The organism is Arthrobacter sp. C9C5 (assembly GCF_013359735.1).
Lineage (GTDB): Bacteria > Actinomycetota > Actinomycetes > Actinomycetales > Micrococcaceae > Arthrobacter.
Window position 1 is genome coordinate 1 of the sequence record NZ_JABFMX010000016.1, and the last position, 97,258, is coordinate 97,258.

The 97,258-nt window shown below is 68.1% G+C and carries 86 protein-coding genes and 1 pseudogene; 52 read left to right on the forward strand and 35 right to left on the reverse strand.

Annotated features, from left to right (window positions below; translation table 11 throughout):
- Nucleotides 1–102 precede the first annotated feature (102 nt).
- The 4 genes from HNO80_RS13105 (at nt 103) to HNO80_RS13120 (ending at nt 3,079) form a co-directional block, all read left to right on the forward strand.
- Nucleotides 103–786, forward strand: a complete 684-nt coding sequence (locus HNO80_RS13105) for a hypothetical protein (protein WP_175323292.1) — start codon at nt 103–105, stop codon at nt 784–786.
- Between the two features lie 189 nt (nt 787–975).
- Nucleotides 976–2,184, forward strand: a complete 1,209-nt coding sequence (locus HNO80_RS13110) for an inorganic phosphate transporter (RefSeq protein ID WP_175323293.1) — start codon at nt 976–978, stop codon at nt 2,182–2,184.
- Nucleotides 2,184–2,405: a hypothetical protein gene (locus HNO80_RS13115; RefSeq protein WP_175323294.1), complete on the forward strand. Its 222-nt coding sequence runs from the start codon at nt 2,184–2,186 to the stop codon at nt 2,403–2,405. Before HNO80_RS13110 ends, HNO80_RS13115 begins: the two co-directional genes overlap by 1 nt.
- Nucleotides 2,406–2,530: 125 nt before the next feature.
- Complete coding sequence (locus HNO80_RS13120) at nt 2,531–3,079, forward strand: dihydrofolate reductase family protein (RefSeq protein WP_175323295.1); 549 nt, start codon at nt 2,531–2,533, stop codon at nt 3,077–3,079.
- A 33-nt stretch (nt 3,080–3,112) separates the two neighbouring features.
- Here HNO80_RS13120 and HNO80_RS13125 read toward each other — a convergent pair whose 3' ends face one another.
- Complete coding sequence (locus HNO80_RS13125) at nt 3,113–3,577, reverse strand: hotdog fold thioesterase (protein ID WP_175323296.1); 465 nt, start codon at nt 3,575–3,577, stop codon at nt 3,113–3,115.
- Between HNO80_RS13125 and polA the strand changes: the two genes are divergently transcribed.
- The 3 genes from polA to rpsA all read left to right on the forward strand — a co-directional run bounded on the left by polA (nt 3,576) and on the right by rpsA (nt 9,525).
- Nucleotides 3,576–6,482, forward strand: a complete 2,907-nt coding sequence (gene polA / locus HNO80_RS13130) for a DNA polymerase I (protein ID WP_217500910.1) — start codon at nt 3,576–3,578, stop codon at nt 6,480–6,482. The two genes, HNO80_RS13125 and polA, sit on opposite strands and share 2 nt — an antisense overlap.
- A gap of 69 nt (nt 6,483–6,551) precedes the next feature.
- Nucleotides 6,552–7,838 carry a GNAT family N-acetyltransferase gene (locus HNO80_RS13135; protein WP_175323297.1) on the forward strand — a complete coding sequence of 429 codons (1,287 nt, stop codon included), beginning with the start codon at nt 6,552–6,554 and terminating at the stop codon, nt 7,836–7,838.
- 211 nt (nt 7,839–8,049) lie between these two features.
- Nucleotides 8,050–9,525 (forward strand): 30S ribosomal protein S1, encoded by a 1,476-nt coding sequence (rpsA, locus tag HNO80_RS13140; RefSeq protein WP_175323298.1) that lies wholly within the window; start codon nt 8,050–8,052, stop codon nt 9,523–9,525.
- 351 nt (nt 9,526–9,876) lie between these two features.
- On the opposite strand, the gene HNO80_RS13145 is transcribed toward rpsA, so the two are convergent.
- From HNO80_RS13145 to HNO80_RS13155, 3 genes are all read right to left on the reverse strand, one after another.
- Entirely contained in the window at nt 9,877–10,314 is a 438-nt protein-coding gene (locus tag HNO80_RS13145) for a DUF1810 domain-containing protein (RefSeq protein WP_175323299.1), read from the reverse strand.
- A gap of 304 nt (nt 10,315–10,618) precedes the next feature.
- Entirely contained in the window at nt 10,619–11,155 is a 537-nt protein-coding gene (locus HNO80_RS13150; protein WP_175323300.1) for a GNAT family N-acetyltransferase, read from the reverse strand.
- Complete coding sequence (locus HNO80_RS13155; protein WP_349627352.1) at nt 11,139–11,840, reverse strand: IMPACT family protein; 702 nt, start codon at nt 11,838–11,840, stop codon at nt 11,139–11,141. The genes HNO80_RS13150 and HNO80_RS13155 overlap by 17 nt, the downstream gene beginning before the upstream one ends.
- Nucleotides 11,841–11,862: 22 nt before the next feature.
- Here HNO80_RS13155 and coaE point away from each other — a divergent pair, with 22 nt between their 5' ends.
- From coaE to HNO80_RS13175, 4 genes are all read left to right on the forward strand, one after another.
- Nucleotides 11,863–13,104, forward strand: a complete 1,242-nt coding sequence (coaE, locus tag HNO80_RS13160; protein ID WP_175323301.1) for a dephospho-CoA kinase — start codon at nt 11,863–11,865, stop codon at nt 13,102–13,104.
- Between the two features lie 40 nt (nt 13,105–13,144).
- Entirely contained in the window at nt 13,145–15,226 is a 2,082-nt protein-coding gene (gene uvrB / locus HNO80_RS13165; RefSeq protein ID WP_175323302.1) for an excinuclease ABC subunit UvrB, read from the forward strand.
- A gap of 179 nt (nt 15,227–15,405) precedes the next feature.
- Entirely contained in the window at nt 15,406–16,434 is a 1,029-nt protein-coding gene (locus tag HNO80_RS13170) for a TerC family protein (RefSeq protein ID WP_175323303.1), read from the forward strand.
- Nucleotides 16,435–16,470: 36 nt separating this feature from the next.
- Nucleotides 16,471–17,829 carry an MFS transporter gene (locus tag HNO80_RS13175; RefSeq protein ID WP_349627353.1) on the forward strand — a complete coding sequence of 453 codons (1,359 nt, stop codon included), beginning with the start codon at nt 16,471–16,473 and terminating at the stop codon, nt 17,827–17,829.
- Nucleotides 17,830–17,857: 28 nt separating this feature from the next.
- Here the strand turns inward: HNO80_RS13175 and HNO80_RS13180 are convergent, their stop codons facing one another.
- The 3 genes from HNO80_RS13180 to HNO80_RS13190 form a co-directional block, all read right to left on the reverse strand.
- Nucleotides 17,858–19,123, reverse strand: coding sequence for an alpha/beta fold hydrolase (locus tag HNO80_RS13180; protein ID WP_175323367.1), 1,266 nt, complete (start codon nt 19,121–19,123; stop codon nt 17,858–17,860).
- A gap of 64 nt (nt 19,124–19,187) precedes the next feature.
- Entirely contained in the window at nt 19,188–19,688 is a 501-nt protein-coding gene (locus HNO80_RS13185) for a GNAT family N-acetyltransferase (RefSeq protein WP_175323304.1), read from the reverse strand.
- Between the two features lie 20 nt (nt 19,689–19,708).
- Nucleotides 19,709–22,255, reverse strand: coding sequence for a DEAD/DEAH box helicase (locus tag HNO80_RS13190; protein WP_175323305.1), 2,547 nt, complete (start codon nt 22,253–22,255; stop codon nt 19,709–19,711).
- A 187-nt stretch (nt 22,256–22,442) separates the two neighbouring features.
- Here HNO80_RS13190 and HNO80_RS13195 point away from each other — a divergent pair, with 187 nt between their 5' ends.
- The 17 genes from HNO80_RS13195 to HNO80_RS13275 all read left to right on the forward strand — a co-directional run bounded on the left by HNO80_RS13195 (nt 22,443) and on the right by HNO80_RS13275 (nt 42,296).
- Nucleotides 22,443–23,222 carry a trans-aconitate 2-methyltransferase gene (locus HNO80_RS13195; RefSeq protein ID WP_175323306.1) on the forward strand — a complete coding sequence of 260 codons (780 nt, stop codon included), beginning with the start codon at nt 22,443–22,445 and terminating at the stop codon, nt 23,220–23,222.
- A 203-nt stretch (nt 23,223–23,425) separates the two neighbouring features.
- Nucleotides 23,426–25,204 (forward strand): ABC transporter ATP-binding protein, encoded by a 1,779-nt coding sequence (locus HNO80_RS13200; protein ID WP_175323368.1) that lies wholly within the window; start codon nt 23,426–23,428, stop codon nt 25,202–25,204.
- 92 nt (nt 25,205–25,296) lie between these two features.
- Nucleotides 25,297–27,087 (forward strand): ABC transporter ATP-binding protein, encoded by a 1,791-nt coding sequence (locus HNO80_RS13205; RefSeq protein WP_175323369.1) that lies wholly within the window; start codon nt 25,297–25,299, stop codon nt 27,085–27,087.
- Entirely contained in the window at nt 27,084–27,476 is a 393-nt protein-coding gene (locus HNO80_RS13210; RefSeq protein WP_175323307.1) for a GntR family transcriptional regulator, read from the forward strand. The genes HNO80_RS13205 and HNO80_RS13210 overlap by 4 nt, the downstream gene beginning before the upstream one ends.
- Nucleotides 27,477–27,641: 165 nt before the next feature.
- A complete protein-coding gene (uvrA, locus tag HNO80_RS13215) occupies nt 27,642–30,503 on the forward strand; it encodes an excinuclease ABC subunit UvrA (protein WP_349627357.1) in 2,862 nt (953 codons plus the stop codon).
- 196 nt (nt 30,504–30,699) lie between these two features.
- Nucleotides 30,700–31,449: an HAD hydrolase-like protein gene (locus HNO80_RS13220; protein ID WP_349627354.1), complete on the forward strand. Its 750-nt coding sequence runs from the start codon at nt 30,700–30,702 to the stop codon at nt 31,447–31,449.
- Nucleotides 31,436–32,104: a lysophospholipid acyltransferase family protein gene (locus HNO80_RS13225; RefSeq protein WP_175323308.1), complete on the forward strand. Its 669-nt coding sequence runs from the start codon at nt 31,436–31,438 to the stop codon at nt 32,102–32,104. The genes HNO80_RS13220 and HNO80_RS13225 overlap by 14 nt, the downstream gene beginning before the upstream one ends.
- Before the next feature lie 91 nt (nt 32,105–32,195).
- Entirely contained in the window at nt 32,196–34,205 is a 2,010-nt protein-coding gene (gene uvrC / locus HNO80_RS13230; RefSeq protein ID WP_175323309.1) for an excinuclease ABC subunit UvrC, read from the forward strand.
- 115 nt (nt 34,206–34,320) lie between these two features.
- The gene (gene rapZ, locus HNO80_RS13235; RefSeq protein WP_175323310.1) at nt 34,321–35,244 is read left to right on the forward strand and encodes an RNase adapter RapZ; all 924 of its coding nucleotides are present in this window, start codon (nt 34,321–34,323) and stop codon (nt 35,242–35,244) included.
- Entirely contained in the window at nt 35,244–36,263 is a 1,020-nt protein-coding gene (locus tag HNO80_RS13240; RefSeq protein ID WP_175323311.1) for a gluconeogenesis factor YvcK family protein, read from the forward strand. The genes rapZ and HNO80_RS13240 overlap by 1 nt, the downstream gene beginning before the upstream one ends.
- A 10-nt stretch (nt 36,264–36,273) precedes the next feature.
- Nucleotides 36,274–37,254: a DNA-binding protein WhiA gene (whiA, locus tag HNO80_RS13245; RefSeq protein ID WP_066438143.1), complete on the forward strand. Its 981-nt coding sequence runs from the start codon at nt 36,274–36,276 to the stop codon at nt 37,252–37,254.
- A 175-nt stretch (nt 37,255–37,429) separates the two neighbouring features.
- Nucleotides 37,430–38,053, forward strand: a complete 624-nt coding sequence (locus HNO80_RS13250; RefSeq protein ID WP_175323312.1) for a superoxide dismutase — start codon at nt 37,430–37,432, stop codon at nt 38,051–38,053.
- 282 nt (nt 38,054–38,335) lie between these two features.
- A complete protein-coding gene (gene gap, locus HNO80_RS13255; RefSeq protein ID WP_175323313.1) occupies nt 38,336–39,346 on the forward strand; it encodes a type I glyceraldehyde-3-phosphate dehydrogenase in 1,011 nt (336 codons plus the stop codon).
- Between the two features lie 10 nt (nt 39,347–39,356).
- Nucleotides 39,357–40,583 (forward strand): phosphoglycerate kinase, encoded by a 1,227-nt coding sequence (locus tag HNO80_RS13260; protein WP_175323314.1) that lies wholly within the window; start codon nt 39,357–39,359, stop codon nt 40,581–40,583.
- Nucleotides 40,584–40,665: 82 nt separating this feature from the next.
- Nucleotides 40,666–41,481 carry a triose-phosphate isomerase gene (gene tpiA / locus HNO80_RS13265; RefSeq protein WP_175323315.1) on the forward strand — a complete coding sequence of 272 codons (816 nt, stop codon included), beginning with the start codon at nt 40,666–40,668 and terminating at the stop codon, nt 41,479–41,481.
- Between the two features lie 49 nt (nt 41,482–41,530).
- Nucleotides 41,531–41,788 (forward strand): preprotein translocase subunit SecG, encoded by a 258-nt coding sequence (gene secG / locus HNO80_RS13270; protein ID WP_175323316.1) that lies wholly within the window; start codon nt 41,531–41,533, stop codon nt 41,786–41,788.
- 115 nt (nt 41,789–41,903) lie between these two features.
- Nucleotides 41,904–42,296, forward strand: coding sequence for an RNA polymerase-binding protein RbpA (locus HNO80_RS13275; protein WP_175323317.1), 393 nt, complete (start codon nt 41,904–41,906; stop codon nt 42,294–42,296).
- Here HNO80_RS13275 and pgl read toward each other — a convergent pair.
- The 6 genes from pgl to tkt form a co-directional block, all read right to left on the reverse strand.
- On the reverse strand, nt 42,249–43,067 hold the full coding sequence (gene pgl / locus HNO80_RS13280) for a 6-phosphogluconolactonase (RefSeq protein ID WP_175323318.1): 819 nt from the start codon (nt 43,065–43,067) through the stop codon (nt 42,249–42,251). The genes HNO80_RS13275 and pgl overlap by 48 nt on opposite strands.
- The gene (locus HNO80_RS13285) at nt 43,057–43,998 is read right to left on the reverse strand and encodes a glucose-6-phosphate dehydrogenase assembly protein OpcA (RefSeq protein ID WP_175323319.1); all 942 of its coding nucleotides are present in this window, start codon (nt 43,996–43,998) and stop codon (nt 43,057–43,059) included. The genes pgl and HNO80_RS13285 overlap by 11 nt, the downstream gene beginning before the upstream one ends.
- On the reverse strand, nt 43,995–45,557 hold the full coding sequence (gene zwf, locus HNO80_RS13290; protein ID WP_175323320.1) for a glucose-6-phosphate dehydrogenase: 1,563 nt from the start codon (nt 45,555–45,557) through the stop codon (nt 43,995–43,997). Before zwf ends, HNO80_RS13285 begins: the two co-directional genes overlap by 4 nt.
- A gap of 15 nt (nt 45,558–45,572) precedes the next feature.
- Nucleotides 45,573–47,222 (reverse strand): phosphoglucose isomerase-related protein, encoded by a 1,650-nt coding sequence (locus HNO80_RS13295; protein ID WP_175323321.1) that lies wholly within the window; start codon nt 47,220–47,222, stop codon nt 45,573–45,575.
- A 6-nt stretch (nt 47,223–47,228) separates the two neighbouring features.
- Entirely contained in the window at nt 47,229–48,359 is a 1,131-nt protein-coding gene (gene tal, locus HNO80_RS13300; RefSeq protein WP_175323322.1) for a transaldolase, read from the reverse strand.
- Nucleotides 48,360–48,426: 67 nt separating this feature from the next.
- Nucleotides 48,427–50,544, reverse strand: coding sequence for a transketolase (gene tkt, locus HNO80_RS13305; protein ID WP_175323372.1), 2,118 nt, complete (start codon nt 50,542–50,544; stop codon nt 48,427–48,429).
- A 518-nt stretch (nt 50,545–51,062) separates the two neighbouring features.
- On the opposite strand from tkt, the gene HNO80_RS13310 reads away from it, so the two are divergent.
- Nucleotides 51,063–52,025, forward strand: coding sequence for a heme o synthase (locus tag HNO80_RS13310; RefSeq protein WP_175323323.1), 963 nt, complete (start codon nt 51,063–51,065; stop codon nt 52,023–52,025).
- Between the two features lie 137 nt (nt 52,026–52,162).
- Here the strand turns inward: HNO80_RS13310 and HNO80_RS13315 are convergent, their stop codons facing one another.
- From HNO80_RS13315 to HNO80_RS13325, 3 genes are read right to left on the reverse strand one after another with little or no spacing between them, the layout of a single operon-like run.
- Nucleotides 52,163–53,107, reverse strand: a complete 945-nt coding sequence (locus HNO80_RS13315) for a COX15/CtaA family protein (protein ID WP_175323324.1) — start codon at nt 53,105–53,107, stop codon at nt 52,163–52,165.
- Nucleotides 53,108–53,114: 7 nt separating this feature from the next.
- Complete coding sequence (locus HNO80_RS13320; protein WP_175323325.1) at nt 53,115–53,894, reverse strand: ABC transporter permease; 780 nt, start codon at nt 53,892–53,894, stop codon at nt 53,115–53,117.
- Nucleotides 53,891–54,856, reverse strand: a complete 966-nt coding sequence (locus tag HNO80_RS13325; RefSeq protein WP_175323326.1) for an ABC transporter ATP-binding protein — start codon at nt 54,854–54,856, stop codon at nt 53,891–53,893. Before HNO80_RS13325 ends, HNO80_RS13320 begins: the two co-directional genes overlap by 4 nt.
- A 195-nt stretch (nt 54,857–55,051) precedes the next feature.
- Here HNO80_RS13325 and HNO80_RS13330 point away from each other — a divergent pair, with 195 nt between their 5' ends.
- The 6 genes from HNO80_RS13330 to HNO80_RS13355 all read left to right on the forward strand — a co-directional run bounded on the left by HNO80_RS13330 (nt 55,052) and on the right by HNO80_RS13355 (nt 60,209).
- The gene (locus HNO80_RS13330; protein WP_175323327.1) at nt 55,052–55,813 is read left to right on the forward strand and encodes a helix-turn-helix domain-containing protein; all 762 of its coding nucleotides are present in this window, start codon (nt 55,052–55,054) and stop codon (nt 55,811–55,813) included.
- Nucleotides 55,813–57,276 (forward strand): Fe-S cluster assembly protein SufB, encoded by a 1,464-nt coding sequence (sufB, locus tag HNO80_RS13335; protein ID WP_138769381.1) that lies wholly within the window; start codon nt 55,813–55,815, stop codon nt 57,274–57,276. Before HNO80_RS13330 ends, sufB begins: the two co-directional genes overlap by 1 nt.
- Nucleotides 57,276–58,562: a Fe-S cluster assembly protein SufD gene (sufD, locus tag HNO80_RS13340; protein ID WP_175323328.1), complete on the forward strand. Its 1,287-nt coding sequence runs from the start codon at nt 57,276–57,278 to the stop codon at nt 58,560–58,562. The genes sufB and sufD overlap by 1 nt, the downstream gene beginning before the upstream one ends.
- Before the next feature lie 31 nt (nt 58,563–58,593).
- Entirely contained in the window at nt 58,594–58,953 is a 360-nt protein-coding gene (locus HNO80_RS13345; RefSeq protein ID WP_175323329.1) for a non-heme iron oxygenase ferredoxin subunit, read from the forward strand.
- Nucleotides 58,954–59,065: 112 nt separating this feature from the next.
- On the forward strand, nt 59,066–59,863 hold the full coding sequence (gene sufC / locus HNO80_RS13350) for a Fe-S cluster assembly ATPase SufC (protein WP_175323330.1): 798 nt from the start codon (nt 59,066–59,068) through the stop codon (nt 59,861–59,863).
- A gap of 13 nt (nt 59,864–59,876) precedes the next feature.
- Nucleotides 59,877–60,209, forward strand: a complete 333-nt coding sequence (locus HNO80_RS13355) for a metal-sulfur cluster assembly factor (RefSeq protein ID WP_138769377.1) — start codon at nt 59,877–59,879, stop codon at nt 60,207–60,209.
- 141 nt (nt 60,210–60,350) lie between these two features.
- Here the strand turns inward: HNO80_RS13355 and ypfJ are convergent, their stop codons facing one another.
- Nucleotides 60,351–61,235 (reverse strand): KPN_02809 family neutral zinc metallopeptidase, encoded by an 885-nt coding sequence (ypfJ, locus tag HNO80_RS13360; protein ID WP_175323331.1) that lies wholly within the window; start codon nt 61,233–61,235, stop codon nt 60,351–60,353.
- A 58-nt stretch (nt 61,236–61,293) separates the two neighbouring features.
- Between ypfJ and HNO80_RS13365 the strand changes: the two genes are divergently transcribed.
- Nucleotides 61,294–62,721, forward strand: a complete 1,428-nt coding sequence (locus tag HNO80_RS13365; RefSeq protein ID WP_175323332.1) for a class I adenylate-forming enzyme family protein — start codon at nt 61,294–61,296, stop codon at nt 62,719–62,721.
- Entirely contained in the window at nt 62,693–63,967 is a 1,275-nt protein-coding gene (locus HNO80_RS13370; RefSeq protein WP_175323333.1) for a thiolase family protein, read from the forward strand. Before HNO80_RS13365 ends, HNO80_RS13370 begins: the two co-directional genes overlap by 29 nt.
- Before the next feature lie 340 nt (nt 63,968–64,307).
- Here HNO80_RS13370 and HNO80_RS13375 read toward each other — a convergent pair whose 3' ends face one another.
- The 4 genes and pseudogenes from HNO80_RS13375 to HNO80_RS13385 form a co-directional block, all read right to left on the reverse strand.
- On the reverse strand, nt 64,308–64,958 hold the full coding sequence (locus HNO80_RS13375) for an energy-coupling factor transporter transmembrane component T family protein (RefSeq protein ID WP_175323334.1): 651 nt from the start codon (nt 64,956–64,958) through the stop codon (nt 64,308–64,310).
- Nucleotides 64,955–65,257, reverse strand: a complete 303-nt coding sequence (locus tag HNO80_RS18215; RefSeq protein WP_502707856.1) for a hypothetical protein — start codon at nt 65,255–65,257, stop codon at nt 64,955–64,957. Before HNO80_RS18215 ends, HNO80_RS13375 begins: the two co-directional genes overlap by 4 nt.
- A gap of 15 nt (nt 65,258–65,272) precedes the next feature.
- Nucleotides 65,273–65,611 (reverse strand): annotated as a pseudogene (locus HNO80_RS18220) (ATP-binding cassette domain-containing protein); the annotation flags it as partial.
- A gap of 98 nt (nt 65,612–65,709) precedes the next feature.
- Entirely contained in the window at nt 65,710–66,417 is a 708-nt protein-coding gene (locus HNO80_RS13385; protein WP_175323336.1) for a biotin transporter BioY, read from the reverse strand.
- Between the two features lie 297 nt (nt 66,418–66,714).
- On the opposite strand from HNO80_RS13385, the gene HNO80_RS13390 reads away from it, so the two are divergent.
- Nucleotides 66,715–68,313, forward strand: coding sequence for an ABC-F family ATP-binding cassette domain-containing protein (locus tag HNO80_RS13390; protein WP_175323337.1), 1,599 nt, complete (start codon nt 66,715–66,717; stop codon nt 68,311–68,313).
- Nucleotides 68,314–68,465: 152 nt separating this feature from the next.
- Here HNO80_RS13390 and HNO80_RS13395 read toward each other — a convergent pair whose 3' ends face one another.
- Genes HNO80_RS13395 through HNO80_RS13410 form a run of 4 tightly spaced genes read right to left on the reverse strand, consistent with a single transcriptional unit; the run spans nt 68,466 to nt 70,569 of the window.
- Entirely contained in the window at nt 68,466–68,933 is a 468-nt protein-coding gene (locus HNO80_RS13395; RefSeq protein ID WP_175323338.1) for a YbaK/EbsC family protein, read from the reverse strand.
- A gap of 11 nt (nt 68,934–68,944) precedes the next feature.
- Nucleotides 68,945–69,823: an SURF1 family cytochrome oxidase biogenesis protein gene (locus HNO80_RS13400; protein ID WP_175323339.1), complete on the reverse strand. Its 879-nt coding sequence runs from the start codon at nt 69,821–69,823 to the stop codon at nt 68,945–68,947.
- A complete protein-coding gene (locus HNO80_RS13405; RefSeq protein WP_175323340.1) occupies nt 69,824–70,120 on the reverse strand; it encodes a hypothetical protein in 297 nt (98 codons plus the stop codon).
- On the reverse strand, nt 70,117–70,569 hold the full coding sequence (locus HNO80_RS13410; protein ID WP_175323341.1) for a DUF3099 domain-containing protein: 453 nt from the start codon (nt 70,567–70,569) through the stop codon (nt 70,117–70,119). Before HNO80_RS13410 ends, HNO80_RS13405 begins: the two co-directional genes overlap by 4 nt.
- Before the next feature lie 152 nt (nt 70,570–70,721).
- On the opposite strand from HNO80_RS13410, the gene fabG reads away from it, so the two are divergent.
- Both fabG and HNO80_RS13420 read left to right on the forward strand, forming a co-directional pair.
- A complete protein-coding gene (gene fabG, locus HNO80_RS13415; RefSeq protein ID WP_175323342.1) occupies nt 70,722–71,447 on the forward strand; it encodes a 3-oxoacyl-ACP reductase FabG in 726 nt (241 codons plus the stop codon).
- Between the two features lie 181 nt (nt 71,448–71,628).
- On the forward strand, nt 71,629–72,048 hold the full coding sequence (locus HNO80_RS13420) for an Hsp20/alpha crystallin family protein (protein WP_175323343.1): 420 nt from the start codon (nt 71,629–71,631) through the stop codon (nt 72,046–72,048).
- Between the two features lie 79 nt (nt 72,049–72,127).
- On the opposite strand, the gene HNO80_RS13425 is transcribed toward HNO80_RS13420, so the two are convergent.
- Nucleotides 72,128–72,520, reverse strand: coding sequence for a DUF5655 domain-containing protein (locus HNO80_RS13425; RefSeq protein ID WP_175323344.1), 393 nt, complete (start codon nt 72,518–72,520; stop codon nt 72,128–72,130).
- A 456-nt stretch (nt 72,521–72,976) separates the two neighbouring features.
- On the opposite strand from HNO80_RS13425, the gene HNO80_RS13430 reads away from it, so the two are divergent.
- Nucleotides 72,977–73,741 carry an SDR family oxidoreductase gene (locus HNO80_RS13430; protein WP_175323345.1) on the forward strand — a complete coding sequence of 255 codons (765 nt, stop codon included), beginning with the start codon at nt 72,977–72,979 and terminating at the stop codon, nt 73,739–73,741.
- A gap of 106 nt (nt 73,742–73,847) precedes the next feature.
- Here the strand turns inward: HNO80_RS13430 and serB are convergent, their stop codons facing one another.
- Nucleotides 73,848–74,744, reverse strand: a complete 897-nt coding sequence (gene serB / locus HNO80_RS13435) for a phosphoserine phosphatase SerB (RefSeq protein ID WP_175323346.1) — start codon at nt 74,742–74,744, stop codon at nt 73,848–73,850.
- 133 nt (nt 74,745–74,877) lie between these two features.
- On the opposite strand from serB, the gene HNO80_RS13440 reads away from it, so the two are divergent.
- The 5 genes from HNO80_RS13440 to lplAB all read left to right on the forward strand — a co-directional run bounded on the left by HNO80_RS13440 (nt 74,878) and on the right by lplAB (nt 78,909).
- Nucleotides 74,878–75,663, forward strand: coding sequence for an ABC transporter ATP-binding protein (locus tag HNO80_RS13440; RefSeq protein ID WP_175323347.1), 786 nt, complete (start codon nt 74,878–74,880; stop codon nt 75,661–75,663).
- Nucleotides 75,664–75,681: 18 nt separating this feature from the next.
- Nucleotides 75,682–76,467, forward strand: coding sequence for a sulfite exporter TauE/SafE family protein (locus HNO80_RS13445; RefSeq protein WP_175323348.1), 786 nt, complete (start codon nt 75,682–75,684; stop codon nt 76,465–76,467).
- A 7-nt stretch (nt 76,468–76,474) separates the two neighbouring features.
- Nucleotides 76,475–77,284, forward strand: coding sequence for a TrmH family RNA methyltransferase (locus HNO80_RS13450; protein WP_175323349.1), 810 nt, complete (start codon nt 76,475–76,477; stop codon nt 77,282–77,284).
- Nucleotides 77,285–77,435: 151 nt separating this feature from the next.
- On the forward strand, nt 77,436–77,693 hold the full coding sequence (locus tag HNO80_RS13455) for a type B 50S ribosomal protein L31 (protein WP_056739465.1): 258 nt from the start codon (nt 77,436–77,438) through the stop codon (nt 77,691–77,693).
- Nucleotides 77,694–77,805: 112 nt separating this feature from the next.
- Nucleotides 77,806–78,909, forward strand: a complete 1,104-nt coding sequence (gene lplAB, locus HNO80_RS13460; RefSeq protein ID WP_175323350.1) for a lipoate-protein ligase LplAB — start codon at nt 77,806–77,808, stop codon at nt 78,907–78,909.
- A gap of 20 nt (nt 78,910–78,929) precedes the next feature.
- On the opposite strand, the gene pepN is transcribed toward lplAB, so the two are convergent.
- Both pepN and HNO80_RS13470 read right to left on the reverse strand, forming a co-directional pair.
- Nucleotides 78,930–81,560: an aminopeptidase N gene (gene pepN, locus HNO80_RS13465; RefSeq protein ID WP_175323351.1), complete on the reverse strand. Its 2,631-nt coding sequence runs from the start codon at nt 81,558–81,560 to the stop codon at nt 78,930–78,932.
- Nucleotides 81,561–81,614: 54 nt separating this feature from the next.
- A complete protein-coding gene (locus HNO80_RS13470) occupies nt 81,615–82,640 on the reverse strand; it encodes a YeiH family protein (RefSeq protein WP_502707857.1) in 1,026 nt (341 codons plus the stop codon).
- A 153-nt stretch (nt 82,641–82,793) separates the two neighbouring features.
- Here HNO80_RS13470 and HNO80_RS13475 point away from each other — a divergent pair, with 153 nt between their 5' ends.
- The 3 genes from HNO80_RS13475 to HNO80_RS13485 are packed head-to-tail and all read left to right on the forward strand — an operon-like array spanning nt 82,794 to nt 86,156.
- Nucleotides 82,794–84,389: a circularly permuted type 2 ATP-grasp protein gene (locus HNO80_RS13475; RefSeq protein ID WP_175323353.1), complete on the forward strand. Its 1,596-nt coding sequence runs from the start codon at nt 82,794–82,796 to the stop codon at nt 84,387–84,389.
- Nucleotides 84,382–85,308, forward strand: coding sequence for an alpha-E domain-containing protein (locus tag HNO80_RS13480; RefSeq protein ID WP_175323354.1), 927 nt, complete (start codon nt 84,382–84,384; stop codon nt 85,306–85,308). The genes HNO80_RS13475 and HNO80_RS13480 overlap by 8 nt, the downstream gene beginning before the upstream one ends.
- Nucleotides 85,305–86,156, forward strand: a complete 852-nt coding sequence (locus HNO80_RS13485) for a transglutaminase family protein (protein WP_175323355.1) — start codon at nt 85,305–85,307, stop codon at nt 86,154–86,156. The genes HNO80_RS13480 and HNO80_RS13485 overlap by 4 nt, the downstream gene beginning before the upstream one ends.
- Nucleotides 86,157–86,190: 34 nt before the next feature.
- Here the strand turns inward: HNO80_RS13485 and HNO80_RS13490 are convergent, their stop codons facing one another.
- Nucleotides 86,191–86,676, reverse strand: a complete 486-nt coding sequence (locus HNO80_RS13490; RefSeq protein ID WP_175323356.1) for a pyridoxamine 5'-phosphate oxidase family protein — start codon at nt 86,674–86,676, stop codon at nt 86,191–86,193.
- 160 nt (nt 86,677–86,836) lie between these two features.
- Here HNO80_RS13490 and HNO80_RS13495 point away from each other — a divergent pair, with 160 nt between their 5' ends.
- Entirely contained in the window at nt 86,837–88,534 is a 1,698-nt protein-coding gene (locus HNO80_RS13495) for a GAF domain-containing sensor histidine kinase (protein ID WP_175323357.1), read from the forward strand.
- A 48-nt stretch (nt 88,535–88,582) separates the two neighbouring features.
- Here the strand turns inward: HNO80_RS13495 and HNO80_RS13500 are convergent, their stop codons facing one another.
- Nucleotides 88,583–89,317, reverse strand: a complete 735-nt coding sequence (locus HNO80_RS13500; protein ID WP_175323358.1) for a response regulator — start codon at nt 89,315–89,317, stop codon at nt 88,583–88,585.
- 362 nt (nt 89,318–89,679) lie between these two features.
- Here HNO80_RS13500 and HNO80_RS13505 point away from each other — a divergent pair, with 362 nt between their 5' ends.
- Entirely contained in the window at nt 89,680–90,123 is a 444-nt protein-coding gene (locus tag HNO80_RS13505; protein WP_175323359.1) for a universal stress protein, read from the forward strand.
- A 45-nt stretch (nt 90,124–90,168) separates the two neighbouring features.
- Here HNO80_RS13505 and HNO80_RS13510 read toward each other — a convergent pair whose 3' ends face one another.
- From HNO80_RS13510 to glgC, 3 genes are all read right to left on the reverse strand, one after another.
- Entirely contained in the window at nt 90,169–90,636 is a 468-nt protein-coding gene (locus tag HNO80_RS13510; RefSeq protein ID WP_175323360.1) for a pyridoxamine 5'-phosphate oxidase family protein, read from the reverse strand.
- A gap of 107 nt (nt 90,637–90,743) precedes the next feature.
- Nucleotides 90,744–92,237, reverse strand: a complete 1,494-nt coding sequence (locus HNO80_RS13515) for an SDR family NAD(P)-dependent oxidoreductase (protein WP_175323361.1) — start codon at nt 92,235–92,237, stop codon at nt 90,744–90,746.
- A 100-nt stretch (nt 92,238–92,337) separates the two neighbouring features.
- Nucleotides 92,338–93,756 (reverse strand): glucose-1-phosphate adenylyltransferase, encoded by a 1,419-nt coding sequence (gene glgC, locus HNO80_RS13520; RefSeq protein WP_175323362.1) that lies wholly within the window; start codon nt 93,754–93,756, stop codon nt 92,338–92,340.
- 102 nt (nt 93,757–93,858) lie between these two features.
- On the opposite strand from glgC, the gene glgA reads away from it, so the two are divergent.
- Nucleotides 93,859–95,058 carry a glycogen synthase gene (gene glgA / locus HNO80_RS13525; RefSeq protein WP_349627356.1) on the forward strand — a complete coding sequence of 400 codons (1,200 nt, stop codon included), beginning with the start codon at nt 93,859–93,861 and terminating at the stop codon, nt 95,056–95,058.
- A 95-nt stretch (nt 95,059–95,153) separates the two neighbouring features.
- On the opposite strand, the gene HNO80_RS13530 is transcribed toward glgA, so the two are convergent.
- The coding region (locus tag HNO80_RS13530; RefSeq protein WP_175323363.1) for an acyl-CoA dehydrogenase family protein at nt 95,154–97,258 on the reverse strand (2,105 nt) is incomplete at its 5' end.

Genomic DNA, 97,258 nt, shown 5'->3' on the forward strand with positions numbered 1-97,258 from the left:
GGCCCTCGCAGCCTAGGCTCTTACTTAGCCAGTCCAACTTTCAGGGACCAGTTCACGCGGAGGGGGCTTTCCGCTGCCCGGGTCCGGTGGGAGGATGTTGCCGTGGATTCCCTGTTCAATTTTATCGGCCACAACTGGTGGCTGGTGTTCCCGTTGAGCGCTCTGCTCGCAAACTGGGCCCGTTCCTGGAGCAAGGCCGCCGAACGCCGGCACCGCCGGAAGGTGGAGCTGTACCGGCTGAAGAACCACCAGGCCGAGGTGGAACAGGCCGGCCGGGGCGAGGTACAGGCCCTCATCGACGCCCACGACGCCGTCAACCGGCGCTGGCTGGACTACGAACTGGACGTCGGCAAACTGATCGACTTCCCCGTGATGACCGATGTACGGGAGCCGCTCACCGTGGCGTTCCTGCGCGCCAAACGCGAAGCCGACGGCCTGCGCCCGGCAGCCCCCGGACAGATCACGACGACGGCCCGGCTGACGGAATACCGCACCGCCGTGCGCGGCTATGAACTGGCCTTCGACGTCGCCGAGCGCGAAGCCCGCCGGCTCAAGGACAGCAACTTCACCGGACCGGAACGCGAGCGGCTCGCCACGGCCCGGAAACTGCTGCGGATCGCCTCCGACGCCGCCGCCACCCCGGCCGAGCGGCAGACGGCGTACAAGCGGGCACGGCGGGAGCTGGACGGCCTGATCGTGCTGCCGGAGGCAACGCTGGCCGCCCTGGAGGAGAAGATCGCCGGCATGCTCGACGCCGGTCCGGCGATGGGGGCACCGCAGGGCTGAGCGCCGCCGGCACCACGGCCGGGCACGTTTTTTGCCCTGCACCCATTGGCACGTACGATCTATAGGGTTTCAGGACAGCTTTGGTGAACTGCACGGGTGCTCGCCGCTTGACAGCGGGTGAACAGTGAGAAGCAAGGCCGCCACGGGGAATGAAACTGCTGACCGTCGACTCTGCAGATTGGGCAACAGGTGGAAATCACCGTAATGGTGGCGCTGGTTATAGCGCTGGCGCTTTTCTTTGACTTCACGAATGGATTTCACGACACCGCGAACGCGATGGCAACGCCCATCGCGACCGGTGCCATCAAGCCGAAGACCGCCGTCGCCCTCGCGGCAGTGCTGAACCTGGTGGGCGCGTTTCTTTCCACCGAGGTGGCCAAGACGGTGTCCGGCGGCATCATCCGGGAAGGTTCCGACGGCGTCCAGATCACCCCGGACATCATTTTCGCCGGCCTGATGGGCGCCATTCTGTGGAACATGATCACCTGGCTGAAGGGCCTTCCCTCCAGTTCCTCGCACGCCCTCTTCGGTGGCCTGATCGGTGCGGCCATCGCCGGCATCGGCCTGCACTCGGTGAACTTCGCCTCGGTGCTCCAGAAGGTCCTCCTGCCCGCAGTTTTCGCCCCCGTCATCGCTGCCGCCGTGGCCTACGTGTGCACCCGGCTGGCTTATGCGCTGACGGCCCGGCACGACCCAGAGACCGGCAGCAAGCTGACGCAGAAGCGCGGCGGTTTCCGCACCGGACAGATCTTCACCTCCAGCCTGGTGGCCCTCGCGCACGGCACCAATGACGCGCAGAAGACCATGGGCATCATCACCCTGGTGCTCATCTCGGCCGGAAGCCAGGCTCCCGGCTCGGGACCGCAGCTCTGGGTCATCGCGGCCTGTGCGCTGGCCATCGCAATCGGCACGTACTCCGGCGGCTGGCGGATCATCCGGACCATGGGTTCGGGCCTCACCGACGTCAAACCCGCCCAGGGCTTCGCCGCTGAGACCAGCACCGCCGCCGCCATCCTCGCCTCCTCCCACCTCGGCTTCGCCCTCTCCACCACGCACGTGGCCTCGGGCTCGGTCATCGGCTCGGGGATGGGCCGCCGCGGCACCACCGTGCGCTGGGGGACCGCGGGGAAGATCGTCGTCGGCTGGCTCTTCACCCTCCCGGCCGCCGGGATCGTCGGCGCCCTGACCGCCATGCTGGTGCACACCGGTACGGTCGGATTCGTGATCGCCGCGGTCGCCGGCACGGCAGCCGTGGTCTACATGTTCGTTGCGTCCCGGAAGTCCCACGTCGGCCACCACAACGCCGTCGAAGTCGAAGAGGCCGGCCAGGCCATCCGGTTCGCCAAGAAGAAGGCGGCTGCGGTCAGCCGCAACAACAACTCCAAGGGTGGCCGGTAATGAAGTGGCTTGAACTCGTCCTGGTAGCGGGGGCCACCCTCGTCTCCGCCGTGACCGTCGTCGTCCTCTACGCCCTGGGCGTGCGTCTCACCGCCATCGCCGGGGACTTCCGGAGCAGCCAGCCGGGCTGGATCCGGCCGCTTTCCTACGTCTGCTTCGGCCTCTGCGGCCTGGCGGTGCTCTTCGGGCTGTACCTGATCATTCCGTACTTCAGCAAGTAGCCGACGGCGGAGGCGGCGGCCGGGCAGGCGCCCGGGAGGGGCGCTTCGGGAACGGGTACTTCGGGCCAGGGTGCTCCGGAAGGGGCGCTCTGGGAAAAGCCCCCGGCGGTGGCTACGCTGGGCACATGCCCGGTTTCCAGTACTTCGTAGCTGCCTCCCTGGACGGCTTCATCGCCACCGCGGACGACGACCTCGACTGGCTGCTCCAGTTCGACGGCTTTGCCGGCGGCAAGGAGAGCTACGAGGCCTTCATGGCTGACGTCGGCTGCATCGTGATGGGCGGGGAAACCTACGCCTGGCTCACCGAGCACGAGCCCGGCAACTGGCCGTACCCCGGCACCCCCTGCTGGATCTTCACGCACCACGAACTGGCGGCCCCGAAGGGTACGGACATCACCTTCGTCCGCGGACCCGTGGCCGAATTCGCCGAGGACCTGTTGGACGCCGCCGCGGGCAAGAACGTCTGGGTGGTGGGCGGGGGTATCCTCGCCGCGCAATTCGCCGACGCCGGACTGCTGGCGGAATTGATCGTCTCGATCATCCCGCTCGTCCTGGGCGGCGGGAAGCCGCTGCTTCCGCTGGCCCGCCCGACGGCACCGCTGGAACTGCTCTCGTCGCGGACCATGGGCCGCGGCATCGTCGAGCTCCGCTACCGCCTCCCGGGCGGCTCCTGACCCCGGGCCGAAGCCGGGCTGACTGCGGTCAGGCTACTCGGTCACATCGCGGAGCAGGTTGGTGATCCGCGCAGTGGAAAGCCGGCGGCCCTGCTCGTCGGTCATCACAATTTCGTGGGTCGTGAGGGTGCGGCCCAGGTGGATGGCTGTGCAGGTGCCTGTCACGGTGCCGGAGGAGATCGCGCGGTGGTGCGTCGCGCCGACGTCGATCCCCAGGGCTTGGCGCCCCGGCCCGGCGTGCATGCCGGCGGCGAAGGACCCCAGCGTTTCGGCCAGCACCACGTGCGCGCCGCCGTGCAGGATTCCAGCCACCTGGGTGTTGCCCTCCACGGGCATGGTGGCAACGGTGCGTTCAGGGCTCATCTCGAGGAAGTGGATTCCCATCTTCACCACCAGGGCGCCGACCCCCATCCGGCCCAGCCAGTCGTGCAGTTCCGCGGGAACGCCGGCGGCTTCCAGTTCGGCGGCGAACGGGGTGGGCGTGAAATTGTCGATCATGGCAACTAGGCTGGCACCTGTGAGCGAAACTACCAAACCGGCCCCTTCCCCTTCTGCCGCAGGCACCGCAACAGCCGCCGCAGGCAGCACAACATCCGCCGCAACAGACACGCTGGCTGACGCAGCCGCGGCGGCGGGCGGTTCCGTCCTCGTGGCCGAAGCGGCAAAGAAGCCCCGGCACGGCACGGCTCATGTCTCCGCCACCGAAGCGCCGGTCATCCCCATCACCGACCAGCCCCGCCTCCTGGTGCTGGACGGCCACTCCATGGCCTTCCGGGCATTCTTCGCCCTACCCGCGGACAAGTTCTCCACCGCTACCGGGCAGCACACCAACGCCGTGCATGGTTTCACGTCCATGCTGATCAACCTGATCAAGGCGCAAAAGCCCACCCACGTGGCCGTGGCATTCGACGTCTCGGATGAAACCACCCACCGCAAGGCCGAGTACGACGGCTACAAGGGCGGCCGCAACGAGACTCCGCGGGAAATGAGCGGCCAGATCGACCTGATCGACAAGGTCATGGGCGCGTGGGGCATCAAGACCATCAAGTTGCCTGGTTGGGAGGCCGACGACATCCTGGCCACGCTCGCCGCCATGGGCGAGAAGGCAGGCTACGAGGTGCTGCTGGTCTCGGGCGACCGCGATGCCTTCCAGCTCATTACGGATAACGTGTTCGTGCTTTACCCCAAGAAGGGTGTCAGCGACATCCCCCGGATGGACGCGGACGCCATCCAGGAAAAATATTTCGTCAGTCCGGCGCAGTACTCGGACCTCGCCGCCCTGGTGGGCGAGACCGCCGACAACCTGCCCGGCGTGCCCGGCGTTGGCCCCAAGACGGCAGCCAAATGGATCAACCTCTACGGCGGTCTGGAGGGCGTCCTGGAGAACCTTGATGCGATCGGCGGGAAGGTGGGGGACGCCCTGCGCGAAAACGTCGAGGCGGTCAAGCGGAACCGGCGGCTCAACAGGCTCCGCACCGATCTCGAACTGCCCGTCACCCTGGACGACCTCGCGGACCCGCGCCCGGACCAGGCGGCCCTCGAGGAGCTGTTCGACGCCCTCGAATTCAAGACCATCCGCACCCGGCTCTTTGCCCTCTACGGCAGTGAAGTAACGGAAGCCGAGCGGGACAGCATCGAAACCCCGGACTTCACGATCCCCTCGGACGCCGCCGAGCTGGCCGCGTTCCTCGCGGCCGGCGCGGGGAAGCGGTCCGCCATGGCGGTCGACCTCGTGCCCGGCCGGATCGGCGAGGACGCCGCCGCGCTGGCGATCGTCCGCGACGACGCCGCCGTCTACGTCGACCTGGCCCGACAGGACGCCGACGCCGAAAACGTCCTGGCCGCCTGGCTGCGAGACGCCCAGTCACCCAAGGTGATGCACGGCTTCAAGGCCGCGCTGAAGGCGCTGACTGCGCGCGGCCTGGAACTTGAGGGCGTGGTGGATGACACGTCCATCTCCGGCTACCTCATCCAGCCCGACCGCCGCAGCTACGAGCTCGCCGAGCTGGCGCAGCACCACCTCAACGTCGCGGTATCGCAGGAAGCCGCGAAAGAAGGCCAGCTTGAGCTGGCGTTCGACGGCGAGGACGCTGCCGCCGCCGGCGCGCTGGTCCACGTCGCCGCCGTCGTCCAGGCCCTGAGCCGCTACTTCGAATCAGAGCTCAAGGAGCGCAAAGCGCAGGACCTGCTGACGACCCTTGAACTGCCCGTCAGCCGGGTCCTCGCCGACATGGAACTGGCAGGAATCGCCATTGACATGGCGCGCATGGATGAGCAGCTGGCGGACCTCGCCAAGGTGATCGACAACGCGCAGGAGCAGGCGTTCGCGGCCATCGGCCACGAGGTGAACCTGGGGTCGCCCAAGCAGCTCCAGACCGTCCTGTTCGAGGAGCTGGGCCTGCCCAAGACCAAGAAGATCAAGTCCGGCTACACCACCGACGCCGCCTCGCTCAAGAACCTGCTGGAAAAGACCGGGCACGAATTCCTGGTCCAGCTGATGGCCCACCGCGAATCCTCGAAGCTGCGCCAGATGCTGGAGTCGCTGAAGAAGTCCGTCACGGAAGACGGCCGGATCCACACCACCTACGCGCAGAACGTCGCCGCCACGGGCCGGATCTCGTCCAACAACCCAAACCTGCAGAACATCCCGATCCGCAGCGAGGAAGGTCGCCGTGTGCGCGGCATCTTTGTGGTCAGCGACGGTTACGAGTGCCTGTTGTCCGCGGACTACTCGCAGATCGAAATGCGCATCATGGCCCACCTCTCGGGCGACGCCGGACTGATCCAGGCGTACAAGGACGGCGAAGACCTGCACCGCTTTGTGGGCTCGAACATCTTCCACGTGCCCACCGACCAGGTGACCAGCGCGATGCGTTCCAAGGTCAAGGCGATGTCCTATGGGCTGGCGTATGGCCTGACCTCGTTCGGCCTGTCCAAGCAGCTGGAGATTTCCGTTGACGAGGCGCGGACCCTGATGAAGGACTACTTCGACCGGTTCGGCGCCGTCCGCGACTACCTGCGCGGCGTCGTCGACCAGGCCAGGATCGACGGGTACACCGCCACCATCGAGGGCCGCCGCCGGTACCTCCCGGACCTGACCAGCACCGACCGCCAGCTGCGCGAAAACGCTGAACGCATCGCGCTCAACTCGCCGATCCAAGGCTCCGCGGCCGACATCATCAAGCGGGCCATGCTGGGCGTTTCCGACGCGCTGGCCGAGCAGGGGCTCAAATCACGGATGCTGCTGCAGGTCCATGATGAACTGGTCCTCGAAGTGGCCGAGGGCGAACGCGAGGCCGTCGAGAAGCTCGTGACGGAACAGATGGGGGCCGCGGCGCAGTTGTCGGTTCCGCTGGAAGTCCAGATCGGCATCGGCTCCAGCTGGTACGAGGCGGGGCACTAGGCCGGGCCCCGGAGCCGGGGCCGGCCGTTCGGTTCTTTCAAAGTTGCAAGAATTTCCAGGGGGAAGCACGTGGCAGAGCAGTATGAAATCAGGCGTTTCCGCGCGGTCGAGAAGGGCTCGGCGGAATACGGCAGGGGTGTCTCCTGGCTTCGTGGCGTCGGCATAGGGTTCTACGACGACCGGCACAAGGACGAGTTCATCGACAAGGTCATGGCGATGTACCGGGTGGACGACCGCGAAATGACGGGCGTTTACCAGACGGGAGAGGTGGCGCCGCACTCGCTGCCGGCCGACGTCCCGGTGGCCACCTTCGCCACCCTGCGCAAGGACCTCAACATCGGCTACGGCCGCCAGCTCATGACCCAGCTAGTCACCGCCGTCACGGTGCGCGGAACCCACCGCCGGCAAGGACTGCTGCGCCGGATGATGACCGAGGACCTTGCCGCGGCGAAGGCCGACGGCGTCGCCATGGCCGCCCTGACGGCCTCGGAGGCGTCCATCTACGGCCGCTTCGGCTACGGTGTGGCGACCTTCGAGCGCAGTATCAAGGTGGAGACCGGCCCGCGCTTCCGGCTGCGCCACGAGGCCGAGGGGTCGGTGGAGATCGCGGACCGCAAGGTGCTGCTGGAACTGGCCCCGGCGGTGTTCGAGCGCGCCCACGCCGTCACGCCGGGCTCGATCATGCGGCAGGAAGCGTACCGGCTCCGCGTTTCCGGATCGCTGTCCCGCGACGGCAGCGAGGACGAGGCGATCAAATGCGCCTTGCACTACGACGCTGCCGGCACGGTTGACGGCTACGTGTCGTACAAGTTCGCCGGCTGGGACACCGACCCCGCGACGGTCGAAATCGTGGACCTCGTGGCCGGGACCGACGCCGCCTACCTGGAGCTGTGGCAGTTCCTCGGCAGCATGGACCTGATTCGGCGGGTCAGCTGGAAGGAAGCCCCGGTCGACGACCCGCTGACCTGGGCCCTCGAGGATCCCCGCTGCATCGAGTCCTCGGACCACGGCGACATGCTGTGGCTGCGGGTGCTGGACCCGGAACGGGTCTTGGCCGCGCGGCGCTACTCCGCCGACGGATCCCTCGTGCTCCGCGTCACCGACAGCCTCGGCTTCGCGGCGGGGACGTTCGCCTTGCGGGTCGTCGGGGGAGAGGCGACAGTGACGCCGGCCCCCGACGCCGAGCCGGAGCTGGCGCTGGATGTCGCGGACCTCGGCTCCATCTACCTCGGCGCCGTCTGTCCCGTGACCCTGAAGGCGGCCGGCCGGCTTATCGAACACACCCCGGGGGCCGCGCTGACGGCGCGGCTGATGTTCGCCGTCGAACGCGCACCGCACTGCCTCACGCACTTCTAGAAGGGTGCCGGCGGGCTCCGTTGCGCTTTGACCGGCGTTGACGTATACGACTAGACTAAACGGGCGTGTACTACGTGTGCGCAATCTAATCCACAAAATCAGGATGACCCGGCGGATCGCCTTTGATCTGCCGTGTTCTCCACCCGCGTCGCCGACGCGGGTGGGACGGTTTGCCTGACCGAATAACTATCCACAACGGAGCCCCTACTACATGACCATCACCTCAACCGAGAAGTCCGGTACCCCCGTAGTCGCGATTAACGACATCGGTACCGCTGAGGACTTCCTCGCAGCAGTCGACGCCACCATCAAGTACTTCAACGACGGAGACCTCGTCGAAGGTACCGTCGTCAAGGTCGACCGCGACGAAGTCCTGCTCGACATCGGTTACAAGACCGAAGGTGTCATTCCCTCCCGCGAGCTTTCCATCAAGCACGACGTTGACCCCGGAGACGTCGTCTCCGTTGGCGATCAGGTCGAAGCCCTGGTGCTCACCAAGGAAGACAAAGAAGGCCGTCTGATCCTCTCCAAGAAGCGTGCTCAGTACGAGCGTGCCTGGGGCGACATCGAGAAGGTCAAGGAAGAAGACGGTGTCGTCACCGGTACCGTCATCGAGGTTGTCAAGGGTGGTCTTATCCTCGACATCGGCCTGCGCGGCTTCCTGCCCGCATCCCTGGTCGAGATGCGCCGTGTGCGCGACCTTGCTCCGTACATCGGTCAGCAGATCGAAGCCAAGATCATCGAGCTGGACAAGAACCGCAACAACGTTGTGCTGTCCCGCCGTGCCTGGCTCGAGCAGACCCAGTCCGAGGTCCGCTCCACGTTCCTCAACAAGCTGGAAAAGGGCCAGGTTCGTCCCGGCGTCGTTTCCTCCATCGTCAACTTCGGTGCCTTCGTGGACCTGGGCGGCGTAGACGGCCTGGTTCACGTTTCCGAGCTGTCCTGGAAGCACATCGACCACCCGTCCGAGGTTGTCGAAGTTGGCCAGGAAGTCACCGTCGAGGTTCTTGAGGTCGACCTGGACCGCGAGCGCGTCTCCCTGTCGCTCAAGGCGACGCAGGAAGATCCGTGGCAGACCTTCGCCCGCACCCACGCCCTCGGCCAGGTTGTTCCGGGTAAGGTCACCAAGCTGGTTCCGTTCGGCGCGTTCGTTCGCGTTGAAGACGGCATTGAAGGCCTGGTCCACATCTCCGAGCTCGCCGTGCGCCACGTTGAGCTGGCCGAGCAGGTTGTCTCCGTTGGCGACGAACTCTTCGTCAAGGTCATCGACATCGACCTGGAACGCCGCCGCATCTCGCTGTCCCTCAAGCAGGCCAACGAGGGTGTCGACGCCGAGTCCACCGAATTCGATCCGGCTCTCTACGGCATGGCCGCTGAGTACGACGAAGAGGGCAACTACAAGTACCCGGAGGGCTTCGATCCGGAGTCCAACGAGTGGCTTGAAGGCTACGAGACGCAGCGCGCCGCCTGGGAGCAGCAGTACGCTGACGCCCAGACCCGCTGGGAAGCCCACAAGAAGCAGGTTGCCCAGCACGCTGCCGACGACGCTGCCGCTGCAACGTCCGGCGAGAGCGACTCCGGCACCACCAGCTACTCCTCCGAGCCGGCCGCAGCCGAGACCGGTGCAGGCACGCTTGCATCGGACGAAGCCCTCGCCGCTCTGCGCGAGAAGCTGACCGGCAACTAATTGCCACCGGCCCGGGTTGCCCCGGGCCAAGCAAAGCGGGTCCCTGCCACGTGCAGGGGCCCGCTTTGGGTTAAGCGGCGGATTCCTGCTGGGGCTGCGTGGGCTTGGGGACATGCCCAGTCCTGGCCCCGGGGAGTGGACATAGTGCGTATATGTCCAGTGGCCCGGGCGGACGCCGGGCATGCTCCTTGCACCAAGGGAGGCGCGAGCTGCCGGGCCCGGGGACATGCCCAGTCCCAGGCGCGGGGAGTGGGCATAGTGCGTATATGTCCAGTGGCCCGGGCGGACGCCGGGCATGCTCCTTGCACTTGGCGAGGCGCGCTGGGAAGTTGGCGCGGGTGGCGCTTCTGTTCAGGACGAGGAGCCGAGGATCCGGTCCGTGGCCTGGTCCGGGACTCCGCCGAAATACTTGTCCAGAAGTTGCTGGAACACCGGTTCGTCGGGCCCGGCCCGGAGGAACAAGGTCGACGACGAGTGCAGTTTCCGTGCGTCGATGCCACCGAATATCTGCTCCGCGCTTCGGCCGTCGACGGCGAGGACCGCCCGGGCACAGTCCAGCAGTCGGGCGCCCAGGACCGGGTGGTGCAGATAAGCACGTGCTTCGTCCAAGGATGAGATGGCATATTTCCGTGAGGTCGGGCTCTGTCCGAGCCCGGCGATTTGCGGAAAGATGAACCACATCCAGTGGCCGTGCTTGGATCCGGCCCGGAGTTCCGACAACGCACCCTGATAGGTGCCTGCCGAGTCCTGCGCTTCCACGAAACGTGAGAGGTCGAAGGGGTCGTCCACGTAGATTCTCCTAAGTTGCTGCTGCCACAGCCCGGTCGCTTCACTACCGCCAGCCAACTTCGCCGCCGTCGGCGCACGGCCTTCCCCTCATCCAACCACTGTTCCGGCGTCCTAGGGGAGGGCATATCCGTTCTTGGGCGCGAGCGGTGGGCATATTGGCATTGTGCTCATTGCCCGGTGTGGCCGCGGGGCATGTCCCCACGGCGGATGCGCAACTCGGGCATGTCCATTCCTGGGCGCGAGCGGTGGGCATATTGGCATTGTGCTCATTGCCCGGTGTGGGCGCTGGGCATGTCCCCCGGGGCTAACCCAGCTTGAAACGCGCGCTGACCCTCCGGCCGTCGGCTGCGAGCTCGGCACCCGCGGAACGCAGCAAGGCCTGGGCCGCGACATTCCCAGGGGTCGTTTCCGCCTCCAGCAGGTCCGCCCCGGCTGCCGCGGCCTCGGCCTTGACCAGCCGCAGTGCCTCCCGGCCGATGCCGCGCCCGCGGAAGCTCCGGCCGAGCCAGAGCCCGGTCTCCAGGGCGCCGCCGTCCTGCGGGAACGTCCCGGACCGGGCCGCCGGAATCCGCAGGAGCCGGATGGAACCGGCCAGCTCGCCGTCGGCCGTGATTGCCCAGGTTTTCTGCCGCGCCGGGCCGTCAAGCCCTGCCGCGGCGGCGTGGTGGTAGTCACGGAACCAGCTGATCCGTTCGGTGTTCCAACCCTCGGCGGTCCCCAGCGGCGGGGTGACTTCGTCGGCGTCGGCGTCGTGCAGCGCGACCGCCAATAGCCGCTCCAGCACCGGGTCCGTCACATCGACCAGCGCCACCACGGGCACCGGTTCAGTTGATGGCAACATCGATCCACTCCGTTTCTTCGGGCAGCATTACGGCGCTTCCGGCTGAAAGGGCCGCGAGGCGATCAGCGGCCTGTGCCAGCCCAACGGGTTCGTCCGGCAGGGCCAGCCGAAGGACCGTCGTCTGCGCATCATAGCTGGTGCCGGCCATCACATACCCGGCCGAGCGCAACTCGTTTTCGAGCCGGCCGGCGGAGGCGTGCGGCACCGGCACGGCACAGATCCGCAGCCGCTGCCGCCGCACCAGCGGCGCGAGCTCCAGCGCGGCGGACACCGATTCGGAGTAGGCCCGGACCAGTCCGCCCGCGCCGAGCAGGATCCCGCCGAAATAGCGGACGACGACGGCGGTCACGTCGCTCAGGTCGGTCACGCCGGGCCCGGTTTCGCGCTTCAGCAGTGCCTCCAGCATCGGGATGCCGGCCGTGCCGGAGGGTTCGCCGTCGTCGTTGGAGCGCTGCACCGCGCGGTCCGGGCCGAGTATGAAGGCCGAGCAGTGGTGCCGGGCGTCGTGGAATTCCCGGCGCAGGCCAGTGACCAAGGCGCGGGCGCTTTCCTCGTCGGAGGTGCGCTGGAGCACGGTGATGAAGCGGGACCGTTTGATCTCCAGCTCGTGGCGCAAGCCGCTGCCGGCCGCCAGTGTGGTGTAAACGGTGGCTCTGCTTTCCGGAGAAACCGCGTCGACTGGCACTGCTTCAGTTTAGTCTGGTGGAGTGCTGAAGATCGGTTTGACGGGCGGCATCGCCTCAGGGAAGTCAGTGGTCGCGTCGCGGCTGCGCGAGTTGGGCGCGGTGCTGGTCGACGCCGACGCGCTGGCCCGCGAAGTGGTCGAGCCGGGGACACCCGGGCTGGCGCGGGTAGTGGAAGCCTTCAGTTCCTCCATCCTGGCCCCCGACGGTGCCCTGGACCGTGCCCGCCTCGGCGCCCTCGTCTTCGGCAACCCCGAACGCCTGGCAGTGCTCAACGGCATCATCCACCCCCTCGTCAGGGAGCGCGCCACCGCCCTCGCCGCCGGCGCCCCGAAAGGCGCCGTCGTGGTCCAGGACATTCCGCTCCTGGTCGAGACCGGCCAGGGCGCCAACTTCCATCTCGTGGTGGTGGTGGACGCCCCGGAGGACATCCGGGTGCGGCGCATGGTCGAACACCGGAAGATGACGGTCGAAGAAGCCCGCTCCCGAATGGCCGCCCAGGCCACGCGGAATGCCCGGCTGGCGGCGGCCGACGTCGTCCTGGACAACTCGGGCTCCAAGGAGGAACTGCGGGACGCAGTGGACCGGCTCTGGCAGCGCCGGCTGCTCCCGTTCGCGGAGAACCTGACCAAGCGCCGGATGGCGCCGCGCTCCGGCGGCCCGGTGCTCAGTCACGCCAATCCGGACTGGCCGGCCCAGGCCTCCCGGCTCGCTGCCCGCCTCCGCGCCGTCGCCCCGCAGGACATCTACGCCGTGGACCACATCGGTTCCACCGCTGTCCCGGGGCTCGACGCCAAGGACGTGCTGGACCTGCAGCTTACCGTCCGGGACCTGGCGACGGCGGACCGCCTGGAGCCGCTGCTGGCCGCCGCGGGCTACCCGCGCTGGCCGGGCATCGGCCCGGACAATCCCAAGCCCGCCCACCCCGACCCAGCCGACTGGGACAAGCGCGTGCACGGCAGCGCGGACCCCGGCCGGGCCGTGAACCTGCACATCCGAGCCGCGGGGTCGCCGGGGTGGCGGTACGCGCTTTGTTTCCGCGACTGGCTGCGCGACGACGCCGGGGCGCGCGCCGACTACCTTGCGGAGAAGCGCCGCGCGGCACGCCGGCACGGCGTGGACAAATCCACCGCGGCCTACGCCGCGGACAAGGAGGAGTGGTTCACCGCCTACGCCGCCCCGCGGATGGAAGAATGGGCCCGGCGCACCGGCTGGCTGCCGCCGTCGTACGACGCCCCCGGACCGGCCGGTACCGCCCAAAGCTGAATCAGGGCTTCCTGTCGGAGGGCGGCGGTAGATTAGTAACATGAGCCTTGCCCAGGAAATCAACCGTGTCGTGGCGCCCTTCGAGGTCATCAGCGAGTTCAAGCCCGCCGGCGACCAGCCCGCCGCGATCGCCGAACTGACCGAGCGCATCCAGAACGGCGAGAAGGATGTGGTGCTCCTCGGCGCCACCGGTACCGGTAAAAGCGCGACGACGGCGTGGCTGATCGAGCAGGTCCAGCGGCCAACCCTGGTGATGGTGCAGAACAAGACGCTCGCCGCCCAGCTGGCCAACGAATTCCGCGAACTGCTGCCGAACAACGCGGTGGAGTACTTCGTCTCCTACTACGACTACTACCAGCCGGAAGCCTACGTCGCCCAGACGGACACCTTCATCGAGAAGGACTCCTCCGTCAACGAGGAAGTCGAACGGCTCCGGCACTCCGCCACGAATGCGCTGCTGACCCGGCGCGATGTGATTGTGGTCGCCACCGTTTCCTGCATCTACGGCCTCGGCACCCCGGAAGAATACATCGCAGGCATGGTGACCCTCCGCAAGGGCGCACAGATGAACCGCGACGACCTGCTCCGGAAATTTGTCTCCATGCAGTACACCCGCAACGACATGGACTTCCACCGCGGCACGTTCCGGGTCCGCGGCGACACCGTGGAAATCATCCCGATGTACGAGGAACTCGCGATCCGGATCGAGTTCTTCGGCGACGAGATTGAGAACATCTACACGCTGCACCCGCTGACCGGCGAGGTGATCCGGGACGAGACCGAAATGTACGTCTTCCCCGCCTCGCACTACGTCGCCGGCCCCGAACGGATGGCCCGGGCGATCAAGCGGATCGAGGATGAGCTCGCGGACCGCCTCAAGGTCCTGGAGAGCCAGAACAAGCTGGTGGAAGCCCAGCGGCTGCGGATGCGCACCACCTATGACCTGGAAATGATGCAGCAGATGGGATTCTGCAACGGCATCGAGAATTATTCCTCGCACATCGACGGCCGCGCCCGCGGGACCGCGCCACACTGCCTCCTCGACTATTTCCCGGACGACTTCCTGCTGGTCATCGACGAATCCCACGTCACCGTGCCGCAGATCGGCGCCATGTACGAGGGCGACATGTCCCGCAAACGGAACCTCGTGGATCACGGATTCCGGTTGCCCTCCGCGATGGACAACCGCCCGCTCAAGTGGGACGAATTCCAGGACCGCGTGGGCCAGACCGTCTACCTGTCCGCAACTCCGGGCAAGTACGAGCTCGGCAAGGCGGACGGCTTCGTGCAGCAAATCATCCGACCCACCGGCCTGATCGACCCCGAGGTCATCGTCAAGCCCACCAAGGGCCAGATCGATGACCTGCTGGGCGAAATCCGCACCCGCACCGCCAAGAACGAACGCGTCCTCGTCACCACGTTGACCAAGCGGATGGCCGAGGACCTCACCGACTACCTGCTGGGCCACGGCGTGAAGGTCGAGTACCTGCACTCCGACGTCGACACGCTGCGCCGCGTGGAGCTGCTCCGTGAACTGCGGATGGGCGTCTTCGACGTCCTGGTCGGCATCAACCTGCTCCGGGAGGGCCTGGACCTGCCCGAAGTGTCGCTGGTGAGCATCCTAGACGCGGACAAGGAAGGCTTCCTGCGCTCGGCGACCTCGCTGATCCAGACCATCGGCCGTGCCGCCCGTAACGTGTCGGGCCAGGTCCACATGTACGCGGACCGGATCACCGATTCGATGGCGCAGGCCATCGACGAAACCAACCGCCGCCGCGCCATCCAGGTGGCGTACAACACGGAAAAGGGCATCGACCCGCAGCCGCTGCGCAAGAAGATCGCCGACATCACCGACCAGCTGGCCAAGGAGGACGCTGACACCCGCGAGCTGCTGGCCAGCGCGGGCAAGGCGCGCGGCAAGGGCAAGGGCGGCTCCAAGGTCCGCGCCGACGGCCTCGCGGCAGCCCCCGCCGAGGACCTGGTGGGCCTGATCGAACAGCTGACCGAGCAGATGCACGCCGCCGCCGGCGAGCTGCAGTTCGAGCTCGCCGCCAGGCTCCGCGACGAGGTCGGGGAACTCAAGAAGGAGCTGCGCCAGATGCAGTCGGCCGGCCACGCCTAGGGTAAAGTGGATCAAACGTAGGGGAGTATCCCAAGCGCTACGATCGTCAACACGCACGGCACAGATGCCCTGCCGGGCGTAGCGGGCAGCGAATCGGCAACTGATGGCGACAGCCACGGTGCGGCAGCTTAGCCGGAGAGACTTACACCGCTTAGTCGTACCCTGCGAAAGGTAACTTCGTGCCCGAACTTCCCGTCTGGTTCGAGATCGGCTCCTTCGTCGTTCTCGGAATCATCCTCGCCATCGATCTGCTCCTGGTGCTGAAGCGGCCGCACGAGCCCTCCATGAAGGAGGCCGGCCTGTGGGTCTCTTTCTACATTGCGCTGGCCCTGGTCTTCGCCGGAGCCATGTTCCTCTTCACCGGCCCGGAGTATGGCGGCCAGTTCATCGCCGGCTGGGTGACGGAATACAGCCTCAGCATCGACAACCTGTTTGTCTTCATCATCATCATGGCGCGCTTCTCGGTACCCCGTAAGTACCAGCAGGAAGTACTCATGGTCGGCATCATCATCGCCCTGATCCTGCGCGGCATCTTCATCCTGCTCGGCGCGATCGTGATCGAGCAGTTCAGCTGGGTCTTCTACATCTTCGGCGCCTTCCTGCTGTGGACCGCCTGGAAGCAGGCCCAGGATGAAGGCGAGGACGAGGAAGACAAGGAAAACCCGCTGATCGCCCGGATCCGCCGGGTCCTGCCGATGTCCGAGAAGTTCGACGGCGGCAAGCTGCGCACCGAGGTCGACGGTAAGAAGGTCTTCACCCCGATGCTGATCGTCTTCGTGACGATCGGCATGACCGACCTGCTCTTCGCGGTTGACTCCATCCCGGCCATCTTCGGCCTCACCCAAAGCGCGTTCATCGTCTTCACCGCCAATATCTTCGCCCTGATGGGTCTGCGCCAGCTTTACTTCCTGCTCGGCGGCCTGATGAACCGGCTCATCTACCTCAAGCACGCGCTCTCGGTCATCCTTGCGTTCATCGGCGTCAAACTGGTGCTGCACGCCATGCACGTCAACGAACTGCCCTTCATCAACGGCGGCAAGCACATCGAATGGGCCCCGGAAATCCCGACCTACGTTTCGCTCGGGGTGATCATCGGCACCATCATCATCGCGGTCGTCGCCAGCCTGGTCAGCTCCAAGGCGTCGAAGGCCAAGCTGGATGCCAGGCTCGAAGAGGACTCCCGCAAGAGCCTTACCGACGCCGAGTAGCGCTGCCGGCGGCCCTGTACGGGCTAAGCTCGGAGCGTGAAAATCTTTGACGCCGCGACGGCGGCCGGTACGGCGCTGCACCCGCAACGGGTGCAGCGCCGTACCGTTGTGGTGCTCAGTGCCGCCCAGTTGCTCAGCGGCGTCGGCGGCGGCGCCAGCCTTTCCGTCGGCTCGCTGCTGGCCGTCCAGCTCTCCGGTTCCAACGCCTGGGCGGGCTCGGTCACCACCACCATGACCCTGGCGGCCGCGCTGACCGCGCTGCCGCTTGCCGGGCTGGCCGGCCGGCGGGGACGCAGGGCAGCCCTCGTAACCGGGCTGCTGTCCGCCATGACCGGCGCTGTGCTGGTGATCCTGGCGACCGTCACCGGCTTCTTCCCGGTGCTGCTGCTGGGCGCCGCCATGCTGGGCCTCGGCACGGCGGCCAACCTGCAGGCCCGCTTCGCCGCCGTCGACCTCGCGGAGCCGGAACACCGCGGACGGTCCCTCGCGATCGTGGTGTGGGCCGTGACCGTCGGCGCCGTGGCCGGGCCGAACCTCATCCAGCCCGGTGCGCTGGTGGGGCAGGCCCTTGGCCTGCCGCCGATTTCCGGGCCGTTCGTGTTCTCGACTGCCGGACTGGCCCTCGCCGCGTTGCTGCTGTTTATCGGGCTGCGCCCGGATCCGCTGCTGTTGGCTGCCCGGATCCGCACAGCGGACGAGGAGCCGGCGAAGGGGACTGCGGGAACCCGGGGCAAGCATGCCCTGCGCAACGGACTGCGCGCGGTCCGCTCTTCCCCGCGCGCCCGGCTGGCGCTGCTCGCCGTCGTCGCGGCGCACGGCTGCATGGCCGCCGTGATGTCCATGACGCCGCTGCATCTGCAGCTGCTCACCGAGGGCCCGATGGCGCCTCACGCCGCGGAGCACGCCCACGCCGCCGGCACGGATGTCTTCGTTTTGATCGGCTTCACGATCTCGCTGCACATCGCCGGCATGTACGCCCTCTCACCGGTGATGGGCTGGCTCACCGACCGGGTCGGCCGGCTCCCGGTGATCCTGCTGGGCCACGGGCTGATCCTGCTCGCGGTCTGCGTCGCGGGCTTTGGCCAGGCGCAGCCGGCCCTGGTCACTGTTGGCCTGGTGCTGCTGGGGCTGGGCTGGTCGGCGGCCACCATCGCCGGCTCCACCCTGCTCGCGGAGAGCGTCGCGGCCGGCGACCGGGTCCTTGTGCAGGGCGTGTCGGACACCCTGATGGGCGTCGCGGGCGCTGTCGGATCGGGCTTCGCCGGTCTCGTGATGAGCGGAATCGGCTACCAGGGGCTGAACCTCGTGGCGGCCGTCGTGGCCGCCGGGGTGCTGGCCGTGGTCTTGCAGGCGGCGGCGCGGTCACGCCGCAACCCGGCGCCGGCCGGGGGCTGAACCCCCGGCCGTCACGCCCGGGGGCGCCTCAGGCGCGCGTGCTGCGGGCCATGCCGAGCAGCCGGCCGAAGATCGCCTCGCCGTCGTCGGCGATGCCGTCGTGGTGGAAGTCAGCGGACTCCCAGACCTGCAGGCCGCGCACGGCGGCTGCGGTCTCCAGCGACAGGTCCCGGTCCACGTAGATGTCGTCGCTGTACACGGCGGCGGCCACCGGAATGTTGTTCAGGGCCAGCCGCTCGGGGTCGTAGAGCGGTTTCCAGTCGTCCTTCTCGGCGAGCAGCTGGGCCACGGTGCGCAGCGGTCGCAGGGCCGGATCCTGTTCGAAGTACCAGGGGTAGACCATCTCGCCGGTCAGCAGCGGGGCGGCGGCGTCCGGACGGAACTCCGGGAAGTCCTGCAGCACCCGCAGCGCCGCCCAGTCGGTGGCCTCGCCCTGGCCGTAGATGGATTCGTGCATGAGGGCGTACAGCGGGTTCGACGCGCGGGAGACAAGCCCGCGGACCTGCTCCAGGAAGCCGTCGGAGAGCCGGTCGCCGTCGGGGGTGCTGACGAAGGCATCCTCCAGCAGGTGGTGCAGCCCGTCCACCCGGGTGTTGCCGCCCAGGTAGGAACCCACCATCTGGAAGCGCTCCACGGTGAGCCTGCTGCCGTCGGGCAGAAGCTCCTCGGACTCGCGGAGGTGCCGGGCAATGCGGCTGACCAGCTCCCGGTCCTGCGGGTACCAGCCGAAGTATTCGGCGTTGCGCGCTGCCACGCGGCGGAAGGTTGCCTGGTAGACCCGGTCCGCGGGGCCGGTCAGGGGAGCGAGGCCGCCGGTGATCAACGCCTCGCGCAGCCCCTCGGGGGCGAAGGACAGGTAGCTCAGCGCGCAGAAGCCGCCGTAGCTCTGCCCGTAGATGGTCCAGGGCGCGGCGCCCAGGGTCCGCCGGATCGCCTCCGCGTCCGCCACGATCGAGTCGGCCCGGAAGTGCTCGAGGTACTGCGCCTGGTCCCGGTCGTTCCCGCGCAGCGGCAGGGTCTTGCGGTCGATGGGGGAGGAGAGCCCGGTGCCGCGCTGGTCCAGCATCAGGATCCGGAAGTCCTTCGCCGCGGCCTTGCTCCAGCCGCCCAAGGCGGGGAAGCGGTTGCCGCGGCCGCCGGGACCACCCTGCAGGTACAGCAGCCACGGCAGTTCCGCGGCGGCCTCCTCACTGTGGTCCGCGGAGACGTATTCCCGGGCGAAGATGGTGACCGTTTCGCCGCCGGCGCCGAAGTGGTCCAGCGGTACTTCGAAGTAATGCTCCGTGGTGCGCATGCCGCGATAGTCGTGCCTGGCCTTGACGATGTGCGGGACGGAAGCTGTTTGAGCCCACGTCGTGTCAGCCACGGGCGTCCGCCGTCCGGGCGCCGGCGAATGCGTCCAGGGCGTCGCCGGTGAGCCGGAAGGTGGACCATTCGTCCATCGGGGCCGCGCCGAGGTTCTTATAGAACGCGATCGAGGGCTCGTTCCAGTCCAGCACGCTCCACTCCACACGGGCGTAGCCGCGCTCCACGGCGGTGGCGGCCAGGTGCTGCAGCAGTGCCTTGCCGTGTCCGGCGCCGCGGGCCTCCGGCATGACGTAGAGATCCTCGAGATAGATCCCGTGCACACCCTCCCAGGTGGAGTAGTTCAGGAACCACAAAGCGAAGCCCTGGACGTCGCCGGCCTCGTTCTCGGCCATGGTCGCGTACACGCGCGGGTTCTCGCCGAACAGCACCTGTGTGAGCATCTCCGGGGTGTTCCGGACGGCGTCCGGCTCCTTCTCGTAGATGGCCAGGTCATGGATCATCTGCAGGATGGCGGGAACGTCGTGGGCGGTGGCCGGGCGGATTACACTCATGGTCGACAGTTTACTAGCGGCTACAGGCGGTTCACGTCGATCACGCGCACGACGGCGGTGCCGGTTTCGTCCGAGGCGGCCAGGTCCACCTCGGCGGAGATGCCCCAGTCGTGGTTGCGGGCCGGGTCGTCGAAGATCTGGCGGACCTTCCAGACGCCCGGTTCCTCGGTGATGATCAGCAGGCCCGGACCGCGTGCGTCCGGCCCGGTCCCGATGTCCTCGTGCTCCTCGAAGTAGTCGTCCAGCGCGTCCTCCCAGCGTTCCGCATCCCAGCCGGAGCCGCCGTCGAGCTCGCCCAGCGCGGTGGCGGCCTCGTCCGCGAACAGTTCCACCCGGCGGAACATTTCGTTGCGTACCATCACCCGGAAGGCGCGGATATTGGAGGTCAGCGACGGCGGCGGGGGCGGCGGGGCATCGTGCCGGGTCGGGGCGGCGCCGGAGGTGAGTTCCTCCCATTCGTCCAGCAGGCTGGAGTCCACTTGGCGGACCAGCTCGCCGAGCCACGCGATCAGGTCCTCAAGGTCCTCGCGCAGCGCGTCCTGCGGCACCGTCTGCCGGAGCGCTTTGAAGCCGTCAGCCAAGTAGCGCAGCACAATGCCCTCGGAACGGGCCAGACCGTAGAACTGCACGAATTCGCCGAAGTTCATCGCCCGTTCGTACATGTCCCGGATCACGGACTTGGGGGCGAGTTCGAAGTCGCCGATCCACGGCGCCGCCTTGCGGTACACGTCGAACGCCTCGCCGAGGATCTCCGCGAGCGGCTGCGGGTAGGTGACCTCCTCGAGCATGGCCATGCGCTGGTCGTACTCGATCCCGTCGGCCTTCATCGCGGCAATGGCCTCCCCGCGGGCCTTCTTCTGCTGCGCGGACAGGATCTGCCGCGGCTTCTCCAGCGTCGACTCGATCACCGAGACTACGTCGAGGGCATACGACGGCGACTCCGGATCCAGCAGCTCGAGGGCCGCCAGGGCGAAGGGGGAGAGCGGCTGGTTCAGGGCGAAGTTCGCCTGCAGGTGGACAGTAAGCCGGACGCTGCGGCCGTCCGGGCCTTGTTCCGCGGGCGGGATGCGTTCGACGACGCCGGCGGCCAGCAGTTCGCGGTAAATGCCCAGCGCCTTCTTCATCAGCTGCAGCTGCGCAGCCCGCGTCTCGTGATTTTCGGTCAGCAGGCGGCGCGCGGCCTGGAAGGGATCGCCGGGGCGTTCCATCAGGTTCATCAGCATCGCGTGGGTGACGGTAAAGCTGGAGCCCAGCGGGTCCGGCACGGAATCCACCAGCCGCTTGTAGGTGGGTTCGCCCCAGGACACGAACCCCTCCGGCGGCTTCTTCTTGACGACCTGACGCAGCTTCTTCTGGTCGTCGCCGAACTTCGCCGTGGCCTTGGCCATCGCCTTGACGTTCTCGATCACATGCTCGGGCGCCTGGACCACCACCGTCCCGGCGGTGTCATAGCCGGCCCGGCCCGCCCGGCCCGCGATCTGGTGGAACTCACGCGAATTCAGCAGGCGGGTGCGGACGCCGTCGTACTTGCTCAGCGCGGTCAGGAGCACGGTGCGGATGGGGACGTTGATGCCCACGCCCAGGGTGTCCGTGCCGCAGATGACCTTGAGCAGGCCGGCCTGGGCCAGCTGTTCGACGAGCCGGCGGTACTTGGGCAGCATGCCGGCGTGGTGCACGCCGATGCCGTGCCGGACCAGCCGGTTGAGGGTCTTGCCGAAGCCCGCGGCGAAGCGGAACCCGGCGATCAGCTCGGCGATCTTGTCCTTTTCCTCGCGGGTGCAGACGTTGATGCTCATCAGGTTCTGGGCGCGGTCGATCGCCTCGAGCTGGCTGAAGTGCACCACGTAAACGGGCACCTGCTTGGTGGAGAGCAACTCCTCCAAGGTCTCGTGCACGGGGGTCTGCTGGTAGTAGAAGTGCAGCGGAATGGGCCGTTCTGCGGAACTGACGGTCGTCGTCGGGCGTCCGGTCAGCTCCGTGATGCCCTCCTCGAAGCGGCTCACGTCGCCCAGCGTGGCGGACATCAGCAGGAACTGGGCCTGCGGGAGTTCCAGCAGCGGTACCTGCCACGCCCAGCCGCGCTGCGGATCCGAGTAGAAGTGGAACTCGTCCATGATGACCGCGCCAAGCTCCGCGGCGGATCCCTCGCGCAGGGCGATGTTCGCCAGGATTTCCGCGGTGCAGCAGATGATGGGTGCGTCCTGGTTGACGCCGGAATCGCCGGTGATCATGCCGACGTTTTCGGCCCCGAAGATCTCGCACAGGGCGAAGAATTTCTCCGAGACGAGGGCCTTGATCGGTGCGGTGTAATAGCTCCGCGCCCCGCGGGCCATGGCCTGGAAGTGGGCGGCGATTGCCACCAGCGACTTGCCCGAACCGGTGGGGGTCGCCAGGATGACGTTGGCGCCTGCGGCCAGCTCCATGATGGCCTCGTCCTGGGCGGTGTACAGGGCCAGGCCGCGGCTCTCCGTCCATTCGACGAACCGGGTGTAGAGCTCATCCGGATCGAGCCCGCTCCTGCCGGGAACTCGGGCGGCCGGGGCGGGGAGCTGATCAACGAGTTTCATTGCTTTCCAGCTTAGTGGCCCGCGGCGCGCTCGGCGGCCTGCATCAGGGTGCACCCGGGACGGCAGCCCGCGGCCCGATGCCAGGCCCGGAAACCCAGGGCGGCATCCCGCGGTGCGGCGGCGCCGCCCGGGGGTGGCTGCGGGGTTAGGCTTCGGCTGACGGCCCGAGCGGTGAAGCGAGGAATGCATGAAGTGGGATCCAGCCAAGTACGTGCAGTTCGGAGACTATCGGGACCGGCCGTTCTTCGACCTGACCGCCCGCATCCGCGCCGAGGCGCCGCTGCACGTGGTCGACCTTGGCTGCGGGCCGGGAAACCTGACCGCCACGCTGGCGTCCCGCTGGCCCGGCGCCGCGGTGCAGGGGCTGGACTCCTCCGCCGAAATGCTCGCGAAGTCAGCACCCTTCGCGGCCGCGGCGGACAACCTTTCCTTTGGCCTGGCGGACATCGCCGCGTGGATGCCCGCGCCGGATACCGACGTCGTCGTCACGAATGCCGCCCTGCAATGGGTGCCCGGGCACCGGGAGCTGCTGACCCGCTGGCTCGGGGCGCTCCGTCCGGGGGCATGGTTCGCGCTCCAGGTTCCGGGCAACTTCAATGCCCCCTCGCACACCCTCATGCGGACCCTCGCCGATTCGGATGAGTGGTCCGCCCGACTGGCCGGTGTGCTGCGCCATGACGATGTGGTGGGCGAGCCTGCGGAGTACCTCGAACTGATGCTCGACGCCGGCTGCGACGCCGACGCCTGGGAGACCACGTACCTCCAGCTCCTGCCGGGCACCGATCCGGTGCTCGAGTGGGTGCGGGGGACTGGCCTGCGCCCGGTGCTGGCCGCGCTCACGGCGGAGGAGGCACTCCGGTTTGAGCGGGACTACGCCCGGCTGCTGAACGAGGCGTATCCGCCGGGCCGCCACGGAACGGTCTTCCCCTTCCGGAGGGTCTTCGCCGTGGGCCGCAAGCGGGGCTGAGAGGGGCCCGGACCATGCCGCCGCCCGGGGCTGCAGGGCGGGAACCCTGCCGCCGCCCGGACTCTTTGACGAATGTGACACGCCGTGTGACAAAACGCGGTATGTGATGGGGCTTACAATGACAAAGCGGTCTGGGGGCGGCCGCGGTCTGGTCCGATTCCGAGCCCTGTTCTAGTGATGGAGGTTCGGTGCTCTTAAGCCTGATGGGGCGCCTGCTCGTCGCCCACAGGATGACCGTTCTGGCCATCATTTGCCTGCAGCTCGTGCAGACCACCGCCAACCTGATGCTCCCGACGCTCAACGCCGCCATCATCGACGACGGCATTGTCGCCGGCGACACGCCCGCGATCCTGCGCCTTGGAGCCTGGATGGCGGGAGTTGCCGCCCTCCAGGTCGGTACCGCCATCGCCGCAGGCTACCTCGGTGCCGTCGTCGCCATGCGCGTGGGGCGGGAGTTGCGCGAGGAGCTATTTGCCAAGGTGCAGACCTTTTCCTCGCAGGAAGTCGGCGTGTTCGGGGCGCCCAGCCTGGTCACCCGGGCTACCAATGACGTCACGCAGATCCAGAACCTCACCGTCCTGGTCTTCACCATGCTCGTCGCCGCGCCCGCCAGCTTCATCGGCGGCATCGTCCTCGCGGTGCGCCAGGACCTGCCGCTGTCCGGGATTGTGATGGCCGTGATCCCGGTGCTCGCGGGACTCATGCTGCTGATTGTGCGCCGGCTGATTCCGCTGTACCGGCGCGGCCAGGAACTCATCGACCGGATCAGCCGGGTCCTGCGCGAACAGATCGTCGGCGCCAACGTCATCCGCGGCTTTGTCCGGCAGGAGCATGAGATCCGGCGCTTCGATGCCGCCAACAGGGACCTCACCAGGAACAACCTCGACTCGGCGCTGCTGGTGGCCGGCATGAATCCAATGATCATGGTGGTGGTCAACCTGTCCTCCGTCGCGGTGGTCTGGTTCGGCGGCCACCGGATCCAGTCCGGTCAGATGCGGCTCGGCGCGCTGACCGCGTTTATCGCCTACATCCTGCAGATCCTGATCGCCATCATGATGGCCATGTACGTCTTCACGACGGCCCCGCGGGCCGCCGCCTGCGCCGAGCGCATCCAGGTGGTCCTCGACACTGAACCATCCATCGGCGGTCCGGAGCCGGGAACGGCACTGTCGGCAGCGTCACCGCAGAAGCTGCCGCCCCCGGAACAGGCGCCTCGTTCGGGTCGCGGACCCGTCCCCGAAGGCGCCGTGGAGTTCCACGACGTCGCCTTCGCGTACCCCGGCGCCGAAGCCCCGGTCCTCAGCGGGGTCACGTTCACGGCCGCTCCCGGAACCACGACGGCGGTCATCGGCGCCACGGGGAGCGGCAAGAGCACGCTGCTGAATCTGTTGCCGCGTTTCCTTGACCCGACGGCGGGCAGCATCAGCATCGGTGGCCGCGGGACCCGCTCGCTGCCGCTGGCTGAGCTGCGTGGACTGATTTCCATGGTGCCGCAGCATTCCTACCTTTTCTCCGGGACGCTCGCGGAGAACCTGCGGGTGGGCGGCCCGGACGCTAGTGATGCGGAACTGTGGCAGGCCCTGGAGACCGCCCAGGCGGGGGACTTCGTCCGCGACCTCCCGGGCGGGCTCGACGCGCCGGTCAGCCAGGGCGGTACAAACTATTCGGGCGGGCAGCGCCAGCGCCTGTGCATTGCCCGGGCGCTCCTCCGGCCCGCGCCCGTCTACCTTTTCGACGACAGTTTCTCCGCCCTCGACTACGGCACGGACGAGAGGCTGCGCGCCGCCCTGGAACCGGCGCTGCGGGCGGCCACCGTCCTGGTGGTGGCGGAACGCGTGTCCACGATCGAGGAGGCGGATCTGATCCTGGTGCTCGAGGACGGCCGGCTGGTGGCCAAGGGCACCCATCAGGAACTGATGGAGTCGTCGCGGACCTACCAGGAGATTGCCGCCTCCCAGCTGGTGCTGGAGGAAACTCCGTGAGCGCCGACGTCGCCGCGCGGGGCGGGACGGCCGCAGCCAAATGGCGGACCGCCGGAAGGCTGCTGCGGCTCCTAAAACCGGTACGCCGCCGAATGGCCGGCGTCGTCGCCGCGACCTGCGCCTTCGCGGCGCTGAACGTGGCGGCGCCCAAATACCTCGGCGACGCCACCGACGTCGTGGTCCAAAGCGTCGTCGGCGGCACCTTCGACGAGCAGAGGCTCGGCCGGCTGCTGCTCGCGGTCGCCTTGATGTACCTGGGCGCCTCGCTGTTCAGCTGGATCCAGGGCGCCCTGACCGCGACGGCCGTGCAGCGGCTGGGCTACGGGCTCCGCGCCGCCGTGGAACAAAAGCTCCACGTGCTGCCTTCCAGCCATTTCGACGACCAGCACCGCGGCGACGTGCTCAGCCGGGCCACCAACGACGTCGACAACGTCTCGCAGGCGCTCAACCAGTTGCTCAACCAGCTGATCATGTCGGTCTTGATGCTCACCGGCGCCCTGGCCATGATGTTATGGCTGTCGCCGCTGCTGGCCGTGATCGCGCTGGCCTCGGTCCCGGTCTCCACCTTGATCACCGTGCTCGTGGCGCGGCGGTCGCAGGCGCACTTCACCGAGCAGTGGGCCAGCACCGGCGAACTGAATGCCCACTTGGAGGAGTTCTTCACCGGGCACGAGGTGGTCAAGGTCTTTGGCCGGCAGGAGGCGGCTGCGGCCACCTTCGGGGAAAGCAACACGCGGCTCTTCCGGGCAGCCTCCAGCGCGCAGTACGTGTCCGGCGTCGTGCAGCCCCTGATGATTTTCGTCTCCAACCTCAACTACATCGCCGTCGCCGTGATCGGCGCGCTCCAGGTGGCCGCCGGGAGCATGACGATCGGGGGCGTCCAGGCCTTCATCCAGTTCAGCAGGCTCTTCAGCCAGCCGATGGGCCAGATCGGCGGAATGCTCAACCTGATGCAGTCCTGCGTGGCCTCCGCGGAACGCGTCTTCGCGCTGCTGGACGCACCGGAAATCCCCGCAGACGCTGCGGAGCCTGCCGCCGGCGCCGCCCGTGCCGTCGCCGTGCGCGCCGCCGACGTTTGCGCCGCCGACGCGGAGTCCGCCGCCGCGGAGCCCGGACCTCCGGGGCGGGTCAGCTTCGAAGGCGCGACGTTTGGCTACAGTCCCGGTGCCCCCGTCGTGGAGGACCTCTCCTTCACGGTGGAGCCGGGCCAGATCGTGGCGATCGTGGGGCCGACCGGGGCCGGAAAGACCACGGTGGTCAACCTCCTGATGCGGTTCTATGAACTGGACGCCGGGCGGATCACCGTGGACGGCATCGACATCGCCGAAATGCCGCGCGACGCGTTGCGCTCGGCCTTCGGCACCGTGATGCAGGACGCCTGGCTGTTCACCGGCAGCATCCGGGAGAACATCGAATACGGCCGGCCCGGCGCCAGCGACGGCGAGATCATCGCCGCGGCGCAGGCCAGCCACGTGGACCAGTTCGTCCGCTCCCTCCCGGCCGGCTATGCCACCATGCTCGGCAACGACGGCGACTCCCTCAGCCGCGGCCAGCGCCAACTCATCTCGATCGCCCGGGCGCAGCTGGCCGGTCGCGGTGTCCTGATCCTCGACGAGGCCACCAGCTCGGTGGACAGCCGCACCGAAGCGCAGATCCGGCAGGCGATGGCCAGGCTGCGGCAGGGCCGGACCAGCTTCGTGATCGCCCACCGCTTGTCCACGGTCCGGGACGCTGATCTAATTCTGGTCATGGACCACGGACGGATTGTTGAACAGGGAAACCACCAGGAACTGATGGCGGGGGGCGGTTTCTACGCCGCGCTCTACCGGGCCCAGTTCGCTGGCCGCGAACAGCCCGAGAGTGTTCTGGAGCCTGAACTGTGAGCTCCGCCGAACGTGCCGCGGCACAATTTCCAGGCAGCTGGAAGCCCAACACCGGGAGTTCGGTGCCGCTGTTTGAGCAGCTCCGGCTGAACATCATCGAGCAGGCGGACAACGGCACCCTGGCGCCGGGGACCCGACTGCCCGCCGTCCGCAGCCTGGCAGGGGAGTTGGGGGTGGCACCGCACACCGTGGCGCGCGCTTACAAGGAGCTCGAGGCCGCCGGCGTCGTGGCGACCCGCGGCCGGAACGGCACCGTCGTCTGCGCCCGGGACGAGGCCTGGGGCTCGCTGACCGCTGCCGCCTCGGAGTTCGCGGCCGCGGCCAAAGCCCAGGGCGCCAGCTTCGCCGAGGCCGTTCAACTACTGGCGGCGGCGTACGACCGCCACTAGCACACCGGCCCTCCGAATAGATATTCGAAGAAGTTTTCGATTAGCATTGGAGGCGTGCCTAAAGCCGTAGCTGAAGAACCCGCCGTTGATATCCAGCCCGCCGCCGATCCGGTGAAGTCCGGAAAAGCGGCCGCGCCCAAGTCGTCCGGCCCGGCCTCGTCGGGTGTGGAGCTGGCCCGCCCCGACTTGTCCCGACTGGTCGTGAAGGGCGCGCGCGAACACAACCTGCGCAACGTCGACCTCGACCTGCCGCGCGACGCGATGATCGTCTTCACCGGCCTTTCCGGCTCCGGCAAGTCCTCCCTCGCCTTCGACACCATCTTCGCCGAGGGACAGCGGCGCTACGTGGAGTCGCTCTCCGCTTACGCCCGCCAATTCCTGGGCCAGGTGGACAAGCCCGACGTCGACTTCATCGAAGGCCTGTCGCCGGCGGTGTCGATCGACCAGAAGTCCACGAGCAAGAATCCCCGTTCCACCGTGGGCACGATCACCGAGATCTACGACTACATGCGCCTGCTCTGGGCCCGGGTGGGACGCCCGCACTGCCCGGTCTGCGGCGAGCCGGTGACCAAGCAGACCCCGCAACAGATCGTCGACCAGCTCCTGGAACTGCCCGAGGGCACCCGTTTCCAGGTGCTGGCACCGGTGGTCCGCGGCCGCAAGGGCGAATTCGTCGAACTGTTCAAGGAGCTCACAGCGAAGGGCTACTCGAGGGCCCGGGTGGACGACAAGCTGATCCAGCTCAGCGATCCGCCCAAGCTGGGCAAGCAGTTCAAACACACCATTGAGGTGGTGGTGGACCGCCTCGTCGTCAAGGAGGGCATCAGCCAGCGCCTCACCGACTCGGTGGAAACCGCCCTGGGCCTCGCCGAGGGCCGCGTGCTGGCCGAATTCGTCGACCTCGAGGCGGACGACCCGGAACGGATCCGTGCCTTCTCCGAGCACCTCGCCTGCCCCAATGAGCACCCCCTCGCGATCGACGAAATCGAACCCCGCTCGTTCTCCTTCAACAATCCTTTTGGCGCCTGCTCCGCCTGCAGCGGCATCGGCACCAAGCTCGAAGTCGATGAGGAACTCCTCATCCCCAACCCGGAGCTCTCCCTCGCCGAAGGCGCCATCGCGCCGTGGTCGCTCGGCACCGCCACCACCGAGTACTGGAACCGGCTCCTCGGCGGCCTGGCCAAGGAAATTGGCTTCAAGATGACCACGCCGTGGGAGAAGCTCTCCACCGAGGCGCGGCAGACTGTGCTGCACGGCAAGGACCACAAGGTCGTGGTGCAGTACCGCAACCGCTTCGGCCGGGAACGCAAGTACAGCACCGGCTTCGAGGGCGTTGTCCAGTACGTGCACCGCAAGCACACGGAAACGGATTCCGACTCGGCGCGGGACCGCTACGAGGAGTACATGCGCCAGGTCCCGTGCCCGGCCTGCAACGGCGCCCGGCTGAACCCGGCGTCGCTCTCGGTCCTGATCAACGGCAAGTCGATTGCCGAGGTCGCCGCACTGCCGATGCGCGAATGCGCGCACTTCCTGGACACCCTGGTCCTCAGCGGCCGGGAGGCCCAGATCGCCCACCAGGTCCTCAAGGAGATCCAGGCCCGCCTGACCTTCCTGCTCGACGTCGGCCTCGAGTACCTGAACCTGGAGCGGCCCTCCGGCACCCTGTCCGGCGGAGAGGCCCAGCGCATCCGCCTGGCCACCCAGATCGGTTCCGGCCTGGTCGGCGTGCTGTACGTCCTCGACGAGCCCTCGATCGGCCTGCACCAGCGCGACAACCGGCGCCTGATCGAAACCCTCACCCGGCTCCGGGACCTCGGCAACACCCTGATCGTGGTCGAGCACGACGAAGACACCATCCACGAGGCGGACTGGGTGGTCGACATCGGACCCGGCGCCGGCGAGCACGGCGGCATGGTGGTCCACTCCGGTTCCTACCAGGACCTGCTGAAGAACACCGAGTCCCTGACCGGCGACTACCTCTCCGGACGGAAGTCCATCGAGGTGCCGAAGAAGCGCCGCAAGTACGACAAGAAGCGCGAGCTGAAAGTCGTCGGCGCCAAGGAAAACAACCTGCTGAACGTGGACGCAGCCTTCCCGCTGGGCCTGTTCACCGCCGTCACCGGCGTCAGCGGCTCCGGCAAGTCCACCCTCGTCAACGAGATCCTCTACAAGGTGCTCGCCAACAAGCTCAACGGCGCCAAGCAGGTCGCCGGACGGCACAAGACCGTCCAGGGCCTCGAGCACCTGGACAAGGTGGTGCACGTCGACCAGAGCCCCATCGGCCGTACCCCGCGGTCCAACCCGGCTACCTACACCGGCGTCTTCGACCACATCCGGAAGCTCTTCGCCGAGACTACCGAGGCCAAGGTCCGCGGTTACCAGCCCGGCCGGTTCTCCTTCAACGTCAAGGGCGGACGCTGCGAGGCCTGCTCCGGCGACGGCACACTGAAGATCGAGATGAACTTCCTGCCGGACGTCTACGTGCCCTGCGAGGTCTGCCACGGCGCCCGCTACAACCGCGAGACGCTCGAGGTGCACTACAAGGGCAAGACCATCGCGGACGTCCTGAACATGCCGATCGAGGAGGGCGCCGAGTTCTTCGCCGCGTTCTCGCCGATCGCCCGGCACCTCAAGACCCTGGTCGACGTCGGCCTCGGCTACGTGCGGCTCGGCCAGCCCGCCACGACCCTCTCCGGCGGCGAGGCGCAGCGCGTGAAGCTGGCCGCGGAACTGCAGAAGCGCTCCAACGGCCGCAGCGTCTACGTCCTGGACGAGCCCACCACGGGGCTGCACTTCGAGGACATCCGCAAGCTGCTGATGGTGCTGCAGGGCCTGGTCGAAAAGGGCAACACCGTGATTACGATCGAGCACAACCTCGACGTCATCAAGAGCGCCGACTGGATCGTTGACCTGGGACCCGACGGCGGTTCCGGCGGCGGCCGCATCGTCGCCTCCGGAACTCCGGAGCAGGTAGCCAAGTCCAAGGAAAGCCACACGGCGGCCTTCCTGGCCGACATCCTGGGCTGACGCGGGTTCGTTGCCTGCGAGGCGCCACACGCACCATGACGCACAAATGCCCTGCTGCTGCCGGACTCCCGGCAGCAGCAGGGCATTTGCGCATCGCGGGCCGAACGGCAGGGCGGGCCCGGAAGTAACCCCTGATGTATTCCCGAAGGAGTATGCGAATTTCTGGCATCCCCCTACTCGTGAGAAACTAAGGCCCGTGACGCCTATAACCGTGCCCGTGATCTTCGACCTTGACGGCACTCTTGTCGATCCGGCCGGGGGGATAACGGACGGAATCGCAGCAGCCCTCACCGAACTTCGCCTCCCGGTTCCGGGGAAGTCCCGGATGGACGCCATGATCGGACCCAAGTTGAGCCATTCGCTCACGGAGATCGCCGGCGTCCCGGCGGCCCTGCTGGATGACGCCATCCGGATCTATCGCGCGCACTACGTTTCCACCGGCATCGCGCAGGGCAGGCTCTACCCGGGAATACGCAGCCTCCTCGAGGACTTTGCCGCCGCTGGCCGCCCCCTCGCCGTTGCCACCCAGAAGCCGGAGGGACTGGCCCGCGTTGTGCTGGCGCACCACGGTATTGCCGGGCTCTTCCACAGCATCCGCGGCTCCGCCGCCGACGAGACCGGCGGGGCCCCGGATACGGGTCACGTCCCCGCAGGCAAGGCCGACATCGTCGCGGCCGCCCTCTCGGACCTCGCTGCCGCGGCTCCTGCGACGGCCGGTCTGGGCGTCATGGTGGGGGACCGGGCGCAGGACGTGGCCGGGGCGGCTGCGAACGGACTGGACTGTGTCGGCGTAGGCTGGGGTTTTGCGCCCGACGGCGAACTGCACGAGGCCGGCGCCGTCGAGATCGTGCACACCACCACGGCGCTTCACGCTACGATCACCAGACTCTCCGAACGCCCGGGGACCACAGCCCTGAATGAGGTGCACACCATTGGCAATGTTTGACGCGATCCGCTGGACGACCCGCGGGCTCATTTCCTCGACCTGTCGTCCCACCGTGATCGGCCTCGAGAACGTGCCCAAGGAGGGTCCCTTCATCGTGGCGCCGAACCACCTGTCCTTCCTCGACAGTGTGATCGTCCAGGCCCTCATGCCGCGCCCCGTGGCCTTCTTCGCCAAAGCGGAATATTTCACCACGGGCGGCGCCAAGGGCAAGCTGATGAAGTCCTTCTTCGAAGCCGTCGGCTCCATTCCGGTCGAACGCGGCGAACAGGCGGCCAGCGTCCAGGCGCTGAAGACGCTGCTGGACATCCTCGACGCCGGCAAGGGCGTCGGGATCTACCCGGAGGGCACCCGCTCCCGTGACGGCATCCTCTACCGCGGCCGCACCGGCGTCGGCTGGCTGGCCCTCACCACCGGCGCCCCGGTGATCCCGGTGGGCCTGATCGGCACCGAAAACCTGCAGCCGGCGGACAGCAACAAGGTCACCCCGCAGCACTTCACCATGAAGGTGGGCGAGCCGCTGTACTTCGACAAAACCGGCCCGGACCATTCCCTGCCGGCGCGCCGCCAGGTCACGGACCGGATCATGGACGCCATCGCCGAACTGAGCGGGCAGCAGCGGGCCACCACCTACAACCAGAGCAAAAGCGTCGATTAGCCGCTGCTCCCGGCCGCGCACATGCGTCCGCGCCCACCCATCCGGGAGCCGACGGTCGGGGCGGTCCCGCCCGGCTTAGTAGAATGGACTAGTGGCAAATCCAGCTAGTTACCGTCCCCAGACGGGGGAGATCCCGACCAACCCGGGCGTGTACCGCTTTCGCGATCCGCATGGCCGGGTCATTTACGTCGGCAAGGCCAAGAACCTCCGTTCCCGGCTGAACTCCTACTTCGCCAACCCCGCGGGCCTGCTGCCCAAGACGTATGCCATGGTGCACACCGCCAGCAGCGTGGAATGGACCGTCGTGGGCAGCGAGCTGGAATCCCTGCAGCTCGAATACACCTGGATCAAGGAATTCAAGCCGCGGTTCAACGTCATGTTCCGCGACGACAAGAGCTACCCGTACCTCGCCGTCACGATGGGGGAGAAGTACCCCCGGGTGCAGGTCCTCCGCGGCGAACGGCGCAAGGGGACCCGGTATTTCGGGCCCTACACGGCCGGCGCCATCCGCGACACCATGGACACCCTGCTGCGGGTCTTCCCGGTCCGCAGCTGCAGCCCCGGCGTGCTGAAACGCGCAGAAGCCAGCGGCCGGCCCTGCCTGCTCGGCTACATCGACAAGTGCGCGGCGCCCTGCGTCGGACGGATCTCGGCGGAGGACCACCGCGCCCTGGCCGAGGACTTCTGCGCCTTCATGGGCGGCGAAGCCAAACGCTTCGTCTCCCGGCTCGAGAAGGACATGGCCGCCGCCGTCGCGGAGCTCGACTACGAACGCGCGGCCCGGGTGCGCGATGACATCATCGCGCTGAAGAAGGTCTTTGAACGCAACGCCGTGGTCCTGGCCGAGGACACCGACGCCGACGTGTTCGCGCTGCACGAGGACGAGCTCGAGGCCGCAGTCCAGGTCTTCCACGTCCGGGGCGGCCGGATCCGCGGCCAGCGCGGCTGGGTGGTGGAAAAAGTCGAGGACACCACCACCCCCGACCTCGTCGAGCACCTGCTCCAGCAGGTCTACGGCGAGGAGGGCGAAAGCCAGGGCCGGATGCCCCGCGAGGTGCTGGTCCCGGCCGAGCCCAGCAACGCCGTCGAGCTGGCCCAATGGCTCAGCGGGCTGCGCGGGGCCCGGGTGGACATCCGCGTCCCGCAGCGCGGCGACAAGGCCACGCTGCTCTCCACCGTCCGGGACAACGCCGAACACGCGCTCAAGCTGCACAAGTCCCGGCGTGCCGGCGACCTGACCATGCGTTCCCAGGCGCTCCAGGAACTGCAGGAAGCCCTGGACCTTCCGGTCGCGCTGATGCGGATCGAATGCTTCGACATCTCGCACATCCAGGGCACCAACGTGGTCGGCTCCATGGTGGTGGTCGAGGACGGCCTGCCGAAGAAATCCGACTACCGGAAATTCTCGGTCACCGGCGCCGCGGCCAACGACGACACGGCCGCAATGCACGACGTCCTGACGCGCCGCTTCCGGAACTACCTGCAGGAACAAGCCGACAAAACGGCCGACGGTTCCGGACCGCTGGCCGCCGCCCAGGCCGCCGCCGTGGCCGACACCCCGGTCGCGGACACGACGACGCCGGCGCCGCGGACGAAGTTTGCCTACCCGCCCAACCTCGTCGTCGTCGACGGCGGCAAGCCGCAGGTGAACGCGGCAGCGAAGGCCCTGGAAGAACTCGGCATCGAGGATGTCTATGTGGTCGGGCTCGCCAAGCGGCTCGAGGAGGTCTGGCTGCCCGACAGCGACTTCCCCGTCATCCTGCCCCGCGCCTCGGCCGGTCTCTACCTGTTGCAGCGGATCCGGGACGAGGCGCACCGCTTCGCCATCTCCTTCCACCGGCAAAAGCGCGGCAAGGCGATGACAGTCTCCGCGCTCGACGGCGTGCCCGGCCTCGGCGACTCCAAACGCAAGGCCCTCCTGAACCAGTTCGGCTCGGTGAAAAGCATCAAGGCCGCCACGGTCGAGGAGCTGACGGCCGCCAAAGGGGTCGGGCCGGCCCTCGCCGGCGCCATCGTGCGGCATTTCAACGCGGCGGAGGACGCGGAAGGGCCGGCCGCCCCGGCCGTCAACATGACGACCGGCGAAATCCTCGAAACTTAGCTAGCGCCGGCAATCTTAGCTAGGGTAAGGAGCTGAGGCAGGCGCACGGCCGGCAGGCAACTGCCGCGTGCGCCGGCGTCACGGCAGAGCAGACAGCAGAGATGGGGCACGACTGATGACAGAGTCAACGGCAGGATCCGGCATGGAGGCGGACGGCTTGACCCCCGTCAAGCCGATCGAGGCGGAACTGCTCGTGGTGACCGGGATGTCAGGGGCCGGGCGGAGCACCGCCTCGGACGCCCTCGAGGACCACGGCTGGTACGTGGTGGACAACCTGCCGCCCCAGATGCTCGGCACGCTCGCGGAGCTGGTCTCCCACGCGCCGGGCTCGATCTCCAAACTCGCCGTCGTCGTCGACGTCCGCAGCAAGGACCTCTTCGCGGACATCCGCGCCGCGCTGCGCAACCTCGAAGCCAGCGGCGTCACTTTCCGGGTGCTGTTCCTGGACGCCAGCGACGACGTCCTGGTCCGGCGCTTCGAACAGGGCCGGCGGCCGCACCCGCTGCAGGGCGGCGGCAGGATCCTCGACGGCATCGCCGCGGAACGCGAGCTGCTGCATGAGCTGCGCGAATCCTCCGACATCGTGCTGGACACCTCGACGCTCAACGTCCACGGCCTCGCGACCGCCATCACCGAACTGTTCAGCGAAACCGGCCCGGTGGCGCTGCGGCTGAACGTCATGAGCTTCGGCTTCAAGTACGGGCTGCCGGTGGACGCCAACTTCGTCGCCGACGCCCGCTTCATCCCCAACCCGCACTGGGTTCCGCAGCTGCGCCCGCACACCGGGCTGGACAAGGACGTCAGCGACTACGTGCTCGAGGCGGAGGGCGTCAACAACTTCGTGGAACGCTACGTGCTGGCCCTGGAACCCGTCCTGGACGGCTACCGGCGCGAAAACAAGCACTACGCAACCATCGCCGTCGGCTGCACCGGCGGCAAGCACCGTTCCGTCGCCGTGGCGGTTGAACTGTCGCGGCGGCTGGCGCAGTACCCCCGTGTCACGGTCACCACGACGCACCGGGATCTGGGCCGCGAGTAATGGCGCTCCTGACCGGGCCGCTGCCCCTGGTGCCGGCCGCCAGTGCGGCCTCCGCCGGCCAGCAGGACAAAGGCCCCTCCGTGGTCGCCCTCGGCGGCGGCCACGGCCTCTCCGCCTCACTCTCGGCCCTGCGCCTGCTCACCTCGGAACTGACCGCCATCGTCACGGTCGCCGACGACGGCGGTTCCTCCGGCCGGCTGCGCGACGAGTACGGCGTCCTGCCGCCAGGGGATCTCCGGATGGCCCTGTCCGCACTGTGCGACGACACCGACTGGGGCCGGACCTGGCGCGATGTCATGCAGCACCGGTTCAAGCCCGGCAAGGGCCGCGGCGGTTCGCTCGACGAACACGCCATGGGCAACCTGCTGATCGTCACCCTCTGGGAGCTGCTCGGGGACGCCGTCGTCGGACTGCAATGGGCCGGAGCGCTGCTCGGCGCCCGGGGCCAGGTCCTGCCGATGTCCACCACCCCGCTCACCATCGAAGGCGAGGTGCGCGTCGGGATGCCCGACGGCACTTCGGAGCTGCAGACCGTCCGCGGACAGGCCAAGTGCGCCGTCGCGGGTTCGCTTGAAGCAGTCCGCCTGCTGCCCGAATCGGCCCCGGCCTGCGTCGAGGCGCTGACCGCGATCGAGCTCGCCGACTGGGTGGTCCTGGGCCCCGGCTCCTGGTACACCTCGGTGCTGCCGCACCTGCTGCTGCCGGAGATGCGCGATGCGCTGTGCAAGACGGAGGCGCGGCGCTGTCTCACGATGAACCTCGCCACGGACACCAAGGAGACCCTCGGAATGTCCGCCGCGGACCACCTGCGCGTGCTGCGCGACTACGCGCCGGACTTCAGCGTCGACGTCGTCCTGGCCGACCCCGCCTCGGTGCCGGACCTCCCGGATTTCGAGCGCGCGGCCGGGATGCTGGGAGCAGAGGTGGTCTTGGGTAAAGTAGGGGCGTCGAGCCGCCGGCCGATCCACGACCCGCTGCGCCTGGCAACGGCGTACCACGACATTTTCGGGAACAGGTAGGAAAGGTGCCATGGCACTGACAGCATCAGTCAAGGAAGAACTTTCCCGGCTGGACATCAAGAAGTCCTCGGTCCGCAAGGCTGAAGTGTCCGCCATGCTCCGCTTCGCGGGGGGACTGCACATCATTTCCGGCCGGATCGTGATCGAGGCCGAGGTGGACCTCGCCTCGACCGCCCGCCGGCTGCGTGCCGCGATTGCCGAGGTGTACGGGCACCAGAGCGAAATCATCGTTGTCTCCGGCGGCGGGCTGCGCCGCGGCAGCCGCTACGTGGTGCGGGTGGTCCGCGACGGCGAGGCCCTTGCCCGCCAGACCGGCCTGCTGGATGCCCGCGGCCGGCCCGTCCGCGGGCTGCCCTCGGTGGTGGTGAACGGCTCCGCCGCCGACGCCGAGGCGGTCTGGCGCGGCGCGTTCCTGGCCCACGGCTCGCTCACCGAGCCCGGCCGCTCGTCCGCCATGGAGGTCACCTGCCCCGGGCCGGAATCCGCCCTCGCCCTCGTCGGCGCCGCCCGCCGCCTCGGCATCCAGGCCAAGGCACGCGAGGTCAGGGGAGTGGACCGCGTTGTGATCCGCGACGGCGACACCATCGCGGCGCTGCTGACCCGGATGGGCGCCCACGACGCGCTGATGGTCTGGGAAGAGCGGCGGATGCGCAAGGAAGTCCGCGCCACCGCGAACCGGCTGGCCAACTTCGACGATGCCAACCTGCGCCGCTCGGCGCAAGCGGCCGTCGCCGCCGGCGCCCGCGTGGACCGGGCACTGGAGATCCTCGGCGACGACGTCCCGGACCACCTCAAATACGCCGGCGAACTGCGTGTGGCCCACAAGCAGGCCAGCCTGGACGAGCTGGGCCGGCTCGCCGACCCGGTGATGACGAAGGACGCCATCGCCGGCCGGATCCGCCGCCTCCTGGCGATGGCGGACAAGCGGGCGCAGGACCTGGGCATCCCCGGCACCGAGGCGAACGTGACGCCGGAAATGCTCGACGAGTAGCCACTGCCGGGATTCAGGGACAGAATCGGATCCAGTGGCCGGGAATACCTCAGCAGGACCGGAGGCTATGCCCACTGGATCCACATCCATAGACTTCCGGGTGTCCAACCACCCGGATGCACAATCCGAGAGTTAGCAAAACCGGACGAACACGTCCACGACATTGGAGGATTTTGTGACCGAGTACGTACTGCCCGAACTTGACTACGATTACGCCGCGCTGGAGCCCCACATCTCCGCGAAGATCATGGAGCTGCACCACAGCAAGCACCACGCCACCTACGTTGCCGGCGCCAACAACGCGCTGGCCCAGCTGGCCGAGGCACGCGAGAAGGGCGACTTCGCCAACATTAACCGCCTCTCCAAGGACCTCGCGTTCCACACCGGCGGCCACATCAACCACTCCGTGTTCTGGAAGAACCTCTCCCCGGACGGCGGCGACAAGCCCGAGGGCGAGCTCGCGGCCGCGATCGATGACGCCTTCGGCTCCTTCGACGCCTTCCGCGCGCAGTTCAGCGCCGCGGCCCTGGGCCTGCAGGGCTCCGGCTGGGGCTTCCTCGCCTACGAGCCGATCGGCGGCAACCTTGTCATCGAGCAGCTCTACGACCAGCAGGGCAACGTCGCACTGGGCACCACGCCGCTGCTGATGCTGGACATGTGGGAGCACGCCTTCTACCTGGACTACGTCAACGTCAAGGCCGACTACGTCAAGGCCTTCTGGAACATCGTGAACTGGGCCGACGTCGCCAAGCGCTTCGACGCCGCCCGGAAGAACGCCACCGGCCTGATCACGCTCTAGGGACTACCGCGGCCGAACCGGCGCTGAGCCGAAACCAGGCTGTAACAAAGGTCACATTTCGAGCCGTTCGGCCCGAAACGTGGACTGCCCGCCCCCGCAGTTGCGGGGGCGGGCCCACTTAAACGTAAGATGGATCACGGAAGGCGGTTAGCCTTCAGCAACGTGGCTGGTCGCCCTCCGATCTGGTAATCATCTCTGCCCAATGGCGTGCGGGATCTGTTAGTTGGCTTGAACGCCTACTCAACTAGTCGTGCTTGATAGAGCACCAAGGAGACTGAAAACGTGACGACACGTATTGGTATCAACGGCTTCGGCCGCATCGGCCGCAACTACTTCCGCGCCGCCCTGGCCCAGGGAGCAGACCTCGAGATCGTTGCAGTCAACGACCTCACCAGCCCGGAAGCCCTCGCACACCTCTTCAAGTACGATTCCGTAGGCGGCCGCCTGGCCGAAACCATTGAAGTCAAGGACGGCAACATCGTCGTCGACGGCAAGACCGTGAAGGTCCTGGCGGAGCGCGACCCGGCCAAGCTGCCGTGGGGCGAGCTGGGCGTCGACATCGTGATCGAGTCCACCGGCTTCTTCACCAAGGCCGCGGATGCGCAGAAGCACATCGACGCCGGCGCCAAGAAGGTCCTGATCTCCGCCCCCGCCTCCGACGAGGACATCACGATCGTGATGGGCGTCAACGACGGCCTCTACGACAACGCCGCGCACAACATCATCTCCAACGCCTCCTGCACCACCAACTGCCTCGGCCCGCTGGCCAAGGTCATCAACGACTCCTTCGGCATCGAGCGCGGCCTGATGACCACCATCCACGCCTACACCGCGGACCAGAACCTGCAGGACGGCCCGCACAAGGACCTCCGCCGCGCCCGCGCCGCCGCCATCAACATGGTCCCCACCTCCACGGGAGCCGCCAAGGCGATCGGCCTGGTCCTGCCGGAGCTCAAGGGCAAGCTGGACGGCTACGCCATCCGCGTCCCCGTCCCCACCGGCTCCGCCACCGACCTCACCGTGACCGTCTCCCGCGAGACCACCGTCGAGGAAGTCAACGCCGCGCTCAAGGCCGCGTCCGAGACCGAAGAGCTCAAGGGCCTGCTGACCTACACCGACGAGCCGATCGTCTCCTCGGACATCGTCGGGGATCCGGCGTCGTCCATCTTCGACTCCGGCCTGACCAAGGTGATTGGCAACCAGGTCAAGGTTGTTTCCTGGTATGACAACGAATGGGGCTACTCCAACCGCCTCGTCGACCTCACGGAGCTCGTCGCGTCGAAGCTGGGCTAGGGTAAGACCCATGACATTCCACACCCTCGACGAACTGATCGCTGATGGTGTCCGCGGGCGGTACGTTCTGGTCAGAAGTGACCTGAACGTGCCGCTCGACGGCTCTGCAGTCACTGACGACGGCCGGATCAAGGCCTCCCTGCCAGTGCTGTCGAAGCTCACGGACGCCGGTGCCCGCGTGCTGGTCACGGCACACCTCGGCCGCCCCAAGGGCGCCCCGGAGGAGAAGTACTCGCTCAAGCCCGCCGTGGCACGCCTGGCCGAGCTCGCGTCCTTCAAGGTCTCGCTCGCCGACGACACGGTCGGTGGTTCCGCCAAGGCGGCCGCCGCCGCGTTGCAGGACGGCGAAGCCCTCGTCCTCGAAAACGTGCGCTTCGACGCCCGCGAGACGTCCAAGGACGATGCCGAACGCGGCGCCTTCGCGGACGAGCTGGTCGCCCTCACCGGTGACAACGGCGCCTTCGTTGACGATGCTTTCGGTGCCGTGCACCGCAAGCACGCCAGCGTGTACGACGTCGCCACCCGGCTGCCGTCCTACCAGGGCGACCTGGTCCGCACCGAGGTGGAGGTGCTGCGCAAGCTGACCACCGACACCCAGCGGCCCTACGTCGTCGTGCTCGGCGGCTCCAAGGTCTCGGACAAGCTCGCCGTGATTGCCAACCTGATCGGCAAGGCGGACACCATCCTGGTGGGCGGCGGCATGCTGTTCACCTTCCTTGCCGCGGCCGGCCACAAGGTCGCCGGCAGCCTGCTCGAAGAGGACCAGATCCCGGTCGTCCAGGATTACCTCAAGCGCGCCGCCGACGCCGGCACCGAGTTCGTTGTCCCCACCGATGTCGTGGTGGCCAGCAAGTTCGCCGCCGACGCTGACCACGAAACGGTGTCAGCCGACGCCATCGAGTCCAGCAGCTTTGGCACCTCCGGCATCGGCCTGGACATCGGCCCGGATTCGGCAGCCGCCTTCGCGGAGCGGATCAAGGGCGCCAAGACGGTGTTCTGGAACGGGCCCATGGGCGTCTTCGAGTTCCCCGCCTTCGCCGGCGGCACCCGGGCCGTTGCCCAGGCGCTCACGGAAACCGCGGCGTTCACGGTCGTGGGCGGTGGCGACTCCGCCGCCGCGGTGCGGACCCTCGGCTTCGCCGATGACCAGTTCGGGCACATCTCGACCGGCGGCGGCGCGAGCCTGGAATACCTTGAAGGCAAGGAACTTCCCGGCCTGAGCGTGCTGGACCGCTAGAACCTCCAGCCGGCAGGGTGCCCGGCCCGCAAGGCGGGCACCCTGCCGGCTCTTTCACTGCTACGAATCTTTTGGAGATCACGTGACAACGTCAACCCACGGCAAGTTCGACCGCAAGCCCTTCATCGCGGGCAACTGGAAGATGAACATGGACCACGTCCAGGGCATCACCCTCCTGCAGAAGTTGGCCTGGACCCTGTCCGACGCCAAGCACGACTACAGCCGGGTGGAGGTCGCCGTGTTCCCGCCGTTCACCGATCTCCGCGGCGTGCAGACCCTCGTCCAGGGCGATGAGCTGGACGTCGCCTACGGCGGCCAGGACCTGTCCCAGTTCGACTCCGGCGCCTACACCGGGGACATCTCCGGACAGTTCCTCGCCAAGCTCGGCTGCCGCTACGTCCTGGTGGGCCACAGCGAACGCCGCACCATCCACAACGAGTCCGACGAGGTCCTCAACGCCAAGACCAAGGCGGCCTTCCGCCACGGCATCACCCCCGTGCTGTGCGTCGGCGAGGGGCTCGAAGTCCGCCAGGCCGGCACGCACGTGGACCACACGCTGGCCCAGCTGCGCGCCGGCGTCGAGGGCCTCACCGCGGAGCAGGCGGCCGACCTGGTGGTCGCGTACGAACCCGTCTGGGCCATCGGCACCGGCGAAGTCGCCGGGCCGGAGGATGCCCAGGAGATGTGCGCCGCGATCCGCGCCGAGCTGGCCACCCTCTTTGACGCCTCGGTCGCCGCCAAGACGCGCCTGCTTTACGGCGGCTCGGTGAAGGCGAACAACGCCGCCTCGATCCTCAAGGAACGCGACGTGGACGGATTGCTGGTCGGCGGTGCCAGCCTGGACGCCGCCGAGTTTGCTAATATTGTCAGGTTCGAGAGTCACCTGCTGACGGATTAGTCCGGACACAGCTTTGGCCCCCGCAATCCCCATCTTCTGAAAGGCCGTCGTGGACGTTCTTCATGTCATTCTCCAGGTGCTGCTGGGCATCACCAGCCTCCTGCTGACCTTGCTCATCCTGCTGCACAAGGGGCGTGGCGGCGGTCTGTCCGACATGTTCGGCGGCGGCATGAGCTCCGGGCTCAGCTCCTCGGGCGTGGCCGAGCGGAACCTCAACCGTTTCACGGTCATCCTCGGAGTCACCTGGGGTGTGGTCATCATCGCCCTCGGCCTGCTGATGCGTTTCAGCACGGGCGCCGACTCCTAGTACCCTCGTTTTCTAAAACTTCATATGGGCCTTGCGGCCCTCCCCCGCATCGGGAACTCCGAACTACACTGTCGCTGGCAAGCCAATCCACCAGCCGAGTAGCCAGGAGTTCCCGATGCTGCATTCTGCTTCCGGATTCAGGGGCATCCGCGTCGGTGCCGTCGCCGGAGCCCCGGCCCGCCATGAGCCCCTTGACGGCGGCGCGGCGCAACCCCGGATCTGCGTCACCTACCGGTGCGCGAAAGGCCACGAGACAGCCCTCGTGTTCGCACAGCTCCCGGAGGAACAGATCCCCGGGGTGTGGGACTGCCGCCGCTGCGGCGGAGCCGCCACCAGGGACGAGTCCCGGTTCGCGCTGGAGGACGAGCCGGCCGAGGGCTTCAAGAGCCACCTCGAATACGTTAAAGAAAGGCGCTCCAGCCAGGACGCCGAAGACGTGCTGGCTGGAGCGCTTGAACGGCTACGCGCCCGAGGCGCCCTTCCGGACGAGCTGCTCGGGGACGCGTGAGGCTGCGTCCTCATCGATCAGCCACAGCGTCTGGAACCGGCCGCGGGGCCCTGCCGCCGGCACCTGCACCGGGTTAGCTCCCGCCAGGGCCAGGCCCACGGCGCCGGCCTTGTCATCGCCTGCCACCACCATCCACACCTCGTTCGCGGTGTTGATCGTCGGCAGCGTGAGGGAGAGCCGGGCCGGCGGCGGCTTGGGGGAGTTGCGGACACCGACGACGGTAAGCTCCTTCTCCCGGATGCCGGCCTGCTCCGGGAACAGCGAGGCCACGTGCGCGTCCGGGCCGACGCCCAGCAGCACAATGTCCAGCCGCGGCAGGGCGCCGGGCTCCTCCGGGCGGTCATCGGACATGTCGGCGGCGTGTTCGGCCGCGGCAGCCTCGGCGAGCCGCCGGGCGTAGTCGGCCGCGGCCTCCTCGGGGGTGGAGAAGTCGTCCGCCGAGCCCGGGACGTGGACGCGCGAGGGATCCACGTTGATGTGCGAGAGCAGTGCCTCGTGCGCCTGGCGGGCGTTGCGGTCGGCGTCGTCCGTGCCGACGAAGCGTTCGTCGCCCCACCAGAAGTTCACCTTGGACCAGTCCACCGCCGGGGCGGCCGGCGACTCGGCAACCGCCTTGAGCGAACCGATCCCCATCGTGCCGCCGGTAAGCACCACCGTTGCCTCGCCGTGTTTGTCCTGGATGTCCACGAGCTTGGTGATCAGGCGTGCCGCGATCGCCGCCATCAGGACGGTCGAGTCAGGATGGATGCTTACTCTGGGGTCAGCGCTCACTGGGACGGACACTCCTTAGGTTGGTACGGGGCAGTCCAATAGTAATCACTTCACCGAAGACTTCGTCCGGGTCCAGGCGCCGCAGCTCCTCGGCCAGGCAGTCCTTGAGGCTGCGGCGCGGCAACGAGATGCGCTGCGCCGGCTGGCCCGGCTGGGTCAGTTCAGCCACGGTGAGTCCGGGCCGGAACAGCTGCACGTCGCCGCCGGTGCGGGTCAGCCGCACGCGCCGGATCCCGGTCCCCGCCGGATCGGCGACGATGGTCACCGGAGCGTCCAGCGCCAGCGTGAGCCAGGCCGCGAGCAGCAGGGTGCTGGGGGAGTCCGAGGCACCTTCGACTGCGACGGCGGTGACCGGCGAGGAGTCCACCTGGTCCAGGACTGCCGCCAGCTGGATCCGCCAGTTGGTCAGGCGGGTCCAGGCCAGGTCGGTGTCGCCGGCCTTGTAGGTGCTGCGGAGATTCTCCAGCGCCGCCAGCGGGTCCGATTCGTTTGCGGAGTCGGTGATGCGGCGGTGCGCGATCCGGCCGATCGACGTCTCGCAGGCGTTCCGGGGCGCGCCGTGCGGCCACCAGGCCACGATCGGGGCATCCGGAAGCAGCAGCGCGGCCACGAGGGATTCGCTTTCCTCCGCGAGTTCGCCGTAGCCGCGGAGCAGGATGACCTCGGAGGCGCCGGCGTCGCCGCCCACGCGGATCTGCGCGTCCAGCCGGGTGGGCGCCGAGGCGCCGGCGTCCGCGAGGACGATGATCCGGCACGGGTGCTCCCGGCTGGCTTCGTTGGCGGCCTCGATGGCTTCCTCTTCGAGGCCCGATTTGGTCACCACCACCAGGGTCAGCACGCGGCCCAGGGCGATCACGCCGCCCTGTTCGCGCAGCGCCATGATCTTCTTGGAGATCTTGGAGGTTGTTGTGTCGGGAAGATCTACGATCATGGCCTTCTCCAGGTCCGTCCGTCGCGGGCGAGCAGTTCATCGGCGGAGGCGGGGCCCCAGCTTCCCGGGGCGTAGGGCTCCGGCTGTTCGTTCAGGCTGGCCCAGTAGTCCTCGAACGGGTCCAGGATCTTCCAGGACAGCTCCACCTCTTGGTGCCGTGGGAACAGCGGCGGCTCGCCAAGCAGCACGTCGAGGATGAGCCGTTCGTAGGCTTCGGGACTGGACTCGGTGAAGGAGTGGCCGTAGCCGAAGTCCATCGTGACGTCGCGGACTTCCATCTGGGTGCCGGGGACCTTGGAGCCGAACCGGATCGTGGCGCCCTCATCGGGTTGCACCCGGATGACGACGGCGTTCTGGCCGAAGTCGTCTTCGCCGTGGTCACGGAAGAGCAGGTTGGGCGCGCGCTTGAACACGACGGCGATCTCCGTCACGCGCCGCCCCAGCCGCTTGCCTGCCCGCAGGTAGAACGGCACGCCGCTCCAGCGTCGGGTGTTGATGTCCACCCGGATCGCGGCGAACGTCTCGGTGGTGGAGTCGGCGGGGATGCCTTCCTCTTCCAAGTAGCCCTGGACCTGCTCGCCCCCCTGCCAGCCGCCGGCGAACTGCCCGCGGGCCGAGTGCGTCGAGAGATCCTCCGGCAGCCGGACCGCGGCCAGGACCTTTTCCTTCTCGGCACGGAGGTCGTCCGCGTTGAAGGAGATCGGCTCTTCCATGGCGGTCAGGGCCAGCAGCTGCAGCAGGTGGTTCTGGATGACGTCGCGGGCAGCGCCCACGCCGTCGTAGTACCCGGCGCGGCCGCCCGTGCCGATGTCCTCCGCCATGGTGATCTGGACGTGGTCCACGTAGTTGGCGTTCCACAACGGTTCGAACAGCTGGTTGGCAAAGCGCAGGGCCAGGATGTTCTGGACCGTCTCCTTGCCGAGGTAGTGGTCGATCCGGAAGACCGCGTCGGGCGGGAAGACCGATTCCACGATGTCGTTGAGCTGGCGGGCCGACTCGAGGTCGTGCCCGAACGGCTTCTCGATCACGACGCGGCGCCACTTGTCGCCCTCGGCCTGGGCGAGCCCGTGCTTGGAGAGCTGCCGGCAGACCAGTTCGAAGGCCTTCGGCGGGATGGAGAGGTAGAAGGCGTGGTTGCCGCGGGTGCCGCGCTGCTCGTCGAGCTCGTCGATGGTTTCGCTCAGCCGCTCGAAGGCGTCGTCGTCGTCGAATTCGCCCTGCACGAAGCGGATGCCCTCGGAGAGTTGCTTCCAGACCGTTTCGTCGAACGGCGTGCGGGCGTAGTTCTTGACCGATTCCTTCACCTCGGCGGCGAAGTCCTCGTTCTCCCACTGCCGCCGGGCAAACCCGACCAGGGCGAAGCTGGGGGGCAGGAGCCCGCGGTTGGCGAGGTCGTAGACGGCCGGCATGAGTTTCTTGCGGGCGAGGTCACCGGTGACGCCGAAGAGCACCAGGGAGGAGGGGCCGGCGATGCGGTTCAGTCGGCGGTCCCGCGGGTCCCGGAGCGGATTGCGCCCCCGGCCCGCGGACTTAAAGCCGCCGTTTTGCGAGAGTGGCATGGTTGCTGTGGTGCCTTAGCTTTCGGTGGAGGACGCTGGGCGGCCAGCAATTGAAGTGCCGGCCAGCGAGGAGACGAGCTGCTGCAACTGGCGGACGCCGGCGGCACGGTCCGTGAGGTGGAGCCGGAGCACGGGCCGGCCGTGTTCGCTGAGGACCTGCGCATCGCCGGCGGCCTGGGCGGAGATCAGCTCACCAAAGGTGAACGGACGTTCCGGGATGCCGAGGTCCGTCGCGGACGCCGCCGTAACCTGCAGGAACACCCCGATCGCCGGGCCGCCCTTGTGGAACTGCCCGGTGGAGTGCAGGAACCTCGGTCCCCAGCCGAAGGTGACGGGGCGGCCGCTGAGGGCGGCCAGTTCGTCCCGGATGCCCTCGAGCGGTGCGTAGTTGAGCCGGTCGAAGTAGGCCTGGACGCTGAGGTAGCCGTCCGTGCCGAGCTGGCCCAGCAGCGCGCTGACCGCTTCGGCCGCGGTGCCGGCGTCGCCCAGCCAGGCGCCGCCGCGGACCTCGATCGCGCCGTCGGTGAAGTTGGCCGGCGTCGGTTCGGGCTGCGCATCCAGCAGGCCGCGTGCTGCGACCTTGGCGGCCTCGACGTCGGGCTGGTCGAAGGGGTTGATGCCCAGCAGCCGTCCCGCGACGGCGGTGGCGAACTCCCAGGTCATCATCTGCGCAGCCAGGCCGCCGGCGATGGCCGACTCGTTGGCACCCAGTTCGACGTCGGCGTCGGCTGCCACCAGCCGGATCACCAGCACGTCCGCGGCGCCGCCCGTGACCTCCGGCGCGTCCGGGCCGGCGACGACCGGCAGCACGCCGGTGCCGAGCTTGCCGGTGGACTCGGCGATGAGCTGTTCGGCCCAGTCGGCGAACCCTACGATCCCGGAACCGTCCTCGGCGATCACGATCTTGTCGCGCAGCGGGTTGGTGCCGCCCAGCGCGGCGCCGAGGGCGAGGCCGATGTTCTCCTCGCTGTCGTCATTGAGGATCTCGGCGGTCTCTTCGGCTTCGTCCAGGAAGGCCTGGATGTCCACGCCGGCCAGCCCGCACGGCACCAGCCCGAAGGCGGTCAGTGCCGAGTAGCGGCCGCCGACGTTGGGGTCGGCGTTGAAGACGGCGCGGTAGCCGGCTTCGCGCGAGGCCTTGTCCAGCGGGGATCCCGGGTCCGTGACGATGATGATCCGGCTCTTAGCGTCGAGCCCGGCCTCGGTGAAGGCGTGCTCGAAGACGCGGCGCTGCGAGTCGGTCTCCAGCGTGGAGCCGGACTTCGAGGAGACCACGATGGCGGTCTGCTCGAGCCGGTCTGCCAGGGCGGCGGCAACCTGCTCGGGGTCGGTGCTGTCCAGCACCGTCAGCTCGACGCCGGCGGTTCCGGCGATGACCTCGGGGGCCAGCGAGGAACCGCCCATGCCGCACAGGACAATCCGGGTCACGCCCTCGGCGCGGAGCGCGTCGCGGAGGGCCAGGATGTCCGCCACGAGCGGCTGGGAGACGGTGGCGGCCTCCACCCAGCCGAGCCGGACCGCGGCCTCGGCTTCGGCGTCGGGACCCCACAGGGTGGCGTCCTTGGCGAAGATCCGGGTGGCGACCCGGTCCTCCAGCAGGGCGGGCAGGTGCTGTTCGTGGGCCTGGCGGGCGGCGCCCGTGGCGTCGTAGCTGAGAGTGGTCATGGGGGACTATGCGTCCTTCCGTGCAGCGGCGAGGGCGACCTCGACGTCGGCCAGCAGTTCCTTCCAGCTTGCCACAAACTTGTCGAGGCCTTCGGACTCGAGCAAGGCGACGACTTCGTTGTAGGAAATGCCGAGGGCGTCGAGGGCGTTGAGCGTCGCGTTCGCGTCGTCGTAGCCTCGGGTGACCGTGTCGCCGGTGATGGCGCCGTGGTCGTAGGTGGCGTCGAGGGTCTTTTCCGGCATGGTGTTGACCACGCCGGGGGCGACGAGTTCGGTCACGTACAGGGTGTCCGGGTAGGCCGGATCCTTGACGCCGGTGGAGGCCCACAGCGGGCGCTGCGGACGGGCGCCGGCTTCGGCGAGGAGGGCCCAGCGCTCGGTGGAGAAGAGTTCCTCGTAGACCTGGTAGGCCAGGCGGGCGTTGGCGAGGCCGGCCTTGCCCTTGAGGGCCTTGGCTTCCTCCGTGCCGATCGCGTCGAGGCGCTTGTCGATTTCGGTGTCCACGCGGGAGACGAAGAACGACGCCACGGAGTGGATCTTGGACAGGTCGTGGCCGTTCTCCTTGGCCTGCTCAAGCCCGCTCTGGAACGCGTTGATCACGGCGCGGTAGCGCTCGAGCGAGAAGATCAGCGTCACGTTGACGCTGATGCCGCTTGCCAGGGTGGCGGTGATGGCCTCGAGGCCTTCAATCGTGGCGGGGATCTTGATCAGGACGTTGTCTTTGTTGACCTGGCCGTAGAGTTCCTTGGCTTCGGTGATGGTGCCGGCGGTGTCCCAGGCGAGGCGCGGGTCCACCTCGATCGAGACGCGGCCGTCGACGCCGTTCGTCGCGGCGGCCACGGGGGCGAACAGATCGCAGGCGTCGGCGACGTCGGTGGTGGTGATCGCGAAGACGGTCTCCTCGACGCTGGCACCGGCGGCTGCCATTTCCTTGATCTTGGCGTCGTAGTCAGTGCCCGCGGTGATGGCAGCGTGGAAGATGCTCGGGTTCGTGGTGACACCGACGACGTTCTTCTCTTCGATCAGCTTGCGCAGCGTGCCGGTGGCGAGGCGGCCGCGGGAGAGGTCATCGAGCCAGATGGAAACGCCGGCGTCGGAAAGCTGCTGCGTGGGGGTAGCGGTGGGGGTGGTGTTCATGTGTAACTCCTGAAGTCTGGGGCCGCCGCCGTGGTGGAGCGGCGGCCCGGAAAGCGTGAAGTTGGGGTCAGGCCGTGAGGCCGGCGAGGGATTCCTTGGCGGCGGCGGTCACGGCCTCGGCGGTGATGCCGAATTCCTGGAACAGGCGCTTGTAGTCGGCCGACGCGCCGAAGTGCTCGAGGCTGATGGAGCGGCCGGCGTCGCCGACGAACTCCTTCCAGCCCAGGGCGAGCCCGGCTTCGACGGAGACGCGTGCCTTGACGTTGGCGGGGAGCACTGCCTCGCGGTAAGCGGCGTCCTGCTTGTTGAACCATTCCACGCACGGCATGGAGACCACCCGGGTGGGGATGCCTTCGGCCTGCAGGGCCTCGCGGGCGGCCACGGCGAGCTGGACCTCGGAGCCGGTGCCGATCAGGATGACCTGCGCCTCGGTGCTCTGGCCGTTGGCGGACGCTTCGGCCAGTACGTAGCCGCCCTTGGCGACGCCGGCGGTCGAGGCGAACGTGTCGGCCTCGGCGTCGCCGGTCCCGCGGGCATAGGTGGGGATGTTCTGCCGGGTCAGCACGATGCCGGCCGGGTTCTCATGGTTCTCGAGCATGACCTTCCAGGCCGCGGCGACCTCGTTCGCGTCGCCGGGGCGCACGACGTCCAGGCCCGGGATGGCCCGGAGCGAGGCGAGCTGCTCCACCGGCTGGTGGGTCGGGCCGTCCTCGCCGAGGCCGATCGAGTCGTGCGTCCAGACATACAGGGACGGGACGCCCATCAGGGCGCCGAGCCGGATCGCCGGGCGCTGGTAGTCCGAGAAGATCAGGAACGTGCCGGAGAACGCCCGGGTCGCCCCGTGCAGGCTGATCCCGTTCACGATCGACGCGGCGGCGTGTTCGCGGATGCCGAAGTGCAGCACCCGGCCGTAGGGGTTGCCCTTCCATGCCTCGGTCTGCCGGGAGGCGGGGATGAACGAGGGCGAGCCCTCGATCGTGGTGTTGTTGGACTCGGCGAGGTCCGCGGAACCGCCCCACAGCTCGGGCAGGACCGGGCCGATCGCGTTCAGGACCTTGCCGGACGCGGCACGGGTGGAGACGTCCTTGCCGGCTTCGAAGACCGGCAGGGCGGCATCGAGTTCGGCCGGAAGCTTGCGGGCTTCGACGCGCTCCAGCAGGGCGGCCGCCTCGGGGTTGCCGGACTGCCAGGCCTCGAAGGACGCCTGCCACTCGGTCCGGGCCGCGGCGCCGCGGGCCTGCGCCTCGCGGGTGTGGGCCAGGACCTCGTCGTCGACCTGGAAGCTGCGCTCCGGGTCGAAGCCGAGGACCTTCTTCAGGCCCGCGACTTCCTCGGCGCCCAGCGCCGAGCCGTGGATCTTGCCGGTGTTCTGCTTCTTCGGCGCCGGCCACCCGATGATGGTGCGCAGCGAGATGATGGAGGGTTTGCCCGTCTCGGCCTTCGCGGCGAGCAGGGCGGCGTGCAGCTCGGCCACGTCCTCCTTGTACTCTCCGGTCCGGGTCCAGTCGACCCGCTGGGTGTGCCAGCCGTAGGCCTCGTACCGGGCCAGGACGTCCTCGGTGAACGCGACGTCGGTGTCGTCCTCGATGCTGATGTGGTTCTCGTCATAGATCACCACGAGGTTGCCCAGCTCCTGGTGGCCGGCGAGCGAGGAGGCCTCGGACGTGACGCCTTCCTGCAGGTCGCCGTCGGAGGCGATCACCCAGATGGTGTGGTCGAACGGGCTGGTGCCAACGGCTGCGTCGGCGTCGAACAGCCCGCGCATCCGGCGCTGGGAGTAGGCGAAGCCGACGGCGGATGCCAGGCCCTGGCCGAGCGGGCCGGTGGTGATTTCCACGCCCGCCGTGTGCTTGTACTCCGGGTGGCCCGGGGTCAGCGAACCCCAGGTCCGCAGCGCCTCGAGGTCCTTCAGCTCCAGGCCGTAGCCGGAGAGGAAGAGCTGGATGTAGAGCGTCAGGGACGTGTGGCCGGGGGACAGGACGAACCGGTCACGTCCCAGCCAGTCCGGGTTCGCCGGGTCGTGGCGCATCAACTTCTGGAAGAGCAGGTAGGCGGCCGGTGCCAGGCTCATGGCCGTGCCGGGGTGGCCGTTCCCGACCTTCTCCACCGCATCCGCCGCGAGTACCCGGACGGTGTCCACGGCACGCTGGTCCAGATGAGTCCATGACAGTTCTTGCTCTTCCAAATGTGGCACGTAAACCGGGCCCCTCTCTGTGCTGACGGCCGGCGGTACGGGTTTTCCCTCTGGGGAGCTTTCCCGCTGAGGGCTTTCCGCCGGGGCACAGTTCGGTGCCCGCTGCGGTTCGTACCAGCCGTTCACCATCGAAACGTTGATCTATCATTCAGTCGCATGCGCAGAGGCAGGGAGCGCCGTTGGGGGCAGCCGCCCGTGCGTGCTGATCTGTCAGACAGCTTAGCCCCATTCCACCTGCCGGGCAGCGTACATCTCACGAATTGGACCGGTTTTCGGCTTATATGAATCACCGCGCGCCGCCGCGGCGGTGAGGCTGCGTTAACCTGGCGGAATTCCGGCGGGTTTCCGAAGGGCCCGGACGCCGGTGCCGCCACGGTATGATGGTGCGTGGCTACCAACGGGGGCGAGGACATGCCTGTGCGCTGCGCGTGGACCCCCTCCGAACGCAGTGCGCCGGATCTAGGACGTACTGCGACGACCAGCCGGACTGACCAGCCAGACAGAACAGAGTGACTGCCACCGTGAGCACAACAGATACGCCGCTTAACGCCTCCCCGGCCCCAGGTCGAATCGGCTTCGGCCGCAAAGCCAAGGCCTACCTGGCGCTCACGAAACCCCGGGTGATCGAACTCCTGCTGGTCAGCACCCTGCCCACCATGATTTACGCCGAGCGCGGCTTCCCGTCCCTGGGCCTGATCCTGGCGACACTCGTGGGCGGCGCCTTCGCCGCCGGCAGCGCGGGCTCCTTCAACTGCTACATCGACCGGGACATCGACAAGCTGATGCACCGGACGGAGAACCGGCCCCTGGTCACCGGCGAGGTCACGCCCCGGGAAGCGCTCGTGTTTTCCTGGCTCCTCGGCGCCGCCGCAATCGCGATCCTCTGGTTCGGCGCCAACCCGCTCTCGGCCTGGCTCGGCCTCGGCGCCATCGTGTTCTACGTCGTGATCTACACCATGATCCTCAAGCGCCGCACCGCGCAGAACATCGTCTGGGGCGGCGCCGCGGGCTGCTTCCCGGTGCTGATCGCCTGGGCCGCCGTGACCAACACGGTGGAATGGCCCGCCGTCGTGCTCTTCATGGTGATCTTCCTCTGGACCCCGCCGCACTACTGGCCGCTGTCCATGCGCTACGGCGAGGACTACCGCAACGCCAACGTGCCGATGCTCGGCGCCATCGCCGGCGCCAAGGTCGTGTCCGTGCAGGTCGTGCTCTACGCGTGGGCCATGGTGGCCTGCTCGCTGCTGCTGATCCCGGTCGGCGGGGCCGGCTGGGTCTACACCGTTACCGCCGTCGCCGCGGGCGCCTGGTTCCTGTACGAGTCGCACGCCCTCTACAACCGGGCCCAGGGCGGCGACGTGTCCAACAAGGGCGCCATGAAGGTCTTCCACGGCTCGATCAGCTACCTCACCCTGCTCTTCATCGCACTGGCCGTCGACCCGTTCATCGGGTCCGCCATCGTCGGCGGCTAAGCAGGCAGCCACGGGCATCCCGCCCTGACACGCCACAAACACAAAGAACCCCGGTCCAAACGGACTGGGGTTCTTTGTCTCTGGAGGCGCGGGGGCCGGCGCGCGGCCGGGCTACTTGACCCGGCTTCCTGGCCGCGCTACTTCAGCGGGCTGCTGCGCGCGATGTCCGCGGCGTTGGTGGACGCGCTCATCAGCAGGGCCGCGCCGAGCATGTGCGCGGCCACGAGCAGGGCCGGGATGCCGTTGTAGTACTGCGTGAAGCCAATAACAGCCTGCAGCACGGTGACGCCCAGGAGCAGGAACACGGCCGTGCGGAACGGGCCGGTGATGCGGCCCCGGACCACCAGAAACACGCCGAACAGGGCCCCCGCGGTGACGAGGTAGGCGGGGACGGCGTGGATGTGCGAGAACAGGTCCCAGTCCAGGTTGTTGCGCGGCGCGTTCGCGTCGCCGGCGTGCGGGCCCGCGCCGGTCACCACGACGCCGAGGCACACGGCCACGGCTGAGATCAGGGCGACGGCGGTCAGCACGGGACGTGCGGCGCCTGGCAGTGCGGGGAGCTGGCTGGTGCGGAACTTGCCGGTCCTGCCGTAGGCCCGGTTGACCAGCAGGGTGGCGAGGACCACGAGGGCCATCGAGACCAGGAAGTGCAGGCCCACCACCCACGGATTCAGCTGGGTGAGGACGGTGATGCCGCCGATGACGGCCTGGGCCGGGATGCTGGCCAGCAGGCCGAGGGCCAGCAGGAAAAGATCCCGGCGTTCCTTGCGCAGGTTCCACAGGTACACCAGCATCATCACCGCGACGGCGGCCAGCGCGAACGTCAGGAGCCGGTTGCCGAACTCGATGATGCCGTGGATGCCCATCTCCGGGGTGTTCACGAGCGAGCTGTCGGTGCAGCGCGGCCAGGTGGGGCAGCCCAGGCCGGAAGCGGTGAGGCGGACGGCGCCGCCGGTCACCACCAGCACGGTCTGGCCGATCAGGGACAGCACGGCCAGCCGGCGGACCGTCTTATCGACGGTGACGGGCAGCCGGGAGGAAATCCGGGAGATGATCCGGGAAGGGCGGGACGCCGTACTCACAGTTTTCTCAATTCCACTTGAACCAACGGGTTGCTGCCGCGCCGGCAATGGCCGTCCAGAGCAGCAGGACAAAGACGGCGGCAAGATTGACGCTGCCGTGCAGGAAAGCATCCCGCAGCGCCTGGCCCAGCGCGCCGGAGGGAAGGAAGTGCACAATCGCCTGGGCGAGTGCGGGGAGGCGCTCGGCCGGGATGACGATCCCGCCGAGGGCGCCCAGCAGGATCCACAGGAGGTTGGTGATCGCCAGCGTGGCCTCCGGCCGGACCGTGCCGGCCACGAGCAAGCCCAGGGCGGTGAAGGCCGCGGCGCCGAGGACCAGCAGCAGGAAGCCCGGGAGCAGCCCCGGCACCGACGGCCGCCAGCCCAGGGGCAGGGCGACCGCGGAGACCACCAGCACCTGCAGCAGCAACACCGCCAGCACCGCCAGGACCTTGCCCAGGATCAGCCCGGCGCGGCCCAGCGGGGTGGTGGACAGGAAGCGCAGCACCCCGTAGCGGCGGTCGAAGCCCGTGGCGATGCCCTGGCCGGTGAAGGCCGTGGACATGGCGCACAGGGCGAGGATGCCCGGCACGGCGATGTTGACCCGGCTGGAACCAAGGCCGTCCAGCAGTGGAGTGACGGTCAGGCCCACGAGGGCAAGCAACGGCAGGATGATCGCCAGGATCAGCTGTTCGCCGTTACGGATCATGGTGACCGTCTCATACTTGCCCTGCAGCAGGATGCGGCGCAGCAGGGGAGCGGGGCCGCTGCCCAGCGGGGTGCCGGCGGTGGCGGGGACGGAGCTCATCGGATCTCCCTTCCGGAGATGTCGAGGAAGACGTCCTCGAGGCTGCGGGCGGCCAGGCTCATGGAGGCGGGCATGATGCCACGGTCCGCCCACCAGGCCGTGACGGCGGCGAGGTCGGCGGGAGTCAGCGCACCGGTGGCGCTGTAGCTGCCGGCGCGCGTCTCGCGGATTTCGACGTCGGCCGGCAGGACGCCGGCCAGGTCCAGTCCGGGCTCCGCTTCGAAATGCAGCGTCCGGATGTGCTGTGCGCCCGCGGCCGCCAGTTCGTGCCGCAGCAACTGGGCTACGGTGCCTTCGGCGACGTTCCGGCCGGCGTCGATGATGTAGACGTAGTCGGCCAGGCGCTGGGCGTCGTCCATGAGGTGGGTCGTGAGGATGATGGCCATGCCGCGGTCCCGCAGTTCGGCGATCAGCTCGAAGACCAACTGGCGGGACTGCGGGTCCAGGCCGGCGCTGGGCTCGTCGAGGAAAAGCACCTCGGGGCGGCCAACCAGGGCTGCGGCAAGGGCGAGCCGCTGCTTTTGGCCGCCGGAGAGGCGCCGCACGGAGGTCCGGCTGAAAGCGTCGATGCCCAGGCGCGCGACGAGTTCGTCCACCGGCCACGGGTCCTGGTACATGCCGGCGATATGCCTGAGCAGGGGGATCGGTCGGGCCGACGGCGGCAGGCCGCCGTCCTGGAGCATCACGCCTACGCGGGCGCGCAGCGCCGCCCCTGCCGTGTCCGGATCCTGGCCGAGCAGGATGATGCTGCCGCCGGTCCGTTTCTGCAGTCCCTGGGCGCATTCGATGGTGGTGGTCTTACCCGCCCCGTTGGCGCCAAGCAGGGCGGTCACCTGGCCGCGCTCGGCAACAAGGGACACGCCGCTGACCACCCGCAGCATTTTGCCGTCAAGGCTGGGCAGCGGACCAACATCCTTGATGAGCCCGCTGATTGTCAGGGCGGGGGATTCGGGAGATCGCACCAAAGCATTCTACGCGATGTAGTAGGCGCGGCCCCGATCCGAAGCAGGCGCCAGGAAAGCCATGCCTTACTGGATCGGGGGAGTAAATTACGACATGATTGTGTTGTGTATTCCATGAGCCCAACTACTTCTGCCGCGCCTCCCGTGCGCGCGGAGTCGGCCGACCCTGCCGAAGGCGCGGCTGTTCCTGCAGCAATGCCTGCGGTAATGGCTGCTGACGCGGAGGAACGCACCCGGGACCGCGTCCTGGCGGCAGTGCTGGAACACGGTCCCATCAGCGCCGCGGAGCTCGGCGAGCTGCTGGGTTTCACTCCGGCGGCGGTTCGCCGTCACCTGGACCACCTCTCGCGTCACGGCGTGATCGAGGTCAAACGCGCGTCCCGTGCGGGCGCCGGCGCGGGACGCCCGGCCCGCCGCTACGTGCTCAGCTCGCAGGGCCAGTCCACGCTGGGCAACGACTACCTCGACATCGCCAGCTCCGCGTTGCGGCGGCTGGGCGAAATGGCCGGCCAGGACGCGGTACGGGAGTTCGCCGTCGAGCGCTTCGCCGAGATGGAACGCCGCTACGCGCCTGAAATCGAGCGGGCGGGAACCGATATCACGGCCCGCGCGCAGGCCCTGTCCGAGGCGCTGAGCCGCGACGGTTTCGTCGCCTCGGCGCAGTCGATCGAGGCCAAGGCGCCGCTGCCGGCCGCCCTTTCCAGCGTCCAGCTCTGCCAGGGCCACTGCCCCATCCAGCAGCTCGCCGCGCAGTTCCCGGTGTTCTGCGATGTGGAGACTGAACTGTTCTCCCGGCTGGTCGGCGTCGATGTTCGCCGGCTCTCCACCCTGGCGCGCGGCGGCCATGTCTGCACCACCCACATACCTACGGGCCGTCCGGCCGCCATCGGGGCTCCCAGCCCCGCGGGCCCCGGCAACCCGGACGAAGTATCCAACCATCTGCAAGAAAGGCCGTGATGACGGACCAACTATCAGAGAAGAAGGTTGCTGAATCCACTGTGATCTCGGAGATTCTGGAAAAGAATCCCGAGCTCCACGGAATCGGAACCTACGAATACGGCTGGGCCGACAAGAACGACGTCGGCGCCAATGCACGCCGTGGTATCGATGAGGACGTCGTACGTGACATCTCGGCCAAGAAGAACGAGCCGGAATGGATGCTGGACCTGCGCCTGAAGGGCCTGAAGTACTTCGACCGCAAGCCCATGCCCACCTGGGGCGCGGACCTGTCCGGCATCGACTTCGACAACATCAAATACTTCGTGCGCTCCACGGAAAAGCAGGCCGCCACCTGGGAAGACCTGCCCGAGGACATCCGGAACACCTACGAGAAGCTGGGCATCCCGGAAGCCGAGCGCAGCCGCCTCGTCTCCGGCGTCGCCGCCCAGTACGAGTCCGAGGTCGTCTACCACCAGATCCGCGAGGACCTGGAAGCTCAGGGCGTTATCTTCCTGGACACCGACACCGCGCTCCGCGAACACCCGGAAATCTTCCAGGAGTACTTCGGCACCATCATCCCGGTGGGCGACAACAAGTTCGCGTCGCTGAACACGGCCGTCTGGTCCGGCGGTTCCTTCGTGTACGTGCCCAAGGGCGTCCACGTGGACATCCCGCTGCAGGCCTACTTCCGCATCAACACGGAAAACATGGGCCAGTTCGAGCGCACCCTGATCATCGCGGACGAGGATTCCTACGTCCATTACATCGAGGGTTGCACCGCACCGATCTACACGTCGGACTCGCTGCACTCCGCCGTCGTGGAAATCATCGTGAAGAAGGGCGCCCGCGTCCGCTACACGACCATCCAGAACTGGTCCACTAACGTGTACAACCTGGTCACCAAGCGCGCCATCTGCGAAGAGGGCGCCACCATGGAGTGGATCGATGGCAACATCGGCTCCAAGGTGACCATGAAGTACCCGGCCGTCTACCTTGTGGGCGAAGGCGCCAAGGGCGAGACCCTCTCGATCGCGTTCGCCGGCGAAGGCCAGCACCAGGACACCGGCTCCAAGATGGTCCACATCGCGCCCAACACCAAGAGCTCGATCATCTCCAAGTCCGTGGCCCGCGGCGGCGGCCGGGCTGCCTACCGCGGCCTGGTCCAGGTCCGCGAAGGCGCCAAGCACTCGGCCAACACGGTCCGCTGTGACGCGCTGCTGGTGGACACCATCAGCCGCTCGGACACCTACCCGTACATCGACATCCGCGAGGACGACGTCACCATGGGCCACGAGGCCACGGTCTCGCGGGTCAGCGAAGAACAGCTGTTCTACCTGATGTCCCGCGGCATGCGCGAAGACGAGGCCATGGCGATGATCGTCCGCGGCTTCATCGAGCCGATTGCCCGCGAACTGCCGATGGAATACGCCCTCGAGCTGAACCGCCTGATTGAACTGCAGATGGAAGGATCGGTCGGTTAATGACTGACATCACTACTGAAAAGGCCCGCATCGGCGCGCCCTCAGCCCAGCCGTTCATCAACGGTTTCACCGAGGAAGGCGAAAGCCTTTCACCGCTGAACGCCGCGGAGTCCAAGTCGCCGCTGGCCGGCGAAGCCGTCAAGCGCCACTCGCACGGCGGCGGCGTCGGCGTCCCGGACAGCTCACGCGCCGGCCGCCTGACCTCGTACAAGCTGGCGGACTTCAAGCCGCTGACCGGCATGGAGGAAGACTGGCGGTTCACCCCGCTCAAGCGCCTTCGCGGCCTGCACGCCGACGTCCTGAATGGTGCGGCGCCGTCTGTGGCCGTCACCGGCCCGGACAGCGTCCGGGTCGAGACCGTCGGCCGGGACGACGCCCGGATCGGCTCCGCCGCCATCCCCGAGGACCGGGTTTCCGCGAACGCCTGGGAGAACTTCACCGAGGCCACCGTCATCACGGTTCCCGCCGAGGTCCAGGCTGAGGGCGAGGTCAGCGTGGTGCTGACCGGCCAGGGCACCGGGGCGTCCGCGCAGCACGTTGTGATCGTCGCGGAGAAGTTCTCCAAGGCCGTCGTCGTCCTGGACCACCAGGGCACCGCCGTCGTCTCGGAAAACATCGAAATCCTGGTTGAGGACGGCGCGCAGCTCACCGTCATCTCGCTCCAGGAATGGAACGACGACGCCGTGCACGCCTCCTCCCAGCAGGCGAAGCTTGGCCGCGACGCCAAATTCAAGCACATCGTCGTCAGCCTCGGCGGCGACCTGGTCCGCGTCACGCCGTCGACCCGCTTCACCGCCCCCGGCGCCGAAGCGGAAATGTTCGGACTGTACTTCGCCGACGCTGGCCAGCACCTTGAGCAGCGCCTCTTCGTGGACCATGCCGTCGCCAACTGCAAGTCCAACGTGCTCTACAAGGGCGCCCTGCAGGGCCGGAACGCGCACACCGTCTGGGTGGGCGACGTCCTGATCCGCAAGGAAGCAGAAGGCACCGACACGTACGAGGCCAACCGCAACCTGGTTCTCACCGACGGTGCCCGCGCGGATTCCGTGCCCAACCTTGAGATCGAAACCGGCCTGATCGCCGGCGCCGGCCACGCCAGCGCCACCGGCCGCTTCGACGACGAGCACTTGTTCTACTTGATGGCCCGCGGTATTCCGGAAAAGGTGGCCCGCCGACTGGTGGTCCGCGGCTTCCTGAACGAGATCATCCAGCAGATCAAGGTTCCCGCCATCGAAGAGCGCCTCACGGCCGCCGTCGAGCGCGAGCTCGCCGCCACGGAAAACTAGTGCACGGCACTAGGGAACACGGACAACGAACATGACGGAACAGCCAAAGGGCGAGCTGGTCTGCAGCGCCAGCGAGATCCAGGTCAAGCAGGCGCTGCGGATCCTGATCGACGACTACCCGGTAGCGGTCGTGAAGGACTCGATGGGGGAGATCCACGCCATCGGCGACACCTGCTCGCACGCGGACATCTCGCTCTCCGAAGGCGAGGTGGAAGGCTGCAAGATCGAATGCTGGGGCCACGGCTCCCAGTTCGACCTGCGCAGCGGCCAGCCGCTCCAGCTGCCCGCCTACGATCCCGTGCCTGTCTTCGCCGTGACCATCCAGGATGACGACGTCTACGTGGACGTCAGCACCATCCTGAACGGCGCCGAAGCTCCGAACTTCAGCTGACCGCCGGGGCAAGCCACGCTTGTCCCGGCCAGGTCGGCAACCAGCACCACAAAAACTTATCGACGAGAAACGCACCGCCGCCGAGGCGGGGGTGCAGAGGAGAACAAGACACATGTCTACTCTTGAGATCAAGGACCTGCACGTCAGCATTGACACCGAGCAGGGCACCAAGGAAATCCTGAAGGGCGTCAGCCTGACCATCAAGACCGGCCAGACCCACGCCATCATGGGTCCCAACGGCTCGGGCAAGTCCACCCTGGCCTCCACCATCGCCGGGCACCCGCGCTACAACGTCACGAGCGGCACCATCACGCTCGACGGCGAAGACGTCCTCGCGATGAGCGTTGACGAGCGCGCCCGCGCCGGCCTGTTCCTGGCCATGCAGTACCCGGTCGAGGTTCCCGGCGTCAGCATGACCAACTTCTTGCGCACCGCCAAGACCGCAATTGACGGCGAAGCCCCGAAGCTCCGCACCTGGACCAAGGACGTCAAGGCCGCCATGGCCCAGCTTCGCATCGACGCCGACTTCACCCAGCGCAACGTCAACGAGGGCTTCTCCGGCGGCGAGAAGAAGCGCGTCGAGATCCTCCAGCTGGAGCTCTTCAAGCCCAAGTTCGCCATCCTCGACGAGACCGACTCAGGCCTGGACGTCGACGCGCTCAAGGTTGTCTCCGAGGGCGTCAACCGCGCCCACGCCGAGGGCAACATGGGCACCCTGCTGATCACCCACTACACCCGGATCCTGCGCTACATCAAGCCGGAATTCGTGCACGTGTTCGTTGACGGCAAGGTTGTCGAAGAGGGCGGCCCGGAGCTGGCCGACCGCCTTGAAGAAGAAGGCTACGACCGCTACCTCCCGGGCGCCGGAGCCGCCACCATCGCTGCCGCCGACGCCGCAGCACAGGCCTAGTTAGGACTACGCCATGACCGAAATCAATATGGCCCGCACGGGCCTCGAGGATGTCGAAGAGGCACTCAAGGATGTGATCGACCCGGAACTCGGCGTGAACATCGTTGACCTGGGCCTGCTCTACGGCCTGAAGTACTCCGACGACGACGGCGCCCTGCTGATCGACATGACGCTGACCACGGCGGCCTGCCCGCTCACCGACGTGATCGAGGAACAGGTGGGCAAGGCCCTGGACGGCATTGTCGACGACTGGCGGCTGAACTGGGTGTGGATGCCGCCATGGGGTCCGGAACGGATCACCGAAGACGGCCGCGACCAGATGCGCGCCCTGGGCTTCAACATCTAAGGTCCCCACAACGACGGCGGGCCCACCTCTTGGAGGTGGGCCCGCCGTCGTTTTTTCTGCCGTGATGGCATCGATTGCTCCGCAACGGCCCTTTTGGAGGCCCATAACGGCGGTTTCGGAGCAGTCGATCGGGTTACGGGGTTAGGGGGTGGCGACCTTGAAGGTGTCGCACTGGTTGATGTCGCCGGTCTTGTAACCCTGGTAGAACCACTTCTGCCGCTGCGCGCTGGAGCCGTGGGTCCAGGACTCCGGCGAAACCCGGCCGGTGGCGGCCTTCTGAATCCGGTCATCGCCCACCGAGGAAGCCGCGGACAGGGCGTCCTGCAGGTCCTGCGTCTTGAGCGGTTCCAGGAACGGCTGACCGCTCTTCGGGTCCTTGGTGGTGGTGGCGTAGCGGACCCACAGCCCCGCGTAGCAGTCGGCCTGGAGCTCCACCCGCACCGCGCCGGACTGCGGACCCTGCGGATCCTGCTGGGCACGGTCGATGGTGCCGAGGACATTCTGGATATGGTGTCCGAACTCGTGGGCCACCACGTACTCCTGCGCCAGCGGCCCGCCAGAGGAGCCGAAGCGGTCCACGAGCTCCTGGAAGAAGCCCGGATCGAAATACGCCGTCTGGTCGGCGGGGCAGTAGAACGGGCCGACCTCCGAGGTGGCTGAGCCGCAACCGGTGTTGGTGGCGCCGCGGAAAAGGACCGTCTCCGGCTGCGGGTACTTCTTGTTGTACTGCGCCAGGTAGTCCGGCCAGAAGGCATTCAGGCTGTTGACCGTGCCCACGATCCGGCATTCCAGACGGGCGTCGGCGTCGGCGCCGGTCTTGCAGGCCGGTGCGGTGCTTTGGCTCTGGGTCTGGTCCTGGGTAGTGCCGGCCAGGCCCTCCAGGAGCTGCGGGTTGATGCCGAACAGCGCGGCCAACAGCAGCACTATGCCACCGCCGATCCCGCCGCCGATTTTGGTGCCGCGGCCCATGCCGCCGCGGCTCTGGACCTGCGACGGGTCCAGTTGCACGTTGTCATTGAAACTCATGCTGTCACAATATCCTTTCCCCGCGGCAGGGGCCCCGCCGCCCGGTAAAGTTGATCCGATGCCTTTTCTTGACAGACTCCAGCGTTGGGCCGATGAACGCCCCGACGGCACCGCCGTCGTCGTGGCTGGAAAACGCCTGAGCTGGTCCGAACTGCGGAACGCCGCGGCTGCGCTCGTCCCGGTGACGCCGGCCGTCACGGTGCTGGCCGAGCGCAACTCCACGGACTTTGCGGTCGCCTTCGCGGCCGCTGTCGCGGCCGGCCGCCGCTGCGCCGTGCTGGACCCCACGTGGCCGCGGCAGCTCCTGGACGGCATCACCGCTCGGATCGCGGATGCGGTCCCCGCCGACGGCGCAGGCCAGGGCGCCGGCCTGGGCAGCGAGCTCGCGGACGGGGCGCCGGAGTCACCTTTCCTGATCGGGCTCACCTCCGGCACGACGGCGCTGCCCAAGGCGTTCACCCGCTCGCGGCGCTCCTGGCGGTTGTCCTTCGAGTCTTCGCTCGAGTTTTTCGGCCTGCGGGGCGAGGACAGGACCCTCGCACCCGGACCCCTGGCCGCCAGCCTCAATCTCTATGCCCTGGCCGAATGCCTGTATGCCGGCTCCGAGTTCCACACCCTGGAACAGTTCGACGTCGGCGACGCGCACACCGCGGTCAGCCATGACGGCATCACCCGGCTGGTCCTGGTTCCCACCATGCTGCGGCTCCTCAGTGAGCGCGGCCTGGCCGGCGGCGTGGATGCCTCCGGCCTGCGGAGCATCATCTGTGCCGGCTCCAAGCTCGACGCGCGCACCCTGGAGGCCGCGCGCCGCTGGGCGCCGAACGCGACGATCTTCGAGTACTACGGCGCCGCGGAGCTCAGTTTCGTCGCCGGCGCGGGCCTGCGGCCGGGCGAGGCTCCGGCGTCCGGCGGGACGGGGAACGGCACGGGAATCGGCGGTCCGTTTCCCGGCGTCGAGATCAGGATTCTCGACGACGGCGGCGCCCCGGTTCCGGACGGACGCGACGGCAACGTCTGCGTGCGCAGCGGAATGGTCAGCGACGGGTACCTGTGGGGCGACGACGGCGCGGCGCTGCAGTGCTTCGACGGCTGGTACACCGTGGGGGACCGGGGCTACCTGTCCGAAGGAACCCTGCATTTGCTGGGCCGCCGTTCGGACATGATTGTCACATCGGGAACCAACGTGTACCCACACGAGGTGGAACTCGCCCTCGCGTCCGTGCCGGGCGTCGCCGCCGCCATCGCCGCCGGGCAGCCGGACGACCTTCGCGGCCAGCGCGTCGTGGCCGCGGTACTGCCGTCCCACGGAGGCCTGACGGGCACGCAGCTGAAGGCCGGCGTCGAGGATGTCCTGGCCCGGAGCAAGCGTCCGCTGGATTACTACGCATTGACCGAGCTGCCCCTTACCGACCGCGGCAAGCCCAGCCGTCCGCTGCTGCTTGAGTGGATCGCCCGGAATGATCCACGTGTCCGGCGCCTTGGCTGAGGATCCGCTGCGGTCCCGGACGCCTTCGCCGCTTGGGCCGCGCCGGGGCGGATTGTTGCCGGAGGGCCGGCAGCCCGTCATCATCGCGGCGTTGCGGACCCCGGTCTGCCGGGCCCACGGCGCGCTAAAGACGTTCCAGGCCCACGAGCTGCTGGCGCCGGTATTGCGCCGCCTGCTGGCCGACGCGGGTGTTGCACCGGACCAGGTGACGGACGTCGTGGTCGGGAACGCGGTGGGCGGCGGCGGCAATGTCGCCCGGCTGGCGGCACTCGAGGCCGGGCTGGCCGTGAGCGTTCCCGGACTGACCGTGGACCGGCAGTGCGGGTCCGGCCTGGACGCGATCGTGCTGGCATCCCGGCTCGTCGCGTCCGGCGCCGAATTCGGCGAGGGTTTCGGCGGCGGAGGCGTGTATCTCGCCGGCGGGGTGGAGAGCATCAGCACCGCACCACTGCGGGCCAGGCGCGGCGCCGACGGCGAGCCCCAGTTCTTCAGCCGCGCCCAGTTTGCCCCTGGCAGCATCGGCGACCCGGACATGGGCGTGGCCGCCGAGAACGTCGCCGCCTGCCATGGCATTGCGCGGCAACGGCAGGACGACTTCGCGCTGCGCAGCCACCGTCGGGCGCTCGACGCCGCAGCGGCCGGAACCTTCGCAGCCGAGACCGTCGCGCTGCCCGGGCCCGATGGTCCCGTGGGCTGCGACGACGGCCCGCGCCGCTCGCTGACCCCGGCGCTGCTGGCCCGGTTCCCTGCTGCGTTCGTCGCCGGCGGGACCGTGACCGCGGGCAACTCCTGCTTCGACGCGGACGGGGCAGCCGCCGTCGTGATCACCTCGCTGGCCCGCGCGCGCCAACTCGGCGCCCGCGACGGCCTGCTGGTCCTCGGGGCGGACACCGCGGGCGTGGAGCCGGCGCTGCTGGGGATGGGGGCGGCCGCCGCCGCGGAGCGCCTCCTCGCGAATACCGGCGTCGCGGCCGGGGACCTCGGGCTGATCGAGTTCAACGAGGCGTTCGCATCCCAGACCCTGGCATGCCTCGATCACTTGGGCATCGACCCGCAACGCGCCAACCTCCACGGCGGCGCCCTCGCCCTGGGGCACGCCTACGGGGCGTCCGGCGCCGTGCTCGTGACCAGGTTGCTGGCCCAGGCCCGCCGGGAGCCCGTGAATGGCAGGCTGGCCCTGGCCATGATCAGCATCGCCGGCGGGATGGGCGCCGCTGCACTGTTCGAATACCGCTCGCTCCGGTAGTGCCCGGGGGACATGCCCGTACTTCGGTTCGGGGATTGGACACGTCCGGTGCGCCAACCTGCCGGACATGCCCATTCTTCGGTTCGGGGACTGGTCATAGTGCGGACATGTCCAGCCCCCACGGCCAAGGGAGGGCATGCACCTCCGTGAGGCGCAGCAGGGAACATGGCCGGTGCCTCGAACCGCGGAGCATGCCCACTCCTAGCTGCGAAGCGTGGACATATTGGTGATATGCCCACTGCACAGGACCAGGAAAGGGTATGTGCCGCCGTGGTCCGCAGCAAGGGGCATGTCCAGTGCACCGAGCCGCGGCACGAAACCTGCACGGGCCCGCACGGCTTCAGCCCTCGCGATCCTCGTGATCGTCCCCGTCGTCGGCCTCGCCCAAACCGCGGGCCGCCAGGGCATCGCCGGTCTGTCGGGCGAATGCCACCGTAGTGATGAAGACCGGCAGCACCAAGGCGCGGGGGTTCCGTTCCAGGCCGCGGGCCCGGGCCGAATCGCGGACATCGGCATAGGCGCCCGCGATGAACGGGATGCTGCGCAGCATGATGGCAATTGTCAGGGCGAACCGCTCGGGATCGGCGCCGAATCGGCGAAACGGCCGGGCCAGCGAGGCTACGCCGTCCAACAGCGACTGGACCTGCGTGGTGGCCGTCAGGATTGCCGCCGCCACCACGCAGACCAGAACGTTCAACACAATCCGCGCGGCAACCGGGCCATCCAGCTGCCACCACTGGAACAAGCCGATCACCGCCAGCACGGGCAGGATAGGCCGGACAGCCCGGAACAGCCTGCGGACACCGGCCCCGCTGAGCAGAAAGACCCCGCACAGCACGCCGAGTCCCGCTGCCGCCGCGGCCCAGTCGGCAACGAGAAACGATCCCATCCCGCACGCCAATACCAGCAAGAACTTCAGCCACAGGGGAGTCCGGTGCACCAAAGAGGTGCCCGGTACATAGTTGGCGAGCAGGAAGCCATGGCCCCTCATGGCTGCGCCGTGTCCCCGTCGGCGCCCCGCACCCCGGCGCCCCGCACGTCGGCGGCTTCTACCGCGCACAGCACCCGGTAGTGTTCGACGGCGGCGGCCGCCCCGCCGTCGAACACGATCTTGCCCTCATCCACCACCAGCACCCTGTCCAGATCGAGCGCGAGGTCGAGGTCGTGGGTCGACAGGATGATCTGCTGATCGAGCTCCGCCAGGGTACGGCGCAGCAGTTCCCGGTTCCGCAGGTCCAGCAGGGTGGAAGGCTCGTCCAGTATCAGGATGTCCGGGTTCACGGCCAGCACCGCAGCGAGGGCGACGAGCTGCCGTTCGCCGCCGGAGAGCTCGTACACACTCTGGTCCGCCAGCGCCAGCAGCCCAAACCGTTCGAGGCAGGCCTCCGCCAGGGCACGCCGTTCGCCGGCGTTCCGCACCGAGCGGCGCAGCGATAATTCGACGTCTTCGCGCCCGGTCGGCATCACGAGTTGCGAGAGCGGATCAGTGAAGACGAAGCCGACTCGGCGGCGGACAGCGCGGACATCCCGGACCGTATCGAAACCTGACACCGCCACCGCACCGGAACTCGGTGCGACGAGGCCGTTGAGCATCCGGAGCAGGGTGGATTTGCCCGAGCCGTTCGCCCCGATGACGCCGACGCGGCGTTCAGTCAGCGTCAGGGACACCGGTTCGAGCAGGGTCTTGGGCTCCGGGCGGCCGTCGACGGCTACCCGGACGGCCGCACCGTCGAAGACGATACTCACGCGCGTCCGGCTGCCTCGCCGGCCAAGTGGACGCGCCGGATGCGCCGGACCAGCAGGTCAGGGAACGCCTTGTGCAGGGCGAGGGCGACGGTCACGGCGAGGATGTTCTTGATGACGTCGCCCGGGTAAAAGGCCAGGTCGGCCAGGAAGGCCGCGGAGAGACTGAGCTTGGCATTGAGCATCATGCCGAGGATGCCCAGCCCGTGGACAAAGACGATGCTGCTAACCATGGCGGCGCAGAAGAGCAGCACAGCCCGGAACTTCGCGGAGTGCTCCGCCGTGCGGCGCATCACGACGACGGTCAGGGCGCCGACGGCAGTGGCCGCCAGCAGGAAACCGAAAATGTAGCCGGCCGAAGGTCCCGCCAGGACACCCAGCCCGCTGCGCCCGCCGCTGAAGATCGGCAGCCCGGCGAAGCCCAGCAGGAGGTACAGGCCCACGGCAGCGAAGGCGCGGCCCGGGCCGAGCGCGAGTCCGGTGAGCATCACGGCAAGAGTCTGCAGGGTGATCGGCACACCCAGGCCGCCCACTGGGATTGCGGCAATGAGGGCAGAACCCGCGACAATCGCCGCGAACACCGCGATCAGCGCGAGGTCGGTCGCATCCCAGCGGCTGCGGCGGCTCTGGCGCGGGGCCTCCGGGGCGCTGCTTCCAGGGCTTGCTGCGGGGGTGGTGCCGGTGACGGCATTGTCGGTGTTGCTCATGCTGTTTCCTGTCGAGTGGTGGGGCCGGGGTCTCACTTCCGACGATACGGCCGTGGCAACCCCGCCATTTTGTAGGCCTTCCACTAAGCGGCGGCCCGCTCGCTGGACGACCCCGCCAAAGGGAGGCTGCGCTGGCGGTCGCGGGCCGCCGTCGTCCGCCGCGTTCCCCGATGTCACCCGGCAGGGGAGGTGCCGGTAGACTTGTAGAGGCCGAACTCTTGGCCAAACTGCCCCGGCCCCGTCCAGACTCCATCCGTTGTGCCGCGGCGTTCCCTGTTGTGAAAGGCCTTAGCTGCATTGATTACCGTCCAGGATCTCGAACTGCGCGCCGGCGCCCGTCTGCTTATGGACCAGGTGAGCTTCCGGATCGACAAGGGAGACAAGATCGGCCTCGTCGGCCGTAACGGTGCAGGCAAGACCACACTCACCCGCGTCCTGGCCGGCGAGGGCCTGCCCGCCGCCGGTAAGGTCACCCGCAGCGGCGAAATCGGCTACCTGCCGCAGGACCCGCGCACGCCGGACATGGAACAGCTGGCCCGGGACCGCATCCTGTCCGCCCGCGGCCTCGACATCGCGGTCGGCAAGCTCCGCGTGGCACACGAAGAGATGGCCAGCGAGGACGCCAACGTCCAGCGCAAGGCGATGAACCGCTACGACCGGCTGGAATCCGAGTTCCTCGCCGCCGGCGGCTACGCGGCCGAGGCCGAGGCCGCAGCGATCTGCTCAAACCTCGCCCTGCCGGACCGGCTGCTGAACCAGCCGCTCAAGACCCTCTCCGGCGGCCAGCGCCGCCGTGTGGAGCTGGCCCGCATCCTGTACTCCGACGCCGAGACGATGCTCCTCGATGAGCCCACCAACCACCTCGACGCCGATTCCATCGCCTGGCTCCGGGAGTTCCTGAAGAACCACCAGGGCGGCCTGATTGTGATCAGCCACGACACGGAACTGCTTGAGGCCACGGTGAACAAGGTGTTCCTGCTGGACGCCAACCGCGCGCAGATCGACTTCTACAACATGGACTGGAAGCGCTACCTGACCCAGCGCGAAACGGACGAGCGTGCCCGCAAGCGCGAACGCGCCAACGCCGAAAAGAAGGCCCAGGTCCTGATGGACCAGGCCAACAAGATGCGCGCCAAGGCCACCAAGGCCGTCGCCGCTCAGAACATGGCCAAGCGCGCCGAACGCCTCCTCGGCGGCCTCGAAGCGGTCCGCGAGAACGACCGCGTGGCCGCCCTGCGCTTCCCGGACCCCTCGCCCTGCGGCAAGACCCCGCTCACCGCCGACGGCCTCAGCAAGTCCTACGGTTCGCTGGAAATCTTCACCGACGTCGACCTCGCGATCGACCGCGGCTCCAAGGTGGTCATCCTCGGCCTCAACGGTGCCGGCAAGACCACGCTGCTGCGCATGCTCGCCGGCGTCGACAAGCCCGACACCGGGGAAGTGATCCCCGGCCACGGACTGAAGGTCGGCTACTACGCCCAGGAGCATGAGACGCTCGACGTCGACCGCACCGTGCTGCAGAACATGCGCTCTGCCGCGCCCGACATGAACGACTCCGAGGTCCGCGGCATCCTCGGTTCGTTCCTGTTCTCCGGCGACGACGTCGACAAGCCCGCCGGCGTGCTCTCCGGCGGCGAGAAGACGCGGCTGGCGCTGGCCACCATCGTCGCGTCGAGCGCCAACGTGCTGCTCCTCGATGAGCCCACCAACAACCTCGACCCGGCCAGCCGCTCCGAAATCCTGGGCGCGCTGCGCAACTACACCGGCGCGGTTGTGCTGGTGAGCCACGACGAGGGGGCCGTCGAAGCGCTTAATCCCGAGCGTGTCGTGCTGCTGCCCGACGGCGTCGAGGACCTCTGGAACGAGGACTACCTGGATTTGATCACGCTGGCGTAGGCCTCTCCTCCGGGCTTGCCTACGCGCCTCGCGCGGTCCATTTGCCGCGTGCTCGCTCGTCCCTCGCTTAGACGCACGCTACGCAAATGGGCCGCGTTCGTCGCTCTCACGGATGTCACCGTTGCGCTAGCGGTCATGTCGCCACTGCGGGATTACCGTACCTGGAGTTCTTCGGCGTTGGTGATGCGGTGGAGTTCTTGGTAGGTGATCGAGAACATGGAGTTGTGGTCTCCCGCGCCGGCCCAGAGGGTGGGGTGGGCTGCCAGGGAGTCGTCGAGGAGGGTCCTGATCTTTTCCGGGTGGCCGAGCGGGGCCACTCCGCCTACGCGCTGGCCGGTGTGCAGCAGGACGAAGTCGGGATCCGCGCGGCGGATTTTCCCTGACCCGAGGCGGGCTGCCACCTTGCGGACGTCCACCTTGGCTGCCCCGCTGGCCAGGATCAGCAGCGGAGCGCCGTCCAGGTTGAACACGAGGCTGTTGGTGATCGCCGCGACGTCGCAGCCCAGGGTAGCGGCCGCCGCTGCCGCCGTCGGGACTGCCGAATCAAAGACGGCCACAGTATCCGCGGCGCCGGCCGCGAGGAGCGCGCGCCGGACGTTCGCTACGGCGTCGGGGTCCATGCTGTGCTCCTTCAGAATCCCTGGGCGTCCAGGATGGCGTCTTCCTCTTCCTCCGCGGTGGCAGTTTTCCGCTTCCGGGGGACAGCATGACGGCGGGGCGCCGGGTTGCTTGCGTGCAGGTACGCGCCTTCGGCCGCCTGGGTCTCCGCGTCCTCCGCATCAATTGCGGCGTTCCGGGCCTGCTGGCGTGCTGCGTAGCCGAAGCCGACAAACATGAGAACGCCGAAGGCAAACCACTGTAGCGAGTAGGACAGGTGCGTGCCCTCCTCGGTGGAGGGTTTGGGGAAGCCGACGGGCATGTCCGCTACCGGCGGGGTTTCCGAGGCCAGCTGGCCGTAGGCCCCGGTGAGGAGGGGGTACCCGAGCTGGGACGAGTAGGCGGCGAGGTCGATCGACGCGAGCTGGCCGTCCGGGGCGCCGCGCTGCAGTTCAGGCTCGGAATGCTTGAGCCGGGCAACCACCGTGACCTCGCCCGTGGGCGGGGCAGGAACCGAGTCGGGGCTGCCGGGGGTCTTGTTACCGATGGGCAGCCAGCCGCGGTCAATCACGACCGTGTCGCCGGAGTCCAGCTTGAAGGGGACCACCACTTCGTAGCCCGGCTGGCCGTTGAGCGGGCGGTTGCGGACAATCCGCTGGCCGGCCTCGTCGTAGCGGCCGTGCAGCTCCACCTGGGTCCATTCGCGGTCCGCGTCCAGCTTGATGAACTGGTTCCGGGCGTCCGCGAAGGGGATCGGGGTGGCCGAATAATTCGACACGACGCGATTGATCTCCGCGAGGGTCTCCGCCCGGCGGTCCATCTGCCAGCGGCCCAGGAGCACGCAGGCGGTAGCGAAAATGGCGGCCAGCAGCAGGTAGCCCAGCCACTTGCTGGAGAAAAGGAAGCGGTACATTCAGCCGGCCCTGCCCGGGGCGACAGTCGAGGCGGCGCCGTCCCCGGAGCCGCCCGCGGCTTCGTCACTGGTGCTGTGCAACGGAAGGGTTTCCTTCCACAGCCCCCGCGTCTGGAGATAATCCTCCAGCCAGGCCCGGTGCTCCGGACAGGCGAGCCAGATCTTGCGCCGCTCCGGGGTGTGGATCTTGGGGTTGTTCCACAGCAGCTGCCACTCGGCGTGCGCGCGGCACGCCTTGCGGGAGCACAGCGCGCTGGCAGGCTCGGCCGTGGGGCCGGCCAAGTCAAAAATGTTCATGAAGCTGCCCGTCCGTGGTCTTCGTCGTCGTCAATCAGCTCGCCTTGCAACAGGGTGATGGGGACATCGCCCGCCGCCGGTCCCTGGTCCGGTGTTTCCCCGGGGCGCGGAGCGTCCAGTTCGGCCATCGGCACGTAGTCGATCAGCGATTCGCTGTGCACCTCGGCGTGGTCGCTGCCGTTGGCGATCACCACGGCAAACCACGGCAGGAACACGGCCCCGATGACAGGGAGGATCTTGAACCAGCCGTCCACCACAAACACCAGGACCAGGCAGACCATGCGGATGCCCATGGCCACGGCATACTTGATCATCCGCTGGCGCATCTCTTCCGAGTGGGCGGCGGCGGCGTCGGTGATGCTGTGGACCTCGGTTTCGCCGGAATACTCCCCGGACGTCCGCTCACCGGGTCGGTTCTTGTTTGTCACGGCTGTCAGATCACGCTCCATAGGCTTCCTACAATTCTCTCACCATCGGCTGGGCCGCCCAAACAACAGGCGGCCCAGGGCGGGGCGGTGCGCGCCGGAGGCTAAGATCGGAGGCAGGAAAATCCAGCCCACCCAACGCGGTGCCAGTGAGCCGCAGAATCCCGGAGCCCAACATGTCTGAAGCAACCTCCACCGGCCGCAGCGTCCTCATCACCGGCGGCAACCGGGGCATCGGCCTGGCCATCGCCGAATCCTTCCTCGCCAACGGGGACAAGGTAGCGGTCACCTACCGCAGCGCGGCCACGCTCCCGGAGGGCATCCTCGGCGTCAAGGCAGACGTCACGGACGAGGCTTCGGTGGACGCGGCGTTTACCGAAGTCGAGGCGGCGCACGGCCCCGTCGAAGTCCTTGTGGCCAACGCTGGCATCACCAAGGACACGCTCCTGATGCGGATGAGCGAGGACGATTTCACCTCGGTCATCGACACGAATCTCACCGGCGCCTTCAGGGTCATCAAGCGCGCCTCCAAGGGCATGATCCGGGCACGCAAGGGGCGCGTGGTACTCATTTCCTCCGTCTCGGGCCTCTACGGCGCCCCGGGCCAGATTAACTACTCCGCGTCCAAGGCCGGCCTCGTCGGGATTGCCCGCTCCCTCACCCGCGAACTCGGGGGTCGCGGAATCACCGCCAACGTGGTGGCGCCGGGCTTCATCAACACGGATATGACCGCCGAACTGCCGGAAGCCACACAGAAGGACTACCTGTCGAAGGTTCCCGCGGGCCGCTTCGCCGAAGCGTCGGAAGTCGCCGACGTCGTCCGCTGGATCGCCAGCGACGAGGCCGCCTACATCTCCGGCGCGGTCATCCCGGTCGACGGCGGCCTGGGCATGGGCCACTAGGCAAGGGCTCTGCGGCCGGCTTGCGGGCTCCGCGGACGACGTCGGGCGGCGTCGTCCGCAGTCGTCCGCAGCGGGGCGGGGTCCGGGCCTTTGGCCCTAGGCGGCGCCGACGAGGGGGCGTGTAATGGGGTTACAGCCCCTGACCGCGCCAAGGCGGGGGCGTGGACCCAGGAGGATTATTATGGCTGATCTCAGCAAGTGGGCGCCTTCGGACATGTTGGAGCCTGTCCGCCGCTTCCTCGACGGCGACCTGACGATGGCGTCGACAATTAAGGTCGAGCAGTTCCAGGACGGGAACACCCTGGTGGTGCGGGCGGAAGTTCCCGGCATCGATCCCGACAAGGACGTCGACGTGTCGGTCAGCGAAGGCATGCTCCACATCCGGGCCGAACGCGAGGAAAAGACCGAGCACAAGAGCAAGACCGGCTATCACTCGGAATTCCGCTACGGCTCCTTCATGCGCAGCATCGCGCTTCCGGCCGGGGCGAAGGAAGAGGACATCACAGCCAGCTACAAGGACGGCGTCCTCGAAGTGCGCGCGCCGGCCCCCGTGCCGGCACCGGGCGAGCCCACCAAGAAAATCCGGGTGGACCGCGGCTGAGCAGGGACTCATATGGCGGGCCGCCCGCTCGCCCGCGGCGAACCCCCGCCGGCTGAGGAACGAGCAGCGATCGCTTGCCTCAGCCGGCTTCGTCCCTTGACTGCCGGAGCCATGCCGCGACCTCGGCGTCCAGGTCCTCTTCGGCGCGAAGCTCCAAATGATGCATCCACAGGCCCGGGGACGGGTTGACCACCGACTTGAACCGGGGCGAGTCGATGCGGTTGCGCAGCGCGATGGACAGTACGGCCGGAACGTCCGAGCGGACATAGCGTCCCGGCCACCAGACGTAGGCGAACCCGCGACGGCGTCCGCGGAAGGCGACCTGGCTCGTCGTCGCCCTGATCTCGGGCGGGGCCGCTGCGGGCGGAACGGACGCCGCGAGTAGTCGTTCCACGGCGCGGCACAGCTCCAGGCCGCGGGGTGACCCGCTGAAGACCTCTTCCGGTGTGGATTCGATGCCGTGGCTCCCCATGGGCGCGAGCCTACGCCCCGGCGGCCTGCCGCAACAGGAACGTACGGCCGTCGGGAACCTACGCCCTGGCGGCCTGCCGCAACAGAAGGGTATGGCCGTCGGTCGGGAGGCCCGGGTTTCCCTGGGCCGGACCAGCGGAGCGTGAACCGCGGCACCCGGGGGACATGCCCACTCCTCGCCGCGGCACCCGGGGGGACATGTCCACTCGTGGCCGCGGCCAATGGACATTTGGGCACTATGTCCATTGCTGCGCTCACCCGGTGGGCATGTCCCGAGGTAGGGGCACGCCAAGGCTGGGCATGTCCCGCGCTGAACCCGAAAACCAATCCCAGCCGCTACTCGAACTAGGCCCGCGCGGCTTCTTTGTGGATCCCGGACAACCGAAATGCTGCGGGCCGCTGGCATGATGGACAGCAGACCCCACAGTATTTGGATGTTTGGAACAAAGGAGCTCGAATGGGACTGCTGGACAACAAGACCGCAATCGTTACCGGTTCATCGCGGGGCATCGGCGCAGAGGTCGCCAAATTCCTCGCCGCCGAGGGTGCCGCCGTCGTTGTGAACTACCGCCAGAAGGCGCCCCGCGCCAATAAGGTGGTCGCCGAAGTCGAGGCCACGGGCGGCCGGGCTGCAGCCGTCGGCGCGGACCTGACCACGCAGGAAGGCGTTCAGGCCCTGGCCAGCGCAGCGATGGAGAACTTCGGCTCACTGGATCTCCTGGTCCTGAACGCTTCGGGCGGCATGGAGTCCGGCATGGAAGAGGGGTACGCGCTCAAGCTGAACCGCGACGCCCAGGTCAACATGCTCAATGCCGCCGTGCCGCTGATGCCCGAGGGCTCGCGCGTGGTGTTCGTGACCAGCCACCAGGCCCACTTCATCGAAACCGTGCCCACCATGCCCGAGTATGAGCCCGTAGCCCGCAGCAAGCGCGCCGGCGAGGACGCGCTCCGCGAACTGGTTCCGGCCCTGGCCGAGAAGGGCATCTCGCTGGTGGTTGTCTCCGGCGACATGATTGAAGGCACCGTCACCGCCACGCTGTTGGACCGCTCCAACCCGGGCGCCATCGAGGCCCGCCGCGCCGAGGCCGGCAAGCTGTATTCGGTAAAGGAATTCGCCGCCGAGGTCGCCAAGATGGCCACCGCCGACGTCGAGACCGGCCACACCGAATACGTCGGGGGCGCCGACTACTTCGACAAGTCAACCGGCACGGCCGGCAACTAGCAGCCGCCGAGACGGCACTTGGCGGCAATGTTTTTCAACAACACTGCCGCCAAGTGCCTTTTGTCGTTAAGGGACCGGCTTCACCGACGGGCGTTAGGGCCCGCGCTCAAACGCCGGCGATGTGCCGGACGGCGTCGAGGTAAGGCATGTTCACGGCGGCGTCCGCCACCGCGCGGACGGCCGGCTTGGCGTTGAACGCGACACCGATGCCCGCGGCGCCAAGCATGTCCAAGTCATTGGCCCCGTCGCCCACCGCGATGGTGTGTTCCATCGGGATGCCCTCCGCGGCCGCCCATTCGCGCAGGTACTTTTCCTTGGCGGCGCGGTCCACCACGTCGCCCAGCACCCTGCCGGTCAGCGCGCCGTCGACGATTTCCAGTTCATTGGCGATCCAGTAGTCCAGCCCCAGTCCCTCGGCAATCGGCCGAAGGATCTGGTTGAAGCCGCCCGAGACGACGGCGACGGCGTGCCCGGCCGACTTGAAGGCCGCCACCAGCTCTGCGGCGCCGTCGCTCAGTGTCACCTCGGCGCGGACGGAGTCGACGACGTCGGCCGGCAGCCCGGCGAGCACCGCCACCCGGGCGTGCAGGCTCTGCGCGAAGTCCAGTTCGCCGCGCATGGCCGCCTCGGTCACGGCCGTCACTTCCTCCCGCTTGCCCGCATAGGCGGCCAGCAGCTCAATGACCTCCTGGCGGATCAGCGTGGAGTCGACGTCCATGATCAGGAACTTCCGCGGTGCCTGCCGCAGGGCAGCGGGAACGATTGCCGTTTCGACGCCCTCGACGCCGGCCGCGGCAACGCTCCGGCGGACTCCGGCCAGCCCCGCCTCGGTCAGGGCGCCCGCAAGCGTGCAGTCGGCGGAGTAGACCGAGAAGCGACCGTCGCCGGCGGTGCTTTCGGCGCCGACGGACAGCCCCGCTCCGGACAGCGAACGGCGCAGCTGCTCTACTTCGGGAAGGGACAATTGCACGCCGTAGCTGACTGCGGTCACGTTCGAACTCATGGCCTCAATCCTAGCGAGCGCGCCGCAGCCGCCCGGAATTCGTTTCGCGCGGGTGACGCGCCCGGGGGAGACCGCCCGCTGGCCTCCGGCCCGGTTATCAGTAGTCCGCTTTTTTGTCCTAGTGTCTACTCCTATGAGTGATGTTCTTGAAATGGCCGCCGTCAGCGTTGTACGTGGGGCGAAAACGCTCCTGGACAAGGTTGACTGGCAGGTTAAGGAAGGCGAGCGTTGGGTGATCCTTGGTCCCAACGGCGCCGGCAAGACCACTCTGTTGCAGGTGGCCGCCGCCCGTCTCCACCCCACCAGCGGCATGGCCGGGATCCTCGAAGAGATCCTCGGCGCCGTGGACGTCTTCGAACTCCGCCCGCGGATCGGCCTGTCCTCCGCCGCCCTCGCCAACCAGATCCCCGAGCACGAAAAGGTCCTCAACGTCGTCGTGACCGCCGCATACGGCGTCACCGGCCGCTGGCGCGAGGGCTACGAGAAGGACGACGAACGCCGCGCCTTCGCCCTGCTCAACGAATGGGGGATGGGGCCGCTGCTCAACCGCCCCTTCGCCTCGCTCTCCGAAGGTGAACGCAAACGCGTGCAGATTGCCCGCGCGCTCATGACGGATCCTGAACTGCTCCTGCTCGACGAGCCCGCCGCCGGCCTGGACCTGGGCGGCCGCGAGGACCTCGTCCACCGGCTCAGCGAGCTGGCCCGCGACGAGGCCGCCCCCGCGATCGTACTGGTCACCCACCACCTCGAAGAGGTCCCACCGGGGTTCACCCACGCACTGCTCCTGCGCGACGGCGGCGTCGTCGCCTCCGGTCCGCTGGCAGACGTGCTGACCGCGGAAAACCTCAGCAAGACGTTCGGCGTCGACCTCGACGTCAACGTGTCCGGCGGCCGGTACACCGCCACCGCCCGCCGCTGAAAGGTCAACTGACAGCGCGTGGAGTTCCTCAGTAGCGTCTTCATTTTCTTCGCCGGCCTCTGGGCCGGAACCATCAACAGCGTGGTGGGTTCGGGCACACTGGTGACTTTTCCGGTGCTGATCGCCCTCGGCTTCGCCCCGGTGACCGCCTCGATCAGCAACGCCATGGGCCTCGTGGCCGGCAGCGCGGCCGGCGCCTGGGGCTACCGCAAGGAGCTGGCAGGGCGGCGGAACCAGCTGCTCCGGCTCCTGCCCGCCTCACTGCTGGGCGGCATCACCGGCGCCTACCTGCTCCTGCATCTGCCGGAAATGGTCTTTCACTACGCGGCGCCCGCGCTGATCGTGGTGGCCCTGCTGATGGTGGTGTTCCAGCCCAAGTTGCAGCGCTGGGTGCAGAACCGGGAAGAGAACCCGGAGCACGCCATCCGCGACAAACGGCACGGGATCCTGCTTGTGGTCCTGGTCTACCTCGCCGGCGTCTACGGCGGGTACTTCGTGGCGGCGCAGGGCATCCTGCTGGTCGGCATCCTCGGGGTGTTCATGGCCGGGACGATGCAGAACGCCAACGCCATGAAGAACATCCTGGTCCTCGGCGTGAACCTCGTCGCCGCAGCGTCCTACCTGCTTTTCGCCTTCGACCGGATCAGCTGGCCCGCCGTCGGGCTGATCGCCGTGAGTTCGCTGATCGGCGGCCTGGTCGGTTCCAAGGTGGGCCGCCGTCTGTCGCCGCCAGTGCTGCGCGGCGTGATCTTCATCCTGGGAACCGTGGCCTTAGGCTTCATGATCGCCAAGCTGGTGAATTGACCGGCCCATGAGCTTCCACTACCTCGAATCCGCCGACGACCCCCGGGTCGCCGACTATACCCAGCTCACCGACGTGCACCTGCGTAAGCTCCGCGAACCAGCCGAGGGCATGTACATTGCGGAGTCCTCCCGGGTGCTGCGGCGGGCCCTCGCCGCCGGGCACCGGCCGCGTTCCTTCTTCCTTGCGGAGAAGTGGCTCAAGGATCTCGCCGACGTCTTTGAGGAGTATCCGGACGTGCCGGCCTACATCGGCTCGGCCGCGCTCCTGGAGGAGATCACCGGCTTCCACCTGCACCGCGGCGCGATGGCAGCCATGCACCGTCCGGCGCCCGTGCCGCTGCCCGAACTGCTCGCCGATGCCCGCCGGATCGCGGTCCTCGAGGACATCGTGGACCACACGAATGTCGGCGCGATTTTCCGGTCCGCGGCAGCCCTGGGGCTTGACGCCGTGCTGGTCTCCCCGCGCTGCGGCGACCCCCTCTACCGGCGCAGCGTGCGCGTGAGCATGGGTACCGTGTTCCAAGTCCCGTGGGCCCGGCTCGACACGTGGCCGGGGGAGCTGGCGGTGCTCAAGGAACACGGCTTCCTGGTAGCCGCCATGGAGCTGACCCCGGACGCGGTGGACGTCGATGTGCTCGCGGCCCGGAACCCCGAACGGCTGGCCCTGGTGCTTGGCACCGAGGGGGCCGGGATGAGCGAAGAGACCCTGGCCGCCGTCGACCTCGCCGTGAAAATCCCGATGCGCCCCGGCGTAGATTCGCTCAACGTCGCGGCCGCGTCCGCCGTCGCATTCTGGGAACTGCGGCCCCGCGACTGACAGCGCGCGGCCGCCCGCGGGCCGGTTCGTCCAGTCGGAGGATCTGGGCTATTATTGGTAGCTGGCCGTGCTGCGCCTTCCGGCGCCGGGCAGCCATCCCACTCATACCTGGCAGCTGGCAAAATCCAGTTGCGCGAACAAAGGTCCAATTATGCAGTCTGATATCCACCCGAAGTACGAAGCTGTTGTTTTCAACGACCTGGCTTCCGGCGTCAAGTTCCTGACCAAGTCCACCGTGTCTTCCTCGAAGACCATCGAGTGGGAAGACGGAAACACCTACCCGGTCATCGACGTCGAAATCTCCTCCGAGTCCCACCCGTTCTACACGGGCAAGCAGCGCATCATGGACTCTGCAGGCCGCGTCGAGCGCTTCAACGCTCGCTTCAAGGGCTTCGGCGGCAAGAAGTAACTTTCTTCACCCCAAGGTCTTTTGGAAAAGCCCGCACCGGCAACGGTGCGGGCTTTTTGCGTCCCGGCCGCTTTGCGTACCTGCACCCTGGCCGCGTGGCAGGATTAAGGGTATGACTTCCTTCCCTTCGCCCGCAGTGTCCGCCACCGAGGACGACGGCGGCCGCCGCCACGGCGAGTACAAGGTTCCCGGCGGCAAACTGGTGGTGGTCGACCTCGACGTCGTCGACGGCGTCCTGGCTCACGTCTCGATCAGCGGGGACTTCTTCCTGGAACCCGACGAGGCGCTCCTGGAGATCAACCGCAGCCTCACCGGCCTGCCCGAGGATGCCAGCGCGGCCGACCTTGCCGCGGCGGTCACGGCCGCGCTGCCCGAGGACGCTGTGCTCTTCGGTTTCTCCGCCGAGGCGGTCGCCATCACGGTCCGCCGGGCCCTGGCCAAGGCCACCGGCTGGGCCGACCACCACTGGAACATCATCGGCCCGTCCGTGCTGCCCACCCACGTGAACGTGGCCCTCGACGAGGTTCTCACCGAGGAGGTCGGCGCCGGCCGCCGCAACCCGACGCTGCGCTTCTGGGACTGGGAGGAACCGTCCGTGGTGATCGGCAGCTTCCAATCCGTCCGCAACGAGGTCCATCCCGACGGCGTGAGTCGGCACGGCATCAGCGTGGTCCGCCGGATCAGCGGCGGCGGAGCCATGTTCATGGAGGCCGGCAACTGCATCACGTACTCGCTCTACCTGCCGCAGACGCTCGTGGACGGCATCAGCTTCGCCGACTCCTACGGTTTCCTGGACGCGTGGGTCATGGCGGCCCTGGAAAAGGTGGGCATCAGCGCGTTCTATGTGCCGCTGAACGACATCGCGACCGACCAGGGCAAGATCGGCGGCGCCGCGCAGAAGCGTCTCGCCAACGGCGGGATGCTGCATCACGTCACGATGAGCTACGACATCGACGCCGACAAAATGGTCGAGGTGCTCCGGATCGGCAAGGAAAAACTCTCGGACAAGGGCACCACGAGCGCCAAGAAACGCGTTGACCCGCTGCGCCGGCAGACCGGACTGGCCCGCGCCGAGATTGTCGCCGCCATGATGGAGGTCTTCACCGAACGTTACGCGGCGACGCCGGCGGAACTCACCGAGGCCGAACTTGACGCTGCCCGGCAGCGGGTCGAGACCAAGTTCGGCACCACGGAGTGGCTGCACCGGGTCCCGTAGCCGCCGCGCTGCGCGGCTACCTAGCCCGCGGCTTGCGCGGTGAGTGCCCGCAGCAACTGGCTGCGCTGTTCGATGATGATCCGGCGCAGCGCCCGCGGCGCCTCCTGATGCTCGGCCAGCCACTTATCCGTCCGGACGATCACCGGGTGGCCCTCCGGCGTCCCGTCCTGCCCGCCGCCCCGTGTTAGGTCCTGGGTGAGGTCTTGGCCGGCCGGGTAGAGGCCGCGGACGATCCGGCTGGCGATCTCGATGCTGCGGCCCGCCCAGACCCGCTCGAGGCACTCGAAGTAGGGCTCGACGTAACCGGCCAGCAGGCCGCCCGGCGCGGTGTTGAAGCCTGCGATGGTGGCACTGAGCAGCTGGTTGGACAGCGCGGTGCCGTGCACGGCGGCGTCCCAGGCGGCATCCTTGACCGATGGCTCAGGCCGGGCCGCAAGGGCGGTGGCGTGCCCGGACTTGCCCGAGGCGGTGTTGTCGCGGGCCAGTTCTGCGTCCAGCTGCGCGGGGTCCGCCTGGCCGTTGGCCGCGAGGGCGTGCCAGAGGTTCCAGCGGAGCTCCGCATCGACGGCGAGGCCCTCGATGACGGTGCTGCCGTCCAGCAGGCCCTTGATCAGGTCCAGCCGTCCGGCGTCGAAGCGGCTCGTGGCGGCTAGCGTGCGCGCCCAGGCCAGCTGGTGGTCGGAGCCGGGCGCTGCCTTCGCCAGTTCGGCGGCGGCCACGCCCAGGAAGCCGCTGCGGACGGCGCCCCGCCCGGCCGCGGGAACGTAGCGTTCGATCGCCGTTCCGGCGTTGCCGAGGACATTCAGGAGCACGCCGATGCCGGTCTCGGCGGGGCCGAAGCGCTGCACTGCCTCCACGTAGCGGGCCGCCGGCGTAACGGCGTCCCGGGCGGAATCCCACAACGCGGTCCAGCACAGTGCCCGCGCCATCGGATCGCCGATCGTCCCCAGGGAACTGCGCACGGTGGCCTCGGAGTGCGGATCCAGCCGGACCTTGGCGTAGCTGAGGTCCTCGTCGTTGACCAGCAGCAGCGCCGGGCGCGACTTGCCGGCGAGCTGGCCCACCAGGGTGCGTTCGCCGTCGACGTCGGTCTCCACGCTGTCGGTGCGGACCAGGGCGCCGGCCGCATCGGGGTTGTAGAGGCCGATCCGCAGCCGGTGCGGCCGCGGCTCCTGCCGGCCGGTGATCGGGTCCACCGCGTGCTGGTGCAGGGACACGGTGGCCAGGATGCCGTCGTGCTCTTCGATCTCGGTGGTGAGGGTCGAAATGCCGGACGTCTGCAGCCACTGCCGGGCCCACGTGGCGAGGTCGCGGCCGGACGCGGCGCTGAGCGCGGCCAGCAGGTCCTCCAGTGTGGTGTTGCCGTAGGCGTGGTCGCGGAAGTACTGGCGCGAGCCGGCGATGAACGCCTCGAAGCCCACGTAGGCGACCAGCTGCTTGAGCACCGAGGCGCCCTTGGCGTAGGTGATGCCGTCGAAGTTCTGCTTGGCGGCCTCGAGGTCCGGGATGTCCGCGACGATCGGGTGCGTGGTGGGCAGCTGGTCCTGGACGTAGGCCCAGGCCTTGCGGTTGTTGGCGAAGTTCACCCAGGCGGTCTCCCAGTCCGTGGTGCGGTCCACGCCGAGGGTCCCCATGTAGTCCGCGAAGGATTCCTTGAGCCACAGATCGTCCCACCACTGCATCGTGACAAGGTCGCCGAACCACATGTGCGCCATTTCGTGCAGCAGGGTGTTGGCCCGGCCCTGGTACTGCGAGTCGGCCGCCCGGGAGGTGAAGACGTAGCTTTCCGTGAACGTTACGAGGCCGGGGTTCTCCATGGCGCCCAGGTTGTACTCGGGCACGAAGGCCTGCTCGTACTTACCCCAGGGGTACGGGTAGTCGAAGAGTTCGTTGAAGAAGTCCAGGCCGTTCTTGGTCAGCCGGAACAGTTCCGCCGCGTCGAAGGACGGCGCCATCGAGGCCCGGCAGTAGAGGGCCAGCGGCACGTCCAGCGCGGTGCCGTCCGCGAGGGTCCCGTGCCAGGCGTCCTCGGCCTTGAAGTAGGGGCCGGCGAGCACCGTGGTGATGTAGGTGGACATCGGCTTGGTGGGGGCGAAGTCCCAGCGGCTTGTCGCCGGGTCACTGGTCAGCTGGGTGCGGAGGGTTTCGACGCCGTTGGAGGACACCTGCCACTCGGACGGGGCCATCACGTGGAAGGTGAACTCGGCCTTGAGGTCGGGCTGCTCGAAGTTCGCGAACACGCGCCGCGCGTCGGCTGGCTCGTACTGGGTGTAGAGGTAGCACTGGCCGTCGGCGGGATCGAAGAAGCGGTGCATTCCCTCGCCGGAGGTGCTGAACAGGGCAGTGCCGGTGACCGTGACCTGGTTTTCGGCCTGCAGATTGTCCAGCCGGATCCTCGAGCCGTCCACCACGTCCGCCACCGGCAAGCCCTTGCCGTTGAGGAAGACGCTGTGCACGTTGCTGCTAATGAAGTCCAGGAAGGTGGAGGAGCCGGGCTCGCTGGCGGAGAAGTTGATGACGCTGCGGCTGGTATAGCCCGCGACCTTGGGGTCCGCCGCCTGCCGGACGTCGAGGGACACGTCGTAGCTGTGGGTGGTGATCAGGGCTGAGCGGGTTGCCGCTTCGTCACGGCGCAGGTTCTGGTTCGACACTCCGCTATCTAATCACGAGCGGTGCCGCGGCACAGCCGGCATCAGCGGTCGGTATCAGCGCCCGGGGATGAGGACGACGGCGGCGGCCAGGCCCAGCGCGGCGATCAGCAGCCACGAGGCCAGGGCCGCCAGCAGGGCACGGGTTCCGGTGCGCAGCAGGTGCCGCACCCGGACGGCCGAACCAAGGCCGAACAGCGCCATGCCCAGCAGCACGTCCTGCAGCACGGCGGCCGTCCCGAGCACCGCGGGGGAGAGCCAGCCGGTGGACCGCAGGGCCGCCATGGCGATGAACCCCACCACGAAGAGCGGCACGACCGGCGGGAGCTTCCCGCCGTCGTCGGACCCGATCCGGTGGTGGATGCCCGCCGCGGCGACCATGGGGGCGAGCAGCAGTACCCGGGTGAGTTTGACGATGACGGCGACGGCGAGCGCCGAGGCCCCGGCGGTCTGCGCGGTGGCGACCACCTGCCCGACGTCGTGCACCGAAGCGCCGGCCCAGGCCCCGAAAGCTTCCGGGCCCAGCCCCAGCGGGCCGATCAGGAGCGGCAGGACGCCGATGGCGAGCGTGCCGCAGAGCGTGACCAGTGCGATCGGGAGCACGGTGTCAGCCTGCCGGATGCGGCGCACCGCGGCCATCGCGCCGATCGCGGAGGCGCCGCAGATGGCGAACCCTGTCGCGATCAGCAGCGACACCGGCGGCGGCAGCCGGAAGAGCCGGCCAATGCCGTAGGTGCCGGCGAAGGCCGCCAGCACCACCCCGGTGATCAGCAGCAGCGAAGGCCAGCCCAGGCCCAGGACATCCACCACGCTGACCTTGAGCCCCAGCACCACGATGCCGCTGCGCATGAGGTGCTTCCCGGCGAAGTCCAGCCCGGGCCGGCCGGATCCGGCGCTCCAGTCGGACACGCCGGGCAGGTTCGCGGCCAGCAGCCCCAGCACCACCGCCACCGTCATGGCCGGCAGCGCGGGCAGGGCCAGGTGGACGGCGAGGGCTGTGATGACGGCGGCAGCGCAGGCGAGCAGGCCCGGCAGCAACGGCTTCAGCCGGCCCGGGCGCCGCTGCAGGAAGGCGGGACGGATAAGTGGCACGCACCCAACCATGCCGTAACCTCCGGGCAAACATCGAAGCGCAACACGGAACCGCTGCAAACCCGGACGGGCGTGTGAGCCGCAACACGCCCCACGGGATGCGCCGAAATGATTTCGTAACGAAAAGATGGTTGGCTAGTGGGCATGTCTGACCTTTTCCAGGATTACTCCGAGGCCGCCGGCCGCAGCGGCGCCTACGACGAGATGTTTACGCCGGACCAGCAGGCCCGGCGCTCCTACGGGCAGGTGGCCGGGGCGCTTCAGGAGCTCTCGCTGGCCGACGTCACCGCCCGCGCCGACTCGATGGCTCGGACCTTCCTGGACCGCGGCGTCACCTTCGACTTTGCGGGGGAGGAGCGGCCGTTCCCGCTGGACATCGTGCCCCGGGTTATCCCGGCCGACGAGTGGTCCGTCCTGGAACGCGGGGTGGCCCAGCGCGTCCGGGCCCTCGAAGCCTTCCTCAACGACGTGTACGACAAAATGACGGTCGTCGCCGACGGCGTCATCCCGCGGCAGCTCGTCACCACCAGCGCCCACTTCCACCGCCAGGTCCACGGTTTCGAACCGGCTGGCGGCGTGCGCGTACACATTTCCGGTATCGACGTCGTCCGCGACGCGGCCGGAACGTTCCGCGTCCTGGAAGACAACGTGCGCGTCCCGTCCGGAGTCAGCTACGTCCTGGAGAACCGCCGCGCCATGGCCAAGGGCCTGCCGGAGGCGTTCGGCCAGCAGCTGATCCGCCCGGTGGAGGAATACCCGCGCCGGCTGCTGTCCGCACTGCGCAAGACTGCGCCGTCCGGCGTTGACGATCCGACCGTCGTGGTCCTGACCCCCGGCGTGTTCAACAGTGCCTACTTCGAGCACACCCTGTTGGCCGGCCTGATGGGCGTCGAGCTCGTCGAGGGCCGGGACCTGATCTGCCGCGGCAACCGGGTCTACATGCGCACCACCGCCGGCGAACAGCGGGTGGACGTGATCTACAAGCGGATCGACGACGAGTTCCTGGACCCGCTGCAGTTCCGCTCCGACTCGATGCTCGGCTGCCCCGGGCTGGTCAACGCCGCCCGCGCCGGCGGCGTCACGATCGCCAATGCGGTGGGCAACGGCGTCGCGGACGACAAGCTGGTCTACAGCTACGTGCCGGACCTGATCCGGTACTACCTCAGCGAAGAACCCGTGATCGCCAACGTGGATACCTTCCGGCTCGAGGAGAAGGAAGCCCGCGAACACGTGCTGGACCGGCTCGACGAGCTGGTGGTCAAGCCGGTCGACGGTTCGGGCGGCAAGGGCCTCGTCATCGGCCCCGACGCGTCCAGGGACGAGCTCGAGGCCCTGCGCAAGCGCATCATCGCCGACCCGCGCGGCTGGATCGCGCAGCCGGTGCTGCAGCTCTCCACCGTGCCCACGCTCAGCGGCGACAAGTTCGGTCCGCGGCACGTGGACCTGCGCCCCTTCGCGGTGAACGACGGCGACGACGTCTGGGTCCTGCCCGGCGGCCTCACCCGGGTGGCGCTCAAGGAGGGGTCCCTGATCGTGAACTCCAGCCAGGGCGGCGGTTCCAAGGACACCTGGGTGCTGGCGGACTCCCCGCAGGTCCCGGTCGAGGTCATCCCGCGGCCTGCCATCGCGGTCCGCGAGCGGGTCTCGGTCTGGCCGGTGGAGAGCAACTGGCGTGACAGCCAGAAAGAACAGCAACAGCAGCAGATGTCCGACGCGCAGGAGGTAGCCGAGAATGCTTAGCCGTATTGCCGAGTCACTGTTTTGGATCGGCCGCTATGTGGAACGCGCGGACGGCACCGCCCGGATCCTGGACGTCCACCTCGAACGGCTGAATCACCTGCCGATGGAGGAACAGCGCAGCGTCGCGCAGGAACTCCTCGCCGTCATGGGCGCCCGGCCGCAGTCCGAGGACTTCGGCCTGGACGAGCTGCTGCACGCCCTGGCCTACGACAAGCACAGCGCCACCTCGATCGCCGGTTCACTGGGTGCCGCTCGTGAGAACGCCCGGCGCGCCCGGGAAACCGTGTCCTCGGGTCTCTGGGAGAGCCTGAACACCACCTACTACGGGCTGAACCAGCACCGCAAGGATGTGGTGGGAACCTACCGCTTCTGCAACTGGGTGCTGGAACGCACCGCGATGGTCAGCGGCCTTGCGGATACCACGGTCAGCCACGACGAAAGCTGGCTGTTCCTGGTCCTGGGACGCTCGCTGGAGCGGGCCGACATGACCGCGCGCATGCTCTCGACCCGGGATGTGCTCTCGGCCGGGATGTCCTGGGTGAACATGCTTCGCTGCGCCGGCGCGTACGAATCCTTTTTGCGGACCCGCCGGGCCGCCTTCGGCGATCAGCACGCGGCCGAGTTCCTGCTGCTGGACCGGCTTTTCCCGCGGTCCATTGTCTACGCCCTGCGCGACGCCGACGATTGCCTCGCCAAGCTGGACCCCTCGGCGCAGCGCGTCGGTTTCATCAATGACGCCCGCCGGATCGTGGGCCAGGCCCGGACCTTCCTTGAGTTCCACCGCACCGACGACCTGATGTCCGAGCTGCCGGAGCACATGGAGCGCGTGCAGAAGGCCGTGTCGCAGGCCTCGGACGCCATTTCCCGTAAGTACTTCAATCAGGCAGACGAACTGGCCTGGGTGGGAGAAGTTTCATGACCCGGCTCAGCATCACCCACAAGACCGCGTACAAGTACAACAAGCGTGTCACGCTCTCTTACAACGAAGCCCGGATGACGCCGCTGACGGACCCGCAGCAGGTGGTGCTGGAGTCCTCGATGAAGGTTTCGCCGTCGCAGGCGGCGCTTAGCAGCTACCGCGACTACTGGGGCACCCGCGTGACGGCCTTCGACATGCAGATGCCGCACGACCACCTCGAGGTCCTCTCCACCACCACGGTGGAGGTCCACCGCGTCGAGCGGATCCCGGCCGAGGCGGACATCGTCGGCTGGGACGTGCTGTCCTCGCCCGAGACGCTCAACCAGTTCAGCGACTGGATACCGCAGTCGCAGCTGACAGGCCCCGGCGCCGAGGTGCTGGCGATCGTCCCCGGCGTCGTCGAAGGGCGCAACCCGCACGAGGCTGCCATGGCCGTCTTCGAATGGATGCGCGGCGAGATGAGCTACATGAAGGGCTCCACCGGCGTCACCACGAACGCCGAGGAGGCCTGGACCCAGCGCCAGGGCGTCTGCCAGGACCTCGCCCATCTGGCCATCGGGGCACTGCGCAGCTGCGGGATCCCGGCCCGGTACGTCTCCGGCTACCTGCACCCGCGTGCGACGGCGGATCTCGGCGAGACGGTCGCCGGGCAGTCGCATGCCTGGCTGGAGTGGTGGGACGGGGAATGGCGCAGCTGGGATCCGACCAACCACAAGCCGGCCGGGGACTTCCATGTGACGGTGGCGCGCGGCCGCGACTACCGCGACGTGCCGCCGCTGAAGGGCATTCTGTCCGGCGGCGGAGGGTCTGCCTTGTCAGTGACGGTGGAGATCACCCGGCTGGCCTGAACGGTCCCAACCCTATCCGTGGATGGGCTTGTTCCTACTCGAAGCCGGAGCGGGTGGCGTCGTCCAGCGGCGTCCACCATGTCAGCGGCGGCACAATCTTGAAACGCCGGCCGGTGATCGAATCCGGGGTGATGCGGACGAAGTGGTCCTTCTTGCCGGCCTGCCATGGGAACAGCAGCAGACCCACCGTGTCCAGGATCTCCTCCTGATTCTTCACCGCGGCGGCCTGGCCCTTGATGACCACGCTCCAGGCGATGCCTCTGTCCGCATCGACGCCGTCGGCCTCCACCGCAACCGCTGTGTCGCCCGTAGCGGCCTGCAGCTTCGTCCCCTCCGCGGTGCGGAAAACGAGAGTGCCGTGGTCCACCTTGTAGTTGATCGGGAAGATGTCCGGATGGTCGTCCACCCACACGGCCATCCGGCCCACGGTCACGCTGCGCAGCAGCCTCCAGCACTCGTGGTTGTCCAGGTTTTCGACTTCATGGGGCTGGCCTGCGGCCGGTTTCGGATCGGTGCTCATGGCGCCGAGCCTACGTGAGGCGGTGACGATCGGGCTAGGGCATAACGGCCCGGCGGCGTAATAATCCCCGGGCTTTTAGGGTCCGATCGGAAGGTATCGGGGTATTCTGGCAACACGTCATCGGCGCGGATGTACGTCGTGAGGATTGGGGCAAATGTAGATGCATTCACCTGATAACAGCCCGGAAGTCTTCAGTTCCGGCAACCCCCGGATCGAGGACCTGCTCAAGGACTTCGTCTCCCGCGCCGGAGAGCTGCTCCAGTCCCAGGAGCGCATGGCGGGCCTGCTCGAAGCCGTCGTCGCCGTAGCCGAGGATCTCAGCCTGGACGCCGTCCTGGAACGCGTGGTGCAGTCCGCTTGCGGCCTCCTGCACGCCCGCTACGGCGCCCTCGGCGTCATCGGCGATGACCACGCCCTGAGCCACTTCATCACCGTCGGAATTGACGGCGAACTCGCCCAACAGATCGGACCGTTGCCCACCGGGCACGGGGTGCTGGGCCTGCTGATCAGCGATCCCCGGCCGCTGCGGCTGCACGACCTGCGCAAACATCCGGAGGCTTACGGATTCCCGGAGCACCACCCGCCCATGCAGTCCTTCCTCGGCGTGCCGGTCCGGGTCCGGGACACCGTGTTCGGCAACCTCTACCTGACGGAGAAGGAAGGCGGCGGAGACTTCACCGCTGAGGACGAGGCGCTTGCGGTCGCGCTGGCCGCCGCCGCCGGCGTCGCGATCGAAAACGCCAAACTGTACGACGACTCCCGCCGGCGTGCTCGCTGGCTGGAAGCGTGCATGGATGTGTCCGGGCTGATGCTCGGCAGCGACCGCGACTATTCCTCGGGCGGCCTCGATCCGATCGCGGCACGGGCGCTGCTGGAGTCAGAATCGGCGCTGGCGCTGATTGTGGCGCCCGCCGTTTCCGGGCCCGGCTACATCGTGGCGGGGGCCGCGGGGGAGGGGGCCAAGGACTTCTCCGGCACGTCGCTCTGCCTCGACTCGCCCGAGCTGCAGGATGTGCTCTCCGGCGGCGAGCCGGTCATGTTCGACCACGCGGCCGGGGTGCTCGACGGGATCGACGGCGGCGGCCTGGGGCCGCTGCTCGCGGTGGCCCTCAGCACGCAGGGCGCCCACCACGGCCTGCTGCTGCTGGCCCGCAAACCGGAGTCGCTGCGCTACGCCCGCACCGACGTCGAGATGGGCGCCGTTTTCGGCTCGCACGTGGCCCTCGCCCTTGAGCTCGCCCGCGTGCACCGGCTCCGCGAGGAACTGCTGGTGTTCACGGACCGGGACCGGATCGCCCGGGACCTGCACGATCTCGTGATCCAGCGGCTGTTCGCCGCCGGCCTGAGCGTGCAGAGCCTGACGCGCTTCACCAAGGACGAACTCGCGACGGAGCGGATCCGCAATATCACCGGCGAACTGGACGAAGCGATCCGCAGCCTGCGCGACACGATTTACTCGCTCAAGAGCAGCAGCGGCGAAACGGAACTCCTCAGCGGCAGGATCCGTCGGGTGACCCGAAGCTCCGCCAAGTCCATGCCCTTCACGCCCCGACTGACGCTGACCGGTCCGGTGGACGCCGTCACGCCGGACAAGGCGGACAACGTCGTGGCCGTGGTCTCCGAAGGACTGAGCAATGCCATCCGGCATTCCGGTGCGGACGCCATCTCGGTGTCCGTCGCCGTCATCAAGGGCCAGGTCACGGTGGTCATCACGGACAACGGCTCCGGCTTCAATGACAGCCTGGAGCGAAACGGCCTGGCTAATCTGGAGGACCGGGCGCGGATGCTGGACGGCCAGTGCACCATCACGACGGCGCCGGACGCCGGAACCAGCGTCGAATGGTCCGTCCCGCTCTAGCCGGCGTTGACGTGGCGTTGACCCTGGCGGCGGCTGTCGGAGGCGCCCTCAACGGCTGCTGTGTTGCCGGCCGGCCTCGGCCGCCGTGCCGGTGGCGGGCGTTCCCGCGCCGGCCGGGCTGGCGATGAAGACCGCCGCCTGGGTGCGGCGCTCGAAGCCCAGCTTGGCCAGCAGGGATGAGACGTAGTTCTTGACGGTCTTTTCGGCCAGGAACATCTCCGCCGCGATCTGGCGGTTCGTGAGCCCTCCGCCGACCAGCTCCAGCACCCTGCGTTCCTGGGGCGTGAGGGACGCGGTCCGGGGATCAACCTCTTCGGTTTCCACCAGGCTTTCGACGATCCCGGCGGCCACACCGTCCTCGAAGATGGATTCGCCCGCGGCGGCGCGGCGCAGGGCGCCGATCAGGTCGGTTCCGCCGATCTCCTTCAGGACGTAGCCTGAGGCTCCGGCGAGGACGGCGCCGCGCAGGGCCTGTTCGTCGTCGAAACTGGTGAGGATGATGCAGTTCAGCGAGGGATCGATCGAACGCACGTCCCGGCAGACCTCGATACCGGTGCCGTCGGGCAGCCGGGCATCCAGGACGCAAACGTCCGGGTGCAAGGCAGGAATCCGCCGCGTGGCCTCGACTGCTGACCCCGAGCTGCCCACCACCAGAAACCCCTCGCCTTCCAGGAGTTCCTGGAGTCCCCGGCGAACCAGCTCATGGTCGTCGAGGATGAACACACGGATCACGGCCGGATGGCCTTCGGTTGCAGTGAGACCGGCATCTGCCCAAGCAATCATGTTTCTCCCGTCCGGGCGCTGTCGCTGCCACCGGTCCCACGGAGCTCCCCAGCTCGCGTTGCAGGTCCGTGGCAGACCGCGTCCGTCCAACTTGTGCGGGACCCTGCTTGCTGATCCCTGAATTGCGGTGAATTCGTACCTTCCATTGTGGGCTCCAGTCGCTCTCAATGGTCGCGAAGCGGGAATATTTCTTCGCCGCGCACTGCAAGTCTGCGGCCGGCCCGCGCCCCCGGACAAGGGCCGTTCGGCCCACGGCGCCGGGCCTGCCGGGCCGCCGCGGTGACTTTCGGCCCTAGCCTGCGGATCCGCGCGCCGGAATCCTTGGAGCTACGTGCCATGGGGGCACCGCGAAGGGACCAGTCATGAGCGAGGCTACGGGCATCCGGACCATCGTGGTCGGAGTCGACGGATCGGACGCTTCGGTGGAGGCGCTGCGGCAGGCGCAGCGGCTGGCCCTCCCGCTCTCGGCCAACATCGTGGCGCTGGCCTGCTGGGACGTTCCGCCGGTGTACGACGGCTACGTCGCCATGGGAATCAACGATTTCGACGTCCGGGCGGGTGAAATCCTGCAAGAGACCGTGGTGAAGGCCTTCGGCGAAGCCACCCCCGCCAATGTGGAAACACGCCTGGTGCAGGGGCATCCGCGCCGCATGTTGCTGGAAGAGAGCCGGAACGCGGACCTGCTGGTGCTGGGCCGGCGCGGGCACGGCGGTTTCGGAGGCCTGCTGCTCGGCTCGGTGAGCTCCGCCCTCGTGGCGCACGCGCACTGCCCCGTACTGGTGGTGCACACGCCGGAAAAGCGTTAGCCAGGGCTGACGGGGGCCGCCCCGGGCGGCCCGCATCCAGCTGGTCTATTCGAAAGAGGCCCGCCGCGGGTCCGCCAACCGCGTGTGCCAGACATCCGGGTTGTTGACCTTGAAGCGGCGCCCGGTGAGGGCCTTGGGCGCCAGTCGCACGTAGTAGTTCTTTTCACCCGGCTGCCAGGGCTCCAGGAGCAGCTCGTCCACCGCGTCCTTGTCCGCCTGGTCTTCGATCAGCTCGGCTTCGCCGCGGGCGACGACGCTCCACGCCGTCTGCTCGTGGGAGTCGTAACCGTCGATTTCGAAGGCAACCGGTTTGGCCGTAATGGCGCCCCACAGCTTGGTGCCGCCGGCGGTGCGGAACACGATCGAGCGGCGCTGCAGGACGAAATTCACCGGAAATACCTCCGGATGGCCGTCGACGATCAGGGCAATCCGCCCGACCACTTCACTGTCGAGCAGCACCCAGCACTGGTCGATGGACAGCTGGAAATTTGGCGGAGGCGTCGTCGTATTCACAGCTCCACGTTACGGACAGGCCAGGGGCCCCATTAGGGCCATAAGGCCCGTGGCGCCGGGACGGACGGCCTGCTGGTCCACGGCGAAACGGACCCGACAGCCCGGCCCTACCAGGGGCTGGGCTTGTAGTCCTTCAGGAAGACGCCGTACTGGTCCTCGCCGGACTCGCCCATGACGATCGGGTCGTAGACCCGCGCGGCGCCGTCGACGAGATCCAGCGGGGCGTGGAACCCTTCCTCCATCAGCCGGACCTTCGTGTAGTGCGGCCGCTCGTCGGTGATCCAGCCGGTGTCGACGGCGGTCATCAGGATGCCGTCGGAGTCGAGCATTTCCTTGGCGCTGGTCCGCGTCATCATGTTCAGCGCGGCCTTGGCCATGTTGGTGTGCGGGTGCCCCGGTCCCTTGTAGGCGCGGGAGAACTGGCCCTCCATGGCGCTGACGTTCACGATGTACTTCCGCCGCGCGGTGGAGCGCTTCATCGCCCCGCGCAGCCGGCTTACCAGCAGGAACGGGGCGGTCACGTTGCAGAGCTGCACTTCAAGCATCTCCAGCGGATCCACCTCGTCCACCACCTGGGTCCAGCTGTTGATGCTGGCGAGGTCCGGGACCAGGCCGCCGGCGTCGATCGCGGTGCCGGAGGCGATCCGCTCCAGCGAGGCGGAGCCGGTGGACAGCGCCAGCGAGGTGATGGCGTCGCCGGCCAGCACGGGGTGGTCCAAGACCGAGCTGGCCAGGGCCAGCGGGTGCTTGTCATGGGCGTGGCCGAAGGTGACCAGTTCGGGGCCCCCGTTGGCCGCCTGCAGCTCCGCGGGCAGCGCTTCGTCCTCGGCGTCGACCAGCGGCTTGTACGCGTTGCCCGAGCGCCGGACCGTCTGGGCGGCGTTGTTGATGATGATGTCCAGCGGCCCCGCGGCGTCGAGGGAGTCCGTCAGCGCCATGACCTGCGAGGGGTCACGCAGGTCGATGCCCACGATCCGCAGCCGGTGCAGCCAGTCGGCGCTGTCCTCCATCGCGGCGAAGCGCCGGGCGGCGTCCTTCGGGAAGCGCGTGGTGATGGTGGTGTGGGCGCCGTCGCGGAGCAGTCGGAGGGCGATGTACATGCCGATCTTGGCCCGTCCGCCGGTCAGCAGCGCCCGCCGGCCGCTCAGGTCCGTCCGGGCATCGCGCTTGCTGTGGCTGAAGAGGGCGCACTCGGGACAGAGCTGGTGGTAGAACGCATCCACCTGCGTGTAGTGCTGCTTGCAGATGTAGCAGGGCCGGGACCTGATCAGGTGGCCCGCGACCTCGCCGGTGGCCGAGGTCGCCAGCTTGTTGCCGCGGGTCTCGTCGTCGATCCGGTCCGGTGCGGCGGTCGCGGTCTGGGCGATGACGGCACGGTCCGCCTCGGCGATGAGGTCCCGCTTGGTGGTCCGGCGGTGCCGCTTGACCGCTTTGAACATCTTCCCGGTCGCGCGGCGGATCGAAACGTAGTCCGGGTGTTCCTCGTCGTAGACGTGGATGCTGTTCAGCACCTTGAGGCAGGCGGCGATTTCCGCGGCGGTCAACTCGGCGGGGGCCGGTGAATCGCTGGCCGGCACGGGGGGCAGATCGGGAGAGCTCATTGGGCCAATTTTACAGCCTGTAACGCACCCGGCCCGACGCCGGAGATTGCTGGCCCGGAACCGGGGGCGCCGACTGGCGGCCCCGGCTCCGGCCCGCGGCTTAGTACGCCTTGGTGGAGGACTTCCCGGGAGGCTCGACGCCGACGGCGGCGGCGTGCACCTCGCCGACCTTTTCCACGGACTCGCGGCCGGCCGGCCAGTTCTCGGTGGCGGTCTTCACGGCATCCGGCACGAGGTACAGGTTGGCTGCGGAGAGGGAACGTTCGGCGTCGCCGGGCTCGGGAACTTCCTGGCCCTTGGCCAGGACCGTGATGCCGGAGTCGGTGACCTTGAACCCGCGCGCCCGGTCCAGTTCGGGGTCCAGGCCGATCGCGGCACCGGCCGGGATCCGGACGTTCTTATCGACGATAGCGCGCTTGATCACGGCGCCCGCGCCGACCTGCACCTTGTCCATCAGCACCGAGTCGAGCACCCGGCTGGCCGTGCCGACGTAGACGTCATTGGAGAGCACCGAGCCTTCCACGATGCCGCCGGAGATAACGACGCCGCTGGCCACGATCGAGTCCAGGGCCGTGCCCACGGTGCCGCCCTCGCCGCGGACGAACTTCGCCGGCGGCGAGATGCTCTGGCGCGTGTAGATCGGCCATTCCGAGTTGTACAGGTTGAACACCGGCACGGGGGAGATCAGGTCCATGTGGGCGTCGTAGAACGAATCGATGGTGCCGACGTCGCGCCAGTAGGTGCGGTCACGCTCGGTGGAGCCGGGGATGTCGTTGAGGGTGAAGTCGTACACGCCGGCCTCGCCCTGGTCGACGAAGTACGGAATGATGTCCCCGCCCATGTCGTGCTTGGTGTCGAGCCGCTCAGCGTCGACATGCAGCGCCTCGACGAGGGCGTCGGCGTTGAAGACGTAGTTGCCCATAGACGCGAGGAACTGGGTGGGGTCCGCGGCGAGCCCGGGCGTGGAGGACGGCTTCTCCACGAAGGCGGCGATTTTCTCCGGGTTCTCCTGGTCCACCTCGATCACGCCGAACTGGTCGGCCATGTGCAGCGGCTGGCGTACGGCCGCCACCGTCGCCTTCGCGCCGCTGGCGACGTGCTGCGCGACCATCTGCGCGAAATCCATCCGGTACACGTGGTCCGCGCCGACCACGACGACGATGTCGGGGTTGGCGTCGTGGATCAGGTTGAGGGACTGGTAGATGGCGTTGGCGCTGCCCAGGAACCAGCTCTTGCCGACGCGCTGCTGGGCGGGCACGGAGGCGATGTAGTTCCCGAGCTGGGTGGACATGCGCCACGTTTCGGAAATGTGCCGGTCCAGGCTGTGGGATTTGTATTGCGTCAGGACGACAATCTGCAAATACCGGGAATTCACCAGGTTGGAAAGGGCGAAATCAATGAGCCGGTAACTTCCGGCGAACGGAACGGCCGGCTTGGCCCGGTCGGCCGTCAACGGCATCAGCCTATTTCCCTCGCCACCTGCGAGGACAATGGCCAAGACTTTCTTTTGCTGCGGCATGTGATCGCTCCTGAACGCCTTCGTTGCTCCCCAAAAACCGTCCGGTGTGCCCGGACCTCTTCACACTAGAACAGATCAGCCGGAAGGACTACCTTGGGGTTTGTGCGAATAGACATTGTGACCAAGGAATTCCCGCCCGAAATCTATGGGGGCGCCGGCGTCCACGTGGCCGAACTCAGCCGCGTGCTGGCCCAGAGAGTGGATCTGCAGGTGCGCGCCTTCGGTGCCCCGCGCACTCCGGACTACCACGGGGCCACCGTGACGTCCTATGCCGTGCCGGAGGACCTGGCCGGCGCCAACGCCGCCGTGCAGACCCTCGGCGTGGACCTGAGGATCGTCCCGGACATCGCCGGCGCGGACCTCGTGCATTCGCACACCTGGTACGCCAACATGGCCGGGCACATCGCCTCGCTGCTGCACGGCATCCCGCACGTGCTCAGCGCCCACAGCCTGGAGCCGCTGCGGCCCTGGAAGGCCGAACAGCTCGGCGGCGGCTATGCCCTGTCCTCCTGGGTGGAGAAGACCGCCTACGAGTCCGCCGCGGCGATCATCGCCGTGTCCGAAGGGATGCGCCAGGACATCCTGCGCAGCTACCCCGAGGTGGACCCGGCGAAGGTCCGCGTGGTCCACAACGGCATCGACGTCAGCCTCTGGAACCGCGACGAGGACGAGGACGTGGTCCGCGCCCTGGGAATTGACCCGGAGCGGCCGAGCGTCGTCTTCGTGGGACGCAACACCCGCCAGAAGGGCGTCCCGTACCTGCTCCGGGCCGCCGCAAAGCTCCCCGCGGACGTCCAGCTGGTGCTGTGCCTCGGCGCCGCGGACACACCGGAACTCGCCGCGGAGACCGCCCGCCTGATCGAGGAACTGCAGGGCCAGCGCAGCGGCGTGATCCTCGTGGAGCGGATGCTCCCGCGCCGCGAGCTGATCCAGGTCCTCAGCCACGCCACCGCGTTCGCCTGCCCGTCCATCTACGAACCGCTCGGGATCGTGAACCTGGAAGCGATGGCCTGCGGCGCCGCGGTGGTGGCCAGCGCCACCGGCGGTATTCCGGAGGTGGTCCAGCACGGCGAGACCGGCCTCCTGGTGCAGCTCGAACAGGTCACCGACGGCACCGGCACCCCGCTGGATCCGGAGAAGTTCGTCACGGAGTTTGCCGCGGCCCTGACCGAGGTGGTCTCCGACCCGGCGCGCGCCCGCGCGATGGGCCAGGCCGGCCGCCGCCGGGCCGAGGAGCACTTCTCCTGGGAATCCATCACCGAAACCACCCTCGAGGTCTACCGCTCGGTCCTTCCGCAGTAGCGACGCAGCACGACGACGGCGCCGCCCCGGCAAGGGGGCGGCGCCGTCGTCGTGCTCTGCTGTCTAGCTGTGCTGGTATCTAGCCGCGCTGTTTTTTAGCTGCGCGTCTTCCCGGACTTGGCCTTCCCGGACTTGGCCTTCCCCTCGCGCGCCGTGCGGGCCAGCAGGATCTTCTCGTCAACCGGGGCGTGGCCGCTGGCACGCTGCTGGCGGAAGAACTCCCGGGCCTCGTCCTGGCGGGTCTTCTCCGCCCCGGTGGCGATCGCTGCGCGGAGGTGCTCCGGGCCGAAACCGAAGGCATCCACCAGATCCAGGGCATGCGGGCGGATCTTCACGAGCAGCCGGTTGATGTACTCGCCCACGGTGCGGGCGCGCTGCATCGAGAGCCGGCCGTTCATCAGGTACCAGGACAGGTTCTTCTCGATCAGGGACAGCCCGAAGAGGTCGCGCAGCCAGGTCAGGACCGCCTTGGTGCCGGGGTCGGCGACCTTGCCCAGCGCGTCGGTGAAGGCCTCCCACTGCAGCAGCTCGGCGTGCGCCTGGGCCGCCTCGATGAGTTCGTTCTGGTGGCTGTTGAACAGCGCGGCGGCCTGCTGCTGCGGCAGCTTGTTCGCGCCCTTGAGCGCCGAACCGACCTCGGCCACCATGGCCTGGACGCGCTCGGTCAACAGGGCCCGCTGGCCGGCCTCGTCCTTGATCGCACTGGCGGCCTTCTGCACCGAGCCGGAGTCCGCCATGAACTGGGCGACGCCGCGCAGGCCGGTCCGGTGGATGGCGGCGCCGGTCGCCTGCCCGACGACGTAGCGGGCCAGCACGCCGAAGTCCACGTTGCGGAATTCCTTGGCGTAGTCCGCCAGCAGGCGCTTCGCGACCAGCTGCAGCAGCACGGTGTTGTCGCCCTCGAAGGTGGCGTAGACATCGAGGTCGGCGCGCAGCGACGCGAACCGGTTCTCGATCAGGAAGCCGGCGCCGCCGCAGGCTTCGCGGCACTCCTGCAGGGTGTCGAGGGCGTGCCAGGTGCTGAGAGGCTTGAGCGCGGCGGCCAGGGTCTCGAGGTCCTGGCGGTCCTCGTCGGTGTCGTTCCGGCCGGAGAACACGTCGTCGAACTTCTGCAGCAGCTGTTCGCTGGCGAAGCTCGCGGCATAGGTGGTCGCAAGCCGGCTGAACAGCCGGCGCTGGTGCCGCTGGTAGTCCAGCAGGACCTCCTCGTCCGTGGCGGAGGAGGCGTTGAACTGGCGCCGTTCGGAGGCGTACTGGATGGCGGTCTTGAGGGCCAGCTTGGACGCGGTCACGGCGGCGCCATCGAGCGACACCCGGCCCTGGACCAGGGTACCCAGCATCGTGAAGAAGCGGCGGCCGGGGCTGGCAATCGGCGAACTGTAGGTGCCGTCTGCGTCCACGTTGCCGTAACGGTTGAGCAGGTTGGTCCGCGGGATGCGTACCTGGTTGAAGTGCAGCCGGCCGTTGTCGATGCCGTTCAGGCCGCCCTTGACGCCGTCGTCCTCGCCGCCGATGCCGGGAAGGAATTCCTTGGTCTCCGGGTCGCGCAGGTCCATGTAGAACGCGTGCACGCCGTGGTTGACGCCGTTGGTGATCAGCTGCGCGAAGACGACGGCGGCCAGTCCGTCGATGGCCGCGTTGCCGATGTAGTCCTTCCAGGCCGCGCGGAAGGGCGTGTGCACCACGAACTCTTCGGTGGCGGCGTCGTAGCTGGCGGTGGTGGCGATGCTGGCGACGTCCGAGCCGTGTCCGGTCTCGGTCATGGCGAAGCAGCCGGGGATGTCCAGGCTCATGATGCCCGGCAGCCACTTCTTGTGGTGTTCCTCGGTGCCGAGGTGGTTCACCGCGGAGCCGAAGAGGCCCCACTGCACGCCGGCCTTGATTTGCAGCGAGGGGTCGGCGATGACGAGTTCCTGGAAGCCGGCTACGTTGCCGCCGTGTTCGTCCGCGCCGCCGACCTCCGCCGGGAAGGCCCGGTGCACGGCGCCGTTCTCCACCAGGATCTTGAGCTGGCCGAAGACCCGCTGGCGGTGCTCGGTGTGGGTGAGCCCCTCGGTCTTGTGCAGTTCCGGCCGGCCGGCCAGGTCCCGGGCCTGCCGGCGGACCGCGGCCCACTTGCCCAGCAGTTGTTCGCCGAGGGCGGCGACGTCGACGGCGGGGGCTCCGGCAGCGGGGCCCGCGGCGGGGAAGGTCCGGGGCG

Bases quoted from the DNA above. Each gene is read 5' to 3' on its own strand.
- HNO80_RS13125 (WP_175323296.1), bottom strand. From the start codon at position 3,577: ATGATCGACAATTTCACGCCCACCCCGTTCGCCGCCGAACTGGAAGCC.
- HNO80_RS13330 (WP_175323327.1), top strand. From the start codon at position 55,052: ATGCCTGCGGTAATGGCTGCTGACGCGGAGGAACGCACCCGGGACCGC.
- HNO80_RS13365 (WP_175323332.1), top strand. From the start codon at position 61,294: ATGCCTTTTCTTGACAGACTCCAGCGTTGGGCCGATGAACGCCCCGAC.
- HNO80_RS13395 (WP_175323338.1), bottom strand. From the start codon at position 68,933: ATGGACCCCGACGCCGTAGCGAACGTCCGGCGCGCGCTCCTCGCGGCC.
- HNO80_RS13120 (WP_175323295.1), top strand. From the start codon at position 2,531: ATGCCCGGTTTCCAGTACTTCGTAGCTGCCTCCCTGGACGGCTTCATC.
- tal (WP_175323322.1), bottom strand. From the start codon at position 48,359: ATGAACACCACCCCCACCGCTACCCCCACGCAGCAGCTTTCCGACGCC.
- HNO80_RS13425 (WP_175323344.1), bottom strand. From the start codon at position 72,520: ATGGGGAGCCACGGCATCGAATCCACACCGGAAGAGGTCTTCAGCGGG.
- lplAB (WP_175323350.1), top strand. From the start codon at position 77,806: ATGACTTCCTTCCCTTCGCCCGCAGTGTCCGCCACCGAGGACGACGGC.
- HNO80_RS13405 (WP_175323340.1), bottom strand. From the start codon at position 70,120: ATGAACATTTTTGACTTGGCCGGCCCCACGGCCGAGCCTGCCAGCGCG.
- HNO80_RS13370 (WP_175323333.1), top strand. From the start codon at position 62,693: ATGATCCACGTGTCCGGCGCCTTGGCTGAGGATCCGCTGCGGTCCCGG.
- HNO80_RS13355 (WP_138769377.1), top strand. From the start codon at position 59,877: ATGACCGAAATCAATATGGCCCGCACGGGCCTCGAGGATGTCGAAGAG.
- HNO80_RS13345 (WP_175323329.1), top strand. From the start codon at position 58,594: ATGACGGAACAGCCAAAGGGCGAGCTGGTCTGCAGCGCCAGCGAGATC.
- HNO80_RS13385 (WP_175323336.1), bottom strand. From the start codon at position 66,417: ATGAGCAACACCGACAATGCCGTCACCGGCACCACCCCCGCAGCAAGC.
- glgC (WP_175323362.1), bottom strand. From the start codon at position 93,756: ATGCCGCAGCAAAAGAAAGTCTTGGCCATTGTCCTCGCAGGTGGCGAG.
- whiA (WP_066438143.1), top strand. From the start codon at position 36,274: ATGGCACTGACAGCATCAGTCAAGGAAGAACTTTCCCGGCTGGACATC.
- sufD (WP_175323328.1), top strand. From the start codon at position 57,276: ATGACTGACATCACTACTGAAAAGGCCCGCATCGGCGCGCCCTCAGCC.
- HNO80_RS13185 (WP_175323304.1), bottom strand. From the start codon at position 19,688: ATGAGTGTAATCCGCCCGGCCACCGCCCACGACGTTCCCGCCATCCTG.
- HNO80_RS13400 (WP_175323339.1), bottom strand. From the start codon at position 69,823: ATGTACCGCTTCCTTTTCTCCAGCAAGTGGCTGGGCTACCTGCTGCTG.
- HNO80_RS13200 (WP_175323368.1), top strand. From the start codon at position 23,426: ATGGGGCGCCTGCTCGTCGCCCACAGGATGACCGTTCTGGCCATCATT.
- HNO80_RS13410 (WP_175323341.1), bottom strand. From the start codon at position 70,569: ATGGAGCGTGATCTGACAGCCGTGACAAACAAGAACCGACCCGGTGAG.
- HNO80_RS13180 (WP_175323367.1), bottom strand. From the start codon at position 19,123: ATGCGCACCACGGAGCATTACTTCGAAGTACCGCTGGACCACTTCGGC.
- HNO80_RS13485 (WP_175323355.1), top strand. From the start codon at position 85,305: ATGACCCGGCTCAGCATCACCCACAAGACCGCGTACAAGTACAACAAG.
- HNO80_RS13275 (WP_175323317.1), top strand. From the start codon at position 41,904: ATGCTGCATTCTGCTTCCGGATTCAGGGGCATCCGCGTCGGTGCCGTC.
- rapZ (WP_175323310.1), top strand. From the start codon at position 34,321: ATGACAGAGTCAACGGCAGGATCCGGCATGGAGGCGGACGGCTTGACC.
- HNO80_RS13480 (WP_175323354.1), top strand. From the start codon at position 84,382: ATGCTTAGCCGTATTGCCGAGTCACTGTTTTGGATCGGCCGCTATGTG.
- HNO80_RS13430 (WP_175323345.1), top strand. From the start codon at position 72,977: ATGGGACTGCTGGACAACAAGACCGCAATCGTTACCGGTTCATCGCGG.
- HNO80_RS13515 (WP_175323361.1), bottom strand. From the start codon at position 92,237: ATGAGCTCTCCCGATCTGCCCCCCGTGCCGGCCAGCGATTCACCGGCC.
- HNO80_RS13150 (WP_175323300.1), bottom strand. From the start codon at position 11,155: ATGTTGCCATCAACTGAACCGGTGCCCGTGGTGGCGCTGGTCGATGTG.
- HNO80_RS13455 (WP_056739465.1), top strand. From the start codon at position 77,436: ATGCAGTCTGATATCCACCCGAAGTACGAAGCTGTTGTTTTCAACGAC.
- HNO80_RS13375 (WP_175323334.1), bottom strand. From the start codon at position 64,958: ATGAGGGGCCATGGCTTCCTGCTCGCCAACTATGTACCGGGCACCTCT.
- HNO80_RS13115 (WP_175323294.1), top strand. From the start codon at position 2,184: ATGAAGTGGCTTGAACTCGTCCTGGTAGCGGGGGCCACCCTCGTCTCC.
- polA (WP_217500910.1), top strand. From the start codon at position 3,576: ATGGCAACTAGGCTGGCACCTGTGAGCGAAACTACCAAACCGGCCCCT.
- HNO80_RS13490 (WP_175323356.1), bottom strand. From the start codon at position 86,676: ATGAGCACCGATCCGAAACCGGCCGCAGGCCAGCCCCATGAAGTCGAA.
- HNO80_RS13475 (WP_175323353.1), top strand. From the start codon at position 82,794: ATGTCTGACCTTTTCCAGGATTACTCCGAGGCCGCCGGCCGCAGCGGC.
- serB (WP_175323346.1), bottom strand. From the start codon at position 74,744: ATGAGTTCGAACGTGACCGCAGTCAGCTACGGCGTGCAATTGTCCCTT.
- HNO80_RS13500 (WP_175323358.1), bottom strand. From the start codon at position 89,317: ATGATTGCTTGGGCAGATGCCGGTCTCACTGCAACCGAAGGCCATCCG.
- sufC (WP_175323330.1), top strand. From the start codon at position 59,066: ATGTCTACTCTTGAGATCAAGGACCTGCACGTCAGCATTGACACCGAG.
- HNO80_RS13320 (WP_175323325.1), bottom strand. From the start codon at position 53,894: ATGAGCTCCGTCCCCGCCACCGCCGGCACCCCGCTGGGCAGCGGCCCC.
- ypfJ (WP_175323331.1), bottom strand. From the start codon at position 61,235: ATGAGTTTCAATGACAACGTGCAACTGGACCCGTCGCAGGTCCAGAGC.
- zwf (WP_175323320.1), bottom strand. From the start codon at position 45,557: ATGCCACTCTCGCAAAACGGCGGCTTTAAGTCCGCGGGCCGGGGGCGC.
- HNO80_RS13420 (WP_175323343.1), top strand. From the start codon at position 71,629: ATGGCTGATCTCAGCAAGTGGGCGCCTTCGGACATGTTGGAGCCTGTC.
- rpsA (WP_175323298.1), top strand. From the start codon at position 8,050: ATGACCATCACCTCAACCGAGAAGTCCGGTACCCCCGTAGTCGCGATT.
- HNO80_RS13495 (WP_175323357.1), top strand. From the start codon at position 86,837: ATGCATTCACCTGATAACAGCCCGGAAGTCTTCAGTTCCGGCAACCCC.
- HNO80_RS13505 (WP_175323359.1), top strand. From the start codon at position 89,680: ATGAGCGAGGCTACGGGCATCCGGACCATCGTGGTCGGAGTCGACGGA.
- HNO80_RS13260 (WP_175323314.1), top strand. From the start codon at position 39,357: ATGACATTCCACACCCTCGACGAACTGATCGCTGATGGTGTCCGCGGG.
- fabG (WP_175323342.1), top strand. From the start codon at position 70,722: ATGTCTGAAGCAACCTCCACCGGCCGCAGCGTCCTCATCACCGGCGGC.
- HNO80_RS13190 (WP_175323305.1), bottom strand. From the start codon at position 22,255: ATGAAACTCGTTGATCAGCTCCCCGCCCCGGCCGCCCGAGTTCCCGGC.
- HNO80_RS13240 (WP_175323311.1), top strand. From the start codon at position 35,244: ATGGCGCTCCTGACCGGGCCGCTGCCCCTGGTGCCGGCCGCCAGTGCG.
- HNO80_RS13285 (WP_175323319.1), bottom strand. From the start codon at position 43,998: ATGATCGTAGATCTTCCCGACACAACAACCTCCAAGATCTCCAAGAAG.
- HNO80_RS13295 (WP_175323321.1), bottom strand. From the start codon at position 47,222: ATGACCACTCTCAGCTACGACGCCACGGGCGCCGCCCGCCAGGCCCAC.
- HNO80_RS13440 (WP_175323347.1), top strand. From the start codon at position 74,878: ATGAGTGATGTTCTTGAAATGGCCGCCGTCAGCGTTGTACGTGGGGCG.
- HNO80_RS13450 (WP_175323349.1), top strand. From the start codon at position 76,475: ATGAGCTTCCACTACCTCGAATCCGCCGACGACCCCCGGGTCGCCGAC.
- HNO80_RS13195 (WP_175323306.1), top strand. From the start codon at position 22,443: ATGAAGTGGGATCCAGCCAAGTACGTGCAGTTCGGAGACTATCGGGAC.
- uvrB (WP_175323302.1), top strand. From the start codon at position 13,145: ATGAGCCTTGCCCAGGAAATCAACCGTGTCGTGGCGCCCTTCGAGGTC.
- HNO80_RS13205 (WP_175323369.1), top strand. From the start codon at position 25,297: ATGGCCGGCGTCGTCGCCGCGACCTGCGCCTTCGCGGCGCTGAACGTG.
- sufB (WP_138769381.1), top strand. From the start codon at position 55,813: ATGACGGACCAACTATCAGAGAAGAAGGTTGCTGAATCCACTGTGATC.